The organism is Zoogloea sp. GW822-FHT05C07 (assembly GCF_058800215.1).
This window is the reverse complement of record NZ_CM179510.1, coordinates 566,870-681,367: the sequence shown is the minus strand read 5'-3', so window position 1 is coordinate 681,367 and position 114,498 is coordinate 566,870. Positions and strand designations below refer to the sequence as shown.

Below are 114,498 nucleotides of genomic sequence, written 5' to 3'. Positions count from 1 at the left end.
CATGGCGGTGAAGTCCGGCCACTGGCCGCTGTTCCGTTACGACCCGCGGCTGGAGGAGGCCGGCGCCAACCCCTTCAAGCTCGACTCGGCGCCGCCGAGCCAGCCGATCAAGGCCTTCATGGATAGCGAAACCCGCTTTGCGATGCTTGCCCGCAGCCATCCGGAAGCGGCCGAGCGTCTGCTGGCGGAGGCCCAGAAGGAAGCCGACCGACGCTTCCAGACATACAAGGCGCTGGCCGAAGGGCATGCGGATGCCCCTAAGACGGGTGCCTGACGACGGAGATTTGCGATGCTCGACCTGACGACCGAATACCTTGGCCTCACGCTGAAGAACCCGCTGGTGCCGTCCGCCTCGCCGCTGGCGAAGCAACTCGATTCCCTGCTGCGCCTGGAGGACGCCGGTGCCGCGGCGGTGGTGCTGCATTCCCTCTTCGAGGAGGAGATCCTCGCCGAGGACGCGATGACCGACCGCTTCCTGCTGCACGCGGATTTCCATGACGGCGAATCGTCCGGCTTCCTGCCCGACCACGGCCAGTTTCAGGGCGCGCTGGAGCGTTATCTGGAGCACCTGCGGACGGTCAAGCAGCGCTTGTCCATCCCGGTCGTCGCCAGCCTCAACGGGGTGACGCCGTCCGGCTGGGTGGATCTCGGCCTGGCCCTGCAGGAGGCCGGTGCCGATGCGCTGGAGCTCAACGTCTATCACGTGGCGGCGGATCCGGCGGAGAGCGGCGATTCCGTCGAGGCCCGCTACGTGGCCCTGCTGGCCGAACTGCGCAGCATCGTGACGATTCCGGTGGTGATGAAGTTGCCGCCGTTCTTCTCGTCACTGCCGCATTTCGTGCGGCGGCTGGAGCTGGTCGGGGCGAGTGGCGTGGCGCTGTTCAACCGTTTCTTCCAGCCGGACATCGACCTGGACAGTCTGCGCATCGTCGATCAACTGCATCTGTCCGGCCGCGAGGAAGCGCTGCTACGCATCCGCTGGATCGCCATCCTGCGGGCCCAGACGCGGATGACGCTGGCGGCTACCGGCGGTGTGCACAGCGCCGACGAGGCGCTCAAGCTGCTGCTGGCCGGCGCCGACGTGGTGCATCTGGCGTCCTGCCTGCTGAACCACGGCCCCGAGCGCCTGCGCCAGATCCTGCAGGATATCGAAGCCTGGATGGTCGAGCGGGAATACCACTCCATCGCGCAGCTCAAAGGCAGCATGTGCCAGTCCAACCTGCGCGATCCGGACGCGGTGGCGCGGCGCAGCTACATCAAGGTGCTGGACAGCTTCACGCCGCGTGGGGGCGTGTGGCGTTGAGCGGCGTTGCGGCTACGGTCAGGGCTAGCGTGCCGGGGGCGTAGCACCGCTCGGGAGCGTGATGCCGGGCTGGTGCGGTATCTGTCGCCGATCTCGGGCGGTGGAGCGGCGGGGAGAACGGGCAAAAAAATGGCGGCCAAAAGGCCGCCAAAACAACGCTGCAACAGGGATCGGTACGTTTTTTACTTCTTACGGGCAGGCGGCACGTCGGTGCAGCTGCCGTGGGCGACTTCCGCGGCCATGCCGACGGTTTCGCCAAGGGTCGGGTGCGGGTGGATGGTCTTGCCGATATCCACGGCGTCGGCACCCATCTCGATGGCCAGGCACACTTCGCCGATCATGTCGCCGGCCGACGGGCCGACGATGGTGCCGCCGATGACCCGGTGGGTCTCCGCGTCGAAGATCAGCTTGGTGAAGCCGTAGTCGGCACCGTTGGCGATCGCGCGGCCGCTGGCGGCCCACGGGAACTTGGCGGTTTCGACCTTCTTGCCTTCGGCCTTGGCCTGGGCTTCGGTGTAGCCGACCCATGCCACTTCCGGATGGGTGTAGGCCACGCCCGGGATCACGGTGGCGTCGAAGGCGGCCTTGTGGCCGGCTGCGACTTCCGCCGCCACGTGGGCTTCATGCACCGCCTTGTGGGCGAGCATGGGCTGGCCGACGACGTCGCCGATGGCGAAGATGTTCGGCACGTTGGTGCGCATCTGCGCATCCACCGGGATGAAGCCGCGGTCGGTGACGATCACGCCGGCCTTGTCGGCGCCGATCTTCTTGCCATTGGGGGCACGGCCGGCGGACTGCAGGATCATGTCGTACTTGACCGGCTCCGGAGATACGCCTTCGCCCTCGAAGGTCACGTAGAGGCCGTCTTCCTTGGCATCCACGGCGACCGTCTTGGTCTTCAGCATGATCTTGTCGAAGCGGCTGGCGTTCTGCTTCTCCCATACCTTGACGGCATCGCGGTCCGGGCCCTGCATCAGGCCGTCCATCATTTCCACCACGTCGACGCGGGCGCCGAGGGTCGAATAGACGGTGGCCATTTCCAGACCGATGATGCCGCCGCCGATGACCAGCATCTTCTTCGGCACGAAGCGCAGTTCCAGCGCGCCGGTGGAGTCGACGATGCGCGGGTCGCGGGGGATGAAGGGCAGGTGCACCGCGGCGGAACCGGCGGCGATGATGCACTGCTTGAACTTCACGACCTTCTTGGCGCCGGTCTTGTCCTGGGCGTCGCCGGTGGTTTCCTCGACTTCGATGTGGTTCGGGTCGAGGAAGCTGCCGTAGCCGCGGATCACATCCACCTTGCGGCCCTTGGCCATGCCGGCCAGGCCACCGGTGAGCTTGCCGACGACCTTGTCCTTGTGGGCGCGCAGGGCGTCCACATCGACGGAGGGCTTGGCGAAGCTGACGCCGGCGACGGAGGCGTGCTCGGCCTCCTCGATCACCGCCGCCACGTGCAGCAGGGCCTTGGACGGGATGCAGCCGACGTTCAGGCACACGCCACCGAGGGTGGCGTAGCGCTCGATGATGGCGGTCTTGAGGCCCAGGTCGGCGGCGCGGAAGGCGGCCGAGTAGCCGCCGGGACCGGCGCCGAGGACGACCATGTCGTATTCGACGTCGGCCGCTCCGGCGTGGCTGGCGGCAGCCGGAGCGGCCACCGCTGCCGCGGCGGGCGCAGCGGCCGGAGCCGGTGCAGCGGCGGCTGCAGGAGCCGGGCTGGCGCCAGCGCCGTCGGCTTCGACGACGATCAGCACCTTGCCTTCGCCGACCCGGTCACCCAGGGCGACGCGGACTTCCTTGATCACGCCGGCGGCGGAGGACGGCACGTCCATCGTGGCCTTGTCGGATTCGAGCGTGGCGATGGCGTCGTCCACCTTGATGGTGTCGCCAACCTTCACGAACAGCTCGATGACCGGGACGTCGGAGAAATCGCCGATGTCCGGAACCTTGACTTCTACGAGGCTCATGGCGGTCTCCTTAGAGCATGACCCGACGGAAGTCGGCCAGCAGTTGGGCGAGGTACACGTTGAAGCGGGTCGCCAGGGCGCCGTCGATCACGCGGTGGTCGGCGGTCAGGGACATCGGCAGGGTCAGGCGCGGCACGAACTGCTTGCCGTCCCACACCGGCTTCATCACCGACTTGTTGACACCCAGGATGGCCACTTCCGGCGCATTGACGATCGGCGCGAAGTAGGTGCCGCCGATGCCGCCAAGGCTGGAGATGGTGAAGCAGGCACCGGACATGTCGGCCGGCTTCAGCTTGCCGTCACGGGCCAGCTTGGCCAGCGAACCGGTTTCGGCGGCGATGTCGAACACGCTCTTCTTGTCGGCGTCCTTCACCACCGGCACGACCAGGCCGTTGGGGGTGTCGGCTGCGAAGGCGATGTTGAAGTACTTCTTGTAGACCAGGTTGTCGCCGTCGAGCGAGGTGTTGAACTCGGGGAACTCCTGCAGCGCGCGGACCGATGCCTTGATGATGAAGGCGAGCATGGTCAGCTTCTTGCCGGACTTCTCGTACTCCTTGTTCATCAGGACGCGGAAGGCTTCCAGGTCGGTGATGTCGGCATCTTCGTGATAGGTCACGGCCGGGATCATCGCCCAGTTGCGGGCGAGGTTCTGGCCGGAGATCTTCTTGATGCGCGACAGCGGCTTGACCTCGACTTCGCCGAACTTGGCGAAATCGACCTTCGGCCACGGCAGCAGGTCGAGCCCGCCACCCAGGCTGCCGACGGCAGCGGCGGCGACGGCCTTGCCCGGGACGACGCCGGTGCTCATGGCGCCCTTCACGAAGGTGGTGACGTCGGCCTGCAGGATGCGGTTCTTCGGGCCGGTGGCCTTGACCTGGGCCAGATCGACGCCCAGTTCGCGGGCGAAGGCACGTACGGACGGGCTGGCGTGCACCTTGCCGCCGAGCTTGACGGCGGACGGGGCGGCGGCGGCAATGGCGGCCGCGGCGGCGACCGGAGCGGCCAGCGCCGGGGCGCCGTCCACCAGCAGGGCAGCGGCCGGAGTTGCCGCTGCGGCGACGGCGGCAGGGGACGGAGCCGGAGCGGCTGTGCCGGCACCGGTTTCGACCTTGATCAGCACGGCGCCTTCGGAGACCCGGCTGCCGAGCTGGACCAGCACTTCCTTCACCACGCCGGTGGCGGAGGAAGGCACGTCCATCGTGGCCTTGTCGGATTCCAGCGTGGCGATGGCGTCTTCAGCCTTGATGCTGTCGCCGACCTTCACGAACAGCTCGATGACGGGCACGTCGGAGAAGTCGCCGATGTCCGGCACCTTCACCTCGACCACGCCACCACCGGCGGCCGGCGCGGCAGCCGGAGCGGCGGCGGCGGGCGCCGCGGCAGGAGCGGGCGCCGGAGCCGGGGCCGCTGCAGCAGGGGCCGGAGCAGCCACCGCCGCCGCAGCGCCGGCGGCTTCGATCTTGATCAGCACGGCGCCTTCGGAGACGCGGTCGCCGAGGCTGACCAGCACTTCCTTGACGACGCCGGCGGCGGAGGACGGGACGTCCATCGTGGCCTTGTCGGATTCCAGCGTGGCGATGGCGTCGTCCACCTTGATGGTGTCACCGACCTTGACGAACAGTTCGATCACCGGCACGTCGGAGAAATCGCCGATGTCGGGGACTTTGACTTCGATGAGTTGGCTCATGTTTGTACTCCTCGGCGATCAGACGGACAGGGGGTTCGGCTTGGACGGGTCAAGGTTGTACTTGACCAGTGCGGCGGCAACCTTGTCGCGGTCGATCTTGCCTTCGTCGGCCAGGCCCTTGAGGGCGGCCAGGGTGACCCAGTGGCGGTCCACTTCGAAGAAGTGGCGCAGCTTCTCGCGGGTGTCGGAGCGGCCGAAACCGTCGGTGCCCAGCGTGATGTACGGGTTCTTGACGAAGGGACGGATCTGCTCGGCGAACAGCTTGATGTAGTCGGTGGCGGCGATGACCGGGCCGACGGCGCCTTCGAGCTTCTGTTCGACGTGGGACTTGCGCGGCGCTTCGAGCGGGTGCAGCAGGTTCCAGCGGCTGGCGTCCTGGCCGTCGCGGGCCAGTTCGTTGAAGCTCGGGCAGCCCCAGATGTCGGCCTCGACGCCCCAATCGTTCTTGAGCAGGTCGGCAGCGGCGATGACTTCGTTGAAGATCGTGCCGGAGCCCAGCAGCTGGACGCGCAGCGCGCCTTCGCCACCCTTACGGAAGGCGTACATCCCCTTGATGATGTCGGCTTCGGCACCCACCGGCATTTCCGGGTGCTCGTAGTTCTCGTTCATCACGGTGATGTAGTAGTAGACATCTTCCTGCTCGGCGAACATGCGGCGCAGGCCGTCCTGCACGACCACCGCGACTTCGTACTGGAAGGTCGGGTCGTAGCTGATGCAGTTGGGGATCATGTTGGCGAGGAGCTGGCTGTGGCCGTCCTCGTGCTGCAGGCCTTCGCCGTTCAGCGTGGTGCGGCCGGCGGTACCGCCGATCAGGAAGCCGCGGGTGCGCTGGTCAGCAGCCGCCCAGCACAGGTCCATGGTGCGCTGCAGGCCGAACATCGAGTAGAAGATGTAGAACGGGATCGTCTGCACGCCATGCACGCTGTAGGCGGTGCCGGCGGCGATCCAGTCGGCCATCGAGCCGGCTTCGTTGATGCCTTCCTGCAGAACCTGGCCGGTGACGCTTTCCTTGTAGAACATGAGCTGGTCATGGTCTTCCGGAACGTAGTTCTGGCCTTGCTGGTTCCAGATGCCGTACTGGCGGAACATGCCTTCCATGCCGAAGGTGCGGGACTCGTCGGGCACGATCGGGACGATGTTCTTGCCGATCTGCTTGTCCTTCAGCAGGGTGTTCATGATGCGCACGATGGCCATCGTGGTGGACAGCTCGCGGCCTTCGCCGGAGGCCTTCAGCAGCGCGCCGAAGGTGTCGAGGGCCGGCACCGGCAGCGCGTCGGCCTTGCGGCGGCGGCTGGGCAGGAAGCCGCCCAGTTCCATGCGGCGGTCGCGCATGTACTTGTATTCGGCGGAGTCTTCCGGGAACTTCAGGTAGGGCAGCTCGGCGAGCTGGTCGTCGGGCACCGGCAGGCCGAAGCGGTCGCGGAAGCGCTTGATCGACTCGATGTCGAGCTTCTTCTGCTGGTGGGAGATGTTCATCGCCTCACCGGACTGGCCCATGCCGAAGCCCTTGATGGTCTTGGCGAGGATCAGGGTCGGCTGGCCCTTGTGCTCGGAGGCGGCCTTGTAGGCGGAGAAGATCTTGAACAGATCGTGGCCGCCGCGGTTCAGTTGCCAGATGTCGTCGTCGGTCCAGTCGGCGACGAGTTCCTTCAGTTCGGGCGTGTTGAAGAAGTGCTCGCGGACGTAGGCGCCGTTCTTGGCCTTGAAGGTCTGATATTCGCCATCCACGCATTCCATCATGCGCTTCTTGAGGATGCCCTTGGTGTCGCGCTGCAGCAGGGCGTCCCAGTGGGTGCCCCAGATCAGCTTGATGACGTTCCAGCCGGCGCCGCGGAATTCGGCTTCCAGCTCCTGGATGATCTTGCCGTTGCCGCGCACCGGGCCGTCCAGGCGCTGCAGGTTGCAGTTGATCACGAAGATCAGGTTGTCCAGCTTCTCGCGGGCGGCCATGCCGATGGCGCCGAGGGACTCGACTTCGTCGGTCTCGCCGTCACCCAGGAAAGCCCACACCTTGCGCTGCTCGGCCTTGGCGGCGTCGATCAGGCCGCGGCTGGCGAGGTACTTCATGAAGCGCGCGGAGTAGATCGCACACAGGGGGCCGAGGCCCATGGAGACGGTGGGGAACTGCCAGAAGTCCGGCATCAGCCAGGGGTGCGGGTAGGACGAGATGCCCTGGCCGTCGGTTTCCTGGCGGAAGTTGTCCATCTGCTCGTCGGACAGGCGGCCGAGCATGTAGGCGCGGGAGTAGACGCCCGGCACCGAGTGGCCCTGGAAGAAGATCAGGTCGCCACCGCTTTCGTGGTCGACGCTCTTCCAGAAGTGGGAGAAACCGACGTCATAGAGGGCTGCGGCCGAAGCGAACGAGGCGATGTGGCCGCCCACGTTGGTGTGCTTGTTGGCGCGCACGACCATGGCCATGGCATTCCAGCGGATATAGGAATGGAGCTTGATCTCCATGTCCGGATCACCCGGGTACTTGGGCTGCTGGTCGGCCGGAATGGTGTTGATGTACTGGGTGTTGGCGGAGTAGGGGATGTCGATCCCTTCTTCACGTCCGGCTTCGATCAGCTTCTCGATCAGGAAGTGAGCCCGCTCGGAGCCCTCCTGAGCGACGACTGCTTCGAGTGCGTCCAGCCATTCCTTGGTTTCCTGGGCATCGATGTCAGCCAGGATGTTTTGCGTATTCGCGGCCATGGTCTTGTCTCCTCATGACTTGCGGGTTGTGGATAGCCGTCGCGGGTGGCGACAGCGGGGCTTCACTGCAAACCTGCGCGGACCGGATCGCGGTCCTGATTTTTCGCAATATAAAACGAACTATCGCAATGTGCAATAAGGGCGAACTTCTACTCTGAGTAAATTTTTGTTTTTTTGACCGGTGGCGGGCTGCGGTGGACGGACTGCGGGCGCGACTGCGCCCGTGCGGAACGACGGTGGGGTGGATTGGCGAGGAGCGGGAACGCGGACATCAGAGGGTGTGTCCGCAAGGCTTAGCGCCAGCCGGGCCCGAAGGCCTCGGCCGGCGAAGCTTCGTTCGACGGATTGAGGAAAAAAAACGGCCGGGGGCGAGGGAGGGAGGGAGAAAACCCCCGGCCGCTTGCGGAAATGGGTGTTCCGCGTGGCGGGATCATTTGTGAAACGCGTCCCGCTTCCGGTCTTCGTCGTAGGCGAAGACCACTTGTCTGTTACGTACTTCCCCCATGACCGGGATGCGCGTCGAGTCGATGGACTCGTGGTCGGTCTTGGAGAAGGGGCGATCATATACCATGACGATGCCCTCTACAGGTTCCTTCAGCGATTCCAGCGCCTCCCGCAGGCGGTGCCCTTCGGTGCTACGCGCCTGGCGGATGGCGGTGGCGAGGAGCAGCATGGAGTCATAACCCTGGGCGGCTGCCGGCGGCACCGGAATGCGTTCCACGCCGAAGGCCTTGCGGTAGCGTTCGATGAAGCGTTTGCGCCGCGGCGTCTCGCCTTCCTGGATGAAGGTCTGCGGCATGCGGGTGCCCTCAGCGTTGGGGCCTGCGTTGTCGATGAAGTTCGACATGGCCAGCGCCCAACTGCCGACCAGCGGCACCTTCCAGCCGATCCGCACCATGCCGTTGGCAAGGTGGGCGAGCTCGGGGCCGAGGCCGTAGGTGAGGATGCCTTCGGCGCCGGCGGTGCGGGCGCGGGTCAGCTGCGGTGTCATGTCCACGTCGCGGATGTTGAAGCGCTCGATGACGACCGGCTTGATGCCGTGGCGTTCGAGGGCGCGCTCCAGGTCCTCGCGGCCGAGCTGGCCATAATTGGTGCTGTCGTGGAAGATCGCCAGCTTGTGCAGGTGGCGCCGCTCGACCGCCTCCTCGACGATCATCGCGGCCTGGATGGCGTCCGGCGCTGACACGCGGAAGATGTAGTTGTCCGGGTACTGGGGCGGCAGGAACTGCTTGGTGATGATCGAGCCAGTGGCCACCGAGGTGATCATCGGGATGTGGGCCTGCTGATAGAAGCGCTGGCTGGCCAGTGCGACGCCGGTATTGACGATGCCAAGACCGGCGATCACGCGTTCCCGGTTGATCAACTCCTGGACGACCAGGGCGCCGCGCTCGGGGAGGGCTTCGTCATCCCGTTCGATCAGCTGTATCGGCCGGCCGAGGATGCCGCCGCCTTCGTTGATCTCCTGCGCGGCCAGGCGGATGCCGTCGCGCATCGCGATGCCCATCGGATTCGAGCCACCGGTGAAGGGGCCGGACACGCCAACCTTGATCGGCTCGACGGCGCTGGCGCACAGCGCGGTCAGGCTGAAGGCGACGATGCCGGCCAGGCGCACGATTCGAAGCAAGGGTGTCTCCGCCTGTCGTTGTAGGTGTTGTTGCAAGTCGCTGCGGATGAACGTCGCAAGCTATTCCGTCGCCTGGGGGGCGGGTATTGGTGAAAACCCGTAGCCTCCGGCCCGTCGTGCCTGGAGGGACAAGGGCTGCCCGGTTAGGGTAAGCCCGGATGCCCGGCCCTGGCGGACCCTAGCAGGATGAAAGGCAAATGCCGAACAAGTCTCGATCTTCCGCGCTGCCCCGTGCCGACTGGTACTGGACGGCGCCTTACATTGCCGTGCTGGTGTTCGCGCTGGCCATGCTGGTCATCGTGTGGACGCTGCAGCACCAGGAACGTGAGACCCAGAGCAACGCGCTGGCGCGCGACGTGCAGTGGGCCGAACAGACGATGCGCCTGCACATGCAGGGCACCGAGGAGTTCCTGTCCCAGCTGTCCCGCGAGCTGGCGGCGGGCACGCTGGATGCCGACGCCTTCCAGGTGCGGGCCAACCAGCACATCGCCAACAATCCCGAGCTGGTCAACGTGGTGTGGGTGGCCGGCGGGCAGCGCGTCAAATGGACGGCGCCTTTCGATACTACTGACTGGCTGGCCGGCGATGCGCTGTCGGCCACCCAGGCGGCGGTGCTGGCGCGGGCCTGGGACGTCGGGCGGCCGGTATATGGCGAGGCCTATGTGAACGGCCGCAACATGGCGGTGCTGGAAGTCTATGTACCGGTGCAGCAGGGGCGGACCCCGCTGGGTGCGATCATCGCGGTGTATTCCATCGAGCGCATGGTCACGCACCTGGTGCCGAGCTGGTTTGGCGAGAAGTACCGCCTGGCCTTCACCGGCCCGGAGGGCGAAGTGCTGGGCATGAACTCGGCGGCCCATCCCCTCGACGAGAGCCTGGCCTTCTCGGTGGAACTCGATCCGCCGGGCAACGGCCTGTCCCTGCAGGCGACGGCCTACCATGTGGCCAGCGATCTGCCGAAGGGCTTTCCGATCATTGTCATCGTCGGGCTGTCGGTGTTCGTGTTGTGGAGCCTGTGGCTGCTGCGCGCCCACATGCGCCGCCGCGTGCGCGTGGAGAAGGAGCGGGACCGCCTCTTCAACCTGTCCCTCGATATGCTGGCGATTCTCAGCCTCGACGGGGAGTTCCGGCGCAGCAATCCGGCCTTCGAGCGGATCCTCGGCCATCGCCCGGACGACTTGCCCGGGCGCTCCTTCCTCGACTTCATCCACGCCGAGGACGTGGCCGAGACCATCGAGCACCTGCGCAGCCTCGCCTCGGGCACGCCGGGCGCCTTCGAGAACCGCTGCCGCTGCGCCGACGGCACCTACAAGTGGCTGGCCTGGAGCGTCAACTCGGTGCCCGAGGAGAAGCTGATGTACGCCGTCGCCCACGACATCACCGGGCGCAAGGCGGCAGAGGAGGCGCTGCGCGCCGAGTACGCCTTCCGCCAGGCGATGGAGGAATCCCTGGTCACCGGCCTGCGCGCCATCGATCTGAATGGCGAGATCATCTACGTGAACCCGGCCTTCTGCCGCATGACCGGCTGGTCGCGGGAGGAACTGGTCGGCTCGCGGGCGCCTTTCCCCTACTGGCCGAAGGACAGCTACGACCCGCTGCAGCGCAACCTCGAACTGACCCTCGCCGGCAACGCGCCGAACACCGGCTTCGAGATGCGTATCCGGCGCAAGAACGGGCAGCGCCTGGACACCCGCTTCTACCTGTCGCCACTGATCGACGGGGAAGGGCGGCAGACCGGCTGGATGGCGTCGATCACCGACATCTCCGAACCGAAGCGGGTGCGCGCCGAACTGGAAGCGGCCCACGAGCGTTTCGTCGCGGTGCTCGACGGCCTCGATGCGGCGGTGTACGTGGCCGACGCGGCCAGCGACGAGATCCTCTTCGCCAACCGAGCCTTCAAGAGCATTTACGGCTTCGACGCTGTCGGCCAGCGGGTCGGGAGCTACGGCCTGCCGACGCCGCCGGATACCCAGTGGTACGACGTGGACCCGCGTCGCCTGACGCTGGACCACGTGCCCCGCGAACTGTATGACGGCGAGCTGCGCAACACGCTGTCGGGGCGTTGGTACCACATCCGCGAGCGCGCCATCCGCTGGGTGGACGCCCGCGTGGTGCGCATGGCGATCGCCACCGACGTCACCGACCGCAAACGAGTGGATGAGGAGAACCGCGCCCAGCAGGAGCGCCTGCAGCGCACCTCGCGCCTGATCACGATGGGCGAGATGGCGTCCACGCTGGCTCACGAACTCAACCAGCCGTTGGCCGCCATCGCCAATTACTCGATGGGCTGCGTCAATCGGCTGCAGTCCGGGGAATACCGGCGCGAGGACATCCTCACCGCGATGCAGAAGGCCAGCGCACAGGCAGAGCGGGCCGGCAAGATCATCCGCCGCGTGCGCGAGTTCGTACGCAAGAGCGAGCCGCGCCGCGCGCCGGTGTCCCTGGCGGGCATCGTGGACGACGCGATCGGCTTCCTCGAGGTGGACGCCCGCCGCCACGGCGCGCAGGTCTTGAACCAGCTGCCGCACGACCTGCCGCAGGTGTTCGTCGACGCGGTGATGGTCGAGCAGGTGGTGCTCAACCTGGTCAAGAACGGCATCGAAGCGATGCGTGACACGCCGGCCGAAGAACGCGTGCTGATCGTGTCAGCCCACTGTGTAGAGCACGAGCAGGTGGAGGTGGAGATCGCCGACCACGGCCCCGGGCTGTCCGATGAGGCGCGGGAGCGGCTGTTCACGCCCTTCTACACCACCAAGTCGGAAGGCATGGGCATGGGGCTCAACATCTGCCGTTCCATCGTCGAATTCCACGAAGGGCGTCTATGGGTAGACGCCAACCCCGCGGGAGGATGTATCTTCCGCTTCACTTTGCCTCTGGAGACCATCCGTGAAACCGCCAGCCTCGACGCCTGAACAGATCATCTACCTGGTGGATGACGACGAAGCCCTGCGCGATTCCCTGGTCTGGCTGCTCGAATCGCAGGGTTTCAAGGTCGAGGCCTTCGCGTCCGCCGAGTACTTCCTGCGCGCCTGGCGGCCGGAGTTCAACGGCTGCCTGCTGCTCGACGTGCGCATGCCCGGCATGAGCGGGCTGGAGCTGCACGAGCGCCTGCGCGCCCAGTACTGCACGCTGCCGATCATCTTCATCACCGGCCATGGCGACGTGCCGATGGCGGTGGCCGCCCTCAAGAAAGGCGCGGTGGATTTCATCGAGAAGCCGTTCAACGATGCCGAGCTGCTGCGCCTCGTCACCCAGTGCCTGGCCAAGGAGCAGGAAAGCCGCGCCCGCCGCCGCCAGGATGCGGAGGTGGCGCGCCGCCTTGACCAGCTCACCCAGCGGGAGCGCGAGGTGCTTGAGCTGATCATCGCCGGCAAGCTCAACAAGCAGATCGCCGACGTGCTGGGGATCAGCATCAAGACCGTCGAAGTCCATCGCGCCCGCGTGATGGAAAAGATGGCCGCCCAGTCCCTGGCTGAGCTGGTGCAGAACGTGATGGCCATCGAGGTGAACCGGGCCTGAGTGTTGCCGGGGGCAGGGCAGGCATGCCGTGGCCGCTGCCGTCTGCAAGCGCCTGCGATCCCACGGGATGCTTCCACGCTTGCCCGCCCCCGTGACGCCTTACGCAGCCATTCAAAACCCGAATTCGCCCTCTGTGCAAGCCATGGTAAACTCACGGGTTTTTCCTGAGGGGCAGCGGCATGACGGCTCGCATTATCGATGGCAACGCGCTTTCCGCGAAACTGCGCGGAGAACTCGCCGCGAAGGCGGCTGAACTGACCGCCCAGGGCACCCAGCCCTGTCTCGCGGTAATCCTGGTGGGGGGCGATCCGGCCTCCGCCGTGTACGTCCGCAACAAGGTGGCCGGCTGCGAGAAGGCCGGCATCAAGTCCCTCAAGTTCGAATACCCGCAGGATGCCGCGCCGGCCGACGTGCTGGGCAAGATCGCCGAGCTCAACGCCGACCCGTCGGTGCATGGCATCCTGGTGCAGTTGCCGCTGCCGAAGCACTTCGACGAGAAGGCCGTGCTTGAGGCCATTTCCGTCGAGAAGGACGTGGACGGCTTCCACGCCGAGAACGTCGGCCGCCTGTCCCAGGGGCAGGAAGCCTTCGTGCCGTGCACACCGAACGGCGTGATGGAGATGCTGAAGAGCATCGACATGCCGCTGCGTGGCGCCGAGGCCGTGGTCATCGGCCGCTCCAACATCGTCGGCAAGCCGATGGCGATGCTGCTCACCGCCGTCGGCGCCACCGTCACCGTGTGCCATTCGGGCACCCGCGACCTGAACTTCCACACCCGCCGCGCCGACATCCTGGTGGCGGCCATCGGCAAGCCGAAGTTCGTCACCGGCGACATGGTCAAGCCCGGCGCGGTCGTCATCGACGTGGGCATCAACCGTCTGCCTGATGGAAAGCTGTGCGGCGACGTCGATTTCGAATCCGCCAAGGACGTGGCCGGCGCGATCACCCCGGTGCCCGGCGGCGTCGGCCCCATGACCATCACCATGCTGCTCGCCAACACCGTCGAGTCGGCAACCCGCGCAGCCCGGAAGGCCTGAACAATGAGCGAGCAACAACCCGTCATCGGCATCGTCATGGGCTCCAATTCCGATTGGCCCACCATGCAGGCCGCCGCCAAGGTGCTGAAGGATTTCGGCGTGCCCTTCGAGGCCCGCGTGGTCTCCGCCCACCGCACCCCCGACCTGATGTTCGAATATGCGGAACAAGCGAGTGCGCGGGGCCTGCGGGCGATCATTGCCGGTGCCGGCGGTGCGGCCCACCTGCCGGGCATGATCGCCGCCAAGACGACAGTGCCCGTGCTGGGCGTGCCGGTGCAATCGAAGGCACTGTCGGGCAAGGATTCGCTGCTGTCCATCGTGCAGATGCCGAAGGGCATTCCGGTCGCCACCTTCGCCATCGGCGAGGCGGGTGCCGCCAACGCGGGCCTGTTCGCGGTGGCACTGCTGGCCGGTACCGATGTGGCGCTGGCTGAAAAGCTCGATGCCTTCCGCGCCGAGCAGACCGCCAGCGTACTGGCAATGACCCTCGACCCTGTCTGATTTCGCAGGATAGAAACGATGATTCTTCCGCCCGCCACCCTCGGCATGCTCGGCGGCGGCCAGCTCGGCCGCTTCTTCGTTGCTGCGGCCCACGAGATGGGCTACAAGGTGTGGGTCCTCGACCCGGATCCCCACAGCCCGGCCGGCTTGATCGCCGACCGCCACCTGCAGGCTGGTTACGACGATTTCACGGCCCTCGACCAGCTCGCCGAAGCCTGCGCCGCGGTGACCACCGAGTTCGAGAACGTGCCGGCGGCGACCCTCGACTACCTGGCCAAGTTCGTGCCGGTTCGTCCCGGCGCGGCGGCGGTGGCGGTGTGCCAGAACCGCATCGCGGAAAAATCCTTCCTGCGCGACAACGGACTGCCCCACGGGCCGTTCGCGGTGATCCAGGCGGAAGCCGACATCGCCGCGGCGGATGCCGGCCTCTACCCGGCAATCCTCAAGGTGGCGCGTTTCGGCTACGACGGCAAGGGCCAGGCCCGCGTCGCCAATGCTGCCGAGGCGCTGGCCGCGTTCCGCCAGTTCAAGGGCGAGCCCTGCGTGCTGGAACGCATGCTGAGCCTCGACTACGAAGTGTCGGTGGTGCTGGCCCGTGACGAGCACGGAACGGTCAAATGCTTCCCGACCGTCGAGAACCAGCACAGTCGCGGCATCCTCGACGTGTCCATCGCGCCGGCGCGGACTTCTGCCTGCCAGCGGGATTCGGCCCAGGAGTACGCCGAACGCATCGCCGAGCGGCTGGGCTTCATCGGCACGCTGGCGGTGGAGTTCTTCGTGTCCCGCGGCGAGCTTTACGTAAACGAAATGGCACCGCGCCCGCACAACAGCGGCCACCACACCATCGACGCCTGCGTGACCAGTCAGTACGAGCAGCAGGTCCGCGCGCTATGTGGTTTGCCCCTTGGCGAGGCACGCCAGCACAGCGCATCGGTGATGGTGAACCTGCTCGGCGAGCTGTGGTACGACGGTGGTTCGCCGCAAGGCCGCTACCGGGAGCCGGACTGGACCCTGCTGCACGCCGTGCCCGGTCTGCGCCTGCATCTGTATGCCAAGCACCAGGCCCGCCACGGCCGCAAGATGGGCCATTTCACGGTGGTCGGCGACGATTCCGCCGAGGTGCTGGCCAAGGCCATGGCGGCCCGCGCGGCCATCGGCATCCGCGACGAGTAAGCAGCAATGGTGATGGGCGATGATATCCGGCGCGCAGTCGAACTGCTGCGCCAGGGCGAACTGGTCGCCCTGCCGACCGAGACGGTCTATGGCCTCGGCGCCGATGCACTGAACCCCGACGCGGCGGCGCGGATCTTCGCCGCCAAGGGCCGTCCGGCCGACCATCCGCTGATCGTCCATCTGCCCGACGCGGAACAGCTCACCACCTGGGCGCGCGACATTCCGAAGGAAGCCATCGCGCTGGCCCGCGCCTTCTGGCCCGGGCCGCTGACCCTGATCCTGAAGAAGGAGGAGGGCGTGCCCGACGTGGTCACCGGCGGACAGGACACCGTCGGCCTGCGCGTGCCCAATCATCCGGTGGCGCTGGAATTGCTGCGCGCCTTCGGCTCCGGCATCGCAGCGCCGTCGGCCAACCGTTTCGGACGGATCAGCCCGACCACCGCCGAGCATGTGCGGCAGGAACTGGGCGATCGCGTAGCCATGATCCTCGACGGCGGTGCCTGTGAGGTCGGCCTGGAATCCACGATCCTCGACCTGTCGCGGGACGTGCCGGTAATCCTGCGTCCGGGCGCCATCGGCGTGGATGACATCGCCCGCGTCATCGGCCGCCGTCCGCGGCTGCGCGGCGAGGAAGCCCAGCCCGATGCCGCGCCCCGCGTTTCTGGCGCTTTGGCTGCCCACTACGCGCCGCGGACGCCGCTGGAACTGGTGCTGGCGGAGAGCATTCCCGCTCGACTGCAGGCCGGTGATGCAGTGCTGGCTCGCCGTCCGGCGCCGGTGGATCTGCCGGCTGAAGTGATCTGGATCGCGGCACCCGCCGACCCAGCCGGCTATGGCCATGATCTGTATGCGGCGCTGCGCAGCCTCGATGAGTCACCGGCCGTCCGCATCCTTGTCGAAGCCTTGCCGGACGAGGCGGTGTGGGGGGCGGTGATTGATCGCCTCGGGCGTGCGGCGGTGGGGTCGGGCGAAGACGACGAAACCTGAACGTACGCGAAGTATTTGCATCTGCACCCAAGTTCGCTATAATGCGCGCTTCGCGTGGGCCGATAGCTCAGCTGGGAGAGCGCCGCGTTCGCAATGCGGAGGTCGTGAGTTCGATCCTCATTCGGTCCACCAAAGTTTCAAAGAGTGCCAACAAGTCTTGCTTGCTGGCACTTCAAATCAGCAGCACCCCGTGGAGGGGTTCCCGAGCGGTCAAAGGGATCAGACTGTAAATCTGACGGCACTGCCTTCGAAGGTTCGAATCCTTCCCCCTCCACCACTCGAATTCATAAAAAGGCCCAAGCGTAAGCTTGGGCCTTTTTGCTGTGCGTAGCACGGTGCCGTGCTTTGGCGCGGGGAAGTGGAAAAGGGCGTGCTAACCCGAGGCACCAGCCTTCGCCTTGCGTTCCACGCAGCGGGCGAGCACGTCCAGTGCATCCAGGTGCAGGTCGCCGCGGGGAAACACACGGCAGGCGAGGACGACGCCGGAGCCTTCCTCGCGCTCGCTGACGAAGGCTCGGCTCATCTTCCGGATTTCATACTGGCCGTGGGTGATGCGCACCTTGCAGATGCCGCAGCCGCCACCGCGGCAGCCAACGGGAATGCCCTTGCGGCCGAGGACTTCCATGGCCCGCAGGATGTCCTGGCTCTCGGCGCAGGTGTAGCGCTCGTCGGTATTGGCGAGATGAATGGAATGGCGTTCAGCCATGGTCTCCTCCGTATGGATGGTTGCCGGGACGCTCTTCTTGGTGGAGCCTTTCCCGTCGCCGGTGTGCCGGGGCTGCAGGGGCCCGACGCCGGATGTTCATGTGGCGGCCGGGGAGGGCCGCCACATCGTTGGATCCTGGGAGCGCGGGGTCAGCGCCCCAGATCCTTCGCCGTCTGCCCGGCGATGCCCCAGTTGGTCTTGGGCACTTCCGAGATCCAGACGCGGATCGCTTCCTTCGGCGCGCCGGTGGCTTCCACCAGCGCCTGGCTGACCTTCTCGATGACGGCCCGCTTCTGCTCTTCGTTGCGGCCTTCGATCATGTAGATTTGTGCGAACGGCATTGCTGTCTTCCTTTTCTCGGTGGGTGGGGTCAAACGAAGCGCAGGGTCGTGGCGCCCATGCCGTGGACCCGCAGCGTGACGGTGTCGCCCGCTGCCACGGCCACGGCCTCGGTGATGCCGCCGGAGAGCACGACGGCGCCGGCGGGGATTTCCTCGCCGTGGTTCGCCAGGTGGTTGGCGAGCATCGCCACGGCAGAGGCCGGGTTGCCCAGCACTGCGGCGCCGACGCCCATTGCGACGGGCTCGCCGTTCTTCTCCATGACGACGCCGAGGGTGGCCAGGTCGATGCCGGTCGCTGCCGTCGGTACGCCGCCAACCACGAAGCGGCTGGCCGACGTGTTGTCGGCGATCACGCTCTTCAGGTCGAACTTGAAGTCGCGGTAGCGGCTGTCGATCACTTCGACGCCCGGCAGCAGATACTCGGTGGCGGCCAGCACTGCGCCCACGTGGCAGCCGGGGCCGCGCAGGGCATGCTTGAGCACGAAGGCGATTTCCGGCTCGACCTTCGGGTGGATTAGCTCGGCGACCTTCACTTCGCCGCAGTCGGGCACCACGTAGTCGTCGGTCATGAAGCCGAACACCGGGCTGGTGACGCCCATCTGCTTCATCTTGGCGTGGGAGGTGAGGCCGGCCTTCAGGCCGATCACGCGGCGGCCGCGCCCGAGCTTGCGGCGGAGGATTTCCCGCTGGATCGCGTAGGCATCGTCCCAGTCCATGTCCGGATGCTGGTCGGTGATCTTTGGCGTGTCGCGGGCTTCCAGCTGGCAGTTTTCCAGGTGTTCGGCCAACTGGGCGATGGTCTTGGTATCGAGCTTCATACGGTCAGCCCCCGCTCCCGCGCCATCGTGATGGCCGTGTCTTCGATCATGTCCTCCTGCCCGCCGACCATGCCGCGGCGGCCCAGTTCGACCAGGATGTCGCGGGCCGGCACGCCGTACTTCTTGGAGGCGCGCTTGGCGAACAGCAGGAAGGAGCCATACACGCCGGCGTAGCCGAGGGTCAGCGCATCCCGGTCGATGCGGATCGGGAAGTCCATGATCGGCACCACCAGGTCTTCGGCGACGTCGGTGATCTTGGCCACGTCCACACCGGTCTCGATGCCCATCAGGCTGCACACCGCGATCAGCACTTCCATCGGCGTGTTGCCGGCCCCGGCGCCCAGGCCGGCGGCGGCCGCGTCGATGCGCGTGGCGCCCACTTCGATGGCGGCGATGCTGTTGGCCACGCCCATCGCCAGATTGTGGTGGCCGTGGAAACCCAGTTCGGTCTCCGGCTTCAGCGCTTCACGCACCGCGCTGAGGCGGGCCTTGACGGTTTCGGGCAGCAGGTGGCCGGCCGAGTCGGTCACGTAGATGCAGTTGGCGCCGTAGCTCTCCATCAGCTTGGCCTGCTTGACCAGCCCTTCGGGGCTGTTCATGTGGGCCATCATCAGGAAGCCGACGGTGTCCATGTCGAGCTTGCGGGCCATCGTGATGTGCTGTTCGGACACATCGGCCTCGGTGCAGTGGGTGGCGACGCGGATCGTGGAGACGCCCAGTTCCTTGGCCATCTTCAGGTGATCGACGGTGCCGATGCCCGGCAAGAGCAGCGCCGAGACCTTGGCCTGCTTCATCAGCGGGATGACGGTGGACAGGTATTCCTCGTCGGTGTGGGCCGGGAAGCCGTAGTTCACCGAGCTGCCGCCCAGGCCGTCGCCGTGGGTAACTTCGATCAGCGGCACGCCGGCGGCGTCGAGGCCGGTGGCGATGCTCTTCATCTGCTCCAGGCTCATCAGGTGACGCTTGGGGTGCATGCCGTCCCGCAGGGTCATGTCATGCACAGTGACGGCCCCTCGGCTGCCGGTTACGGCCGCCGATCCCCCGAGGGGATCTCGCCCGCCTTCGGGCGGCCGTGCGGTGGGCTCGTGCGGGATTTTTGTGCCTTTGAGTTCCATGGTGCTTTCCTTAGGCGGTGATGGGTTGGAGGGTCAGGCTGCCCTTGATGATCTCTTCGGCGAACATCTCGGCCGTGCGGGCGGCGGCGGCGGTCATGATGTCCAGGTTGCCGGCGTACTTGGGCAGGTAGTCGCCGAGGCCTTCGACTTCGAGATAGACGGAGACGCGGTTGCCGTCGAAGACCGGGCCATTGACCAGGCGGTAGCCGGGCACGTACTTCTGGACTTCCTGGATCATGGCCTGGATGGATTCGCGGATCGCGTCCTGCTGGGGGTCGCCTTCGACGAGGCAATGCACGGTGTCGCGCATCATCAGCGGGGGTTCGGCCGGGTTGATGATGATGATGGCCTTGCCCTTTTTGGCGCCGCCGACCTTCTCGACCGCACCGGCGGTGGTGCGGGTGAATTCGTCGATGTTCTTGCGGGTGCCGGGGCCGGCGCTCTTGCTGGACACGGTGGCGATGATTTCGCCGTATTCCACCGGCTGCACGCGGGAGATCGCGGCGACCATCGGGATCGTCGCCTGGCCACCACAGGTGACCATGTTCACGTTCATTTCCCGTTGGCCGACGTGCTGCTTCAGATTGACCGGCGGCACGCAGTAGGGGCCGATGGCGGCCGGGGTCAGGTCGACCATCAGCACGCCGAGCTCGTTGAGCTTGCGGCTGTTCTCGGCATGCACGTAGGCGGAGGTGGCGTCGAAGGCGATCTGCACGCCGTCGGCGAGCACGTGGGGCAGGAGGCCGTCTACGCCGTCGGCGGTGGTCTTGAGGCCCATCTCACGGGCGCGCTTGAGGCCGTCGGATTCCGGGTCGATGCCGACCATCCACACCGGCTCCAGCACGGGGCTGCGCTGCAGCTTGGCCAGCAGGTCCGTGCCGATGTTGCCCGGGCCGATCAGGGCGCATTTGATTTTTTGGGTCATCGCAATGTCCTCGGGAAAGTTCGTCAAACGATGCTGCGCACGATGCCGCCATCGACGCGCACGGACGAACCGTTGGTCGCGGCGGCAAGGGGGCTGCACAGGTAGGTGATGGTGGCGGCCACTTCGGCCGGGTCGATGAAGCGGCCGAGCAGCGAAGCAGGGCGCTCCTCGGCGAAATAGTTGCGCTCCACCTGAGCCTCGTCGATGCCCTGTTCGCGGGCCAGGCGCTCGGTGAAGGCCCGGGAGCCTTCGGTGCGGGTCGGGCCGGGCAGGACCGCATTGACGGTGACAGCCGTGCCCTTGCTCGCCTCGGCGAGGGCGCGGGCGATGGACAGCTGGGCGGCCTTGGTCATGCCGTAATGGATCATTTCGGGCGGCGGATTGAGACCGGATTCGCTGGACACGAAGATGATCCGCCCGAAGCCGCGCCGTTTCATGGCCGGGAAGGCGGCGCGGGACAGGCGCACGCCGCTCATCACATTCACGTCGAAGAAGCGCAGCCAGTCCGCGTCGCTGATCTCCTCGAAAGGCTTCGGTTCATAGATGCCGAGGTTGTTGACCAGGATGTCCACGTGCTCGCAGCGTTCCGCCAGAAGGGCGGCACCGTCCGGGCCGGCGAGATCGGCGGCGATGCCGTCCACCCGCGCGTCGGGGAGGAGGGCGCGCAGGCGCTGGACGGCGGCGTCGACACCGGCCGCGGTGCGCCCGTTGAGCGTTACCGCCACGCCTTCGGCGGCGAGGCGCTGGGCCGTGGCGAAACCGATGCCCGCCGTCGAGCCGGTCACCAGTGCGTGTTTGCCAAGGAGTTGAAGATCCATTTGCGTTTCCAGAGGGTGAGCGGGCCCTTCGCCTCCCGCGCAGGGCGCGGGGACGTCGCTCGGTCAGACAGAGGGAAGGGCCGGACGGGCCGGGGCGTCAGCCCGTCCGCGGCACCGTCGTCAGGTCACGACGGTCAGGAAGCGCTCGTTGAGGGCGCGGGTGTGATAGAAGATCGCCGAACCCAGTTCGTCCCAGGTCCAGGTGTAGGGTTGCATGTCGGGATAGAAGTCGTAGCCGCCGCAGAAGGTTTCCAGGCGGTTGCCGGACGGGTCGAAGGAGTAGATCGTCGTGCCGCGGGTGATGCCGTGGCGCAGCGGACCGTTGTCGATGGAGACGCGGTACTTGCCCATCAGGTCGGCGGCGCGCAGCACCTGCTCCCAGGTTTCCAGCAGGAAGGAGGCGTGGTGCAGCGTGTTGTTGCGCTCGTCGCGCACGAAGGCGATGTCGTGGGCCTTGGTGGAACAGCTCAGCCACACGGCCATGTCGGTCTTGCCGTCTTCGCCGAGGATCTTCTCCACCAGGCTGAAGCCGAGCACATTGACGAACAGGTCGCGGCTGCCATCCAGGTCGGCGCCGTGGATCTGCCAGTGGTCGAGGCGTACCGGCGAGATGCCCTTGCGGTTCTCGATGATCACGTCCGGATTCACATAGCCGAGGCCATCGCCGACGGCGGTCTTCTCAGCATAGAGCTCGATCAGGTGGCCGGTGGGTACTTCGAAGCGCACGCGCTCGCCGGTTTCGAGCAGTTCGCCGGCCGGAATGCGTTCGGTCGGCACGCCGTAGGCGCGCAGGTCGGAATTGAGCTTTTCCAGCGTGGCCTTGTCGCGCACCTTGAAGGCATAGAAGTCCATGCCGGCGCGGTCGGCTTCGCGGATGATGAAGCTGTGGTGGTCGCGCTCGTCATGACATTTGAAATAGACGCGACCCGATTTGTCCCGTCCCGTTTCGACCAGGCCAAATACATTGGTATAGAAATTGACCGATTCCTCCAGGTCCAGAACGCGCAATTGGCAGTGTCCCGGCCGCAATACTCCCGTCATTGACATTTGAATCCTCCTTTTAATGGTTCGATCAGCAGATTTATTTGTCTTGAATAAATCATCCGCGCAATGCGATGCGCATGTTTCTTATTGGCGGGCCGGGCGTGCCGACCACGTCATGCTGTAATGGTCGAAGCAAAGGAGGATGGCGTCAAATACTGATGGGGTTGCTCTCCATACCTGATCGATATAGTAGTGGGCGGCCGGTGACGGCTCAGCTTGCGTCCGGCGAGACCAGCGCGGCTTCGATCATCGCGCGGAAGGTGGCGACGTGGGCCGAGGTGTCGCCGGTGCGGATTGTCATGATCAGCGGGGAGGTCAGGCCCTGCTCGACGAGGGGGCGGTAGGTCACATCGTCGCGGCGCAGGCGCTGCACGGATTCCGGCACCAGTGTCACGCCCATGCCGGCGGCGACGAGGCCGATGGCGGTCTGCAGGCCGTTGGTCTCGTAGGTCTTGCCGATCTCGTAACCACGCACGCTGAACTGGTGCAGCACCTGGTCGGCGAAGCTGGGGCGCGGCGAGGCGGGGTAGAGCACCAGTACCTCGCTGGCGAGGCGCTTGAGCGGAATCGAGGCCTCGCGGGTCAGCGGGCTGTTGCTGGGGACGGCGACGACCAGCGCCTCTTCGGTGAGGACGATGTTCTCCAACCCTTCGTCCTGGATCGCCAGGCGGCCGAAGCCGACGTCGATGCGCCCGGCCTTCAGCGCCTCGGCCTGCTGCACGGAGGTCAGCTCGGAGAGGGAGATGTCGAGCTTGTCGTTCTCGGTGGTGAAGCGCTGCAGCACGTTGGGCAGGAAGCCATAGAGGATCGACGGCACGAAGCCGATGCCCATCCAGCGCGTGCTGCCGGCGCCGATCCGCCGCGTGGCTTTCTGGATCTCTTTCAGGCGGGCCAAGACCTGCACGGTCTGGTCGTAGAAGAAGCTGCCGGCGTTGGTGAGCTTCAGCGGCCGGCTCGATCTGTCGAGCAGCGGGACGCCGAGTTCCTCCTCGAGCTGCTGGATCTGGCGCGACAGGGGAGGTTGCGCGATGTGCAGGCGTTCGGCAGCACGGCTGAAATTGAGGGTGCTTGCCACGGCCTCGAAATACCTTAGCTGGCGCAACTCCATTTATACCTCCCCGGTATAGTTGAAGACAAAAACGATATTGGACGTGCCATTTCGCCGGGCCGAGAATTCGCCGCAGGCATCGGGCAATTCCTGCCCATCCGCCATCAAGAAAGCGTCAATTCACTCGCAATGCCAATTACCGGCGCAGGCGGGGCGAACATTAGACACGAAAAAATATCAGGAGACAAAAATGACGGTAAACCACATTCGCCGCACCCTCCTCAAGTCCGGGGCCGCCGTGGCGGCGACGTCGCTGGCCGCGCCGTGGGTGCGCGCCGCCGGCGGGACGACCTTCAAGATCGGCTATGTGAGCCCACAGACCGGCCCATTGGCGGCCTTTGCGGAACCCGATGCCTTCACCCTCGAGCAGGTGCGCAAGGCGGTGGCCGGCGGCATCGTGTCCGGTGGCAAGAAATACGCGGTGGAGATCGTCTATAAGGACTCCCAGTCCAATCCGAACCGCGCCGGCGCCGCCGCAGCCGAATTGATCCTGCGCGACAAGGTCGATTTGGTTATCGCGTCCTCCACGCCGGCCACCACCAACCCGGTGGCCGACCAGTGCGAGCTCAACGGCGTGCCCTGTATCACCAACGATGCCCCGTGGCAGCCCTATTTCTTCGGCCGCAAGGGCGACCCGAAGCAGGGCTTCGAGTGGACCTACCACTTCTTCTGGGGCCTGGAAGACATCATCGGTGCCTTCTCCAGCCTGTGGGGCAAGATCCCCACCTCCAAGGCGGTCGGCGGCCTGTGGCCCAACGATGAGGACGGCAACGCGTGGGGTGACGGCAAGCTGGGCTTCCCGCCGGTGCTGGCCTCGAAGGGCTTCAAGGTGGTGGATCGCGGCCGCTTCCAGTCGCCGATCAACAATTTTTCGTCCTTCATCTCGGCCTTCAAGGGCGCTGGCGTGGACATCGTGACCGGCGTGGTGCCGCCGCCGGATTTCGCCAACTTCTGGAACCAGGCCGGCCAGCAGGGCTTCCGCCCGAAGATCGTCACGGTGGCCAAGGCAACCGAGTTCCCGGCGGCCATCGCGGCCTTCGGCGACCGTGCCGAGGGGCTCACCGTCGAGCTGATGTGGAGCCCGGCGCACCCGTTCAAGTCCAGCCTCACCGGCCAGAGCGCGCGCCAGCTGGCCGACGCCTACATGGCCGCCAGCGGCAAGCCCTGGACGATGCCGCTGGGCCTCAAGCACTCCCTGTTCGAAACCGCGCTGGACGTGCTCAAGCGTTCCGGCGGCAAGGACCCGGAAGCAATCCGTAACGCGATCCGCGGCACCAGCCTCGACACCGTCGTCGGCCACATCGACTTCCGCAAGGGGCCGGTGCCCAACATCAGCAAGACCCCGCTGGTCGCCGGCCAGTGGCAGAAGCGCGGCAAGGGCCTGGAACTGGTGATCGTCGATAACAGCCAAGCCCCGATGATTCCCGTTCAGGCCGAGCTGCTGCCCATCAAATACGGCTGATCCCCAGCCGGCATCACCCATAACCCGTATCGAGACAATGCGGGCGACCTAGGTCGCGCCCCGCAGGGGCGCGCACATCCAAAAAAAGGAGGAGTCGGACCATGAACAATAAATTGAACGCAGCCCTTGCTCTGGCGCTGGCAGCCCTGGCCGGTGCGGCCGAAGCTACCGAAGGCGGCGGCACGATCTACCCGGTGGGCGCCGAGAACTACACCTGCTGCGCACTGCCGCCGCCGGGCCTGTATGGCATGGCCTGGTACCAGCACTACAGCGCCGATGCGGTGCGCGGCAACGGCGGCGAAGTGGTCACGCCGTCCACCTTCAAGGTCACCGCCAACGCCATCGTGCCGCGGGTCGTGTATGTGACGCCGATGGTCGTGGCGGGCGCCTCGCTGGGCGTGCAGGCCATCCTGCCGATCGTCAATCTCGACGTGAACGTGGCCTCCGGCGTGCAGCAGAGCAAGACCGGCTTCGGCGACATGACCTTCGGCCCGGTGCTCGGCTGGCACCTCTCCGAGAAGCTGCACAGCGTGCTGGCCCTCGACATCTACGCGCCGACCGGCGCCTACAAGAAGGGCGATGTGGCCAACATCGGCCGCAACCACTGGGCGCTGCAGCCCGTGCTCGGCTTCAGCTACATCCAGCCCCACGGCTTCAACGCCGACCTGAAGACGATGTGGACCTACAACTTCAAGAACGACGACACCGACTACAAGGACGGCAAGGAGCTGATCGTCGACTACTCCGCCGGCTGGGGCGTGGGCGGCGGCTGGACGCTGGGCGTCGGCGGCTACTACTACCAGCAGCTCACCAATGATTCGCAGAACGGCGTGACCATCGACAACAACAAGGGCCGTGCCGTCGCCTTCGGTCCGTCGGTGCGCTACGACAGCGGCAAGGGCTGGTTCATCACCGCCAAGTACCAGGACGAGATGGCCGTGCGCAACCGCGCCGACGGCGCCGCGTTCTGGGTCAAGGCCGTCTTCCCGCTCTGAGCGCGGCCCGGGAGATCGACGTGCTGCTACGGGTCGACAACGTCAGCAAGAGCTACGGCACCCTCAAGGTGACCCGGGATGTCTCGTTCTCCGTCGAGGAGGGCCAGACGCTCGGCATCCTGGGGCCGAACGGCGCCGGCAAGACAACGTTGTTCAATTTGATATCCGGTGATGTGCGCGTCGATGCGGGCAGCGTCACCTTCGCGGGGCAGGACGTGTCCGCCCTGCGGCCGCACCAGCGCTGCCGGGCGGGCATCGGGCGCAGCTACCAGGTGCCCCATCCCTTCGGGAACATGACGGTCTTCGAGAACCTCGTCACCGCCGCCTGCTTCGGCGCCCGCCTCAGCGAGCGCCAGGCCTGGGACACGGCGGCCGAGATCCTCTACAAGACCGGCCTGCTGCCCCATGCCAACAAGCCGGCGGGCAGCCTCACGCTGCTCAACCGCAAGCGCCTGGAGCTGGCCCGCGCGCTGGCCACCAAACCGAAGCTGCTGCTCCTCGACGAGATCGCCGGCGGCCTCACCGAGCACGAGGCGGCCGAGCTGGTGGCGGAACTGAAGCGCATCAAGGCAGAGGGCACGACGATGATCTGGATCGAGCACGTGGTGCACGCCCTGATGTCCATCGCCGACCGCCTGCTGGTCATCAATTTCGGCGAGAAGCTGGCGGAAGGGGAGCCCGAGGCGGTGATGGGCAACCCGGACGTGCGGCGCGTTTACATGGGGCTCGAAGCATGACGGCGCCTTTCCTGCAAACGGTGGGCCTGCGGGCCCATTACGGCGATGCCCAGGCCTTGTTCGGCATCGACTTCCACATCGGCGAAGGCGAGACGGTGGCGGTGATCGGCGCCAACGGGGCCGGCAAGAGCACCTTCCTCAAGTCGGTGACCGGCCTCGTGCGCGTAGCGCCGGAAACCGTGCTGATCGATGGCAAGCCCAGCGGTGGCAGCGTGCCCGGCGACATCGTGCGCCAGGGCGTCGCGCTGGTGCCGGAAGGGCGCCGCCTGTTTCCCAGCCTGAGCGTCGAGGAGAACTTGCTGATGGGCGGCTACGCCCGCCGGCCGGGGCCGTGGAGCCTGCAGCGCCTGTACGGCATGTTCCCGATCCTCAAGGAGAAGCGGAAAGTGCCCGCCACCTCCCTGTCGGGCGGGCAGCAGCAGATGGTGGCCATCGGCCGCGCGCTGATGAGCAACCCGCGCCTGCTGCTGTGCGACGAGATCTCCCTGGGCCTCGCGCCCATCGTCATCAAGGAGATCTACGACGCGCTGCCGGCCATCGCCGCCGAAGGCATGAGCGTGGTGATCGTCGAGCAGGACGTGATGGTCGCCCAGCGGGTGTCGCAACGCCTGTACTGCTTCCAGGAAGGGCGCGTGTCCCTCGAAGGGGGCAGCGACGGCTTCACCCGCGAGCAGATCAGCCAGGCCTACTTTGGAATCTAGACATGACTGAAACAATCATTCAGGGGCTGCTGCTCGGGGGGCTGTACTGCCTGTTCTCCCTCGGGTTGTCGTTGATGTTCGGCGTCATGCGCCTCACCAACATCGCCCAGGGCGACCTCATCGTGGCCGGCGGCTTTGCCGCCATCTCCGTGGCGCCGCTGGTCGGCGGCCATTTCGTGATGGCCGGCGTCGTGCTGCTGCCGGTGGCCTTCGCGGTCGGCTACGCGCTGCAGCGGACCGTCCTCAACCGCACCCTCGGCAAGGACCCGCTGCCGTCGCTGGTCGTCACCTTCGGGCTGTCGATCGTCATCCAGAACGCGCTCTTGGAAATCTACTCGGCGGACCCCCGTTCGCTGGATGCGGGCGAACTGGCCACCGGCAGCCTCAACCTCGGCGGGGACATCTACGTCGGCACGCTGCCGCTGCTGATCCTGGTTGCGGCGCTGACCTGCACCGCCGGCCTGCAGCTGCTGTTCTCGACGACATCCCTCGGCCGCGCCTTCCGCGCCGTATCCGACGACCGCGAGGCGGCCGAGCTGATGGGGCTGAACTCGGCCAAGGTCTATTCGGTGGCGACGGCCCTGGCCTTCGTGTTGATCGCGCTGGCCGGCCTGTTCCAGGGGCTGCGCACGACGGTGTCGCCGGCCGACGGCCCGTTGCTCCTGCTGTTCGCCTTCGAGTCGGTGATCATCGGCGGTATGGGCTCCTTCTGGGGCACCTTCGTCGGCGCGCTGGTCCTCGGCGTCAGCCAGCAGGTGGGCTTCAAGTTCGATCCGGGCTGGGGCGTGTGGTTCGGGCACCTGGTCTTCCTGGCCGTGCTGCTCGTCCGCCCGAACGGCCTTTTTCCGAAAACGAAGGGTTGAGAGACATGAGTGCAACCGTCATTCGCAGCACCCGGGCGTCCCAGGCGACCATCGGGATCGGCGCTGCGCTGTGCGTCGCGGCTGCGACGCTACCTTTCTGGGGCGAATCGTCGTGGATGCGGGAGTTCGTCGAGATCGCCTGCTACCTGATCTTCGCGATGATGTGGAACCTGCTGGCCGGCTATGGCGGCATGGTGTCAGTGGGCCAGCAGGCCTTCTTCGGGCTTGGCGGCTACGTGATGCTGAGCCTCGGCAACTTCCTCGGCTTCAATCCCTTCCTGGCCATCCCGCTGGCGGCGCTGGTGTCGGCGCTGGCTGCTCTGCCGGTGTCGCGGCTGGCCTTCCGGCTGCAGGGTGGCTACTTCTCGATCGGCACCTGGGTCATCGCCGAGGTGTTCCGCCTCAGCATCGCCAACGTGTCGGCGGTCGGTGGCGGCTCCGGCACCAGCCTCACGGCGCTGCGCGGGATCAGCCGGGCAACCCGCGAGCACACCACCTACTGGGTCGCGCTGGGCTGCGTGGTGGCGGCCATCGCGCTGGTGTACCTGTTCCTGCGCAGCAAGCAGGGCCTGGCCCTGCAGGCCATCCGCGACAGCGAGGTGGCGGCCGAGAGCCAGGGCGTCGGCGTGGCCCGCATGAAGCTGGCGGTGTATGTGGTGGCTGCCTTCGGCTGCGGCATGGCCGGGGCGTTGTACTTCGTCAGCAACCTGCGCATCAGCCCGGACGCCGCCTTCGGGGTGAATTGGACGGCTTTCGCGATCTTCATCGTGATGATCGGCGGCATCGGCCGCATCGAGGGGCCGCTGATCGGCGCCGTGGTGTTCTGGGCCCTCAACAAGTTCTTCAGCGACTACGGCACCTGGTACCAGATGGGCCTCGGCCTGCTGGCCATCGCCATGACGTTGTTTTTCCGCGAGGGGCTCGGCGGCTTCCTGCAGCGCCGCCTGGGCTTTGAGATGCTGCCGACGCGGCGAATCCTCAAGCTCGACGCTGCGCCGGTTCCGGCCGAGGTGCCGGCGCCGGTCCCCGCACCTTCCCAACTGATGCCCAAGGTGAGCCTATGAGCACGCTGACGAAACAGGTCATCCGCGACGAACACGCGTCGCTGGCCGCCATGCTGCAGTCCCTCGCGATGATGGTCCGCATGGGGCCGGGGGAAGACTGCGTCGCCTACTTCGAGGTGGTCCGCGCGATGCTGTTCTACATCGACGAGATCCCCGAGAAGCAGCACCACCCCATCGAGTCCAGCCTGCTCTTCCCGCGCGTGGTGGCGCGTGCGCCGGAGGTCGGCGACGTGGTGGCACGCCTCGACCGGGAGCACGCCCGCGGCGAGGAGACCGTGCGTCGCCTCCAGCACGAACTGCTCGCCTGGGAACTGCTCGGTGATGAGCGCCGCGCCGTCTTCGAGTCCAGTGTCGGTGTCTACCTGCGCTTCTACGAGGACCACATGCGCCTCGAAGAGGAGATCGTGCTGCCGGCCGCCGAGCGCAGCCTGAGCGAGGCCGACTGGGCGGAGATGGACCAGGCCTTCGCGGCCAACCACGACCCCCTCGGTCGCTTGCTGGCGGGCGCCGGGGTCAGCGGCCTCGACCCGCTCTACCAGCAGCTCTTCTCGCGCATCGTCCGCCTCGCCCCGCCGCCGGTTGGGCTGGGCGGCACCTGATTCATCAGACCAGAGGTAATTCATATGGATGGCAAGACCATCGAACATTACGGGGCCGAACTCTTTTCCGCGTGGCAGCGCCGGGAGACAGTGCCGCCCTTGCTGGAGCGGGAGCCGGAACTGTCCATCGAGGACGCCTACCGCATCCAGCTGGCGTTCATCGCCCGCCGCCTCGCCGCCGGCGAGACCATCGTCGGCAAGAAGATCGGCGTCACCAGCAAGGCCGTGCAGGACATGCTCGGCGTCTTCCAGCCGGACTTCGGCCAGCTCACGTCGGGCATGGTGTTCCAGGAAGGCGACGCGATCGACCTCGGCACGCTGATCCAGCCCAAGGCGGAGGCCGAGCTGGCCTTTGTGCTGAAGGAAGACCTGGTCGGGCCGGGGATCACCGCGGCGGACGTGATCCGCGCCACCGACTACGTGGTGCCGTGCTTCGAGATCATCGATTCGCGCATTCGCAACTGGAAGATCAAGATCCAGGACTCCGTGGCGGACAACGCCTCCTGCGGCGTTTTCGTGCTCGGCAAGGCCAAGGGCGATCCGCGCGAGCTCGACCTGGCGGGCGCCACCATGGTGCTCGAACGCAACGGCGAACTGCATTCCACCAGCACCGGTGCCGCGGTGCAGGGGTCGCCGGCCAACGCGGTGGCCTGGCTCGCCAACACCCTCGGCCCGCTGGGCATCCCGTTCAAGGCCGGCGAGGTGATCCTGTCCGGCTCCCAGTCCCCGCTGGTGCCGGTGCAGGACGGCGACGAGCTGGTGTGCACGATCAGCGGCCTCGGCAGCTGCCGCGTGAACTTCTCCGGCAAGAGCGCCGTATGAACGACGGGGTGATCCCGTCCCGCAATGGCGCCGCCGTCGCGTGCTGCCAGCGGCCCGGCGCATTGCCCCTGCGCTTCACCGACTAGCCCGTCGGTGAGGCTCCCCGGCCGCAGGCTCATGCCGGGGCGGATGTTTCCCTCGACCGATTCAGTCTTTCCTCTCCTCTCAGGTCGGTCGACCTGGCCCCGGGATGTTGCGGCCATCCCGGGGCATTTTTTTATCCACGGCAGTCCGTGCCCTAAGATGGGCGGACGACAAAAAAAGACCGGGGGAGACGACCCATGAACAAGGACCATGGCATGGACGCCCGCTTCGAGCACGCGGCGATCCGCATCGAGGCGGACGGGCAGGGCACGGTGCCGCGCCTGGCGGACCTGCGCGACATCGCCGCGCGCCTGCGCTTCGCGCCGGAGGATGGGCGCATCTGGCTCGACGACGAACGCACCGTGCTGCTGCGCGCGTCGGTGTTCGCCGGCCTGCGCCGGGAGCTGCTGGAAACCCTCGGCGTGGACAAGGCGCGGACGCTGTTCACACGCATCGGCTATTCCGCCGGCGCCCGCGACGCGACGCTGGCGATCAAGCTGCGCGGCAGCCGCCGGCTGATCGATGTGTTCGCGGTGGGGCCGCAGATGCACGCGCTGGAGGGCTTCGTCGCGGTGGAGCCGATCCGCATCGACATCGACGTGGAGCGGGGCGTGCATTACGTGGAGCAGATCTGGCACGACTCCGTCGAGGCGACCACTCACATGGAGGCCGCCGGCGTCGCCGCCGAGCCGGTGTGCTGGATGCAGGCCGGCTACGCGTCGGGCTTCAACAGCGCGCTGTTCGGCCGCCCGATCCTGTTCCGCGAGGTGGAATGCCGCGGCGCCGGCCACGCCCATTGCCACATCATCGGCAAGCCGGTGGACGAGTGGGGCGACGTGGAGGCCGACCTGGGCTTCCTGCGCACCGAGGACTTCGTCAATGCGTCGCTGGTGCGCCGCCGTTCGCCTTTCGAGGACGCCAGCGGCGCGCCGGCCGGCCCGTCGGACTGCGATTTCATGGTCGGTGCCTCGTCCGGCTTCCTGTCCGCCTGCCACAAGCTGCGCCAGGTGGCGGGCACCAATGCGGCGACGCTGCTGCTCGGCGAGACCGGCGTCGGCAAGGAGCGCTTCGCCAAGATGCTGCACCGCCTCAGCAAGCGCGCGGAAGGCCCCTTTGTTGCGCTGAACTGCGCGGCGATCCCCGAGAATCTGCTGGAGGCCGAACTGTTTGGCGTGGAGCGGGGCGCCTACACGGGCGCCGGCGAGGCGCGCAAGGGCCGCTTCGAGCGGGCCGACAAGGGCACCTTGTTCCTCGACGAGATCGGCACCCTCAACGAGCCGGCCCAGGCCAAGCTGCTGAGGGCCCTGCAGGAGCGGGAGATCGAGCGCGTCGGCGGCTTGTCGTCACGGGCGGTGGATGTGCGCGTGGTGGCGGCGACCAACGTGGACCTGGCCACCGCGGTACGGGACGGGCGCTTCCGCGCCGACCTGTACTACCGCCTCAACGTCTTCCCGATCCGCATTCCGCCGCTGCGCGAGCGGCGCGACGACATCGCGCTGCTGGTCAATCACTTCATCAACAAGTTCTCGGCGGCCCACGGCAAGCGGGTGTCCGGCTTCACCCACCGGGCCATCGCGGCGCTGCTGGGCTACGACTACCCGGGCAATGTGCGCGAGCTGGAGAATCTCATCGAGCGCGGCCTGATCCTCGCCCAGGAAGACCGCGCCATCGACCGCCACCACCTGTTCCAGGCCGAGGAGGCATTGGGCGACGGGCTGCTGGCGATGGACCCCCGCGGCGCGGTGCGCCCGGCCAGCCAGGTGGAGGACGTGGAAGAGCCCGACGGCGCCGAAGTGCAGGACCTCGTCGAGCGGGCCCTGGACCTGGCGATGCCGCTCAAGGCGCTGGAGCGCGGCGCGATGCGCGAGGCGGTGAAGCGCGCCAACGGCAACCTGTCCCACGCCGCGCGCCTGCTCGGCATGTCCCGCGCCCAGCTGGCTTACCGGCTGGAGCGGGACAGGGAGGAGTGAGCCTCAGAGGTTTTTGAACAGCGGGCTGCGGTTTTGCTGGGCTGCGTCGGCGGCGGACAGGAACTTCTCGGTGTGGATGTCCCGTTCGAACAGGCGGCCCTTCATCAGCGTGCGGATGCCGCTCTCGATCATCGGTGGCGGGCCGCACAGATAGGCCTTGTGACCGCGGAAGTCGCCGTCGAACAGTGACCACGCCGCGTCATGTACGAAGCCGGTGGCGCCGTCCCAGGCACAGTCCGCGGTGGGCTCGCTGAGGGCCGGCAGGTAGCGGAAGTTGGCATGGCGGGCGGCCAGCTCGACGAAGTCCGCGTGGTAGTACAGCTCGGCGCGGTTGCGGGCGCCGTACACCAGCGTGATCGGGCGGGTGTCGCCGTCGCTGTGCAGCAGGTCGAGGATCATCGAGCGCGGGCTGGACAGCCCGGAGCCGCCGGCCATGAAGAGGATCGGCTGGGGATCGGACTTGCGCACGAAGAAGCGCCCGAGGGGCCCGCTGATGGTGACCGGATCGCCGACCTGCAGGCGCTCGTGGATGTAGCCGGTGGCCTCGCCGCCCGGTACGCGGCGGATGTTCAGCTCGACCAGGCGCCCGTCGGCCGGCGCGCTGGCCAGTGAGAAGGCCCGCGGCTGGGCGAGGCCGGGCCAGCCCAGGTTGACGTACTGCCCGGCCTGGAAGTCGAGGCCGTCGCCGTCGAGGGCGATGGTCACGCCTTTGATGGTGGGCGTCAGGTCCTGCAGCGCGGCGACGCGGCCGCTGAAGTCGCGCAGCGGGATCGGGCGCTGGTCGGGTTCCTCGTCGATGTCCGCCTCGATGACGACATCGCCTTCCGGCGTGGCGCAGCAGGCGAGGCAGCGTCCCTCGTCCCGCTCCATGTCCATCAGCGCGAAGGGCGAGGCGTCGCCGTGACTGACCTCGCCATCCACCACGCGGACCTTGCAGGTGCCGCACAGGCCGTGGCAGCAGGCGTGGGGCAGGTAGATGCCGTGGCGCAGCGCGCCGTCGAGGAGGGTCTGTCCCTCCTCGACGTCGAAGCTGGCGCCGAGCGGTTCGATCGTGACCGTGTAGCTCATGGCGCCACCCGGCTCACGCGCCGCTGCCGGCGATGCCGCGCAGGGCCGGCGTGCGCAGGCGCAGGTAGGCCTTGTGGCCGAGACCCTGGGCGGCGAGCGTGGCGTCCCGCGCCGGCGTGAAGGGGCGGTCGGCGAGCAGCCACTCGACGTGGGCCCAGTCGATTTGCGGCCACTCCGGGTGCAATGCGAAGGCACTGGCCGGCAGCAGGCTGTCGACCACTTCGCCGAAGCGCAGCTCGGGGGAAACGAGCAGCGCGATGGGGGCGCAGATCATCGTGTGGTGGTCCCAGCCGACGTAGAGCAGTTGCTGGCCGTGGAAATTGTCGACCCGGTCGCGAACCAGGGGCGGGACGGACGTTTGTTGCGCGTGGGTGTGCATGTGTGTCTCCATGGGCCGCGCTCGTGGGCGCGGCACCTGTCTGTATGGATTGGGGAAGGGCGGGTGCCGTGGGGGCGCCCTGGGCGTTCAGGCCGCGGCGGCCGGGGGCGTCTTGTCGAGGCCCTTCCAGCGCAGCCAGTTGGCTTCGTCGGGGGAGCCTTCGTAGTCCAGGTTGTCTTGGCCGGCGACCACGTGGAAATAGCGCAGCGCGTCGGCACCCGGATCGCCGGCGGTCTCGGCGCCGGGCTCGACGCAGTTGCCCTGCAGGATCTGGTGGGCCGGCAGCCAGGCGCTGACGTACTTGTCGGGTTGCCCGGCAAAGATGTCCCGGCAGCCGTCGGAGCAGAAGTGGTAGGTGTCGCCGTCGTGCTCGAGCTGCCGGTGGCTGGTCCGCGTGGGGTCGTGCATCTCCGTGAAGATCAGCGGGGTCTGGCAGGTCTGGCACAGCATCGGCAGGCTGGGGTTGTAGTAGCGCTTGCCCTCGGCCTGCAGCTTCCGGTAGTGCTCGATGCGCGGGCGGTAGTGCTGGTCGAAGGTGTCGGGGTACTTCTCGGCCAGCCAGGCCATGTCCTCGTCCGACGGCAGCCATACGTGGAAGGCGGCGGCACCGGAGAAGTTGTAGAAGGCGTTCCAGGTTTGGTGGGACAGGTGCTCGGCCTCGGCGACGCTCTGCTCCCAGTACTTGGGCATGCGCAGGCCGTAGCGGCTGAGGTCGTTGAACAAAGAGCCGCCGTTCTGCACGAAGTAGATCTCCCAGGCTTCCTTCCAGGACATAACCTTCTTCGGCAGCATGTAGTCGAGCATCATCGACACCAGGCCGAGCACCTTGTAGCCGCGCCAGAACCACTTGTCGAGGTAGCGCTGGATGATGGCCGCGTTGCCCGGGTCCTGCTCCAGCACGAACTTGATGCACTCCAGGCCCAGCGTCATGTGGCGGGCTTCGTCCGACTGGGACGAGAAGCCGAAGGTCACGGTCGCCATGTCGCCGTTGTAGGCGGCGCCGGACATGAAGGGCATGAAGACGAGGTTGGTGAGCAGGTATTCGAGGGCGAAGGAGATCGCGATGATCTGCTCGAAAGGCCCCGACGAGATGGCGTCCTCGAAGAAGGACTTGGGCACCGACAGGTACCACAGGCGGTCGTTCATCACCGTGTGGTCGTGCAGGCCGTTGAAGTACTTGTTGTACTGGCTGATGCTGTGGATCTGGGTCTGCACGTGGCGCAGCTCGTCCACCGCCTGCATCTGGCAGGCGATCGCTGCGCCGGGGCCGGGGAACTGGCGGCCGAGCATGGCGAACAGGCGGTGGGCGTTGTACTCGGCCGGGGTGATGCCGGTGAAGAACAGCTTCAGCGTGTTCACGTAGCGGGCGTCGGAGATGTTGAGGTGCCCGTTGTTCTGCTGGAAGGCGTCGAGCACCGCGTAGAGCTTGCGCTCCTTCTCGGCCTGGTATTTCCAGTAGGCGTCCATGGTCAGGCGGAACGGGTCTTCCCACTTGTCCCAGTCGTGGATCTTGATGCCTTCCAGGCCGAGCTGGTCGAAGGCCTTGTCCATCGGCTCGTAGCTGGTGTCCCAGCCCAGGCCGCGGGTCATCAGCGCGTATTTTTCCTTGAGGCTCAGCTTCTTGCCGGCCGGACGGCGGGTGTTTTGGGTGTTCATGCTTGGGGGCTCCTCGTCAGCGGTTCCAGTGCAGGATCATTTCGTCCTCGCTCTCGTCCACGTTGCCGGACAGGGAGATGAGGTTGAGGTTGATGGACTGGAGGTCCCAGTCGGTGCCGAGGATCTCCTCGACGGTGCTGCGCCTGAGTACCAGGCGCCGGGGGGCGTCGATCTTGACCATCGCCGGCAGGCGGTGCATCACCGCGTCGGGGTTGTCGCGCTGCAGGGCCTCGATGATCGGGCGGGTGTCGTCATTGGTCTGCAGGGCCATGAAGACAGTGCTTTGAATGGAGCTCATCAGGTATTCCTTCTTCAGGCGGCGTCGAAGCCGAGCTTGGCGATGCGCTGGTCCAGCGCGCGGGCGGCGGCGGCCAGGCGTTCCGGGCCGTCCAGGTGGGCGGCGCAGTGCGCCAGCGGGGCGAGGGCGTCGAGGGCCAGGCCCTTCCATTCGGCAGCCCAGGCGGACAGCTGGGCGCGGTTGGTGGACGATTCGGCAGCGGCGATCTTCAGGCAGGCATCGACCCACTTCTGGTTGTCGGCGGACCAGTCCTTGATGAACTCGGTGAGCATCGCCAGGTAGGCGCCGCCGGCGTCGCCCACGCCGCTGTGGAAGGGGGCGTACAGCAGCGGATGGACGAGGCTGTCCAGCACCAGGTTCTGGGCGACGAAGAGCTCGAACCAGTCCTTCTGCACCAGGCAGCGCTCGGCCAGCCGGCGCAGCGGCTGCCAGGCCGGGTCGCCCAGCCAGCGGGCCTTGGCGTCGGTGAGTGACTGGCCGGAGTTGCCGTCCAGCAGCAGGCCGATCCGCGACAGGTACTGGGCGATGCCGAGGCGGTCGGTGGTGGCGTACATGGCGCCCTGGGCCATGGAACTGCCGAAGCAGTAGGCGGTGATGAAGCAGTTGTTGAGGTTGGCGGCCCATTCCAGATGGCGCAGGGGCAGCAGCAGGGTCTCGATGTCCCGCACCTGTTCGGCGCTCAGCGTGGCCATCAGGCCGTGCTTGTCCACGAACTCGAAACTCTTCTCGGCGGCTTCCTGCATGCGGGCCCGGTTGAGCACGTAGGTGGCGTAGTAGTACTGGCGCGGGTCGCGGAAGTCGTCCCAGTCGCGCATCTCGATGGCGGTGCGGCGGCGGTCGTAGATGTCCCGCTGCGGGTCCCACACCGGGCGGTAGTGGAAGTTGTCGCGGGGCTGCAGGTCGAAGCTGGCTTCCTGGTAGCGGCTGGCCGGCTTGTCGGCGCCGAAGCGGCGCGACGTGCGGGCAAAGGTCTGGCGTATCGGGTCGATGCTGGCGACCCGGATCTCGACGCTCATGGTTCAAGTCTCCTGATTGTTGTTGTGCAGGGATTCGGGTGCGCCGTCCGGCGTCCCGTAGAGGTAGGACTGCTGCCGCCGGAAGGCCCGGGCGGCGGCGTCCTCGTTCATGCGCTCCGTGCCCGGCAGGCCGGCGAAGGCCTCGAATGCCGCGCGGGGGAGGATGAGTTCGACGCTGAGTTCGGCGTCGCCGATGGCGAAGTCGAACTCGACGAAGCCGTCGTCACGTTGATTGCGGATGCGGATGAAGCGGCGGGCGGGGTTGAAGCTGCCCACGGGGGAAAAGGCGTTGTCTTGCATGGTGTCTCCTGTCAGGCACTCTGCCGGTGCCGTGGAAAGCTCCATTGCAACGCCTGTGCCACACCGTCCGGATCGGCTGCAAATAGGCTGGCTTCGATCTCAAGTAATTGATTCATATGAGTCCGTGTGCGGGGCGTGACGGTGCGCAGAAAGCCCTCGCCAGGGTGGCGGAGGCTGTGATTTTCTCAACTGCGCAAATCGGGCAGAGGGGCGGGCAGCGGCGGTTTTCAGGAAATGCGCAAGCGCAATTCCGGGCCGCCCGACACCGCGGCGGTGGACAGCAGGAGAGGCCGGGATGCGTCTTCGGGCACCTCTGCGCTCCGTAGGGATCTACAATGCGGGCCGATCCCATTCATTTCCGAAACGGACAACGCCCGCGGTGGCGTTCAGCCGGCGTTTTCCGTTTCCATCCGGCTTTCAGGGCCGTTTTTTCCAAGGTCACCCATGTATCCAATCCAAGATGTCGATGCGCTCCTGCTGTTGTCCATGCTGCTTGCCACCAAACGGAGGCCGGCCGACATGGTCGAGATCGTCGCGGCGGCGGACTTGCTCGACGGCGGTGTCGGCTCCGAGGCGCGCTGGGCCGAGGCCTTCCGCCGTTTCGCGACCCACGACCTGATCGTCGAGGTGGACGGCCGCTACGCGCTGACGGAAGCCGGCGTGCAGCTCGTGCATCGCCTGCCGAAGAAGGCGGACACCGCCGAGCGGATCTTCCTGCTGCGGGAAAAGCTCTCCGAATACGAGCCGGCGGAGAAGACTCCGTCCATCGTCATGCAGGAGGAGCAGGTGGCCGAGGCCGTGCGCGCCCACCAGGCGTCCAAGTCGGTTGGCGGCAAGAACCTGCTGATGCCGAAGCCCAAGCCCGCCGAAGAGGACGCGGCGCCCCGGCGCCGGCCGGGCGGCTGGCGCCGGGGCTGACCCGGTGCAGCTTGCCAACGGACGCTGGCGCGGGCTGGCCTTCGTCGATATCGAGACCAATGGCGGCGCGGCCACCGAAGAGGGAATCACCGAGGTCGGGATCGTCGAGGTGGACGAGGACGGCGTGCGGGAGTGGTCGCAGCTGATCCGCCCGTCCAGCCGCATTCCGGAGTTCATCACCCGCCTGACCGGCATCAGCAACGAGATGGTGGCGGATGCGCCGCGCTTTGCCGACGTGGCGGCGGACATCCATGCGCGGCTCGACGGGCGCTTGTTCATCGCCCATAACGCGCGCTTCGATCACGGCTTCCTGCGCAACGCCTTCGAGCGGGCCGGGCTGGCCCTGCGGCCGCCGGTGCTGTGCACCGTCAAGCTGTCGCGGGCCCTGTATCCGGAGCACAAGCGTCACGGCCTCGACAGCCTGATCGAGCGGCACGGCCTGCGGGTCGGCGAGCGCCACCGGGCGCTGGCCGACGCCCAGCTGATCTGGCAGTTCTGGCAGCACATCCACGGGCATTTCGATGAGGGGCGGATCGATGCCGAGATCGCGCGGCTGACCGGCCGGCCGTCGGTGCCGCCGCAGCTGGACGAGTCGGTCCTCGACGAGCTGCCGGAGCGGCCCGGCGTGTATCTTTTCTTCGGTGAGAACGACCTGCCGCTGTACGTGGGCAAGAGCAAGGACATCCGCACACGGGTGCTGTCCCATTTCAGCGCCGACCACCGCAACGCCAAGGAGATGGCCCTCTCCCAGCAGCTGCGGCGGGTCGAGTGGATAGAGACGGCCGGCGAGATCGAGGCCCTGCTGTTGGAAGCGTCCTTGGTCAAAACTCGCCAGCCGATCCACAACCGCCGCCTGCGCCGCCAGTCCGACTTGTGCGCGTGGCGGCTGGTGGAGGACGGCGAGGGCGGCCGACGCCCCGAACTGGTGTACGCGCGTGACCTGACAGAGAACTGGGGTGACGACCTGTTCGGCTTTTTCGGCAGCCGCGCGACGGCGCTGCGCACGCTGCGCGGCCTGGCCGAAGAACATAACCTGTGCCAGGTCTGCCTCGGGCTCGAGAAGCAGCCGTCCGGCCAGCCCTGTTTCGGCTACCAGCTGAAGCGCTGCCGTGGCGTCTGTGTCGGCGGTGAAAGCCGCGCGATGCATACCGCCCGCCTGATGATGGCGCTGCAGAAACTGAAGGTCGACGCCTGGCCCCATGCCGGGCCGGTGGGCATCCGCGAGGGCACGGCGGTGCACGTGGTGGACAACTGGTGCTACCTGGGCACGGCGAAGGACGAGGCGGAGGTGTTCGCGCTGCTGGAACGCGCCCGACCGGCCTTCGACGGCGACGTGTTCAAGATCCTGCAGAAGGCGCTTAAACGCGCCCACATCGTGCCGCTTCCGTCAGCACGATGATGCTCGAAACACTTTTACGCGGGCTTTAGGACGGGGACCGGCGAATCTTCGCCGGCGAGGTTTCAGCGCGGCCGGAGGCTGGCCGGAATGGGTCTGGGGGCGAGTTTCTCGGCGGCAACTTCGAGGGCGTACAGCGTGCCGCCGGTGGCCAGCCAGGCATTGACCCAGTCGGGCTTGGGGCCGGCGCCGGACCAGGTGAGGGCGCGGTTGGACGGGTGCATGAAGCGCACCGGCGGCACTTCCGGTACTTCAGCTGGAGCCGGCGGGGCGGCTTCCGCGAAGGTGATTTCCGCCTGCGCGGCTTCCTTCGCTTTTTCCGCTTCGGCCTGGGCCTGCGCCTGCGCCTGCGCCTTGGCTTCCGCGGCTTCACGGCGGGCCTTTTCGGCGGCCTGCTTGCGCTCCTTGGCGGCGGCCGCGGCACGCGCCTTTTCTTCCGCTGCGGCGGCGGCCTTTGCGGCGGCTTCGGCTGCCAGGCGCGCGGCTTCTTCCTCGGCGGCCCGCGCGGCGCGTTCAGCCTCTTCGGCCTGGCGCCGGACGGCTTCCTGTTCTTCCTGCTCCCGCTTGAGGATTTCGGCTTTGATCTGTTCCGCGAGTTCTTCGAGCTCGGGCAGCGAATACGACTTCAGTTCTGTCATGGAGGACGACGCGGCTTCTGCGGGGACGGATCGGGGGCGGGTGGTCATGATTCGGCAAAAACGGGGCAGGCCACAGTGATCCTGCCAAGTTCGGCATTATGAAACATTTATCTGATCCATTACGCGGATTTGCGGTTGTTGACGCCCTGTTCTCAGTCCAGCGTCCGGCGGAAAGTCTTCAGGCCGATGGTGAGCACGCCTGCCATGAAGGCGAGAATAGGCCAGATCTGCGCCCACAGCATGTTCATGTCGTTGCCTTTGAGAAGGATGCCACGCACGAGGATCAGGAAATGGGTCAGCGGTAGCACATTGCCGATGGTCTGCGCCCATTCCGGCATGCCGCGGAACGGAAACATGAAGCCGGACAGCAGCATCGACGGCAGGAAGAAGAAGAAGGTCATCTGCATCGCCTGCAGCTGGTTGCGGGCGATGGAGCTGAAGGTGATGCCGAGGGTCAGGTTGGCGCAGATGAAGACCAGCACCACGCCGTAGAGCAGCAGCAGGTTGCCGTGCATCGGCACATCGAAGATCCAGCGCGCGGCGAGCAGGATCAGCGTGACCTGGAGCAGCCCGATCAGGATGTAGGGCACGATCTTGCCGGTCATCACCTCCAGCGGCGTGGCCGGGGTGGCGAGAAGGTTCTCGAAGGTGCCGCGTTCCCGTTCGCGGGTCATTGCCAGGCCGGTCATCAGCACCATGGTCATCGTGAGGATCACGCCCATCAGGCCAGGCACGATGTTATAGGCGGTGACGCCTTCCGGGTTGTAGCGGCGGTGGATGCGCAGGTCCACGAGCTGACTGGCCGGTGGCTGTAAGCCGGGCAGGTCGGCGGCGAAGACTTCGGCACCGAGCTTGTTGAGCACCGAGATGGCGCCGCCGGTGGCCATCGGGTCGGTGGCGTCGGCCTCGACGAGCAGCGTGGGCGGCTTGCCGCGCACCAGGTCGCGGTTGAAGCCGGGCGGGAAGGTGACGACGAACTGCACCTCGCTGCGGTCCAGCAGGGCTTGGGCCTGGCGTTCGTCCACGCTGCCGACGATGGTGAAGTAATCGCTGTTGCGCATGGCGGCCACCCAGGCGCGGGAGAAGGGGCCCGGATCGGCCATCACCACCGCGGTGGGCAGGTGCTTGGGGTCGGAATTGATCGCGAAGCCGAACAGCATCAACTGGATGATCGGGATGCCGACGATCATGCCGAAGGTCAGGCGGTCGCGGCGGAGCTGGATGAATTCCTTGATCAGGATGCCGAGCCAGCGGGAAAAGGAAAAACGGGCCACGGTGTCAGTTCCCCAGCGGGTCAGCGGTGTGTTGCATCAGGTGGATGAAGGCGTCTTCGAGGGACGGGGCGACCAGCGTCGCAGCCAGGCCGGTTTCCTTCTGCAGGGCCTGCAGGCTGGCTGCCAGCTGCGCGGCATCCGTTCCGCTGACATGCAACGTTGTACCGAAGCTGGCCACCAGGTCGACGCCTGGCAACTGGCGCAGGCGTCCGGCCAGCCCGTGAATGCCCTCGCCGGCGATCTCCCAGGTGTTGAGCCGGCAATTGGCGACGACTTCGTCGGCGGTGCCGGAGGCCAGCAGGTTGCCGTAGGCGATGTAGGCCAGGCGGTGGCAGCGCTCGGCCTCGTCCATGTAGTGGGTAGACACCAGAATGGTGATGCCGGCTGCGGACAGGCGGTGGATCTCCTCCCAAAAGTCGCGGCGGGCCTTCGGGTCGACACCGGCGGTCGGTTCGTCGAGGAGCAGCAGGCGCGGCCGGTGGAGCAGGCAGCTGGCCAGCGCCAGGCGCTGCTTCCAGCCACCGGACAGGGTGCCGGCGAGCTGCTTGCGACGCCCGCCGAGGCCCAGCTCGTCGATGGCCCGGTCCACCGCTTCGCGCCGGTCGGCCATGCCGAACATGCGGGCGACGAAGTCCAGGTTCTCGACGATGCTGAGGTCGTCCCACAGGGAGAACTTCTGGGTCATGTAGCCGACCTGGCGCTTGATGGCGGCGCTGTCCTTCAGTACGTCCAGGCCCAGGCAGGTGCCGCTGCCGCTGTCCGGCGTCAGCAGGCCGCACAGCATGCGGATCGAGGTGGTTTTGCCGCTACCGTTGGGGCCGAGAAAGCCGTAGATCTCGCCCTTGCGGACCTGCAGGCCGAGGTCGCGCACCACGTGCTTGTCGCCGAAATGCTTGTTGAGCCCGGTGACGTCGATGACCAGCTCGTCCATGTCAGTGCCCGGCCAGGCTGACATCCACCGGCAGGCCCGGCCGCAGGCTGGCGGCCTGTTCGGCGGCAGGGGTGGCTTCGACGCGGAACACCAGCTTCTCGCGGCTGCCACGGCTGTAGATGACCGGCGGCGTGTACTCCGCCTGCGGTGCGATGAAGTCGATGGTGGCGCGGATCGGCGCCGGGCAGGCATCACAGCGTGCTTCGACGGCCTGGCCGGGCTTCAGCGTGGCGACGGTGGTTTCCGGCACGAAGAAGCGCAGCCGGCGTCGGTTGTCGGGCAGCAGGCTGGCCACCGGTGCGCCGGCTGGCACCCATTCGCCGGGGCGATAGTAGGTTTCGGCGATCTCGCCGACGGCCGGCGCGCTGACCGTCTTGCGCTCGACGACCCAGCGCCGCTGGGCGGCCTGGGCGGTTGCGGCCTGTACATCGGCTTCGGCGCCGCGCAACTCGGCCTGGCGCCCGAGGGCCAGGCGGTAGGTTTCCAGCTGCTGGCGGGCCGTCTCGACTGCGGCGACGCTGCGGTCCCGGTTGGCGCGCGCCTCGTCCACTCGGGCCTGGGCCACGAAGCGCTGGCGGAACAGGGCGTCCTGCTGGGCCAACTGGGTGTCGGCCAGGCGGCGGGCGGCGACGGCGGAGGCCAGCTGGGCTTCGAGGGCGGCGACCTCCGGCGCCCGGTGCGGCGCCTTGAGGTTTTCCAGCTTCTCTTTCGCGGAGCCGCTGCGGGCTTCCGCTTCGGCCAGGGCCTGGCTGTCGGGGTCGGTGGCGATGGCGAACAGCAGCTGCCCGGCCTTCACCCGGCTGCCCCGGGGGCTGTCGAGGGATTTCAGATAGCCGGCCTGCGGGGCGGCCAGGTACAGGTATTCGCCCTCCACGTAACCCTGAAAGCCGGCGTCGTTGGTCTTGCCGCTGCAGCCCGCCAGGAGCAGCAGGGCGCCGAGGGCCGGCAGCAGGAGCGGGGTTCGGGTGAGGCGTTGCATGGCAGGCTTTCCGTGGGAGCGTTGCGGCGGGTGCGCAGGGCGTCTTGTGGCCCGGGGCGAGTGCGAAAAAAAGCCCGTACGGCGCAAACCGTACGGGCTTCTGTCTTTTCAGCGCGACGGCATGACCGTCATGGGCTTACTCCGGACGCATCTGCGGGAACAGGATCACGTCGCGGATCGCTGGGCTGTCGGTCAGCAGCATGATCAGGCGGTCGATGCCGATGCCGCAGCCGCCGGTCGGGGGCAGGCCGTACTCCAGCGCACGGATGTAGTCGGCGTCGTAGTACATGGCTTCCTCGTCGCCGGCGTCCTTGGCCTGGGCCTGGGCCTGGAAGCGGGCGGCCTGGTCTTCGGGGTCGTTGAGCTCGGAGAAGCCGTTGGCGATTTCGCGGCCGACGATGAACAGCTCGAAGCGCTCGGTGATGTCCGGGTTGCTGTCGGAGGCGCGGGCCAGCGGGCTGACTTCGACCGGGTAGTCGATGATGAAGGTCGGTTCCCAGGTCTCGGCTTCGGCGCAGGCTTCGAAGAGCTGCAGCTGCAGGCTGCCGAGGCCGCCCGGCTTGACCTTCTCGCCGAAGTCCTTGATCTTCTGCTTGAGCCATTCGGTGTCGCCCAGCTGGGCGTCGGTGAAGCCGGGGTGGTGCTTGCGGATCGCGTCGACGATGGTCAGGCGGTGGAAGGGCTTGGACAGGTCCAGCTGGCGGCCCTGGTAGGTGAACACCTCGGTGCCCAGTGCCTCGCGGGCGGCGTGGCGCAGCAGGCCTTCGGTGAAGTCCATGAGGCTGCGGTAGTCCGCGTAGGCCTCGTAGAACTCCATCATCGTGAATTCGGGGTTGTGGCGCGGCGACAGGCCTTCGTTGCGGAAGTTGCGGTTGACCTCGAAGACCTTCTCGAAGCCGCCGACCACCAGGCGCTTGAGGTAGAGCTCCGGCGCAATGCGCAGGAACTGCTGCATGTCGAGGGCATTGTGGTGGGTGACGAAGGGCTTGGCTGCGGCGCCGCCGGGGATGGGGTGCATCATCGGCGTCTCGACTTCGAGGAAGCCGTGGCCGGTCATGTAGTTGCGGATCGACTGGATCAGGCGGCTGCGGGCCACGAAGGTGTGGCGCGATTCCTCACTCATGATGAGGTCCACGTAGCGCTGGCGGTACTTGGTTTCGACGTCGGCCAGGCCGTGGAACTTGTCGGGCAGCGGGCGCAGGCTCTTGGTCAGCAGGCGCAGCTCGGACGACTTGATGGACAGCTCGCCGGTCTTGGTGCGGAAGAGCACGCCGACGGTGCCGACGATGTCGCCGATGTCCCAGTGCTTGAAGTCGGCGTACGCCTCTTCGCCGATGCTGTCGCGGGTGACGTAGAGCTGGATGCGCCCGGACAGGTCCTGGATGGTGATGAAGCTGGCCTTGCCCATCACGCGCTTGAGCATGATGCGGCCGGCGACCTTGACCTCGACCGGGAGGGCTTCGAGCTCTTCGGCGGATTTCTCGCCATAGACCTCGTCGAGCTTGCCGGCGGTGTTCTCCCGGGAGAAGTCGTTCGGATACGCCTTGCCGGAGGCACGCCATTCGGCGAGTTTCTGCCGGCGCTCGGCGATCAGGTGGTTTTCATCCTGGGCGGGCGAGGAGGTCTGGTCGGACATGATGGGCTCTTAAATCAACGAAATGGGCGCGGCAAGGATGCACGGAATGCCGCAAAGCCCTGAATTTTGACATATTCCGGCCCGCCCGTCGCGGCCGGGCACGAGATCGGTGCCCGGCTACAGGAAGATCTCGTCGATGTCGGACTGGATCTGGGCCTGGCCGGCCGGGATGGTGAGGCGCAGTTTGCCGCTCATCACCAGTTCGTCGAAGCCATTGACCTGGTTGCGGCCGTGCTCCTTGGAGTAGTACAGGGCCTCATCCGCGCGGCCGAGCAGCTCGGCCGGCGACAGGCGTGGGTCGATGCGCGCGAAGCCCACCGAACAGGCTACGCGCCCGACCCGTGGGAACTCATGCTGGGCGACGGCTTCGCGGAAACGGTCGAAGATGCCCTGCACATTGTCTTCGGTGACATTGCGCAGCATGACCACAAACTCCTCGCCGCCGAAGCGGAACAGCTTGTCGTGGTTGCGGAAGCTCTGCCGCATCAGGTCTGCAATGCGCAGCAGCACTTCGTCGCCGAACAGGTGGCCGTAGTTGTCGTTGATGCTCTTGAAGTGGTCGATGTCGGCCACGGCGAGCCAGCATGGCTGGCTGACGGTGAGGCCGTACTCGCGGCGATCGGCATCGAGGCGTGCTTGTTCGGCCTGTTCGGCGGCTGCGATCAGGCGTTCGAAATCGTCGTCGAAGGTGCGCCGGTTGAGGAGCCGCGTAAGGGTGTCGAGGTTGGCGTATTCCCAGCCGTGGTGCTGGTTGTCGAAGCAACGCAGGAACAGGCCGAGGGCCGTGCAGTCGGCTTCGGTGGGTTCCTTGGGGCTATGGATCTCCAGCACCCAGCGGGCCTGGCCAAGGGAGCCGACCGCGAAGGCCAGGCGCCAGGTATCGCCTTCGCGTACCGCTGCGTGGCCGAAATCGGCATGCAGGCAACTGGACAGCAGCGGGTCTACCGGAAGCCAGGAGCGGCCGTCGCAGACGTCGTCCCAGTAGGTCGCAGTGCTGTCGGCGACGCAGTAGCCGAGCAGCCCGACGGTGAGCTCCGGAGGCGTGAAGCGCACGGCGAAGAGCAGGCCATAGCTGCCGTCGAGAAAGCGCATGGCCGTCTCGGTGGTGTGCCGATAGATCTCGCGCAGGTCCCGGATGCGCGACAGGGTTTCCACGCTGGCAAGCAGCGCAAAGGTGCGGGAGGAATCGGGCAGGGCCGCCGGGGGCTGGCGCATGAATGGGTCGGGTCTGGGTCTTGAGGGCCGATTAACGTCCGTCGCGGTGGATTCTGAAGCCCAAAACAGGCAGCGTAACGAATGATGGCGCATTTTTCGTGCGCCTTTTCCTTTGTAGCATGGTTTTGTCATGAGGAGGCGGCGGATAGTTCCGCCGCCCCGCTCAGACGTTGCGCTGGATCAGGCCGATCGGCGGGGCCCAGTCGTCGCCGGGTTTCTTCTTGCGGGTGACCAGCGTGAGCTGGGCCGGCGCGAAGACGTTGGCGTTGTGGGTGACCGGCGTGGTGATCAGGTACTGGGCGCGGGTGGCGCGCAGGAAGGTGCCGACGCGGTCGATGTTGGCGATGTCCAGGTGCGCGAAGGGCTCGTCGATGAACACGAAGCCGCCGGGGCGGGCTTCGTCCATCAGCAGTGCGATCAGCAGGATCAGCGACTTCATGACCTGCTGGCCGCCGGAGGCTTCGCCGTCGTTGAGGCCGACGGCGCCCTTGCGGTCGAAGTCGAAACGCACTTCGAGGCCGGCGGAGGCCAGCGCCCGGTCTTCGTTCTCGAACACCGGCACCGGGCAGTCCACGTCCACGTTGGCGAGGTCGCCGAGGGCGCGCAGGTTCTTGCCGTACTGGCGGATGGTGATGCGCAGCTTGGCGATGTAGGCGGCGCGGGCGTCGGAGGTGAGGCGGCGGGTCGTCGCGAAGTAGGCTTCCCGTTCGGCGTAGTCGCGTTCGCGCTGCTGCAGGTCGGCCTTCAGGCGGCCGGCCAGGGTCAGCACCGTGTCGTCGGTGATCCAGTCGCCGTCGTTGAGGCGCTGGCGCAGGCGTTCCAGGTCGGTGCGGGCGCCGCGGGCGTCGCCGTACTTGTCCACCAGCAGCGCGGTCTGCTGCGGTTCGCGCCAGTCGGCCGGCATGTTGCGGCGCAGCTGGCGCAGGCGCTGGATGCGGCGGGCCTGCTCGCGGCGGCGCGGGGCTTCGTTCTCGGCGAGTTCCTGGGCCTTGCGGGCGAGGGCAGAGATCTCGCGCTTGCGGCGGTCGAGCTCGATGTCGACGCCGCGCAGGCGCTGGTCGATCTTATCCACGTCGCCCTTGGAGTCGGCACGCGCGGCAATCGCGGCGGTGAGGCGCGCCTTGGCGTTGGGCAGCGCGGCCTCGGCCTGTTCGAAGGCTTCGGCGCGGGCGGCCAGAAGCTGGGCGGCTTCGATGCCGTGCAGGCGGGCGCGCAGCGCGTCGGTTTCTTCCTTGGCGGCATCCAGCTCGGGGCGTAGTTCGCGCAGGCGGGCGTCGATGCTGTGCATGTCGGCGTCGAGCTGCTTGAGGCGGGCGCTGCGGGCCAGCTCACCGAAATGGAATTCGGTCGGCTTGCCCAGGTGGCGGGCGCCGCGACGTTCCCGGTGGTAGCCGTCGCGGGTGATCCACTCGGTTTCCTTGGGCAGGTGGCGGGCAGAGTCGGCGTCCTCGACGCGCTGGATGCGGTTGAGCAGGTCGGCCAGCCAGCGCGGCACGTCGTCGGCGAAGCGGATCACTTCGGCCAGCGAGCCGTCGACGGCCGGCGGCGCGGCTTCCAGTTCCGGCACGATGAAGTGGCGGAAGCGTTCCTGCTCCCCCAGCGCCCAGGCTGCGTGGCGGTCCTGTTCCCGTTCGAGCAGGATCACGTTGCGGTAGGGGCGCAGCACGGCTTCGACGGCGCCCTGCCAGTCTGGGTCGGTGACCTCGATGATTTCGGACAGGGCCCGGTGGGCGATGCTGGCGTCGCCGAGGCGCTTGCGGAAGCGGCTGACTTCGCCGTCGGGCGGCGGACCGCGGTGTTCGCGGGTGGCGCGCAGCTGGGTGGTCTTTTCCTCGAAGGCGGCGATGGCGGCCCGTTCCTGGCGCTGCAGCGTGAGCAGGCGGGCGTCGGCCTTGGCGTAGGCGGCTTCCAGGTCCACCGCGCCGTCGCCGGCCTCGCGGGCCAGGCGCGCGCGCAGGGCCGAGCGCTCGGCGAGCAGCTTCTCGAAGTCGCGGACGTCGTCGTGGGCGGTCAGGTGGGCCTTCTCGGCTTCCAGCTCGCGGCTGCGGGCGGCCTTGCGTTCCGTTTCGGCGGCGGCCTTTTCGGCTTCCACCTCGGCGGTGCGGGCCTTGTGGCCGGCCAGCTCCTCGTCACCTTTCTGGAAGTCGAGACGCCCACGCGCGATGTCGGCGCGGGCCTGCTCGATGTCGCGCATCAGCTCGGCGGCCTCCAGGCGCGGCACGATCTCGCCGGCCAGCGCGGTGGCTTCGTCGTTGAGCTGCTTCCATTCTAGGAAGCGGTCGGCTTCCAGGCGCTTGGCTTCGGCCTGGGCGCGCAGGCGGTCGAGGTCGAGGCCGAGGGCTTCGAGCTCCTTCTCGGCGTTGCTCTGCTCCTCGCGGGCGGCGGCATAGTTGTCGAGCACTTCCTTGTCGCCGAACACGTCAAAGACCAGTTCGAGCAGCGCTTTCGGCGAGTATTCGCACAGCTTGTCGGTGTCGCCCTGCTCCAGCGCCAGCACCTTGGCGATGGCCGGCGTCAGGCCGCCCCAGGCCAGGCGGCTCTGGTAGTCCCGGTAGCCGACCCATTCGACGGCCTTGTTTTCGTTGGCTTCCAGCGTCTCGATGGGGACGTCTCCGTCGGCGATGGCGTAGTCGCGGGTCCAGTCGCCGCCGGCGCGGCGGATGCGGCAGGCCAGCGTCACTTCGTCCTTCAGGCACGGGAAGAAGGGGCGCTTGCCGGTGCTGCCGGGTCGGTTGGCGACCACCGCGCGGATCCACGCAAAGCTGCGGTTGGCGCGGCGCACGTAGCGGCGGAAGTCGCGCTTGCCGGAGCAGCGCAGGCCGAACAGGGTGCGCAGCGCGTCGAGCAGGGTGGTCTTGCCGGAGCCGTTGGGGCCGACGATGGTGATGATCTGGGCGTCCAGCGGCAGGCTGAAGCGACGCCAGTAGTCCCAGTGGACCAGTTCGAGTTGCTTGATGTGGAACATTAGTAGTCGTCCTCCGCTTCAGCCTCTTCGACGTGGGCGGTGTCGTCCTCTGCAAAGGCTTCGAGGCTGGGCAGCGGGTGTCCGGCCTGGGCGAGCACTTCGCCGAGGGTGCCGTGCACGATGCGGTCGGCGAGGGTGCGGTAGTCGAGCAGCACGTCGAGCAGCGGGCCTTCGTGGATCATGCCGGCCTTGCGCTCGATGAAGCCGAGCTGGGCCAGGCGGGACAGCAGCTTGCCCTGCACGTAGGTCTTGTGGCCGAGGGTGTTGGCGAAGTCGGCCAGCAGGGAGGCTTCGACGATGGGGCTGGAGACGGCGTCGCCACGCTCCACCGGCGCGTCTTTGCTGAACATGTCGCCCTGGCCGTCGTCGCCGAGCTTTTGGCGATTCACCTGGCGCTCGCGCTTGGGCAGGATGATCAGCGCCCAGATGACCACCAGCAGCGCCAGCTGGTCGCGGGTCAGGCCGATGTTGCTGGCGGCGTACTCGCGGGTGGCGCCGAACACCGGCTCGTGCATGTCCTCGGTGAGGGCGGTGGCGACGTGCTCGGCGTAGGGGTTGTCGATGAGCTGCAGGCCGACGGCGGCGAGGCGGGCGTCGAGTTCGACGCGGAAGGTCTCGTCCACCAGCGCGCGGCGCACCAGCGGGTCGGTGCGCGGCAGGCTGCGGCTGGCCAGCAGGCGGGCGGTGAGGGTCCGGATCTGTTGTTCCATCAGGCTTGGTCGGAAAGGGATGCGGAGGATTCGGGCGCGGCGTCGAGGACGGGCACCGCTTCGGGGGCCGGCAGGCTGCCGTGGGCGCCGACCAGGCCGGCGGACATGGCGGCGATCTCGTCTTCGCCGACCTTCACGGTGGCGGCGTCGAAGCGCACTTCGAGGGGCAGGCGCATGAACTCGCCGATCGGGCCGTCGGCCGGCGTCGCGCCGCCTTCGCCGCCGCCGTCGGCCAGCAGGGCCAGCAGGGACAGGCGGTAGGAGGCGGCCGGGAAGCCGCCGCCGGTGACCACGCTGGCCAGGCTGGCCGGCGCCTGGCCGGGTTCGGTGAGGCGCGACAGGCGCTGGCTGAAGTGCTGGAGCAGGCGCAGGTCTTCCTGTTCCGGCTGGTTGCGGCTGGGGGCTTCCTCGGTGTTCGGCAGCGCGATGTCGGCTTCCATCTGCCGGGCTTCTTCCGACAGCGCCATTTCGGCCCGGTCGAGGAGTTCGTGGCCGCCGGCCAGCAGGGTGAGTTCGGGCGCCGGGGCGAGGCAGCCGACCGCCAGGCCGGCCAGCTTGCGGGCGTCCAGGCTGCGCAGCCAGGCGGCCACGTCGCTGGACGAGATGCCGGAGCCGCCGAGGGTCACGCGCTGGGCTTCGATCTTGTTCACCGCCCGCTGGAAGGCCGCGTCCACGCGGGCCAGGCGTGACTGGGCGAGGCCGATGCGCTGGGCGATGCGGGCCAGGTCGAAGGGCACGTCGGGATCGGCCAGCAGTTGGTGCAGGACTTCGGTGCCTTTTTCGATCCAGCGGGTGTTGGCGGACAGGCGGCGGCGGGCGTCGGCGATGCGGAACTCGGAGCCGGAGGCGATGGCCTCCTCGAAGTGCCAGGCCAGGTCGTTGAGCTTGCCGAGCAGGTGGCCGAGGGCTTCCGGCGTGACGCTGCCGACGGCCTGCAGGCCGGCCAGCTGGGCGGTGAGGAAGCCCAGCTCCAGGTCGTCTTCGGCACTGAAGCTGACCAGCATGCCGATTGCCGCCACGGCGTTGCGGCCGAGGTCGGACAGCGCATACAGGTTGTCATCGCCGATCTCCAGCAGGCCGTTGCTGCGCAGGCGGCGCAGCACCGTCTCGAGCTTGACGTGGTCGAGGAAGGAGAAGCGCTGGCGCAGCTGCTCCGGTTCCCAGCGCGGGGCGTCGGTCTCCCTGCCGATCTCGCGCAGCACCAAGAGGCGCATCAGCACTTCGGCCTCGCTGCCGTGGAACAGCGTGCTGAAGGCGGATAGCAGCGGGCGGGCTTGGATCAGCGGGGCGAGTTCGGGGACGTCGTCGGCGGCGACGCCGGGGGCCAGCAGTTCTTCCAGGCGGACTTCGTTCATGCGGGGCTTAGCGGAACAGGGCGAGGGCGGCGACGCGGCGTTCGACTTCGTCGGCCATGCGCTTGTAGGCCGGCGCATCGACGCCGCCGAAGCGGCGCTGGAACTCGTCGGCCATCATGGATTCGGGCAGGCCGTCGATCGGTGGCAGCAGGGCGGCGTCGCGCAGGCCGGCGGAGATCGCCGCGGCGAGACGCTCGGGATCGCGTGCGGCGAGTTCGCCGAGGCGTGTACCGGCCCGGTCGGCGGCCAGGTCGACGAAGGAGAAGCCGCTGCCGCCGCGGGAGTCGCTGACTTCCTTGTCGAGCCCGATGGCGTTGGCCAGCGGTTCGCCGGCCCACGCGGCCAGCGCGGCGGAGACGGTGAAATGCTGGGCGAGGTCTTCGCGGCCGCGCAGGGTCAGCGTGATCGGGTGGGCGCGCGGCCACTGGCGGGCTTCGGGAATCAGCAGCGCGATGTCGTGGCCGGACAGCTGGGCGGCGGTGACGAGCAGGATGTCCCGGTAGGCATTGCTGCGTTCGCCGGCGTTGCGCCGCTCGCCGGCTTCCTGCAGCAGCGGGCCAAGTACCGCGGCCAGCGGCGCGCTGGAGCGGCTGCCGAGGCTGTCGATGCGCGCCACCAGGCGCCGCTGGGCGTCGGCCAGGCCGTCGCGCCGGGCCGGTTCGATAGCCAGCGCGCGCGCCGAGTCGAGCAGCTCGGGTTGCCAGGTGTATGCCATGCGGACGCCGGTCGGCGTGACGGCGATCCGGTCGATGCTGCGCGCCAGCAGGGCGAGGTCCGGTGCGAGCTGGGTGCGCTGCAGGTAATGGGTGAGGGCGGCCTGGAAGAGTGCCGGCGGCACCGGCACGCGGCCGACGCGCACCTGCTCGAAGCGCAGGCCGTCGGCGCCGGCACCGAGCTGGGCGTTTACGTTGAGGTAGCTGCCGAGCGGATTGCGCGGCAGCTGGGCGGAGTAGCGCAGCTCGGCGCCGCCCTGGCGCAGGTCCACGCGGGTGTCGGCCTGCAGGCCGCGGCGGGCGGCGAGGGCTACCAGCGCATCCAGGTCCGGCGCGGGGATGTCGATCTCGCGCCGTTCGTCACGGGTGAGCTTGCGCGGGTCGTTCTTGCGCAGGATCGCCTTGGCGCGCATCAGCGCGGCCGGTGTCGGCGCGGCACCGGATGTGACCAGCGGCGTGTCTTCCACCGCCTGGAAGGCCAGGACGACGGCTGCCGCCGCCAGCAGCGCGATGCTGCCGCTCAGCCAGACAAGGATTCGCAGCATGTAGCGGTTCGATCAGGAAAGAGGGGAGGGCGTGGGGCCGGCTGGCGGCCCCACCGCGCGTTACACGCCTTGCTTCAGGCTGGCCTGGATGAAGCCGTCCAGGTCGCCGTCGAGCACGCCCTGGGTGTTGCCGACTTCGTAGTTGGTGCGCAGATCCTTGATGCGGCTCTGGTCGAGCACGTAGGAGCGAATCTGGTGGCCCCAGCCGATGTCGCTCTTGGCGTCCTCAAGCTTCTGCTGCTCGCCCTGGCGCTTGCGTAGCTCGGCTTCGTAGAGGCGAGCACGCAGCATCGACCAGGCTTCGTCCTTGTTGCGGTGCTGGGAACGGTCGTTCTGGCACTGCACGACGATGCCGGTGGGGATGTGGGTCAGACGCACCGCGGAGTCGGTCTTGTTGATGTGCTGGCCGCCGGCGCCGGAGGCGCGGTAGGTGTCGGTGCGCACATCAGCCGGGTTGATCTCGATCTCGATGGAATCGTCCACCTCGGGGAAGACGAACACCGACGTGAAGCTGGTGTGGCGACGCGCGTTGGAGTCGAAGGGGCTCTTGCGGACCAGGCGGTGGATGCCGGTTTCCGTGCGCAGGAAGCCGTAGGCGTACTCGCCGCCGACCTTGATCGTGCAGCTCTTGATGCCGGCCACTTCGCCTTCGGACTCTTCCAGCAGTTCGACCTGGAAGCCTTTGCGTTCGGCGTAGCGCAGGTACATGCGTTCGAGCATGCCAGCCCAGTCCTGGGCCTCGGTGCCACCGGCGCCGGCCTGGATTTCGATGAAGCAGGCGTTGCTGTCCATCGGGTTGCTGAACATGCGGCGGAATTCGAGTTCGCTGACCCGGCCCTCGACGCTGGCCACATCGGCCTCGACGGCCTGCATGGTGTCCTCGTCCTCTTCCATCGAGGCAAGTTCGAACAGGTCCTTGCCGTCGGCAATGCCTTGCTCGATTTCCTGCAGCGTCACCACGACGCCTTCGAGGGTTTTCTTTTCCTTGCCGAGTTCCTGGGCGTGCTTGGCGTCGTTCCAGATGTCCGGATCTTCGAGTTGCTTGCTGACTTCGATCAGCTTCTCAGCCTTGGAATCGTAGTCAAAGATACCTCCGAAGTTCGAGCTCCCGGGCCTTCAGGTCGGCGAGCTTGTTGGAGATGGCGTTGAGACGTTCTGCTTCCATGATCGGGGCCCTGGCTGGTGCGGGAAAACCGGGCATTATACCTTCAGGGCGAAGCAGAGGCAGCCCGGTGTGTGCGAGGGGGCTGCACGTCGTTCAGCGCATGGGCGTGCTGGTGGCGTCCGGCAGCAGGTCGCGGCCGGCCGCCTTTGGGGCGGGGACCGCAGAGAACTTTGCCTTGCATGCCCGGTATTTGTTTCGGCACCGGTTGGAGCACAGGAACTCCACGTTGTAGTCGCCCTGCGGGCAGGCGAGCAGGCAACGCGTGTTGGTCTTGATGCACTCGGTGACGCTGCCGCTCGGCGGCGCCACGCTGCTGCGCCGCGGCTGGTCCTCGTCGTCGGCCTTCTTGACGATCTCCTTGCGTACCAGGCGGAAGGTGCCTCTCGGCTTGTCGTCCTTCAGCGTCGTGTAGATCGTGTAGCGGCCCTCGAAGAGGGCTTCCTGGCAGCTGCCGTACAGCCGCAGGGTAAAGGACGGCGTCAGCGGGATCTTCATGTTGCATTGCCCGTACCGGTTCTCGCCGGACACGATCTGCGCCGTCACGTTGAACGGCGCGCCGGCAATGAGGCTGCCGCCCAGCTGGCCGCTCCGTTCCTTCAGCTGGAGCGTGACCGGGATGAGGGTTCCAAATTCGTTGGGGACCAGCATCCCTTCGTAGGTCTCGTCCAGCTCAGCCCACGCCGGGGCGCAGGCCAGGCCGACCAGGAGCACGAGCAGGGCACGGTACAGGAAGGAAAGGAGCATCGTTGTCGGTCACGTCGCGGGTGGAATGCTGCGCGGGATGCGGCATCCTCCAGCCCGGCCAGGGCGGAGGAGCCCCTTGCGGGGCAGCCATGGCCGGGAATTCTAACCCGCAGCCCGGACGCTACAGGCGTGATATGTCACGCGCGTGTCGCCCGGGTGGGCGCTCAGAACAGCTCGTTTGCGGCGAGGTAGCGCCACTGGCCCGGCGGCAGGTTGCCGAGCATCACGCGGCCGATGCGCACGCGCTTGAGGCCGACGACCTTCAGGCCGACCAGCTCGCACATGCGGCGGATCTGGCGCTTTTTGCCTTCGCGCAGCACGAAGCGCAGCTGGTCTTCGTTGAGCCAGCTGACCTTGGCCGGGCGCAGCGCGTCGCCGTCGAGGGACAGGCCGTGGTTGAGCAGCTTGAGGCCCTCGTCGGTGAGGCTGCCCTCGACGCGCACGTGGTATTCCTTCTCGATGCTTGAGTCGTCGCCGATCAGCGCGCGGGCGATGCGCCCGTCCTGGGTGAACACCAGCAGGCCGATGGAGTCGATGTCGAGCCGCCCGGCTGGCGCGAGGCCGCGGTGGTGGGTGCGCAGGTAGCGGTTTTCGGACGGATCCTCGGCCCAGCGGTTCTCGGCGGTGATCAGCACGCTGGCCGGCTCGTAGCCATCTTCGGCCTGGCCGGACACATAGCCGACCGGCTTGTTGAGGAGGATGGTGACGCGGCTGTCCTGGGCGGTCTGGCCGCGGCGGTCGAGTTCGACCTTCTGGTTCGGCTTGACGCGGGAGCCGAGTTCGCTGACCACGCGGCCGTCCACGCGGACCCAGCCCTTCTCGATGTATTCGTCGGCCTCCCGGCGCGAGCACAGGCCCAGTTCGGTCATCCGCTTGGACAGGCGGATCGAACCGTCGTCGCGCAGCGGGGACGGGGTGGGCGCCGGGCGCGGCTCGCCGGTCCACTGCTTGCGCTCGTGGCGCGGCGGGCGGGCCTCCGCGGCCTTGCCGAACTCGCCGCGGGGGCGGCTGGCCGGTTGCGGTGCGCTGTCGTCATTGCCGCGGCTGTCGTCGCGACGCCGGGGCGGGCGGTCGCCGAAGGGCCGGGCCGGGCGCTCTTCGCTCCAGCGCGGACGTTCGCCACCCGTACGCTCTCCGCCGGTACGTTCGCCGTAGGGGCGGGCCGGCTTGTCGCCGAAGGGACGGGCTGGCCGGTCGCCGGCTGGGCGGGGGGGGCGGTCGTCGCGGGAGCGGTCGCTACGCGGGCGTTCGTCGCCCGTGCGCTCTCCGCCGGTACGTTCGCTGTAGGGGCGGGCCAGCTTGTCGCCGAAGGGGCGGGCAGGCCGGTCGCCGGCCGGGCGGGGCGGACGATCGTCGCGGAAGCGGTCGCCGCCCTGGCGCGGGGCGTCCCCGTCGCGGGGCGGGCGCGGGCCGCGGCGCTCGGGTTCCGTGTTGGCTTGCTCTGGGAAGGAGGCCTTGGTGCGGTTGCGGCCCTGGCTGCCGGCGGCCGGCTTGCGCCAGTCCTTGTTGGGCTTGGGGCTGTCGGGGGCCTGCGGGGCCGCCTCGGCGGTGCCGGCCGCGCGCGGCTTGAGTTTCAGTGTGCCATCGCGGGTGGGCAGCGGGGCGCGGCGGCGGAGCGTGTCGGTCATGATCAGGCCTTTCTGGCGGCGGGATGCAATTGTTGGAGGTCGGCCTCTTCAAGGTAGACCCATTGGCCTTCGGCGAGCCCGGCCAGCGGTCCTTCACCGATCTGGAGGCCGCCGAAACCGCTGCGATGGAGTTGCTCCACATGGTTGCCAGCGGCGGCGATCATGCGTTTGACGACGTGGTACTTGCCCAGGTCGATGCTCATTTCCAGCGTGCGCTCGGCAAGCAGCTGCGCATGCAGGGCCGGCACCGGCTGGGGTTCGTCGATCAGATCGACGCCCTCGAGCAGGCGCTGCACGAGGGCCTCCGTGCCGGCTTCGGCCAGTTCGGCGCGATAGACCTTGGGCACGTGCTTCTTCGGCGACGACAGGTTGTGGATGAAGGCGCCGTCGTCGGAGAACAGCAGCAGGCCGGTGGTGTCCTGGTCCAGGCGCCCGACGCTCTGCACGTTGCGGGCCACCAGTTGCTGCGGCAGCAGGGAGTACACGCTGCGGTGGTGCTTGGGCTCGTGGGAGCACTCGTAGCCGGCCGGCTTGTACAGCGCGACGTAGGTCTTGTCGCGATAGGTCCAGCTGTGGCCTTCGACTTCGAAGACCAGGCCGGCGGTGTCGATCTCGGCGCCGGGATCGTCCACGACCTCGCCGTTGATGCGGACTTCACCGAGCTCCACCCACTGGCGGCACTGGCGGCGGCTGCCGAAGCCCTGGTTCTGCAGAATGCGTTCGAGTTTCACGGAAATTGCGGTAGTGCGGAATAACTTTTCATTTTCGCGTGTGGTGGAGTCGAAGGCAACCTTGATAGTTTGGAGGGGGGATGTGGCTGTCATTTTCAGTGGGCCGGAGATGTCCCATCGGGGCCAGCTGAGTCACGCGTGTCCTGTTGGCCGGAAGGGGGCGTCTGGCCGGCATTCCATTGTCTTCTCGGTGTCACAGTCGTTAAAGATTGCTTCGCCAACCCCGTAATTGCAGTGCACAATCCCCGTAATTCCTTCGAAGACATCCCGTGATTTCGCCTCGATCCGCCAGCTGCCCGTCGTTTGGGCCGGTTCTTGTTCGCCCTTGTTCTGCCGGTACGTCCAGGGAGAACTGATGGGGGCTGTCGTTCATTGTGCGCCGGCGGGGTTCCGCCAGTTCCGTGCCGATTTCCGTTTCACGGACGCCCTGCTGGCCATCTTGCGACCGGTGCAGCGCCATCGTGCGCTGTGTGCGGGGGGGCCGGGGCTCGAGGCGGAGTTGCCGCTCGTGCAGCGCGCGGTGTCGCAGGCCATCGAGCGGGCGCTGCAGACCTGTCCGCCAGGGGCGGACGGCGATGCCGGCGGCGAACGGGATTTTGTCGCCACGCTGGCGGCGGCCTGGCATCAGTTGCTTGCCGGTCGGGACGTGTGCCCGGACGAGATCCTCTTCCTGCGGCATTGTCGTCTGCTCGAACGCGTGCTCGAACGCTCAGGACGTCTGGTGGACGAATGGGCGGGCCTGGACCGGGAGCGGGATCGGCTGGTGAGCGCCTATGCCTGCCAGTTGCCGGCACTGGCCGAGGCGCTGGGGCAGATCCGCGGCCTGTGCTGTGGTATTGCCGCGGAGGGCCGGTGTTCGCCGTTCAAGCGCACCCGCCTGTTCTTCCAGTGTTCGTCGGCGGAGGCCCTGCTAGTCGCCGCCAATCAGCGCTACCGGGATGTGGCGCCGCCGATCGAGGCGTTGGTGGCGCGTAATGCCGCCGAACGTCTGGTGCATGTGGTGCGGGCCGAATTCCTGCGTGAACGGGTCGATTACCCGGTGGATGATTTCTACAGACTGGCGACGGAGGCGATCGATACGGTGTTCGTGTGGATCGGTCGGGTCGGCGACGAATTGATGGGTAGGGCATGAACGGACGGGTGACATTCGGGGCAGGCAAGGCCGCGGCGCGGGTGGCGCTGGTTCCGGCGGCGGGGGCGGTGGACGCCTCCCTGGCGGAACGGGTGCTGGCCGCCCTCGAGGGCATGGTGATCCAGGGGCAACTGGTCGGTGGCGCCGGTGAGCGCAGCCTGACCTTCGTCAGCGAAGGTGCCGAGGCCTTGTGCGGCTGGTCGGCCGAGGCGCTGATGCGGGACGGCGCGCTGTTCGAGCGCCTCGTCGTTGCCGAAGACAAGGCCTCGCTGATGGCCCATGTGCTCGAGGCGGCCCAGGCTGAGGGGCGCTACCGGGTCGATTACCGGATTGCTCATCGCAACGGCAGCGTGCGTTGGGTCAGCGAGCAGGGCGCCGGGCGCTGTGGCGATGGCGGGGTGCTGTACACCGAGGCGCAGATCAAGGACATCACCGACGAGGTGGCGGCCCAGCAGCAGCTGGCAGATGCCGAGCTGCGTTACCGCAGCATCTTCGATTCGGGCAGCGAAGGCCTGTTCCAGACTTCCAAGGACGGCGTGTACCTGGCGGCCAATCCGGCGCTGGCGGCGATCTACGGTTACGATTCGCCGGCCCAGCTGATCGCCGAGCTGCGCAGCGTGGGTCGGCAGCTGTACGTGGACCCGGAGCGGCGCGCCGCCTTCATCACGCAGATGCAGGCCGATGGCGAGGTGCGGGAGTTCGTCTCCGCGGTACGCCGGCGCGACGGCAGCATCGTGTGGATTTCCGAGAGCGCCCACAGCGTGCGCGACGTGGATGGTAACTTCCTGTACTACGAGGGCTCGGTGCGCGACATCACCGCCCAGCGGGAAGCCGAAAACCGCCTGCGCTACCAGGCTACCCGCGACCAGTTGACCGGGCTGTTGAACCGCCTGAGCTTCGCCGAGCGCTTCGAGGAGGCCGCGCGGCGGGCCGACCGGCGTGGCGATAACCTGCTGGTGGCCTTCATCGATCTGGACAACTTCAAGGTCATCAACGACTCGCTGGGCCATCTGTTCGGCGACAAGCTGCTGCTGACGGTGGCCTACCGCCTGTCCCAGTGCCTGCGATCGACCGACGTGCTGGCCCGCTACGGTGGCGACGAATTCGTGCTGATGCTCGAGGACGACGCCCAGGGCGGCAACGTGGAGGCCGTGCTGACACGGGTGCAGGAGGCGATCTCCCGGCCGGTGATGCTCGGCGAGAAGGAGGTCACCGTGACCTCCAGCATCGGCGTGGCCCATTACCCCGAGGATGCCCGCAACCTGCCGCAGCTGCTGCAGCAGGCCGACGCGGCGATGTACACCGCCAAGGCCGCCGGGCGGGCGCGGGTGCACCGCTTCACGCCGGAGATCGGCGCCAATGCCACCGAGCGCCTGGCGCTGGAGATGGCGCTGCGCAGCGCGATAGAGCGCAGCGAACTGTCCCTGGTCTATCAGCCGCGCCTCGGGCGCGACGGTGAGCTGCGCGCGATGGAGGCCTTGCTGCGCTGGAACAGTGCGGAGTTTGGCCCGGTGTCGCCGGCACGCTTCATCCGCATTGCGGAGGAAACCGGCCTGATCGTGCCGATCACCGATTTCGTGATCCGCAGCGTCGCCGCCCATCTGGATGGCTGGCAGCGCGCCGGCCTGGCCTGCCCGCGGGTGGCCATCAATTGCTCGGTGCAGCTATTCCGTGACAGCGGCTTTGCAGCGCGCCTGTTCAGCGTGCTCGAACGCCATGCCCTGCCGCCCCAGTGCATCGAACTGGAGATCACCGAGACCCAGTTGATGGCGGACCCCCAGCGCATGATCAATACCCTCGCAGAACTGAAGGCGCGGGGGCTGACGGTGGCGGTGGATGACTTCGGCACCGGCTATTCGAGCCTGGCCTACCTGAAGAGCCTCCCGATCGACGTGATCAAGATCGACAAATCCTTCGTCGATGGCCTGCAGCCGGAGTCGGAAGACCTGCAGTTCTCCCGCGCGATCATCAGCCTGGGCCACAGCTTGGGCCTGACCGTCGTCGCCGAGGGGGTCGAAACCGGCCTGCAGCACCAGTTGCTGCGCGATCTGGGCTGCGACGAGTTCCAGGGCTACCGTTTCGACCGGCCGCTGCCGGTGGCGTCGGTACTCGGCAAGCTGCAGCGCATGGATGGCGGCCCCCTGTGGCCGTGGGCCGGCGAGGCTGCACGCAGCGCCTGAGCCGGCCTGCCCGTGGCGGGCAGGGCGCGCTCAGCGTCCGCGCAGGAACAGCTTGTCGAGCTCGGCCATGCTCAGGGCCGTCCAGGTCGGGCGGCCGTGGTTGCACTGGTCGGCGCGCTCGGTGGCTTCCATCTCGCGCAGCAGCGCGTTCATTTCCGGGATCGTCAGGTTGCGGTTGGCTCTCACCGCGCCGTGGCAGGCCATGGTCGCCAGCAGTTCGTTGCGGCGGGCGGTGACGACCTCGCTGGCCGGATAGTCGCGCAGCTCCGCCAGCAGCGCGCGGACCAGCTCGCTGACCGGCGCGCGGGCGAGCAGCGCCGGCACGCTGCGTACGGCCAGCTCCTGCGGCCCGGCCGGGCCGATCTCGAAGCCCATGCGGGCCAGCAGGTCGGCGTGCTCTTCGGCGCTCGCCATGTCCTTCGGGCCGACGCCGAACACTGCCGGAATCAGCAGGCGCTGCATGCCGGGTGTGCCGTCGAGCAGGGTCTTCAGGCGTTCGTAGAGGATGCGCTCGTGGGCGGCGTGCATGTCCACCAGGATCAGACCGCTTTCGTTCTGGGCCAGGATGTACACGCCATGCAACTGGGCCAGCGCGTAGCCGAGGGGCGGCGCCAGGTCGCCGGCCGGCAGCGGCGTACTGTCCCGCTCGATGGTCGCGGTCGGCTGGAAGGTGGTGGACGACGGGTGGGCTTCGTCCACGCGGGGTCCTGTCGGGGTGTCCGGGCGGGCCGCGGCGGCGAAATCGTAATAAGCCCGTGACGCCGGCTCCATCGCCAGGCGGCTCTGGTAGGGCTGGGCCTGGATGCCGGGGGAGGGATAACGGACGCTGCTCTGGACCGGTGCATCCTGCTGCTGCGGGGCGCCGTCCACCGTGGCGGCCGCGCCGCCGGCGCCGGAGGCCGCCAGCGTCCGCGTCAGCGCGTGATAGACGAACTGGTGCACGGCCCGGGAGTCACGGAAGCGCACCTCGATCTTGGCCGGATGCACATTCACGTCGACGCCGTAGGGGTCCAGTTCCAGGAACAGCACATAGGCCGGATGGCGGCTGCCGTGCAGGATGTCGGCGTAGGCTTCACGGATCGCGTGGGTGACCAGCTTGTCGCGTACGAAGCGGCCATTGACGTAGAAGAACTGGGCATCCCGGTTGCTGCGCGAATAGGCCGGCAGCGAGGCGTAGCCGCTGAGGCGCAGCAGGCCCGACTCGGCTTCGACGAGGCGGGCGGCGGCGAGGAAGTCGTCACCGAGCAGGGACCGTACGCGGGCCTCCTTGGTGCCGGACGGCAGCCGGTGGCTGACGCGGCCGTTGTGGGACAGCTGCAGCGCCACGTCCGGGCGGGCCAGCGCGACGCGCCGGAAGACGTCGTCGCAATGGGCGAACTCGGTGCCTTCGCTCTTCAGGAACTTGCGCCGCGCCGGGGTATTGAAATACAGGTCGGCCACATCCACCACGCTGCCGTGGTTGAGAGCGGCGGGGGCCAGCTCGCGGGGATCGGCGTCGATGCGCCAGGCGTGGGGGGCGCCGTCGGCGCGGCTGGTGATGCTCATCCGCGACACCGCGGCAATGGCCGCCAGCGCCTCACCGCGGAAGCCCATCGTGCCCACGTGTTCCAGGTCGTCCAGGCTGCCGATCTTGCTGGTGGCGTGGCGCTCCAGCGCCAGGGGCAACTCGTCCTTGGGGATGCCGCAGCCGTCGTCGGCCACGCGGATACGCCGCACGCCACCTTGTTCCAGCTGCACCTCGACCACCGTGGAGCCCGCGTCCATGGCGTTTTCCAGCACCTCCTTGAGCACCGAGGCCGGCCGCTCGACGACTTCGCCGGCGGCGATCTGGTTGATCAGATGATCGGGGAGAAGCTGGATGGCCATGCTGCGCGTCGTGCTCGGGGAGGCGGGCACGCATTGTAATGTGCGGCGGCCACAAGTCCGACCCCCGTGTGAGGCTGATGCAAGGGGCGGGGCATCGACGGGGTGGGGCTGGCCTGCCCGGATGGAGGAAGCCGGGCGGTTGGCCGCGCCCCCAGCGGGATGCTTGGTGGGGGCGGGCGGCGGAGGATCAGAAGGACAGGGTGTCCAGGCGCTTGATGGCCTGGCCGTTCTTGCTGAGGGTGCCCGGCGTGACGGCGCCCTGCTTGATCGCCGCTTCGACCATGGCCGGCGTGGCGGTCGGGTAGCGGGACAGGTACAGCGCTGCGGCGCCGGCCGCGTGGGGGCTGGACATCGAGGTGCCGGAGGCGGTGGCCATGCCGTTGTTGAGATAGGTGGACAGGATGCTGACGCCCGGCGCCCAGATGTCCACGCAGGTTCCGTAGTTGCTGAACGAGGCCTCGGTATCGTTGTTGGCGGTGGCGGCCACGGTGATCGCGCCGGCCAGCGAACCGCCTACGCGGGCGGGGGACTGGGTGCAGGCGTCCACCGCGCTGTTGCCGGCGGCAATCGCGTACATCACGCCGGAATTGACCGACTTGGTGATGGCGCTGTCGAGCATGGTGCTGGTGCCGCCGCCGAGGCTCATGTTGGCTACGGCCGGCTTTACCGCGTTGGCGGTGACCCAGTCGACGCCCTTGATGACCGTGGAGGTGTAGCCCGCGCCGGTGCAGTCGAGCACCTTGACGCCGGTCAGGGGCACGCCCGGGGCCATGCCGACCACGTAGGCGCTGTCGTCCCTGGCGCCGATGGTGCCGGCAACGTGGGTTCCGTGGCCGTTGCAGTCGTAGTTCTTGCCGTCGCCGGCGAGGTTGGTGTGGGCCACCAGGTTGAGGTCGGTGTGGCTGGCGATGCCGGTGTCGATCACATACACATTGACGCCGCCGACCGTGCCGCTGCCGTTGCCGGCCAGGGTGGAGGACAGGTTGTCGCGGGTCTTCGTGACGCCCCACGGGATGCTCTGGGCGCTGGCATAGACCGGTTGGTCTTCCTCGATGGCCAGCACAGTCGGGTCGGCCTTCAGCTGGGTGAGCTGGGCTTCGGTCAGGTCGGCGGCGAAGCCCTTCATCACCTTGCTGAAGGCGTGGCGTGCCTTCACCTTGTAGCGGCTTTCCACATCCTGCGTGCGCTCGAGGACGCGCTTGTCCACATAGCCCCAGTTCTGCGGGTCGGCATCGACGCGCCCGTCACGCACGGCGTTGCGGACCGGCGCCTGCACGGCGGATTCCTGGAACTGCACGATATAGGCCTTGGTGTCCGCCGCGGCGACCACCGGTGCGGTGGCGAGGGCAAGGGGCAGCAGGCAGGGCAGGGTGTGGCGACGCATTTGGGGTTCCTCCTGTTTGCGCGTTTTCCGGCAAATCAAATCTGGTGGCGCAGCAGTGTATGACAGAAGACGGCGCTTCATTTGCTGTTTTTCCATCACGCGGCTTGGCACTGAAACCTTCTTGCGTTTCGTCAACAAAATGCAAGAAATCAATAGGCGAATAGAAAATCGCTATTCAACTCGATGTGCGATGGTCGTAATAAATGAGGGGAAACAGAAAAGCGGCGAAATTCGTCGTCCGAATAAAAAACTGTGGGAGGAATAAATGAAAGTTGCGAACTCCATGCGTGTATCCACCCGTATCCAGGCGCTGGTTGGCCTGGCTTTACTCGGATTGGTGGCGCTATGCGCGATTGCCCTTTATGAGCTCAAATCGAGCATGCTCGAGGAACGGCAGGACAAACTGAAGAGCCAGGTCGACAGTGCGCTGAGCGTGGTCAAGTATTTCCATGCCCAGGCGCGGGACGGGAAGATATCCGACGAGCAGGCCCGCCAGAGTGCCAAGGACGTCCTGCGCGGCTTGCGCTATAGCGGCAACGAATACATCTTTTTGTATTTGAGCGACGGCACGACTTTCATGCACCCGATCAGGCCGGAACTGGAAGGGCAACGCATGTGGGACGTTCAGGATACGCGTGGCAAATACACGATCCGCGAATTCGTGGCTGCTGCACAGAAGGGAGGGGGCTTTATCGACTACACCTGGGCACGGGCCCAGGGGCAGGCGGCGGAACCGCGCCTGGCCTATGCGGCGCTCTTCGAGCCGTGGGGCCTGACGGTCGGCACCGGCGTTTACATGGACGATGTCGACAAGGCCTATGCCGCGACTGCCCGGGTCTTTGGTGGCATTGCGGTGGTCCTGCTTCTGGCCTTGAGCGCCCTCGGCTGGCAGCTGGGCGCGAGTATCCTGCGTCAGCTCGGCGGCGAGCCCGCGGAAGTGGCTGGCGTGATGCAGAGGGTGGCAGCGGGGGATCTCAGCGTGGAAGTGCGCGAGGCGCCGTCGGGTAGTCTGCTGCACGCGACCGGAACGATGGTCCTGGCCTTGCGGAGCCTTGTTGCGGAGATCAACCGGGAGGCCGACAGTCTGGTTGATAGCGCTGGGCGCATCGCGGTGGCTTCCGACCAGATTGCCGGCGCCGCCGACCAGCAGTCGGATGCCACGTCGGCAATGGCGGCCGCCATCGAGGAGCTGACCGTCAGCTCCAGCCATATTTCCGATAGCGCCACCGACAGCTCGCGTTACTCGACGGAGGCCGTCGAACTCGCCGGGGTAGGTTCGACACGGGTCGGCCTGGCGGCGTCGGCGATCCGCAAGATTTCGGATACCGTCACCGATGCCTCCGGGCGTATCCGGGCGCTGGAGGAGCGGGCCTGCCAGGTGTCGTCGATTGCTAACGTGATCAAGGAGATTGCTGCCCAGACCAATCTGCTGGCGCTCAATGCCGCCATCGAGGCGGCACGGGCTGGCGAGCAGGGGCGCGGCTTTGCGGTGGTGGCCGACGAGGTGCGCAAGCTGGCCGAACGGACTTCCGCGGCGACCACCGAGATCGAGCAGATGATCGTCGGCATCCAGGGCGACACCGGCGGTGCCGTCGGCGCGATGAACGCGGCGCTACCGGAAGTACAGGAAGGGGTCGAGTTGGCAGCGTCCGCCGCCGAGTTGCTGAAGTCCATCGAGGAGGGCGCGCGGGCCACGCTGCAGCGGGTCGGTGACGTGGCCGATGCCACGCGCGAGCAAAGCGCGGCGAGCACGGCCATTGCCCAGCGGGTCGAGCAGATCGCCGGCATGGTGGAGGACACCACCAGCACCATCCGCGACACTACGGCAATTGCCCATCAGCTTGAGGGGATCGCCACCAACCTGAAGCAGCAGATCGGTCGCTTCCGCGTGTCCTGAACCAGGTGCCGGGCCCGGACTGTCCGCACCCGCGGCGGGCAGTCCGTATAATTCCGGCCTCTCAATCGACGCGGAGCCCGTCATGAAACTCGGTACCCCTCTTTCTCCCTCTGCCTTGCGCGTGATGTTGCTGGGCTCCGGCGAGCTCGGCAAGGAGGTGCTGATCGCCCTGCAGCGCCTCGGGGTGGAGACGATCGCCGTCGACCGTTACCCGAACGCCCCCGGCCACCAGGTCGCGCACCGCGCCCATGTGATCCCGATGACCGATGGCGCCGCGCTGCGGGCGCTGGTCGAAAAGGAAAAGCCGCACCTGATCGTGCCGGAGATCGAGGCGATCGCCACCGACACGCTGGTCGAGATCGAAGCCGAAGGGCTGGCCGAGGTGATTCCCACCGCCCGCGCCGCGCGCCTGACGATGAACCGCGAAGGCATCCGCCGCCTCGCCGCCGAGGAGCTGGGGCTGGCCACGTCGCCCTATCGTTTTGCCGATTCCCTGGCCGAGCTGCAGGCTGCCATCGACGGCACTGACGGCCAGCCGGCGATCGGCTACCCGTGCATCGTCAAGCCGGTGATGTCGTCCTCCGGCAAGGGCCAGTCGCTGCTGAAGGGGCCGGCCGACGTACAGAAGGCCTGGGACTATGCCGCCGCCGGTGGCCGCGTGAACCAGGGACGGGTCATCGTCGAGGGCTTCATCGACTTCGATTACGAGATCACCCAGCTCACCGTGCGCGCCTGCGATGCCTCCGGTACGGTGCAGACCTATTTCTGCAACCCCATCGGCCACGTGCAGGTGTCCGGCGACTATGTCGAATCCTGGCAGCCGCAGGCGATGAGCCCGGTGGCCCTCGAGCGCTCGCGGCAGATCGCCGGCGCCGTCACTGCCAACCTGGGCGGGCGCGGCCTGTTTGGTGTCGAGCTGTTCGTGAAGGGCGACATGGTGTGGTTCTCGGAGGTCAGTCCGCGGCCCCACGATACCGGCCTGGTGACCCTGTGCTCCCAGCGCTTTTCCGAGTTCGAGTTGCACGCCCGGGCGATCCTCGGCCTGCCGGTAGATGTCAGCCTGCGCGAGCCGGGCGCGTCCGCGGTGATCTATGGTGGGATGGAGGCCGACGGCATTGTCTTCGAAGGCGTGGCCGAGGCGCTGGCCGTGCCGCGCACCGACCTGCGCCTGTTCGGCAAGCCGGAGGCCTTTGCGCGGCGCCGCATGGGCGTTGCGGTGGCCAACGGTGCCGATGTGGAAGAGGCGCGGGCGCGGGCCAAACTGGCTGCCGGCAAGGTCAGGCCGGTGCGAAGCGCAGGCTGATCAGCCGTCCGGGGGCGGCGCGGCCGGATGGCGCGTCGTGGTCGCCCGCGGCATCCACGTCCTTGACCATGGTTTCGATCTGGCCGATGGCGATGCCGCGTTCGGCAAAGAAGACCTGCAGAGCCCGCAGGCGCTGGCCGAACAGCACGGGGTTGTATTGGGTGGCCGGCGTGTTGCCGAAGCCGGTCATGATCAGGCGGACCTCCGGCCGTGCCTGCACAAGCAGCGCGATCTCGCTGAGCAGCGAGGTGTAGGCGGGGCTTAGCTGGGCCTGGCGGTTCTCGAAGGCCTGCGTGGTGTCCACGGTCAGGTTGATCGAGCGGGCGTCGTCCTGCCAGGCAGTCTTCAAACCGACGGCACGGGCCAGGCGGGCGATTTCCCCGGCCAGGCTGCGCCAGCCGGTGGGCTGCACGGCGATGGCGGTCGATGCGATGGCGCTGCCCGGAGCGGGGGCGCCGGCCAGGCCATTGTTGGTCAGCAGGAGTCCGCCGCTGGCCAGCAGGCCACAGGCAAGGGGGAAGAGGGCGGCGCGAAGGCTGCTCAGCGAGCCGGCGGCGCGGTCAGGCAGGCCGGGGGCGGTTGCGGGCATGGGTGTTTCCTGAAAAATCTGGGTGGGCGTGAAGCGTCCGGGTCTGGCGGTGGCGGCCGGGAACGCGGGACTGTCTTGAGTAAACTGAATTGGTATCAATATAATTTCCGTAAATGAATTTAGCAAACTCCGATTCCAAGGCGCTCGCCACCAGCCCCACAGAGGAATCTTTGGCCTTTGTGGTCCTCAAACAGTTCCGTCTCATCTATGGTTCAGTGAAGCAGCATTTCCGTGAAGTCGAGCAAACCTGCGGCGTATCGGGCTCCCAGCTGTGGCTGCTGCACGAGATCGCCCGTACCCCGGGCATCGGCGTTTCGGAACTGGCGGGCCGTTTGTCGATCCATCAGTCCACCTGCAGCCAGTTGGTGGACAAGCTGGAGACCCGCGGCCTGGTGACCAAGCGCCGCAAGCCGGAAGACCAGCGCCGGGTCGGCCTGCAGGTCAGCGACAGCGCGGCGGACGTGCTGAAGGCGGCGCCCGGCCCGGTCGAGGGCATCTTGCCGGAGGCTCTGCAAGGCCTGTCCGAAGATGAATTGCTGCGGCTCCAGGCCGGGCTGGCCAGTGTCATCAGCCAGTTGAAGACGCGTGACGAGCGGAGCGTCGACAAGCCGCTGTCCGATCTGTAAGACGTTGCGGGGCGCCAGCCCCGGAAGGAGAGCGAGCGTGGCAAGGACCAAGACGATCCGTATCGGGCTGTCGGCCCGCCTGTTCCATCCGAAGGCCGGGGCGACGGGCCTCGAGTCGAAGACCTTGCAGGTGCTCGAGCAATCCATCGCCCAGTGGCTCATGTCGCGGGACGTGCTGGTGCTGATGGTGCCGTCCATTCTGAAGGACGGGCCGATCCACCGCAGCAGCATCCGCCTGCGCGATTACGCCGAATACCTCGATGGCCTGGTGCTGCAGGGCGGCGCGGACGTGAGTCCGGAAGCCTACGGCGAGCAGCCGCTGAAGGAGGAATGGACCGGCGACCGGGTTCGCGATGCCTACGAGATGGAACTGCTGCACGAATTCGTCGAGCTTGGCAAACCGGTGCTCGGCATCTGCCGCGGCATGCAGCTGATCAACGTGGCCTTTGGCGGTTCGCTCTACCAGGACATCCCGACCCAGTTCGGCGGTTCGTCCATGCATCAGGCCGAGGCCTATGATCTGCACCACCATTCGGTGCGTTTCGAGGAAAAAGGTCAGTTCGAGCGCTGGTTCGGGAGTGCCGAGGGCGGCCGGGTGGTGTCCATCCACCACCAGGGCGTGAAGACGGTGGGCCGCGATCTGGTCGTCGAGGCGGTGTCGTCCGACGACGGCATGGTCGAGGCGATCCGCCACTCCGGCCGCAGCTTCCTGGTTGGCGTGCAGTGGCATCCTGAATTCCATACCCCAGGGCGCACCGATCTGCTCGACTGCCTGCCGCTGCTCGACGCCTTCTCCGCGGCGGCGCGTGGGCGCTGAGCGTTTTTGTTGCCCGTTCCGGAAACCATTCGGGGCGGGTGGGTTCAATCCGATATTCAACTCTGTGACGGCCGACCGGTTCGTCGCTATCTCAGGAACCATTCCATGGCCGGCTTCGAAAACTATCTGCAGGACACCCAGGACATCGAGCGCGAGATCGAGCGCAGAGGGGTGGCCCTCGGTATCGACTGGACCAATACGGAACAGGTGCGCGCCCTTGCCAGGGAGGCAATCGAACACAATTCGGCGGATGTGCAGCGGGCGACGGTCAGGCCCATCGACTACCAGCTGCTTGCCAAGGTCGAGTTGTTCGGCCTGGCGGCGCTGATGCTGCGTACGATGCAGGAGAGCGCCAGCATCGGCTTCGAGAGCCATGGCGGGGTGATCTGGAAAACCTTCGCACGCGCCCTGTGGGCCGAGGCTCAAGCCCACGGCACCTTGTCGGGCGGGACGCCGCGCGGTGGGGCTTGATATCGCTGGCTAGGGCGTTTGCGGCGGCTGCTGTTGCGTGGGGCCCTGTGGCGGTCCGGGCAGGAAGCCGAGCGCGAGCTGCTGATAGAGCTCGGGGCTGATGCGGGAGGCAATCGCCTTGGCGATCAGCGTGACGGCCATCAGGCTGATGACCATTCCATGTCCGTCGATCATCTCCATGACGATGATCGCAGCGGTAATGGGAGCCTGGGTGACGGCGGCCAGGAAGCCTGCCATGCACAACGCGATGATGGCGGGAGTGCCTTCGCCGATACCGAGCAGGGACGTCAGGGGAGATCCGATGGCCGCCCCGATCGCCAGCGAGGGGGCAAAGATGCCTCCAGGAATTCCAGAATAGTAGCTGGCCAGTGTGGCCAGAAAACGGGAGGGCGCGGCGTACCACGGGAGCGCTATCTGGCCGGCGACGACTTGGGCGGTAATCGTATAACCACTGCCATAGGACAGGCCGCCGCTGATGAAGCCGGTCAGTGCCACCAAAACGCCGCAGCTGCCTGCAAACAGGATCGGGTGCGCCTCGCGCCAGCGCCACAGCGCGTGTCCCCGAAAGTTCGTCGGCCACAGCATCAGCCGGCTGAACAGTCCGCCGAACACTCCACAGGCCACGCCAGCGGCTATTACGGGTAGCAGCAAGGATTGGTCGACCCGTCCATCCCTTACATGCCCGAAGTAGTTGTAGTTGCCAAGCAAAGCGATGGCGACCAGACCCGACAGGATGATGGTGCTGACCAGCACGCCGCTGGTCCTGGTTTCCAGGCGTCGTCCGAGTTCTTCAACGGCGAAGACAATGCCCGCGAGCGGCGTATTGAAGGCGGCTGCGACGCCTGCTGCTCCGCCAGCCAGGATGAGATCCGAGGCGCGTAAGGCGCGGGTATTGGGAAGCAGCTTGTGCGCAGCGTGGAGGATCGAGGCTGCCACCTGGACCGAAGGGCCTTCACGACCGGAGGAAAAGCCGCCGATCAGAGCGAACGCGCCCAGGCTCACCTTGCCGAATGCGATGCGCAAGGAGACCAACTGCTGGACTGCCTTTCCCTGCGCGGCCAGGCGGGTTGCCGCTATCACCTGAGGGATGCCGCTGCCCTGTGCTCCCGGGAAGCAGCGTCGGGTGAGCCAGACGGTGCTCATGCCGATCAATGGAGTCAGCAGAAAGGGGAGCCAGGGCTTCCCTGAAGAGAGTTCGCCGAAGAGGGCGAGTGCCAGTTCCGCCAGCTTGGCGAATCCCGCCACGATCACCCCGGCCGCCAGCGCAGCCAGCCAGAGGGTGATGCGGGTCCGCCAGCGGAGGGTGCTGAGCAGGCCGCTGCGCCGGGTGCTGATCGTCGGACGCTTCACGGCCTGTTTCCCACCGGGAGCCGGCGAATGGCTTACTTGTCCTTGTGCTGGAAGTCCACGCGGCGGTTTTCAGCCCAGCAGCGCTCTTCCGCACAGGTTGCGCGCGGTTTTTCGGAGCCGAAGCTGACTGCTTCGATACGGGCATCGGGCACGCCTTGCAGCACCAGCGCCTTGCGCACGGACTCGGCACGCTTCTGGCCGAGGGCCAGGTTGTATTCGCGGCTGCCGCGTTCGTCGGCATTGCCTTCCACGGTCACCGCGTCGTTGGCGTGGCCGCTCAGGAAATCGGCCTGCTGCTTCACCACGTCACGGTACTTGGTTTCGACGGAAAACTTGTCGAAGGCGAAGTAGACGCTCTTCTTGGCCAGCTCTTCGCGCTGGGCCTTCAGCTTCTGGGCTTCCAGTTCGGCGGCGGACAGGCCGGGCGCAGCGACGGGCGCCGGTGCGGCCTGGGCGGCGGAAACCGGTTGTTCGGTCGAGGCGGCGGGTTTCTGCGCGGTGGTCGAGCAAGCGGCCAGCACGAGGCTGCAGGCAAGGGTGGACAGCAGGGACTTGTTCACGGAGTAACTCCAGGAGTGGTGGGAGGGAAACGGTTGGGATGACGGGATGACGTGGCCTTCGCGCCCGAGGGGCAGGCGGGCCGTCCGGGCAGGCGCGAGGGCCTGGTCGGTGGGGAGGCGATCGGGGGCGGTTGGTGCTTCATGGATGCGGGTGCATCCGTCACAACAGGGGGCCGGCGAAGGGCACACGGGGATCAGTTCTGGGCTTACAGCTATCGATTGATATCAATTGTATTTGTGTAAATGTTTTTGTGAAAGGGTGGCGTTGGGCTTTCAGGTGGGCCGAATTCAAGTTGGATTCCAGCCAGATTCCGGGTGACAGCGACGGGTGTCTTGCACCGACCGGGTTCGCCGGGCAGGGGTGGTGCACTGCAATAGTGCGTGATTGACCCATTCCGGGCCTCAAAACCGGCTGATTTCCGATGGCATGGAACTCGCTAGGAAAAAATTGACCATATGGTCAGGTTTTTAGGAGCGAAGCATGGCGTCCCATATCGTTCTGACTTCCCATCCCCGCGCCAGCCGCGGGCGGTCGGTGTCCTCCATTAACTGGGGCGCCGCTACCGCTGCCGAGCGGGGGCCGCTGGTGGCGGGCCTGGCCGAACCGGCGCTGCGCAACGTGATCGGCACCCACTCCGGTTCCTATTCGGTGTATCGGGCGCTGGCGGTGGCAGCCGGCAACCTGCAGGCCAACCACCGGCCGGACCTCACCAACACCGTGCCGGCCACCGGCATCGGCCCGCATCCCCAGTGGGCCGACGCAGGGCACATCGTGTCCCTCGACCCATGGGGGCACCGGGCGGCCCAGGAGTTCGCCGCCGAGATCGCGGCGGGCATGGACATCCGCCCGACCATCGCGGTGACCACCGCCCACATCAACATGCCGGAACTGCGCGACGCCATCGAGGCTGGCCGACTGGTGCCGGACGGGGACATCCTCGAAGCCAACGGTGACGTGCGCGTGACCAAGGCCGCCATCGACCCGGTGTGGTACCTGCCCGGCGTGGCGGAGCGCTTCGGCATCACCGAGAGCGCGCTGCGGCGGGCGCTGTTCGAGCAGACCGGCGGGATGTTCCCGGAGCTCGTTACGCGGCCCGACTTGAAGGTCTTCCTGCCGCCGATCGGTGGCATGACCCTCTATTTCTTCGGCGACGTGAGCCTGCTCGGCCGCCCGGAGACGCGGGTGGCCTGTCGCGTTCACGACGAATGCAACGGCTCCGACGTGTTCGGCTCGGACATCTGCACCTGCCGGCCCTATCTCGCCCACGGCATCGAGGTGTGCGTCGAGATGGCCCAGCGTGGCGGCGTCGGTCTGGTGGTGTACAACCGCAAGGAGGGCCGGGCGCTCGGCGAGGTGACCAAGTTCCTCGTCTATAACGCCCGCAAGCGCCAGTACGGTGGCGACCGCGCCGAGACCTACTTCGAGCGTACCGAATGCGTCGCCGGCGTGCAGGACATGCGCTTCCAGGAGCTGATGCCGGACGTCTTCCACTGGCTCGGCATCACGCGCATCGACCGCTGGGCGTCGATGAGCAACATGAAGCACGGGGCGCTGACTGCCGCCGGCATCCAGGTCGTCGAGCAGGTGGCGATTCCCGACGAATTGATTCCCGCCGACGCGCGGGTGGAGATGGACGCCAAGACGGCAGCGGGCTACTTCACGCCGGTGGCGCCGCCGAGCGCGGCCGAGCTGGCGGTGGCCAAGGGCAGGGGGCTGCACGCATGAACCATGGATCGGGATGGCACACGCCGGTGTCCGCCGGCCATCCGGCGGCGCCGCTGCTGAGTTCGACGGCGGTGCGCGAGCGCTGCCGCGTCGTCACGGCGCGCGCCGAGGCCGGCTTGTCGCCCTTCTTCAGCTGGCATGCGGAGCAGCTGCTGCCGTGCGCCGAGTACGTCGCGCAGACCATCCGCCTCAACTACCCGGATCTCGACGTGCCCTACCACAGCCGCTGGCGCCATTTCGAGGCCGGTGGTAGGGACCGCTGGGGCGTACTGGCCGGCTCCCACGGCCTGGACGGCGACCCGCTGGAGCGGGCCCGCGTGGCGGTGGATCTGGTCATCCCCAGCGTGTTGCTGGATGCCGGCGCGGGTGCCGAGTGGCGTTTTCGGGACGTGGCCGGCGGCATGGAACTGGGCCGCTCCGAAGGGCTTGGCGTGGCCAGCCTGGCCTTGTTCGCCAGCGGTGCGCTGTCGGCCGATCCGGGCAGCCCGCTGCGCTGCGATGCGGCGGCGCTGCAGGGCCTGACGCCGGAGGTGCTGGCCACGGCCTTCCAGGTCGGGCCTGCCAATCCGCTGGTTGGGCTGGAAGGGCGCAGCGCGCTGCTGCAACGCCTGGGCGCGGTGATGGAGGCGACGCCGGCGGTGTTCGGCACGCCGGCCCGCGCCGGTACGCTGGTGGATTACCTGCTCGCCCACGCCATCGACGGCAAGCTCGCCGCGTCCTTCGTGCTCGGCACGCTGCTGCGCGCCCTTGGCCCGGTGTGGCCGGGCCGCGTGGTGCTGCAGGGCGTCCCGCTCGGCGACTGCTGGGCCCATCCGGCGCTGGAGGACGGCCTGCTGCCCTTCCACAAGCTGACCCAGTGGCTGACTTACTCGCTGCTCGAACCGCTGGAAACGGCGGGGCTGACGATCACCGGGCTGGACGAACTGACCGGCCTGCCCGAGTATCGCAACGGTGGCTTGTTGCTCGACTTCGGCGTCATCCGTCCGCGGGATGAGCGCTTCTGGCAGCACACCTGGACGGTGGATGCGCCGCCCATCGTCGAATGGCGGGCGCTGACCGTCATCGGCCTCGACCGGCTCGCGCTCGCCGTCCGCGAACTGCTCGGGCTGGCGCCTGAGGCTTTTCCGCTGGCCCGCGTGCTGGAAGGCGGCACCTGGTCGGCCGGCCGGCGCATCGCCGCCCAGCGCCGCGCCGGCGGCACACCGCCGGTGAAGCTGATCAGCGACGGCACCGTGTTCTGAAACCACCGCACGCACTGGAGGACTGTATGAGCGCACCCCTTACCGTCATCGACCACCCCCTGCTTCAGCACAAGCTGTCCATGGCGCGCAGCGCCGAGACCACCACCGACAACTTCCGCCGCCTGGTGCGGGAGATTGCCTCGATGCTGGCCTACGAGGTGACCCGCGACCTGCCCACCGAGCTGATCGACGTGACCACGCCGGTGGCCGCCTGCAAGGTGCCGGTGATCAGCGGCAAGAAGCTGTGCCTGGTGTCCATCCTGCGGGCCGGCAACGGCATGCTCGACGGCATGATCGACCTGCTACCCGGCGCGCGGGTCGGGCACATCGGCCTGTACCGGGATCCGGAAACGCTGGAGGCCATCGAGTACTACTTCAAGCTGCCGGACGACGTGGAAGACCGTCTGGTGATCGTCGTCGATCCGATGCTGGCCACCGGCAATTCGGCCAGCGCGGCGCTGTCGCGCCTCAAGGAGGCCGGCGTGACCAGCCTCAAGTTCGTGTGCCTGCTGGCCGCGCCTGAAGGCCTGGCCGCGTTGCAGGAGGCCCACCCGGACGTGTCGGTGACGACCGCCGCGGTGGACAGCCACCTCAACGAGCACGGCTACATCGTGCCCGGCCTGGGCGACGCCGGCGACCGCATTTTCGGTACCAAATGACGGTAGCGCCGCCGCCGGGGAACGTGGACACGCTGGACACGCCCGCGCGCGGCGGGCGCATCCGGCGCCAGCACGAGGCCGCCATCCTCGCCGCCGCCGAACAGGTCTTCGCGCGGGCCGGCTTCCAGGGCGCCACGATGGCGGAGATCGCGTTGGCGGCGGGTCTGCCCAAGTCCAACCTGCATTACTACTTCGGCACCAAGGCCGAGGTTTACCGGGCCGTGCTGGCGCACATCCTGCGCCTGTGGCTGGCCGAGACCGATCGCATCAACGCCGACGCCGATCCCCGCGCGGCGCTGGCCCATTACATCGAGGCCAAGATGCGCCTTACCGCCGAGCACCCGGACGCGTCGCGGGTCTTCGCCAACGAGTTGCTGCACGGCGCGCCGGAGATCGGCGACTATCTGCGCAACGAGCTGCGCCTGCTGGTGGCCGACAAGGCAGCGGTGATCGAAGCCTGGGTCGCCGCCGGCCGGATGGCGCCGGTGGATCCGGTGCATCTGTTCATCAGCCTGTGGGCGCTGACCCAGACCTACGCCGATTTCGAGACCCAGGTCTGCGCGGTGTTGAACCGCCGTAGCCTGGGACCGGCCGATTACCGGCGGGCCACCGCCCATGTGCTGAACCTGGTGCTGCGCGGCTGCGGCCTCGCACCCCCCATTTCGGAAGGAAATTTCCCGTGTTCGACCTGATCCTGCGCAACTGCAACCTGCCCGATGGCCGCCGTGGCATGGATATCGGCATCCGCGACGGGCGCATCGCCGCGGTTGAGGCCGCGCTGGCCGGCGAAGCGGGGGAATTCATCGACGCGGCCGGCCAACTCGTCACGCCGCCTTTCGTGGACGCCCACTTCCACATGGACGCAACCCTGTCCTACGGCCTGCCGCGGGTGAACCAGTCGGGCACGCTGCTGGAAGGTATCGCCCTGTGGGGTGAGCTGAAGCCGCTGCTGACCCAGGAGGCGCTGGTGGAGCGGGCGCTGGCCTATTGTGACTGGGCGGTGGCCAAGGGCCTGCTGGCGATCCGTTCCCACGTGGATGTGTGTGACCCGCGCCTGCTGGCGGTGGAAGCCCTGCTGCACGTGAAGGACAAGGTGCGGCCCTACCTGGACCTGCAGCTGGTGGCCTTTCCGCAGGATGGCGTGTTGCGCAGCCCCGGTGCGCTGGACAACCTGAAGCGGGCACTGGACATGGGCGTCGACGTGGTCGGCGGCATTCCCCATTTCGAGCGCACGATGGCCGACGGTGCCGAGTCGGTGCGCGTCCTGTGCGAACTGGCCGCCGAGCGTGGCCTGCCGGTGGACATGCACTGCGACGAGTCCGATGACCCCTTGTCGCGGCACATCGAGAGCCTGGCCTTCCAGGCCCAGCGCCTCGGTCTGCAGGGGCGGGTGACCGGTTCCCACCTGACGTCCATGCACTCGATGGACAACTACTACGTGTCCAAGCTGCTGCCGCTGATGGCCGAGGCCGGTGTGGCGGCGGTCGCCAACCCACTTATCAACATCACGCTGCAGGGCCGCCACGACACTTACCCGAAGCGCCGCGGCATGACCCGTGTGCCGGAACTGCTGGCCGCCGGCATCCCGGTCGCCTTCGGCCATGATTGCGTGATGGACCCGTGGTACAGCCTCGGCAGCGGCGACATGCTGGAGGTGGCGGCGATGGGCCTGCACGTGGCGCAGATGACCAGCCAGGACGGCATGCGCGCCTGCTTTGCGGCGGTGACGGCGACGCCGGCACGCATCCTGGGCCTGGACGGCTACGGCCTTGAACCGGGTTGCCGCGCCGACCTGGTGTTGTTGCAGGCCGGCGATCCCATCGAGGCGCTGCGCCTGCGGGCGACGCGCCTGCTGGTGCTGCGTGCCGGGCGGATCGTCGCCCGCAGTCCGGCGGCCGTCGCCGCGCTGGATCTGCCGGGGCGGCCGTCCCGTGTGGATTTCACCCACCGCAGCTGAGCTTTATCCCCGTCTGCCGTGGTCAACCCTGTGGGTAAGTTGTGAAACACACCCCTAGAGGGCTGATTGGGCAGCGTTTTTGGTGTTTGCCTCAATTTTGTGCAATGCACCTTGTTGGCCGGCAAGCCGCGCCCTGTGGATTCTTGCCGAAGCTGTGGGTTATCCCCGCCGATCGTGGTCAACCCTGTGGATAAGGTGTGAGGGGTGTAAGCAGTTTATTGAAAGTTAAACGCTTTTTGTGGCTGCTACAAAATTGTGCAGCTCTTTGAACGCGCTGATGGCGAGTTTGCGGGCTGTTTCCGGTGACCACATGCTGTGGATATTTGGGTTTGCAAGAGCCGTGCGGGCTGTGGGTTATCCCCGTCCGCCGTGGTCAACCCTGTGGGTAAGTTGTGAAAGGTGGGTCCAGGTCACTGATCCAGAAGTACTTTTGGTGTTTGCTTCAATTTTGTGCAATGCACATGACGGATGCCGCTGCATGGGGATGTGGATTTGTGGGCATTTCCCCGCTTTTTTCCCCACCAGACGTGGTCAACCCTGTGGATAAGGTGTGAGGGGGACTTTCATGTCACTGATCGGTCAGCGTTTTTTAACATTGCTGCAAAATTAGGCAGCGCCTGGCCGGCGTCCAGGGTGGGGGGCGTCCGTGAATCCAGGTCTTCCCAGCGTCCGTGGACGAGGTCGAATTGCCCCAGCGTGTTGAGCGGACCACCGATATCGGATGCTGCGTAACACATCAGGCTGAGCTTCGTGGCCGTGCAGTGGACAACTTCCCGCGGGCCCGCGTCGAAGCGTTCGAGCAGCGCTGCGGTGGGCCATTCACCGCCATACAGGCCGACCGTGACGTGGGGCGTATACGGGCCGCCAGGCTCGGTGCGCGGGCCGCACAAGGCTTGGCGCAGGCGGCCGATGCCGCCGTCCACGTCGCTGACGCGCAGGAAGGGCGCCGACGTGAAGCTCGCCAGAGCGCCGATCTCCATTCGAAAAGGTGCGCCGGCGACGCGCTGCAGCGCGTCGAGCTGCCGCTCCAGCCCGGCCGGGCCGAAGTCGTCCGGATGCGCCGGTTGCTGGCTCGGAAAGCCGCACAGGGCCAGCGTGATGTGCGGCTGGCGGCGGTAGTCGTCGAGCAGCACGTCATCCAGCCGCCGGGCCGCGTCTTCCACGAGCTGCCGTACCGCCGGCAGGTCCACGTCGATGGCCCACAGCGCGTAATGCGGACGCCCGAGATGCCATTCGTGGAAATCCCGGCGCACGTTGCGCAGTGTCCGTCCGGCTGCCGCGAAATGTTCGCGGGCCAACTCGAAGACGCTGTCGGGAATAGCAGGGTGGGACGCAGGTTCGTCGTGGGGCGACATGGGGTGGAATGTGAAGTCGTCAGCGCGCCAGCATAACCGCTGGGGCGCCGACGATCATTCTGTCCCGCAGGGGACGGACGGGCTTCCCGGATGCCGGCCGCCTATTTTGCGGGTGCCGCGGGTGCTGCGCCCGGTGTGGCAGACGTACCGAAGCGCATGCAGGCATTGCTGCGCGGCGCTGGCAGCGTGAGGCCTTTGGCCTTGGCCCGCTCGGCCATCTGCGCATGGTGCTCCGTCATGTAGGCCTGGCATTCCTCGGCGCTCTTCATGGAGCGCATCTTGTCCCGGTGGGCGCGGCGTTCCTCGGGTGTCATCAGGCCCATGCCCGGCGTGTTGCGGCGGTTCATGCGCCAGCCGCAGTTGGGGCCCATGTCCGCTTTCGTCGTGGCATCGGCCTTCATGCATGGCCGTTCGCCCTGCATCATGCCGGGGCCCATGCCTCCGCCCATTCCGCCGCCGCCCATACCCGAGCCTGGCTGGGCCACGGCGACGCCGGCCATCAACAGGCTCGCCATGCCGGCCAGGACGCATTGTCTGAACATCTTCATCGTCATCTCCCCATGCATGCGGGCCGTCATCCATCCCTGGGGCCGCCCGCCGGCCATGCGTCCGGGGCTGGAACCGTGTTACGCCATCAATATTAGGCACTGCTGATCGAGGGGCAAGGGCCGGACGGACATTTCCAGCCCGGGCTTGCTCCAGGTCAAGAACGCGGAGGCGAGATGCGGCAGAGGGCTGGCCCTTGCTGCGACATAGTGTCGCAACAGCCTGTTTCCTGGCCCGCATCAAGAAACTTTGCGGGGCTGCCTTGCTACAGTCCGGGCCGAATTCCCGACCGACGAGGCCCCCGATGATTTCCGCAAGACTGACCCCCATCGCCGTTGCCGTTTCCATGCTGGCGACGCTTCCGGCCCAGGCCGCCGAAAACGGCGACAGCGTGGCGCTGACCCTCGGCGAGGTGGTTGTCAGCGGCAGCACCGATGGCCCGCTGCAGGCGCGGCGGGTGCTGAGCTCGGTGGACATTCTGCCGGAGGCGCGCATCGCCAATCAGCCGGTGGCCAACAACTGGCAGCTGTTCGGCCAGTTGCCCGGCGTGATGCTGACCCAGTTCGGCCAGGGCACCACGTCCGGCAAGTTCTCCATGCGTGGCTTCAATGGGGAAGGGGAGATCAATGCGGTCAAGCTGCTGATCGACGGCGTGCCGTCCAACAGCAACGACGGCAACATGCCCTACATCGATCTGGCGCCGCGGCTGGACATCGAATCCATCGAGGTGGTGCGCGGCACCAACGATCCGCGCTACGGCCTGCACAACATCGCCGGCAACGCCAACATCATTACCAAGAGTGGCGGCAACTACGTGCAGGGGCGGGCCACTCTCGGCAGCTTCCAGACCCGTGAGCTGCAGGCGGCGGCGGGCATCGAGCAGGGTGCGCTGGCGCAGAACTACGCGCTGGCGGTGAACTCGACCGATGGCTACCGGGCCCATTCCGGTGCCGAGAACGGCGCCTTCAGCGCCAAGTGGTTCATCACGCCGGAAGGCAGCGACAGCCGCTTCGGCCTGATCCTGCGCCATTCCACCGCCCGCGCCGACGAGGCGGGTTACCTGACGGATGCCCAGCGCCGCGCCGATCCGGACCAGTCGCCGGCCCACAACGCGACCGACGCGGACCGCCGCCTGGCTACCCAGGTGGCGCTGCAGGCGGAAACCGCGCTGGGCAGCCAGCTGTTCTGGACCGGCCAGGTCTACCTGAACAACCTGGACGACCGCCGCTTCGTGACCTTCTCGGCCAATGTGTCCCAGCAAGAGCGCGTCGTTGCGGAAACCCACAGCGGCGCGTCCACGACGCTGACCTGGCGCGCCGGCAAGACGGTCCTCGGCGACCTGTCGGTGATGGGCGGCCTCGACGTGGAGCGCCAGGACAACCGCAGCACCCGTTACAACACCGTCAGCCAGGTGCGCCAGAGCCAGACCCGCGACCAGGCCTTCGAATTCGACACCGCCGGTGCCTTCGTGCAGGCCGTGCTCAAGCCGCTGCCCGGCCTGAGCCTGACGCCGGCCTTCCGTGCCGACCGCGTGGACGGGACCTACACCAACCACCTCAACGGCAAGACCTACGACATCAACGACTACGGCACGATCAATCAGCCCAAGATGAGCGCGGTGTATGCGCTGTCCGACGCGTACTCGGTGTACGGCAACTGGGGGCGGACCTTCCAGGTCGGCGTCGGCACCGCTTCTTACAAGGTGAACCAGACGGCCGACCTGTCGCCGTCGATCAACGAAGGTTGGGAGGCCGGCGTCAAGTTCCGTCCGCTGGCCTGGCTGGAAGGCCGCCTGGCGGCCTGGCGCCAGACCGCCTCCAACGAGGCGCGGCGCAAGCTCAACGATCCGTCCAACGACGCCGAGAACATCGGCCAGACCCGCCGCCAGGGCGTGGACCTGCAGCTCAACGCCCAGCCCACGCGCCAGCTCGGCCTGTGGGTCGGCGCCGCGCTGCAGCGCTCGAAGATCCTGCAGGCCGACGCGGCCTCGGCTGGCACCGTCGGCAAGGAGATCGACCACGTGCCGCACCTGCTCTACAACCTGGGTGCCGATTACCAGGCCAGCGAGGCCTGGCGCCTGTCGGCGTGGGTGAACGGGCAGAGCGGCTATTACCTGGAGCGGACCAACAGCACCGGCAAGTTCGGCGGCTACACGCTGGCCAATGTGGCGGCGGCCTACCGCCTGAGCCCGCGCATCAATCTCGAGGTGCAGGTGCGCAACCTGTTCGACCGCTACAACGAATACGCCTGGTGGGACGGCGCCCAGTCCCTGCACGCGCCGGGCGCGCCGCGCAGCGTTTACGGCAGCATCGCGGTCAAGTTCTGATATTTGATGAAACGCGAACTGCGCCGCCTGTGGGTCAAGCTGCACCTGTACGTGGGCCTGCTGGCCGGCGGCCTGTTCGTGCTGCTGGGGCTCACCGGCAGCGTGCTGGTGTTCTACCTGGACGTGGATGGCCTGCTCAATCCGCAGATCCGCGTCAGCGCCGCGGCACCCGCGCCGTCACCGGAGGCGGTATTCCACGTCCTGCGCGCCCGCTACCCGCTGCGCGACGGGCCGTGGCGCATCGAGATGCCGCTGGCGGCGGACGCGCCGGTGCTGGCCCGCTATTACAACCCGCCGGAAACGGCCGGGCGCGGCTTTGCGCCGCTGATGCTGAGCCTCGATCCGCACACGCTGGACATCACCAGCGCGCGCTTCTGGGGCGACTACGCGACGACCTGGCTGTTCGACCTGCATTACACGCTGCTGGCGGGCGAGGGCGGCAAGACGGCGGTCGGCATCCTCGGCCTGGTGCTGGCGTTTTCACTGCTCAGCGGGCTCTACCTGTGGTGGCCCAGCCGTGCCCGCCTGGCCGCGGCGCTGAAGCCGGTGCTGCGCAGCGGCGCCGTCCGCTGCACCTACGATCTGCACGTGCTCGGCGGCGTCTATGGCCTGCCGGTGCTGCTGGTGCTGGCGCTGACCGGCAGCGCACTGGCCCTGCCGGATTTCACCCGCGATCTGGTCGCCGGCGCGTCGCCGTTGCGGGAAGCCTACCGGCCACCGGCTGGCCTGCTGGACGATGGGGCTGCACCGATCTCCCTCGACGCGGCGGTGCGCATTGCGCGCAAGTCTTTTCCCGATGCGGAACTGCGCTGGGTCGAGACCTCCGGTAGCGCAGGGCGGCCGATCTCGGTGCGCTTCCACCAGCCCGGCGAGCCCGGTCGGCGTTTTCCCCGCTCCCAGGTGTGGCTGGACCCGAGTGATGGACAGGTGCTGGCGGTGCGCGATCCGCTGCGGGAATCCGCCGGCGACGGTTTCCTGGCCTGGATGCATCCGCTGCACAACGGCGAGGCCTTCGGGTTGCCCGGCCGCATCCTGGCCTGCGTGGCCGGGCTGCTGCCAGCGCTGCTGTTCGTCACCGGCTGGCTGCGCTGGCGGCACAAGGTCCGCGCCCGCTCGGCGAGCGGGCCGCGCCGTCGGCCGTCCGCCAGGTTCCCGGAGCCGGCGCAATCCTCTTCCGTGCGCTTGCAGGTGTCCGACGTCGAGTGATCCGGCATGCGTCGGGGAGATGCTTGTGAGGTATTTCCGCTCCGCCCTAGTGAAATTGCGCGAACAGTTTTTTCCTTACGGGGTCTTTACGCAGTCTTACGAATGCATCGTGTAGGATTGCGACCGCCTCTCGGTGGCTTCGACCTGCCGGCCTGTAGCGGGCCGGCGCCTTCCGGAAAAACGCTCCATGTCCAGCCCTTCCCCTGCTCCGTCCGACTCTACGTCCCGTCCCCGTCGTCGTCTTCTTCCCTGGCTCATCGTGCTGGCCCTGGCGGGTGGTGGCGGCTGGTATTACACCCACCGCAGCCCAGCGGACGCGGATGGCGGAGGTGGCGGCAAGTCGGCCAATGGACCGCGCGGCGGCCGTGACGGACGCGGCGAGCGGCCGACCCCGGTAAGCCTCGCCACCATCGCTACCGGTGACATCCGGGTGATGGTGCCGGCCCTCGGCAGCGTGGTGCCGCGCAACCAGGTCACGGTGCGCTCGCGGGTCGACGGGCCGCTGCTGGCGGTGAAGTTTACCGAAGGCCAGACGGTCAATAGCGGCGATGTGCTCGCGCTGATCGATCCCGATCCCTTCCGGGCCGCGCTGGAACAGGCCCGTGGCCAGCTGGCGCGGGACGCGGCGCTGCTGAAGAACGCGCAGATCGACCTCGACCGCTACAAGGGCCTGCTGCGCCAGGATTCGATTGCCGAGCAGCAGGTGGCGACCCAGGAAGCGCTGGTTCGCCAGTACCAGGGCACCGTGCAGGCCGATCAGGCGGCGGTGAAGAGCGCCGAGCTGCAGCTGTCCTACACCACCATCAAGGCGCCGATCACCGGCCGGGCCGGCCTGCGGGTCGTGGACCCGGGCAACATCGTCAAGGCTTCTGATACCACCGGGCTGGTGACCATCGCCCAGGTGAGCCCGATCACCGCCGTGTTCCCGGTGCCGGAAGACCGCCTGCCGGCGGTCATGAAGCGCGTGCGCGACGGCAAGGGGCTGATCGCCGAGGCCTGGGACCGGGAGATGAAGAACCACCTCGCCGACGGCAAGCTGCTGGCGGTGGACAGCCTGATCGACAGCACCACCGGCACTGTCAAGCTGAAGGCGGATTTCACCAACAAGGACGGCAGCCTGTTCCCCAACCAGTTCGTCAATGTGCGCCTGATCCTCGACACCCTGTCCGGCGTCGTCACGGTGCCGACCGCGGCCGTCCAGCAAGGTGCCAAGGGCAGCTATGTCTACAAGGTCGGCGAAGGCAACAAGGTAGCGTCGGTGCCGGTCAAGCTGGGGCCGGTGGATGGCGACAAGGCCGTCGTCGAGGATGGCCTCGTCGCCGGCGACCGGGTGGTCGTGGACGGCCTCGACAAGCTGAAGGACGGGGCCCAGATCGAGGCCATCGACCCGAAGGCCGTGGATGCGCCGGGTCGGGAGCGAAAGCGCGGCAACAACGGCGGCGGTCGTCAGGGGCATTAACGCATGAACCCGTCCCGTCCGTTCATCCTGCGGCCGGTGGCGACCTCCCTGCTGATGGTCGCCATCCTGCTTGTGGGCCTCGTCGCCTATCGCTTGCTGCCCATCTCGGCGCTGCCCGAGGTGGATTACCCGACCATCCAGGTCAAGACCCTTTATCCCGGCGCCAGCCCGGACGTGATGACTTCGGCCATCACCGCGCCGCTGGAGCGCCAGTTCGGCCAGATGCCGGGGTTGGACGAGATGTCGTCCACCAGCTCTGGCGGGGCCTCGGTGATCACGCTGCGCTTCAGCCTGGCGCTGAGCCTCGACGTGGCCGAGCAGCAGGTGCAGGCGGCCATCAACGCGGCCTCCAACCTGCTGCCCACCGATCTGCCGGCGCCGCCCACCTACAGCAAGGTGAACCCCGCCGACGCGCCGATCCTGAGCCTGGCGGTGAGCTCGAAGAGCTTGCCGATCACGCGCATCCACGACTTGGTGGAAAGCCGCCTGGCGATGAAGATCTCCCAGGTGCCGGGCGTCGGCCTCGTCAGTATCGCCGGCGGGCGCCGTCCGGCGGTGCGCGTGCAGGTCAACCCGACCTCGGCGGCGGCCTATGGGCTGGGGCTGGAGGACATCCGCACGGCCATTGCCAACGCCAACATCACCCAGGCCAAGGGCAGCTTCGACGGCCCCCAGCGGGCCTCCACCATCGACGCCAACGATCAGCTGCGTTCCGCCGACGAGTACCGCAGCCTGATCGTCGCCTATAAAAACGGCAACCCGGTGCGCCTGTCCGACATCGCCAACCTGGCCGACGATGCGGAGAACCTGCGTCTCGCCGCCTGGGCCGATGAGCAGGCGGCGGTGATCATCAACGTGCAGCGCCAGCCGGGCGCCAACGTGATCGAGGTGGCCGACCGGGTCACTGCGCTGCTGCCGCAGATGACCGCCAGCCTGCCGGCCTCGCTGGAGGTGCGCGTGCTGTCCGACCGCACGACCACCATCCGCGCCTCGGTGCACGATGTGCAGATCGAGCTGATGATGGCCGTCGCCCTGGTGGTGATGGTCATCTTCATGTTCCTGCGCAGTGTGCCGGCGACCATCATCCCCAGCGTGGCGGTGCCGCTGTCGCTGGTTGGCACCTTTGGGGTGATGTACCTGGCCGGCTTCAGCCTCAACAACCTCACGTTGATGGCGCTGACCATCTCCACCGGCTTCGTCGTGGACGACGCCATCGTGATGATCGAGAACATCGCCCGCTACGTAGAGGAGGGCGAATCGCCGATGCAGGCCGCGCTGAAGGGCGCCAGGCAGATCGGCTTCACGATCATCTCGCTGACCTTCTCGCTGATCGCCGTGCTGATTCCGCTGTTGTTCATGGCGGACGTGGTCGGCCGGCTGTTCCGTGAGTTCGCGATCACGCTGGCGATTGCCATCCTGATCTCCGCCTTCGTGTCCCTGACCCTCACGCCGATGATGTGCGCGCGCCTTCTCAAGCACGTGCCGGAGGCCGAGCAGGGGCGCTTCTACAAGGTGATGGGCGATTTCTTCGACCGCGTCATCGCCCGCTATGGCGTGATGCTGCAGTGGGTGCTCGACCGCCAGGGCCTGACCCTCGTCGTGGCCGTCGGCACGCTGGCGCTGACCGCGCTGCTGTACGTCTTCGTTCCCAAGGGCTTCTTCCCGGTGCAGGACACCGGCGCGATCCAGGGCATCACCGAAGCGGCCCAGTCGATCTCCTTCGACGCCATGTCGCAGCGCCAGCAGGCGCTGGCCGAGGTGGTGCTGAAGGACCCGGCGGTGGCCAGCCTGTCGTCCTTCATCGGCGTGGATGGTTCCAACGCGACCCTCAACAGCGGACGCATGATGATCAACCTCAAGCCGCTCGCCGAGCGGGACGCCAGCGCCGGCGAGGTGATCCGCCGTCTGACGCCGGAGGTGCGCAAGGTGGCCGGCATCACGCTGTACATGCAGCCGGTGCAGGATCTGTCCATCGAGGACAAGGTCAGCCGCACCCAGTACCAGTTCTCCTTGCAGTCGCCGGACTCGGCGGCGCTGACCGAATGGGTGCCGCGCCTCGTCGAGCGCCTGAAAGGCCTGCCGCAACTCGCCGACGTGGCCAGCGACCTGCAGGACAAGGGCCTGCAGGCCTGGGTGGAGATCGACCGGGCCAGCGCCAGCCGCCTCGGCGTCAGCACCGCCGCCATCGACAACGCCTTGTACAACGCCTACGGCCAGCGCCTGGTGTCCACCATCTTCACGCAGGCCACCCAGTACCGCGTGGTGCTGGAGGTGAAGCCGGAGTTCCGCAGCAGCCCGGCGGCCATCGCCAACCTCTACGTGCCGGGCACCGGCGGCGCCCAGGTGCCGCTGTCGGCGGTGGCGCGGGTCGTCGAGCGGCCGGCGATGCTGGCGGTGAACCACATCGGCCAGTTCCCGGCGGTGACCCTGTCCTTCAACCTGGCGCCGGGTGCATCCCTCGGCGCGGCGGTGGAGGCGATCCGCAGTGCCGAGGCCGACCTAGGCCTGCCGGCCAGCATCGAGACCAGCTTCCAGGGCGCGGCGCTGGCCTTCCAGGCCTCGCTGACCAACACGCTGCTGCTGATCCTCGCCGCCGTGGTGACCATGTATATCGTGCTCGGCGTGCTCTACGAGAGCTACATCCACCCGATCACCATCCTGTCCACGTTGCCGTCGGCGGGCGTCGGCGCGCTGCTGGCGCTGCTGGTGGCGCGCAGCGAGCTGGGCATCGTTGGCATCATCGGCATCGTGCTCCTGATCGGTATCGTCAAGAAGAACGCCATCATGATGATCGACTTCGCCCTCGATGCCGAACGGCGCGAAGGACTCGAGCCGCGGGAGGCCATCTACCAGGCCTGTCTGCTGCGTTTCCGCCCGATCCTGATGACCACGCTGGCGGCGCTGCTCGGCGCACTGCCGCTGATGCTGGGCTCCGGCGTCGGCTCCGAACTGCGCCACCCGCTCGGCGTGACGATGGTCGGCGGCCTGCTGGTCAGCCAGGTGCTGACGCTGTTCACCACGCCGGTGATCTACCTGGCCTTCGACCGCCTGGCGCGGCGGGGGAGGGCGGCATGATGGCCGGTGCGAGGGCGAACCCCTTCGCCCTTCAGCAGTTCCGCCGGGTTCCTGCATCCGGAGACGCACTCCGGAAAGGCGGTTTGTGATGAACCTGTCCCGCCTGTTCATCTTCCGCCCGGTCGCCACCACGCTGCTGACGCTGGCGGTGGCGCTGGCCGGCGCGATCGCCTTCCGCCTGTTGCCGGTGTCGCCGCTGCCGCAGGTGGATTACCCGACCATCTCGGTCTCGGCCAACCTGCCCGGCGCGAGCCCGGAAACCATGGCGGCCACCGTCGCCGGGCCGCTGGAGCGCATTCTCGGGCAGATCGCCGGCGTTACCGAGCTGACCTCCTACAGCACCCTCGGCTCGACACGGGTGACGCTGCAGTTCGAGCTGTCCCGCGACATCGACGGCGCCGCCCGTGACGTGCAGGCGGCCATCAACGCGTCCCGCGGCCAGCTGCCGACCAGCCTGCCGAACAACCCGACCTACCGCAAGGTGAATCCGGCCGAGACGCCGATCATCATCCTGGCCCTCACGTCGGACACGCTGACCAAGGGCCAGCTCTACGACGCCGCGTCCACGGTGCTGGCCCAGCGCCTGTCCCAGGTGGACGGCGTCGGCCAGGTCTCCATCGGCGGCAGTTCGTTGCCGGCGGTACGCGTCGAACTCGATCCGGACCGCCTGGCCGCCAACGGCCTCAACATGGACGACGTGCGTACCGCCATCGTCGGCACCAACGCCAACCGCCCGAAGGGCGTGGTGGAGGACGGCGAGCGGGCCTGGCAGGTCGGCGCCAACGACCAGGCGCGCACCGCCGACGAGTACAAGCCGCTGATCGTGTCGTGGAAGAACGGCGCGGCGGTGCGCCTGTCCGACGTGGCCAAGGTGCGCAACGGCATCGAGAACGACCGCAACTACGGCTACGCCAACGGCCGCCCGGCGGTGCTGCTGATGGTCAACCGCCAGCCCGGCGCCAACATCATCGAGACCGTGGACCGGGTCACCGCGCTGCTGCCGCACCTGCGCGCCAGCATCTCGCCGGCCATCGACCTGGACGTGGTGATGGACCGCACGCCGACCATCCGCGGCTCCCTGCGCGAGGTGGAGCACACGCTGATGATCTCGGTGGCGCTGGTGGTGATGGTGGTCTTCCTGTTCCTGCGCAACCTGCGCGCGACGGTGATCCCCAGTGTGGTGGTGCCGGTGTCGCTGATCGGCACCTTCGCGGTGATGTACCTGGCCGGCTTCAGCCTCGACAACCTGTCGCTGATGGCGCTGACCATCGCCACCGGCTTCGTCGTGGACGACGCCATCGTCGTGCTGGAGAACATCTCGCGCCACATCGACGAAGGCCTCGCGCCGCGCCAGGCGGCCCTGCGCGGTGCGCGGGAGATCGGCTTCACGGTGGTCTCCATGAGCCTGTCGCTGATCGCCGTGTTCATTCCGATCCTGGCCATGGGCGGCATCGTCGGACGCCTGTTCCGGGAGTTCGCGATCACCCTGTCGGCGGCGATCCTGGTGTCGATGGTGGTGTCCCTCACCGCCACGCCGATGATGTGTGCGCGCCTGCTGCAGAAGCGGCCGCCGGAAGGGGAGCGCGGCCGCTTCGACCGCCTCGCCGGCGGCGCGCTGGACCGCCTGGTGGACGGCTACCGCCGCAGCCTGGGCTGGGCCCTGGCGCACCCGTGGCTGGTGCTGGGCATCCTGCTCGCCACCATCGCGGCCAACGTCCATCTCTACAACACCATCCCGAAGGGCTTCTTCCCGCAGCAGGACACCGGGCGCATCCGCGGCTTCGTCGAGGCCGACCAGGCGATCTCCTTCCAGGCAATGAAGGGCAAGATGGACGTCTTCCTGGCCATCGTCGGGGCCGACCCGGCAGTCGCCAACGTGGTCGGCTTCACCGGCGGCGGGCAGATCAACTCCGGCTCGATGTTCATCACCCTCAAGCCGATCGGCGAGCGCAAGGAGTCCGCCGACGCCATCGTAAGCCGCCTGCGCAAGAAGCTCGCCCACGTGCCCGGCGCCAGCCTGTACCTCAACCCGGTGCAGGACATCCGCATCGGCGGGCGCTCCAGCAACTCCAGCCAGCAGTTCACGTTGCAGTCCGACAACCTGGATGAACTGCGCCTGTGGGAGCCGCGCATCCGCAACGCGCTGAGCCGCCTCGACGAGATCACCGACGTGAGCTCGGACCAGCAGGACAAGGGGCCGCAGACCACGCTGGTGATCGACCGCGACGCGGTGGCCCGCTACGGCCTGACCATGCGCGCCGTGACGACGGCGCTCAACAACGCCTACGGGCAACGCCAGGTGTCCACCATCTACAACCCGCTCAACCAGTACCGGGTGGTGATGGAGGCGGCGTCCGACTACCTGCAGGGGCCGGAATCCCTGGCGCGGCTGACCCTGGTGTCGTCCTCCGGCGCCCAGGTGCCCCTGTCGGCGGTAGCCCGCGTGGTGTCCACGCTGGCGCCGCTGTCGGTGAGCCACCAGGGCGGCGCGGCAGCCTCGACGATCAGCTTCGCGCTGTCCGATGGGCGCTCCATCGGCGAGGCCACCGACGCCATCCGCGCGGCGGTGGCGCGCATCGGTGTGCCGGTGAGCATCCGCACCAGCTTCGAGGGCAGCACCGGCGCCTTCCAGAAGTCCATGAGCACCCAGCCGCTGCTGATCCTGGCCGCGGTGGTGACCATCTACATCGTGCTTGGCATGCTCTACGAGAGCCTGATCCACCCGATCACCATCCTGTCCACGCTGCCGTCGGCGGGCGTCGGGGCGCTGCTGGCGCTGATGGGCATGGATACCGAGTTCAGCCTGATCGCGATGATTGGTGTGATCCTGCTGATCGGCATCGTCAAGAAGAACGCCATCATGATGATCGACGTGGCGATCGCGCTGCAGCGCCAGGGCGCCAGCGCCCGCGATGCGATCCACCACGCCTGTCTGCTGCGTTTCCGGCCGATCCTGATGACCACGCTGGCGGCCCTGTTCGGCGCCATCCCGCTGGCCATCGGTACCGGCGACGGCGCCGAGCTGCGCCAGCCGCTGGGCATCGCCATCGTCGGTGGCCTGATTCTCAGCCAGATCCTGACCCTCTACACCACGCCGGTCGTCTTCGTGATGCTCGACCGGCTGCGCCGCCAGCCCAAGCCCGCGGCGGCATTGCAGGCGGAGAGCGCCCTTTGAAGATGAAAAAGAAAATGAACGTGATCGGCATGGTGCTGCCGTGCCTCCTGCTGGCCGCGTGTACCGTCGGCCCCGACTACGTGCGGCCGACGGTGGAGACGCCCACGGCCTTCAAGGAAGCGGCCGGCGACTGGCGCCCGGCGAGTCCGCAGGACCCGGTTTCCGGCGATACCTGGTGGACGGTGTTCGGTGATCCGGTGCTCGACGGCCTGCAGGCCAAGGTGGACATCTCCAACCAGAACCTGCGCGCCGCCGAGGCCCAGTACCGCCAGGCCAAGGCGCTGTCCGATTCGGCCCGCGCGTCCTGGTTCCCGACCATCAACGGCACTTTCGGCGCGACGCGCTCGGCCAGCGCGGCGTCCACCGCCAGCGCCGGCAACGCGCCGCCGGTCAACAGCTTCAGCCTTGGCGCCACCGCCAGCTGGGAGGCCGACGTGTGGGGGCGTATCGCCCGCAACGTGGAGGCCGCCGACGAGCGGGTGCAGGCCAGCGAGGCGGACCTCGCCGCGGCCCGCCTGTCGGCCCATGCGACGCTGGCCCAGACCTACTTCCAGCTGCGCGCGGCGGACCGCCAGAAGGCGCTGCTCGATGCAGCGGTGGCGGCCTACGAGCGCTCCCTCGAGCTGACCCGCAACCGCTACGCCGCCGGTGTCGCCACCAAGGCCGACGTGGCCCAGGCGGAAAGCCAGCTGCGCAGCACCCGCGCGTCGGCGCTGGATGCCGGCCTGTCGCGCAGCCAGTACGAGCACGCCATCGCGGTGCTGGTCGGCCAGGCGCCGTCCAGCTTTGAGCTGCCGCCGGTGGCGGGCCCGCTCGCCGCCGCGCCGGTCACGCTGACTTTGCCGTCCACGTTGCTCGAACGGCGCCCCGACATCGCCGCCGCCGAGCGCCGCGTCGCCGCCGCCAATGCGGCCGTCGGCGCGGCCCAGGCGGCGCGCTTCCCGGTGCTCGGCCTGTCCGCCTCCACCGGCTTCCGCCGTTCGCAGATCGAGGATCTGCTGACCGTGCCGAGTCGCTACTGGTCCCTCGGCCCGACGCTGGCGGCGACGCTGTTCGACGCGGGTGCCAAGAAGGCCGCGGTGGGCCAGGCCGTCGGCGTCTGGGAACAGGCCGTGGCGACCTACCGGCAGACCGTGCTGGCCGCCTTCCAGGAGGTGGAGGACAACCTCGCCGCGGTGCGCGTGCTGGAGGAGGCCGGCGTCGAGCAGGCCGCCGCAGAATCTGCCGCCGCCGAGGCCGAGACCATCGCCCTCAACCAGTACCGGGCCGGCACCGTCAGCTACCTCAACGTGGTCACCGCCCAGGCCACCCTGCTCAGCGCCCAGCGTAGCGCCAGCGATCTGGCGGCGCGCCGGCTGGTGGCGGCGGTGCTGCTGGCGAAGAACGCCGGTGGCGGGTTGGGCGGAAAAGCGCCGGAGGCCGGCAACTGAGTCCGTAGCGGCACCTGGCGGGAACGCTTGCCTGCCGTTCCCGGGCTTCCATTCGACCCGCCGGGGCAGCCGCCATTCCCGGCTGGCATATCCGATTCCACGCGAACTTTCGTCATCGACGGACGTCCATCATGTATGCTGCGGTGCAGCAATCCAAGCCGCAGCACCTGAATGGAGGTATTTCGTCCATGTTGAAGAAGCTTTGGAAAACCCGGGACCTTGTCGCTCCATCCCTGAGCCTTGCGCTGCAGGGCGGCGGGGCGCACGGCGCCTACACCTGGGGTGTGCTCGACCGCCTGCTGGAAGACGACTGGCAGATCGACGGCATCAGCGGAACCAGCGCCGGCGCGATGAACGCCGTGGCGCTGGCCCAGGGCTGGACCCGCGGTGGATCGGAGGGCGCGCGGGAGAGCCTGGCGGCGTTCTGGGAGGCGGTGTCCGACACCACGCCTTTCGAGCTCGATCTGCTGCACAGCTTCAACCCCGCCGGCGACGGGTCGCTGCCGGCCCCGGTGGGCATGATGCTGGGCCTGACCAGGATGTTCTCGCCCTACCAGCTCAATCCCTTTGAGCTGAATCCCCTGCGCGACGTGGTGCGCGCCCAGTTCGATTTCGAGCGCATCCGCCGCAGCTGTCCGCTCCAGCTGTTCATCGCGGCGACCCGCGTGCGCACCGGCAAGGTCCGCCTGTTCCACACCCGCGAGCTCACCGAGGAGGCGCTGCTCGCCTCGGCCTGTCTGCCGACCATGCACCACGCGGTGCAGATCGACGGGGAGGACTACTGGGACGGCGGCTTCACCGCCAACCCGGCGATCTATCCGCTGATGTACGAATGCGCCACGCCGGACATCCTGCTGGTGCTGCTCAACCCGCTGGTGCGCCCGGAAGCGCCCCGCACCGCCGACGAGATCGCCGCGCGCAGCGTGGAGCTGGGCTTCTCGACGACCTTCCTGCGCGAGATGCGCATGATCGCCCACGCCCGCAGCTACATCGAGGAGGGCAGCAACTGGCTGCCCCAGGGGCGGCTGGAGCGCAAGCTGACCCGCCTGCGCTTCCACATGGTGGAGGCCGAGGAGCTGGTGGATGCCGGCAGCGCCAGCAAGCTCAACGCCACGCGGGCCTTCCTGACCGAACTGCGCGACCTCGGGCGCGCGCGGGCGGCACGCTGGATCCGCTCCCACCGTCAGGACGTGGGGGTGCGTCCGTCGATCAAGCTGGCCGACGTATTCGCCTGAGCTGAACGCCGAGGGCATGAAAAAAGACCGTTTGCGTTTATTGCAGCCTCAAGACAGCCCGTTTTGAGCCGATATCCCCGGGCTCTCCCGTACTACGGTATGCACGCCGTATTGCGCCGGGAGAACCGATGAACGCCAACAAAAGAACAAAGAGACATGCTCAAGCACAAGCCCTTGGTCCGGCAGGTCGTCCTGCTGTGCACCCTTGGTATCGCCCTGATGGTGGTTGTCCTGGTCGCCACCGTTGCCGCCCTGTCGCGCCAGAGTGCGCTCAAGAAAGCCGAAGAGTCCCTGGCCCAGCAGGCGGACATGACCGTCGCCATGCTTGCCTATGCGCAGGATGCGCTGAAGGCGCGGGCAGCCGACGCCGTCACGCAGTTCTCCGCCAGTTTCCCCGGTACGCCGCGCCTGACTGGGCGGGAGCTGCCGGCGGGTGCTGAAACCCTGCCCGAGCTGGCGATCGGCTCGACCGTCGTCAGCGCCAACGTGGCGCTATTGCAGGATTACGCCCAGCGTTACGAAGACCGGGAGCCGTCCTTCCTGGTGCGCAAGGGCGACGGCTTCTATCGCGCGGTGACGCTGCTCAAAGGCAAGGACGGCAACTACCGGCACGGCGAGAAGGTCAGTTCCACCGGTGACTATCCGTCCATCCTGCTGACTGGCAAGCCCTACCTGGGCGCCATCGAGCGCAACGGCAAGATGTTCGTGCTGGCCGCGAATCCGCTCAAGGACGCCGCCGGCAACGTGATCGGCGCGGTGACGATGCGCGTCGACGCGGAGAGCAACGTCAAGCTGATCAAGGAGAAGCTGGCACAGATCCGCGTTGGCAAGACCGGCTACCCGTACATCGTGTCGGTGCCGTCGGGTGACGCGAAGGACGTGCGCTTCATCTACCACCCGAAGTTCGAGGGCAAGTCCCTGGCCGACCTGGACCCGCGCACCCAGGGCGTCATCAAGAGTCTGGTGGAGAAGCGCAACGGCACGCTGGTCTACAAGTGGGGCGACCCCGAGGTCGACAAGATGGTGGTCGTCCGTGAGCTGCCGGATCTGCACTGGATGGTGGCCAGCGGCTCGTGGGTGGATGAGTTCGTCGAAGACGCCAACGGGCTGCGCAACGACATTGCGCTGTTGGCGGTGGCCTGCGGGGCGCTGCTGATCCTGGCGCTGGGCTATTTCCTGCGCCTGCGCCTCAAGCCCCTGTCGCACCTGGCCGAGCTGGTGTCCCGCTTTGGCAGCGGTGACCTGACCGTGCGCGCCGAGGTGGATGCCCGCAGCCGCAGCGAGATCGACCTGATCGGCAGCAGCATCAACACTGCCGCGGAGTCCATGCGCACTCTGAGCGGCAGCATCCGCCAGACCAGCGACCACCTGCAGCGCACCGCGCAGAACATGTCGGTGGCCTCCGAATCGCTCGGCGACGCGACCCGCCGGCAGAGCGATTCCGCCAGCGCGATGGCCAGCACCACCGAGCAGCTGACGGTCAGTGTGGAGCAGGTGGCCAGCAACGCTTCCCACGCGCTCGAACTGACGCAGGAAACGTCACGGGCGGTGCAGGAAGGCGTCGGCTCGGTGCAAGGCAGTATCGAACAGCTCAACGAAACGGCGCGCACCGTGCAGGCTGCGGCGACCCAGGTCGAGCAACTCGGCCAGCAGTCGGCGGAGATCCACCGGGTGCTCAACGCGATCCGCGACATCTCCGAACAGACCAACCTGCTGGCCCTCAATGCAGCCATCGAAGCGGCCCGCGCCGGCGAGCAGGGGCGTGGCTTCGCGGTGGTGGCCGACGAGGTGCGCAAGCTGGCTGAGCAGTCAGGCAAGTCCGCGTCGCTGATCGACGCCATCCTCAACAGCATCCAGGATGGCGTGTCGTCGGTGGCCGACTCCGCCCGCAAGGCGGTGCAGCAGGTGGATCGCAACGTGGCGGCGTCGCGCCAGGTCGGCGAGGCGCTGCAGTCCATCCATGAGCGGGCCGAGCGCACTTCCCAGGCGGTGGCCGACATCGCCCGCGCGACGCGGGAGCAGACCCAGGCCAGCCAGACGATCGCTGGTGGCATCGATTCGGTGGCCCGCTCGGTGGCCGAGACCAGCCAGTCGGCAGCGTCAAACCGCAGCGAGGCGTCCGAGCTGCTGCGTGTCGCCCGCGATCTGGAAAACGAGGTCGGGCGCCTGCGCGTGTAAGTCCGGGCGCTCAGCCCATCACCAGCGGACTGACCAGCAGCCATAGGGCGGCGATCAGAAGCAGGCCGGAGAAAGCGCGCTGCATGGTCTTTTCCGGCAGGCGGTGGGCGAAGGCCACGCCGGCCGACACGGTAAACAGCCCGCTGGCCGCCATTGGCAGGCCCATCGCCCAGTTCACCCGGTGGGCGCCGGCATAGACCAGTAGCGCGATCAGCGAACTGGGCGTGACCAGCGCCAGCGCGAAGGCCTGGGCGACGGTCTGGCGCAGGCCGAACAGGCTGGTCAGCAGAGGTGTGGCAACCAGCCCGCCGCCGATGCCGAGCAGGCCCATGCTGCTGCCGCCGATCAGGCCGACCAGCGGCACGTGGCGTTCATTCAGGCGCGGCGCCGTGGTGGCCTGGCGGGAACGGCCGGGGAAGATGCGCTTGAGCGCCATCGCCAGCAGGAACAGCGAGAACAGCACCTTCAGCGTGGCCGGGTCCAGCGCGTTGGCGAAATGCGCGGTGCCCCAGGTGGTGAGCATGGCGATCACGCCGATCGCCAGCGCGCGCCGGAAGGGTACCGGGTGGCGCTGGCTGTAGCGCCACCAGCCGACCATCAGGTTGGGCACCATCATCACCAGCGCCGTGCCCTGGGCCAGCGGCTGCTCCATGCCGTAGCCGATGACGAACAGCGGGATCGCGATGATGCCGCCACCGATGCCGAACATACCGCCGAAGAAGCCGAGGGCGGCGCCGAGGATCAGCGCCGGGAGAAATGCGAGGAGGTCGGGGATGGACATGATGGCTTGGCGAGGGAAGACCCGGCTTCCATCTTAAGGACCGCTGGCGGAGATACAATGCTTTCAGGTTAATTTGATTCGTACCTGAAGCGCACGAATGCAGGATTCATCTGATCTGGCCTTCTTTGCCGTCGTCGCCCGCCAGGACAGCCTGGCCGCTGCGGCTGCCGAGCTGGGCGTGACTCCGCCGGCGGTGAGCCGCCGTCTGGCCGCGCTGGAGGCGCGCCTCGGCGTGCGCCTGCTCAACCGCACGACGCGACGCCAGAGCCTGACGCCGGAGGGCGAGCGCTATCTCGACGAAGGCGCGCGCATCCTGCGCGACATCGAGACCCTGGAGCGTGGCCTGTCGGCCAGCCGCGAGCAGCCTCGCGGGTTGCTCCGCGTGAATGCGACGCTGGGTTTCGGGCGCTGCCACCTGGCGCCGGCCATCGCCGATTTCGCGCTGCGCTACCCGGAAGTGGAGGTGATCCTGCAGCTCACCGACCGGCCACTGGATCTGACGGCAACCGCTACCGACGTCGGGGTCCGCTTCGGCCCGCCGCCGGATACCCGCGTGCTGGCCCGGCGGATCGCCGCCAACCGGCGTCTGCTGTGCGCATCGCCGGCCTATCTGGCGGCGAATGGCGAGCCGGCCGATCCGCAGGAGCTGGCCCGCCACCGCTGCATCGTGATCCGTGAGAACACCCGCGCCTACAACAGCTGGGAGCTGACCGATGGCGAACGGCAGACCACCGTGAAGGTGCGCGGCGGGCTGAGCAGCAACCATGGCGAGGTGGCGGTGGGCTGGGCGCTGGCCGGCCACGGCATTGTGCTGCGCTCGGAATGGGATGTGGCGCCGCATCTGCGCGGTGGCGAACTGCGGCGCGTGCTGGCGCCGTGGGTCGGGGCGGTAGCGGACATCCATGCCGTCTATCCCCAGCGCCATCTGCTCAGCGCCAAGGTGAAGGTCTTTGTGGATTTCCTGGCCGAGCGTTTTGCAGCCTATCGGCCGGAGGCGGATGAAACAGCGTCCTGGTAGGCGGCGCTCTCAAGTAAACGTCGGGCCGCCCCAGGTTTCCTTGTTACCCGCGAGGGGCGGGCTGGGCGTAGCCCGGCTCTGCGGCACTTACGCCACCAGCAGCGTGGGCGGGATGTCCTGCAGCGTGCGGCAGCCACACAGGGCCATGGCGATTTCCAGCTCGTCGCGCAGCAGGCGGATCACATGGGCGACGCCGAGGGCGCCGGCGTTGGCCAGGCCGAAGATGTAGGGCCGGCCGATCAGTACCGCGCTGGCGCCGAGGGCCATCGCCTTCAGCACGTCGGTGCCGCGGCGGATGCCGCCGTCCACCAGCACCGGCAGGCTGTCGCCGACCGCATGCACGATGGATGGCAGTGCGGTGGCGGTGGGCAGGCTGGTGTCGAGGGTGCGCCCGCCGTGGTTGGAGACGATCAGGCCACCGACCTGCAGGCGCTTCGCTTCGCGGGCGTCCTCCGGGTCCAGGATGCCTTTCAGGATCACCGGCAGGCGGGTATTGGCCTGCAGCCAGGCCACGTCGTCCCAGCCCGGTGCGTCGAGCAGCAGATCGTCGAACAGGCCGCTGGCGCCGGGGGCGAGGGGGCGGGCGAGGCGGGGCGGCAGGCTGTCCAGATTCACCGCGCGGACGCCCGGCGGCAGGCGGAAGCCGGCGCGGCGTTCCTGGTCGCGGGCGCCGTGGCAGGGTGCATCCACGGTCAGCACCAGCGCTTCGTAGCCGGCGGCTTCGACGCGGCGCACCAGTTCGAGGTTGAAGCCCTTGTCGTGCTGCAGGTAGAGCTGGAACCACAGGGGGCCGCGGTCCGGGTCGTTGCGCACCGCATCGGCGATGTACTCGAGCGGCAGGCTGGCCTGGGTGCTGAGCACCAGCCCGGCCTGCTGGGCGGCGGCGGCGCAGGCTGTGGCGAGTTCGCCGTCCGGATGGGCCATGCGCTGGTAGGCGACCGGGGCGAGCAGGAGCGGGTGAGCCAGTTCGCGGCCGAGAAGCGACACGCGCGTATGGCCGCCGGCCAGCGCGCGCAGCACGCGGGGGCGCAGGCGCAGGGCATCCCAGGCTTGCTTGTTGTCGGCGATGCTCAGTTCGTCGGCTGCGCCGCCGGCGAAGTAAGCCCAGGCGTTGGTGTCGAGCACGCCGCGGGCGTGGGCTTCGTGGTCGCCGAGGCTGACCACGCCGGGCGGCAGGGTGTCGATGCGCGGTGCGCTCATGTGTCGGACCACATGCGCAGCAGGTTGTGATAGGTGCCGGTCAGTGCCATGGCGTCGTCGTTGTCGCCGTGTTTTTCACGCAGGCGCATGACGCTCATGTCCAGGTCGAAGAGGAGGCGGCGCTGCTCGTCGCTGCGCACCATGCTTTCGATCCAGAAGAAACTGGCGATGCGGTGACCGCGGGTGACGGGAGTGACGCGGTGGATGCTGGTACCGGGGTAGAGCACGGCGTGCCCGGCGGGCAGCTTCACGCCGCGGCTGCCGTAGGTGTCTTCGACCAGCAGCTCGCCGCCCTCGTATTCGTCGGGATCGGACAGGAAGACCGTGCACGACACGTCGGTGCGCACGCGGCGTCCGTCCGTGGCGACGCAGATCGCGTTGTCGATGTGGGCGCCGTAGCTCGGCGTGTCGCCGCCGTAGCGATTGACCCGCGGGGTGAAGATCTTCTTCGGTAGGGCGGCGGTGAGGAACAGCGGATGGCGTTCCACTTTGCCCAGGATCAGGCTGCTGATGGCGCGGTCGGCGTCGCTGTCGCGGGGCAGTTGCTGGTTGTTCTTGATCTGCGCGGCCAGCGGGCCGGCGCTGTTGCGTCCGTCGGCCCAGGCGGCATCGGCGAGCAGGCCGCGGACCTGCTGGACTTCTGCTGCGCTCAGTACATCCGGGATCTGCAGGAGCATGGTGAAAGCCTGTGTTGATGCGGGCGGAAAGAGGTTTCCGCCCGCGGGAACGACTTAGAACTTGAAGGTCGAGGTCAGCATATACAGCCGGCCTGCCCCAGGAATGTAGAACGACGTGTAGAGGGCGTCAGCGTACAGCTTGTTGGTGATGTTGCTGACGTTGGCCTTGATGATGACCTTGTCCGGCACTACCGCGTATTCAGCCATCAGATCCGCCGTCATGTAGCCTTCCGAGTACCAGCCGGGGTTGCGATTGGGGCTCATCTTGCTGCGGAAGTTGACGCCACCGCCGGCCCGCAGCTTGTCGGTGAACTGGTAGGTCGTCCACGCCGAACCGGAGTGCTTCGGGATCAGGGACGGACGCGAGCCCTTGGCTTCGCTGTCCGCAACGCCCTTGTCGATCTCGGCATCCCAGATCCACATGTAGGAGCCCCACAGTTCCCAGCGCGGCGTGATGCGGCCGGTGAAGTCGAACTCGGCGCCGGTGGAGTGCCGCTTGCCGGACAGCACCGACAGGTTGATCAGGGTGTCGGTGTTGCGCTCATTGAGCTTGACCGAGCGGAACAGCGCGTAGCGGGTGCTGAAGCGGCGGTCGGCGGATTCGATCTTGGCGCCGAGCTCCAGGTTCATGCTCTTCTCGGGCGGGGTGTCCTGGTTCTGCGTGCTGTACGAATAGGTGTCGCCGGAGGTGTTGAACGAGGTGGCGTAGGACAGGTGGTAGGACTGCAGCGGGTTCGGCTGGTACATCGCGCCAACACGCTGGCTCCACTTGTAGATGCCCTGCTTGTAGTTGGTGATCGCGTTGGTGGTCAGGTTGAACTGGTCGTAATTGCCCGACATGGCGTCGTAGCGGATGCCGCCGAGCAGCTTCCAGTGATCGGCGATCTGGATCAGGTCCTGGCCATAGATGCCGCCGGACACGCTTTCGAACTCGCCTGTCTTGGAGAGCGTGCGGCTGGCTTCGTCCACCGTGGCGCCATCGAAGGGCGTGCCGAGGGTGGTATTGGCCTTGATCGGCACGATGCCGCCCTGGGCCGCGCTGCGGGCGCCGAAGACCTTCTTCTTCTCCCACGCGAAATCCACGCCAGTCACCGCCTCGTGCTTGAAGCCGAAGGCGTCGAACTTGGAGGACAGGTCGCTCTGGGCGAAGAAGTTCTCCATGCTCTGCATCTTGAGCTGCGTCCCGCGGGACAGCACGGTGCCGTCGTTCAGCGTGGCCAGGCTGGCGGCCACGCCACCGGGCTGGAGCGTGGCGGCGGCAAAGCGCATCGCGCTGCCGCGCAGGTCGCGCTCGAAGTCACCCTTGCGGAACTTGGTGACCAGTTCGGTATCTGCGGAGAAGCGGTGGGTGTGGATCAGCGTGGCGTAGTTGGCGGTGCCGTTGCTGTAGTCGCTGGCCATCCCGTAATAGGTTTTCGGGTCGACCGGCAGCATGACGGTGGACGACGCCGGCGACGTGGCGGTCGGGCGGATCCATGGCATGCCGTAGTTGATGCCGTTCTTGTTGTCGAGGTGGTAGTAGCCGACCTCGATTTCGTCGGTGGTGCCGATGCCCCAGCGGTAGTCGGCGGCGAAGCCCTGCTTGTCGATGCTGGCGCCGGCGCCGTTGTTGTCGGCGATGGTGCGCATCGCGTTGAAGCGGAAGGCTTCGTTGTCGCCGGTGCGCACGTTGAGATCGGCGACGGCGCGGCGGTAGTTGTGGCTGCCGAGGGTCACGTCCACCTGGTTCTCGCCGTACAGCTGGGCCTGCTTGTTGACCTGGTTGACTGCGCCGCCGGTGGAGCCACGGCCGAACAGCATGGAGGCGGAACCGCGCAGCACTTCGAGGCGGTCCAGGTTGAAGGTGTCGCGGTCGTAGAAGGCCGGGTCGCGCATACCGTCGATGAACAGGTCACCGGTGGTGTTGAGCGCGAAGCCACGCAGGCGGATGTCTTCCTCGCCATTTTCGGCGGCCAGGAACGTGATGCCGGCCGTCATCTTGAGGGCTTCCTTGACCGTGTCGATCTTGCGGTCGTCGATGAGCTTCTCGGTGACCACGGTGATCGACTGGGGAATGTCGCGAAGCTGCTGCTGGCCCTTGCCGATGCGGGTGGTGGTGGTGCGCAGGCTGTCCTTGCCCTGTTCGGCCTCGGCGGCGGCCTTGACGACCACCGGCTTTAGGGTCTTCACGTCATCCTCGGCGGCGGGCGTCTGGGCCCAGCCGTTCATCGAGGCGGCGAACATCATCGCGCCGAGGGGCAGGATGACGCGTTCGGTGGTGCTGCCGGTGGCTTGCTCGGGTGCGGCGTTGCGGTGGGGGGGGTGAAAGCTCTGGTGACGGGTTTTAGTGCGTGCCAATTTGGCCTCCTGAGATGAATGTCGCCGGTGGGGCGGTGGAATTCAGGACCTGAGGCTGGCTGGCTTGGCTAGCGGATGGCTGGCTTGCCCGTAGGATCTGCTTACAACTGTAACGCAAATGAGAGTTGTTCGCAATTATATGTAAGCCCTTCGACAGCTTTCTGCCGGATTTCCGCAGGGGCGGGCTCCGCTCAGTGGGCTGGAAAGCGGTGTCATGCGGTGGCGGGCCCGGGCCTTGGCGCACCGTGCGTCGCCGGCCTGGAGGCAGATGGCTTCGCAGACGCCTGCTGGACGGACAGGAGATAGCGGGCCAGCATGCCTTCGCCTTCGAAGTGGCTGTCGAGGGCGACGACGTTGCGGATGCGGTCGAGGCGGAAGCTGCGGAACTCCCCGCGCAGTTCGCACCAGGCGCCGAGGGTCCAGGTTTCGCCCCAGAACACCAGGCCGAGCGGCTGGATGATTCGTTCGCTGTCTGCGCCGTCGGCCCGCGTATAGGCAACGCTGACCTTGCGCTGGGTGGCAATGGCCTCGCGCAGCTCTGCCATCGGGGCGCGCATCGCGTCGGGGACGTGGAAGCCGGGTACCAGCAGCGCGTCGCGGGCCGGATCGTCGCGCAGCTTCTTCGGCAACACCGCCTCGATGCGCAGCAGCGCGCGTTCCGCCGCACGGCCGAGTTCGGGGTCGGCCCAGCTGCGCACCATGCGGCTGCCGAGGGCCAGGGCGGCGAGTTCGTCGGCGTCGAACATCAACGGCGGCAGGCGGTAGCCCGCACGCATCAGGTAGCCGACGCCGGCTTCGCCGCTGATCGGCACGCCGGACCGGGACAGGTCGGCGACGTCCCGGTATACGGTGCGCTCCGACACCTGCAGGGCCTCGGCCAGTTCGCGGGCGGTGACGGCCCGTCCGCGGTCGAGGAGGAGGACGATCTGGAACAGGCGGTCGGCGCGGCGCATGCAGGGACTCCGGACGGGAAACAGCCCCGGTCCACATCACGGGCGGCGCTCGGGCTCCGCCCGCCCGTGGCTGGGGGCTACTGACACAAGGCTGGCAGGATACCGCGCCAACCGGACGATTGCGCCGGGGCTACTGACGGAAGGCTGTCAGGAGCAGGTGGTCAGAATGGCGGCTCCAATCAATCCGCATGAAGGAGCACAGCATGGCCAAGACCCTGATCAACTGGTTTGAAATCCCCGTCGCCGACCTGGAACGGGCGGTCCGTTTCTACGAGGCGACCTTTGCGGTCAGCCTGCGCCGTGAGGCGATGCACGGCATGCAGATGGCCGTCTTCCCGTACGTCGAGCCGGCGACCGGCGGGGCTTTGCTGGCCGCGCCGCAGGCCCGGCCCGGCGAGCAGGGCATTCTGATCTATCTGGATGGCGGCGACGACCTCGCGGTGCCGCTGGCCCGTGCGGTGGAGGCCGGTGGGCAGGTATTGCTGCCGAAGACCCAGATCAGCCCGGAGATCGGCTACATCGCGATGTTCGCCGACAGCGAGGGCAACCGCATCGGGCTGCACTCGCCGGGCATGCCCGCTCAGGGGTGATCGTGTTCGCCGTGCTCGTCGTCGTCCATGTCCAGCGCCCACAGCTGGTGGGCGTCGAGGAGCAGGCGGTAGCGGGCTTCGCTGGCGTCGAGGCGGGCCAGGCTGGCGGCCAGGCGCGCCTCGTGGGCCAGGCGGCGGGCGTTGAGGGTGTCCGACAGGCTGCCCTCGCCGAGCTGCCAGGCCCGTTCGCTGAGGTCGGCGCTGCGCGACAGCGCCTCGGCGGCGGCCTGCTGGCTCAGCCAGCCGGTCCGCGCGGCGGTCGCGCGGCGGTACAGGGCCGCAGCTTCGGCTTCGATGCGGCGCTGGATGCCGGCTTCCCGGTGGGCGCTGGCCTGGGCGGTGGCGACGGCGGCGTCGGCGTCGGCGCGGCGGCCTTCACCGGGCAGCGGCAGGTTGAGGGTCAGGCCGATCAGGCGTTCTTCGCCGTCACGCTCGCGGGCCACGCGCACGCCGACGCTGGGGTCCGGGCGCCGTTCGGCTTCGGCCCGGCTCGCGCTGATACGGGCACGCAGGCTTTCCGAGCGGGCGACGCCCAGCTCATGGTTGTGTTCGAGGATCGCGGTGATCCACTTGGCGGCGTCCTGGCCGACGGTCTCCGGCGGCACTTCGGGCACGCTGTCGGGCAGGTTCAGCGCGGGGTAGAGGCGGCGCAGGCTTTCGGCGGCCACCTGGGCACGGCCTTCGGCCTGGGCCAGCTGGGCTTCGGCCTGGGCCTGCGCGGCATCGGCCTGCAGTCTTTCCAGGCGCGGGGCGTCGCCCAGCTCGACACGGCGTTTCACCACGCTGGCCTGGCGGGCCAGTACGTCGCGCTGCTTGCGCCATTGTTCTGTGCCGGCCTGCTCGCGCAACCAGTCGAACCATGCGGTCAGCAACGCGCGGCTCGCCTCGTGCAGTGCATCGCCGCGGCCGATCTTGGCGCTGGCGATGCCGGCGGCGCCGAGCTGGCGATCCAGCTCGCCCTTGCCGGGCAGGCGCAGTGCGCGTTCCAGGCCGACGTCCCATTCGTTGAAGCGCTCGGTCGGCGTTGTGCGCACGCGGCGCTGCTGGTCGGTGAGGCGCAGCGTCCATTCGTGGGGGCCGGCGGCGAGGCGCCGGCTGCGCGCTTCCTCGGCTTCCAGCATGGCGCCGGCGGCGCTGACCATCGGGCTGCCGCGCAGCACGCTGGTCACCTGGGCCTGCGGTGGCAGGTCCGGCGCATCGGCGGCCGGGCCGGCGAGGGCGGAGACGGGGAGCAGCGCCAGCAGCAGGAATCGTAGAGGCGAGTTCATTCGCCCGATGCGGTTCGATTGCCGCTCGAGAACGAGTGCTTTGTTTCCCATGGGGTAGGCCTGTGGCTTCATGCGAGTCTCCCGCTGGCCATCACCGGCATCATCCAGAAGAACACCCGGTTGGTGCCGAAGCGTTCGCGCAGGATGTCGAGTAGGGCCTGGGCATCGCCGAGTGGGGCGACCAGTTCGACCCGGCAGCAGGCAGCGCGGCCGCGCACATGTTCGGCGGTGCCGCTGAAGGTGACCCGCTGGCCCAGGCCTTCGACCCGTTGGGACGTGAAGCCCGGTGCCAGCGTCGGGTGTTCGAGCAGGGTTTCCAGCAAGGCGTCCTCCACCTCGATGGGCAGCACCAGGGTCAGCACGACGTGGGACGGGGGATCGACGATCATTGGCTTGCAACCTCGGGGGCGACGGGGGCGACGCCGAAACGGCGGTACAGGACGGGGAGCAGCAGCAGGGTCAGGGCGGTGGCGCTGAACAAGCCGCCGATCACCACGACGGCCAGCGGACGCTGCACCTCGGAGCCCGGCCCGGTGGCAAACAGCAGCGGCACCAAGCCGAGGGCGGCGATGTTGGCTGTCATCAGCACCGGGCGCAGACGGCGTTTGGCGCCTTCCACGACGACCTCGGCGATGGGCATGCCGCGGGCGTGGAGTTGGTTGAAGTAGCTGACCATCACGACGCCGTTGAGCACCGCGATGCCGAGCAGTGCGATGAAGCCCACCGAGGCCGGCACCGACATGTACTCGCCCGAAACCGCCAGCGCAAGTACGCCGCCGACCATCGCGAAGGGCACCATCGACAGTACCAGCAGGGCCTGGCGGACCGAGCCGAAGGTGGAGAACAGCAGCACGAAGATCAGCCCGAGGGCGACCGGCACCACCACGATCAGGCGGGCGGCGGCGCGCTGCTGGTTCTCGAACTGCCCGCCCCAGGCGAGGCGGTAGCCGTTCGGCAGCGGCACCTTGGCGGCTACCGCGGCGCGGGCTTCGTCGACGAAGCCGACCAGGTCGCGCCCGCGCACGTTGGACTGGATCACCGCGTAGCGCTGGGCGTTTTCCCGGTCCACCTTGACCGGGCCATCCACCCGCTCGACCCTGGCGATGCTGGACAGCGGCAGGCTGTGGCCGTCCGGCGCGGTGATGCGCAGCGCGGCGAAGGCCTCCGGATCGCTCTGCAGGCTGGCCGGGCCGCGGATCAGCAGCGGCACGCGGCGGGTGGATTCGATCACCGTGCCGGCGATGCGTCCTTCGAGCAGGCTGCGCAGCGTGTTTTGCACGTCCTCCACGTTGAGGCCGAAGCGGCCGGCGGCCAGGCGGTCCACCTGGATCTTCAGGTACTGCACGCCTTCGTTGCGGATGGTGATGGTGTCCTCGGCGCCGGGCACCGCCTTGACGACGCCTTCGATCTGCGCGGCGAGGTGGTTGAGGGTGTTGAGGTCGGGGCCGTAGAGCTTGATCGCCAGGTCGCCGCGCACGCCGGTGAGCATCTCCGACACGCGCATGTCGATGGGCTGGGTGAAGGTCAGCGCAATGCCGGGGAAGTTCTCCATCACGGCGCGCAGTTGATCGGTCAGCCAGTCCTTGTCTGCCTTGCGCCATTCCTCGCGGGGCTTGAGGACGAGGAAGGTGTCGGTCTGGTTGAGGCCCATCGGGTCGAGGCCCAGCTCGTCGGCGCCCGAGCGGGCGACGACGGCCTTCACCTCAGGCACCGCCTTCAGCACCGCCTGCTGCACGCGTAGGTCGGTATCGATGGTCTGGGCCAGGCTGATGGACGGCAGCTTTTCGAGCTGCATGATGATGTCGCCTTCGTCCATCGTCGGCATGAAGGTCTTGCCGAGGCTGACGAAGGCGGCGGCGGCCACCAGCAGCGACACGCCGGCCGCTGCCGCGACCCGCTTGCCGTGGGCCAGCGCGTACTGCAGCAGTGGCGCGTAGGCTGCCTGCAGCTTGCGGATCAGCCAGGGTTCGTGGGCCTCGCCGCGCTTCAGCAGGTAGGAGGCCAGCACCGGCACGACGGTCAGGGACAGCAGCAGCGAGGCCGACAGCGCGAACACGATGGTCATCGCCACCGGGCCGAACAGCTTGCCTTCCAGGCCCTCCAGCGTCAGCAGCGGCAGGAACACGATGACGATGATGAGGATGCCGGAGGCGACCGGCGCGGCGACTTCCCGCGTGGCGCGGAAGACCAGGTGCAGCCGCGGCTGGCTGGCCGCGGCGCCGCCTTCGGCGAACTGGGTTTCGATGTTCTCGACCACCACCACGGCGGCATCCACCAGCATGCCGATGGCGATGGCGAGGCCGCCGAGGCTCATCAGGTTGGCCGACAGGCCGACCTGGCGCATCGCGATGAAGGTGGCCAGTGCCGCCAGCGGCAGCATCAGCGCCACCACCAGCGCGGCGCGCAGGTTGCCGAGGAAGGCCAGCAGCAGCACGACGACCAGCACGATGGCCTCCACCAGCGCCTTCGACACCGTGTGGATGGCGCGGCCGACCAGCTCGCTGCGGTCGTAGAAGGGCACGATCTGCACGCCCGGCGGCAGTTGCGGGGCGAGCTCGGCCAGGCGTGCCTTGACGCCGTCCACCACCTTGCCGGCGTTAGCGCCACGCAGGCCGAGAACCAGGCCTTCGACGGCCTCGCCTTCGCCGCTGCGGGTGACGGCGCCATAGCGGGTCAGCGCGCCGATGCGCACGCTGGCCACGTCGCCAACGCGGACTACATTGCCGGCGTCGCTCTTCAGCACGATGGCGCGTACATCGTCCAGGTTGCGGATGGCGCCCTCGGCGCGCACCAGCAGGGTTTCCTCGCCTTCGTTGAGGCGGCCGGCGCCGTCGTTGCGGTTGTTGGCCTCCAGTGCGGCCTGCAGCTGGGCCAGCGTCAGGCCGCGGGCGGCGAGGGCGGCCGGGTCGGGGGCGATCTCGAAGCTGCGCGCCTCGCCGCCGAGGCTGTTCACGTCGGCCACGCCGGGCACCGTGCGCAGCGCCGGGCGGATCGTCCAGTCGAGCAGGGTGCGCTTCTCTTCAAGGGACAGCGGCCCCTCAATGGTGAACATGAACATCTCGCCGAGGGGCGTGGTGATCGGTGCGAGGCCGCCGCCGGCGCCCGGCGGCAGGTTGCCCATCACGCCGGCCAGGCGCTCGCCGACCTGCTGGCGGGCCCAGTAGATGTCGGTGCCGTCCTCGAAGTCGAGGGTCACGTCGGCCAGCGCGTATTTGGATGTGGAGCGCAGGATGCGCTGGTGCGGAATGCCCAGCATTTCCTGCTCGATGGGCACGGTGATGCGCGTCTCGACCTCTTCCGGCGTCATCCCGGGGGCCTTGATGATCAGCTTGACCTGGGTCGTCGATACGTCGGGGAAGGCGTCGATGGGCAGACCGTTCCAGGCCTGCACGCCGGCGCCGATCAACAGCAGCGTGGCGACCAGCACCAGCAGGCGCTGGGTGAGCGAGAACTCGATGAGGCGGGACAGCATGGTCTTATTCTTTCCCGATGCCCAGCCAGTTGGCCTTCAGCGCCGCGACGCCGGTGGTGACCACCGTGGCGTCGGCGGGCAGGCCGCCGACCAGCGCCGTGTCGCCCATCCGGCCGCTGATGCTCACCGGCACGGCCCGGTAGCCGGTGCTCTTGCCGTCGCTGGCGACGATGAATACCCATTGCTTGTCCTGGTGGCGCAGCAGTGCCGTGGCGGGGACCTGGGCCGCGCCGCTACCGCCGTCGGCCGGCAGATCGAGGTCTACGGCAGCGGCCTGGCCGGGGCGCAGGTTCTGCGCGCCGTGGGTGATCAGGCCGCGCAACAGCACGCTCTGGCTGGATGCATCGACAGCCCGGCCGACCGCGACCAGCTCGCCGCTGGTGCCGGTGCCGGGAATGCGCAGCGGCGTGCCGACGCGGGCCCGGCTGGCCACGGCGAGGGGGGCCTGGATGTCCACCGACAGGGGATCGAGGCGGGCGATGCGGTACAGCGGCGCGGACTGCTCGACCCGCTGGCCGACGCTGACCTGCTGCTCCAGCACGCTGCCGGCAATCGGTGCGACGAGGCTGAGGGTCTGCCCACCGCTGTGCTGGGCCAGGCTCAGCTCCTGGCGGCGCTCGGCGGCCTGGGCGGCGGCCTGGGTGGCATTGGCGCGGCTGGCCTGCAGGCGCGATTCGGCGATCAGCCCTTCGCGGAACAGCTGTTCGTCCCGGTTGAGGCTCTGACGGGCGAGGCTGGCCTGGGCATCGGCCTGGATGCGGTCGCGCTGTAACTCGAGGGCCTGCGGGCTGGCGATGCGGGCCAGTAGCTGGCCTTTCTTCACCGTCAGGCCGGGGGCGGTTTCCAGGCTTTCGACGACGCCTGCCAGCGGTGCGGCGATGACCCGGACCTGGTCGTTGGGGATGCTGACGGTGGCCGGCAGCCCGCTTGCGGCCGGATTGCCGTTGCTCCCCGCCTTGCGGGTGGCGATGCCGAGGGCCTGGCTCTGGGCGGCGGACAGGGCGACGAAATTGGCGTCGCCGGCCTGCGCCGCGTCGTACGGAAGGCTGGACAGCAGGAAAACCAGCAGGCTGGCCGTGAGCGCACGAGGCAGGGAGGGCAGGGGGCGGACGGCTGAATGCGAGGGCGACATGGGGACTCCGGCACGAGGCATGATCCGGATTATCGCCGGGGGATCTTAAGCGCGTCTTAAGCCTGCTCAAGGCGGGCAGGCCTTGCCGTGGTCTTACATCAGCACAAAGTCCTGCGCCTGCAGTGGCTCCGGCAGCTTATCGAGACCGCGGTATTCGCCCAGGTCGATCTCGATGACGCGGGTGATGGCGTCGAGGGGCAGGTCGTTCTGGGCGGTGCCGAAGGGCTCCTCCAGTTCGTCGCCGAGGGCGTCCAGCCCGAAGAAGGTGTAGGCCACCAGCGCGGTCAGCAGCGGGGTGCCCCAGCCCAGGGAATGCACCATGCCGATGGGCAGCAGCACGCAGTAGATGTGGGCTGTGCGGTGCAGCAGCAGCGTGTAGGCGAAAGGCAGCGCGGTATAGCGGATGCGCTCGCAGGCCCCCTGTATGGCGGTGAGCTGGTTCACGTGCTCGGCGAGGGCCGTGTACGTGATCGAGTCCAGGCGGCCGTGCCGGTGGGCGTCGAGCAGGTGCCCGGTGACGAGGCGCAGGATGCTGTCGGGTATGTTGCGGCTGGCACTCACGGTGGCGAGCTCGTCGGCGCTCAGCTCGGCGTGGGCGGCAGCGGCGATCGGCCGGTCGCGCAGGCGCGCGGTGAAGGCCTTCACGAAGGCAGTGCATAGGCGCAGCACGTCGTCACGCTGGGCCCGGCCGGCGGCATCGCCGTCGAGTAGCTGGCTGTCGCGTGCCAGGCTGCGCATCACCACCAGCAGATTGCCGTAGTGCTTGCGGGCTTCCCACCAGCGGTCGTAGCAGGCGTTGTTGCGGAAGCCGAGGAACAGCGACAGGGACAGGCCGAGGAAGGTGAACGGGCCGGTTGCGAAATCGGGGAAGCGCGGGCCGGTGAGGGCCGCGATCAGCGTGACGATGGCGGCGACCACGGTGACGAAGATCACCTGCGGGAGGATCAGCGGGATGATGGAACCCTTCCAGATGAAGAAGAGTTCCCGCAGGCGCGGGCGGGGGCGAACGATCATGGCAGGGGCGGCGAGTCGCGATGTGGACTCATATCGGTGGAGGGTGGCCTAACTTGAGGCGTGGATGCTGCACCGCACAAGCTGTGATTGCAAGTCCATCGTCTTATCGTGCTGAAGCTGGGCCATGTCGCCTTTTGTGGGACAGGACTGCCCTTGAGCGTGAAATACGTCACGCTTATCTGTTTGGCATTCGTGAAATAGGCACTTGCGCTAGGCATGATGCGTTGACGTTGTCCTAATGCAAATGTTCTCGATCCACTCAGGAGGTCTCCCTACCATGATGCGCCGAATTGCCCCCAAGATCCTTGTTCCCCTCGCCATCAGCATGGTCGCCGGAACGGCGGGTGCCGCCTGCAATCAGGTGGCCGGCACGGTCCGGCTGTTGCCCGACGCGAGCTGCCAGATTGCGGCCCAGGTTCCCGGCCACACTTACATTGGCAGCTGTTTCACCGTTCAGCTGTCGATCATCGGCCTGCCGGCGGCTAGCGGTTACGCGGGGGTGACGGCGGAGCCGCTGGTCGGCGTGAACGGCGTCGGCACCGTGGCCCCGGCGGTGATTCCGTCCGATTTCAGCCCGGCCGTTCCGCGGCAGATCGTGCAGACCGCCCGCAGCGCGATCACGATCGGCAAGGGCAGCTACCAGACCACGCTCTACACCACCGATGTCATTGTGATCCAGCCGACCTTCGACGCGACGACCGGGCAGATGGGGAACCCGGTGGCGGTGAGCGAGCAGATCCTGATCAGTGGCAGCGACAACAAGGGCGCCTACTCCAAGGTCACCGGCAATCTCACGATCGTTGGCAACAGCATCGGCCAGTCGGTGCCGGTGCTGGGCAAGCTCTGCCTTCCCTGAGCCCTGGGTTTCAGCCGTGTTCAGCGCCCCTCGGTGAGGGGCGTTTTTATTTGCTCCGGGCGTTCAGGCGCTTGCCGCCGCGCGCTGCGTAGATGCCGGCGATTTGTCCGACTTTTCCTTGAGGCTGCGGGCCCGGCGCTTGCGGGCCCAGATCACCACCCCGGTGACGCTTAGCATTGCCACGGCCAGCCCGCACAGGGATATCAGGATGCGTCCGGGCAGCCCGGCGATGCGGCCCGAATGGAGTGGGAACATGGCCTGCAGGAAGATGTCCCCGGCACTGCCTTCGCCGGGAATGCTGCTGCCGAGCAGCGCGCCGTCGCGGGCGTCGAAGTACAGCCAGGGGTTGCCGAGCCCGCCGTCACCGTGACCGTTGCCGACCTCGAAGAACCCCACGCCATAGACGCCGAAGGGCGACGACAGCATGACGCCGCCAGCCGGCACCTGCCAGCCCCGCCGGGCGGCTTCGGTGTTGGCGAGCCGGACGGCGTCCTCGAAGCCCAGCAGGGGTTCGACCGGCTGGTTCGGCGGCGCCGGAGTGCGGTCGGCGAAGGGCGACGGCGACAGGGAAGAGAGCCGGGCCACCAGCGGGCGCACGACCTCCTCGCGCAGGTTCATGGCCACCGAGGTGACGGCGAGGGTCAGCAGCAGCGGAAAGAGCCACACACCGCCCGAGCGGTGCAGGTCGAAGTTGAGCCGGTAGCCGCCGGCCTTCCAGCGGAAGGCGAAGGAGCGGCGCCAGGCGGCCCGCGACGGGAAGGACAGCACCAGCGCGATTACGCAGTCGAGCACCCAGGCCAGCGCCAGGATGCCCATCAGCAGCACCCCGAGCTGGAGTCCGAAGCCATCAGGGATGTGCATGCTGTAGTGCAGCTTGTAGAGAAAGGGCAGCACATTCTCCCGCTGCAGCGACAGCGCTCCCCATTCCCGCTGGCCGAGCACGGCGCCGCTGACCGGGTCGAGGGCGACCTGGTTGAAGCCGAGCGCGAAGGGCTTGCCGCTGGCCGGGTCGATGCGCGGCTCGACGAATACGCCCAAGCTGTGCCCCGGCTCCACCGACAGCGGCAGGTAGCGCACCCGCAGGCGCGGATCGGCGGCCTCCAGGCGTGCCGCCAGTTCCGTGGCCGGTAGCAGCTGCCCCGGTGTGGTGGCGCGGAAGAGGTGGGGATTCAGCCATTCGTCCAGCTCGTGGTCCCAGGAGATCACCGCGCCGGTCAGGCCCGCGATGAACAGGAACACGGCGGCGGCCAGACCGAACCAGCGGTGCAGGCGAACCAGCAAGGGGCGCATGGTGTGACCCTCAGTAGGTCCAGGCCAGCGCGATGCTGCCGTTGCGTGGGGCTCCGTAATAGCCCTGGCCGTAGCTTCCCCAGTAAAGGCTGCTCAGGTATTTCTCGTCGGTCAGGTTGCGCAGCGTGGCGCTGACGCTGAGCTGCTTGCTGATGTCGTAGCGGGCGGTCAGGCCGATCAGCGTGTAGGCCTTCTGGCGCAGCTCGTCGCTGCCGGCTATGGCGTACACGTCGCCCTGGTGGTTGAGGTTGGCACCGATCTTCAGCTTTTCGATGAACGGCAGCCGGTAGGTGGCGGCCAGGCGCAGCAGGCGGCGCGGCGTGTAGGTGCGCACGTCCTCGCCGTCGTCGCCGTGCAGCGACAGCTGGGTGTAGCCGAGGTTGGCTTCGAGGCGCGGGGTGAGTTGCCCGGCCATGTCGAACTGGAAGCCCCGCGAGCGGGCGTTGATGCCCCCGTAGTAGGCCTTGGTGCCGTTGTAGCCGGCGACTTCGGCAAGGTTGTCCTGTACGGTGCGGAAGAAGGCCAGGGAGGCGTTGAGGCGGCGCTGGAAGAACTCACCCTTCAGGCCGACTTCGCTGCTGCGGCCTTCCACCGGTTTCAGCACGTTGCCGCTGGCGTTCAGCTGGTACTGGGGCGTAAAGATGTCGGCGTGGCTGGCGTAGGCGGACAGGTTGGGGCTGAGGTCGTACACCACGCCGAAGTACGGCGTCACGTCGCTGGATTTGCTGTTACGGGCCGTGCCGTAGGAGATGCCGTCACTGTCGGCACGGGTGGCGCGGGCGCCGCCGATCAGCTTGAGGCCGTCGGTGGGGGTGATGCGGGTGGCGGCAAAGACGCTGCGCTGGCGGTAAGTGAAGGCGCTGCCGTCCACCGACGCGTCGAAGAGCGGCATCGGGTAGCTGCCGTCCCAGTTGTCGAGGGCCGGCAGGGCTGTGCCGATGCCGCGCCCATAGTGGGTGGCGTCGTTGAGTTCGGACTTGGACCAGTTGGCGCCGAAGGTCAGCTCGTGTTCCTGCCCCCATAGGCGGAACGGGCCGCTGAGCTGCACGTCGGCTTGGGTCTGCTGATTGCTGGCGTTGTAGCGCGCCGGGTAGGCGAGCACGCCAAGGCCGGTGGTCTTGTCGGGGCGGCCATAGACGTAGAGCAGGGCGCTGTCGTTGCTGTTGTCGTTGCGGGTCAGCACCGCCCGGGCCTGCCAGCGGTTGTCGAACTCGTGGGTGAGTTCAGTAAAGGTGGTCTTGTAGGTGGTGTCCCAGTAGGCCCAGTCGGCGGCGGGGCTGGTGGAGCGGCTGTAGTTGGTTTGCGTGCCGTCGGTGTAGAACATCGGCAGTGCGCCCCAGATCGGGCTGCGGGCCTTGTTGGCCTGTTCGTTGTGGCCGATGGTCAGTTGGGTGGCCGGGCCGAGGTCGGCCTCGACGACGCCATAGAAGACCGTCTTGGCCAGGCCGTAGCGGTCCAGGTAAGAGTCGCCGTCCTCGCGGGCGACCACCAGGCGTCCGCGGATCGCGCCGGATTCCACCAGCGCGCGGGACACGTCGGCGTCCAGCCGATAGGTGTTCCACGAACCGAGCGTGCCTTTCACGCTGGCCTGCAGGTCCACCGTCGGGCGCTTGCGCACGAAGTTGATGGTGGCGGCCGGGTAGCCGGTGGAGGTCATCAGGCCATTGGCGCCGTAAACCGCTTCGACGCGGTCGTAGATGGCGGCGTCCATGTCGCCATAGATGTTGCCGTAGATGAAGGGCATGCCGACGCCGTCGGCCTGGAAGCTGGTGATGTCGAAGCCGCGGGCGGTGTAATAGGTGCGGCTGGTCTCGATCTTCTCGACCATCACGCCGGACGATGCGGACAGGGCGTCATTGACGCTGTTGAGCTGGAAGTCGTCCATCTGCGCGCGGGTGATCACCGACACGGTCTGCGGGGTCTCGCGCAGGGACAGGTTCAGGCCGGTGGCCGAGCGGCTGCGGCGCACCGTGTAGGCGCCGCTGCGTTCGGATGGCGGCTCCTGATCGGTCTGGGCGGCGACCTTGACGGGCGCCAGGGTGACGTCTTCGGCGGCACTGGCCGGCAGGGTGAACAGCGCGAGAAGGGCGCAGGCGAGGGGAGAACGGACGAAAGCCGCGGTCGCGGCGGGGTGGCGATGCATGGAGGCTCCTGGGCACGGGTCGCTTGCTGGCTGCCTAGGAACATGCCTCGGTGGCTGGCTATTTGATAATAGTTCTCATTATTGTAATGAATGGACGGACCGGGATCAACGGTTCTCGAGCCGGCTGTAGTCGAGGATCGCGGCTTCGCGCGGGGCGACCTGGCGCCAGTGGGCATGGATCGCGTCGCTGACCGACCAGAAACGCGAATCGGTGCGGCGGACCGCGAAGCGCTGGGTGAGGTGCTGCACGTCGTCATCGCTGGCGAGGGTCTGCACCGCGCGCACGAAGCGCGGCAACTCGTCGGCGTCGAGCTGGAAGATTGTGTTGGGGTAGGCGCCGACGATGCCGTCGAGGACGCTCAGCGTGTCTTCGTCGGGCAGGCGGCGGGTGTCTTCGCGGAACAGTTCGGCGACGTTGCTGTGGGCGCTGTTGCGCAGCACCGACACCACGTGGATGGCGCCATCCGGGTTGGTCAGGACCAGCAGGCTGTGTTCGGGCAGCCGGGACGCGGGCTGGCCGGCCACCTTGCCGAGGGCGCGCAGCTGGGCAAGCTGCTCGGCGGTGAAGCCGTTCCCCGCCAGGTCGAGCGGCTTCTCCCGTACCGGGCGCAGGTATTGGGCGACGTTGCGGTACAGCTCGCCGAGGGTGTCCCCGCTGCGGTAGCGCACGCCGGTCTCGCCCGGGTAGTAGGTGGCGGCGTCGGCGAAATCCCGGATGTGCTCGGGATTGCCGCGGTACCAGCGGTCGAGCACTTTCTGGCGGTCCTTCAGGGGCAGCAGCGTCAGGAAGTTCTCTTCCCCCTCCATGCGCAGGAAATCCATGTAGAGGCGGGTGGCCAGCTGGTGGCCGGTATTGCCATAGACGTCGAAGCCGGCAACCAGCAGGTAGTGCATCCGCTCGAGCAACGGGTAGCCGAGCAGCATCGCGGTCTGCGGCCGCTCGCCGACGAGGCCGCGGACCACCGAGGCGCTGTCGAACTGGCGGAAGACGGTCAGGCCGGCGGTAGGGTTGCGGCCCTCGCCGTCCCACAATTCGCCGATCTGCGGGGGTTGGATGCGCGCGCCGCGCGCCATGACGTCGGCCTTGGTGCGCAGGTAGGCCT

Annotated in this window: 94 protein-coding genes and 2 tRNA genes (2 of these 96 only partly in view); 44 read left to right on the top strand and 52 right to left on the bottom strand. The window is 67.6% G+C overall.

Annotated elements, in window-relative coordinates; all coding sequences use genetic code 11:
* Positions 1-274 carry the 3' end of a pyruvate:ferredoxin (flavodoxin) oxidoreductase gene (gene nifJ / locus AC3QL2_RS03165; protein WP_493233938.1) on the top strand. The gene continues 3,299 nt to the left of window position 1, outside the view, so only the last 274 of its 3,573 coding nucleotides appear in the window; the start codon falls outside the window, past its left edge; the stop codon is at positions 272-274.
* Positions 275-289: 15 nt separating this feature from the next.
* Entirely contained in the window at positions 290-1,303 is a 1,014-nt protein-coding gene (locus AC3QL2_RS03160) for a dihydroorotate dehydrogenase-like protein (RefSeq protein WP_493233936.1), read from the top strand.
* Between the two features lie 182 nt (positions 1,304-1,485).
* Here AC3QL2_RS03160 and lpdA read toward each other — a convergent pair whose 3' ends face one another.
* From lpdA to AC3QL2_RS03140, 4 genes are all read right to left on the bottom strand, one after another.
* Positions 1,486-3,267 (bottom strand): dihydrolipoyl dehydrogenase, encoded by a 1,782-nt coding sequence (gene lpdA / locus AC3QL2_RS03155; RefSeq protein ID WP_493233934.1) that lies wholly within the window; start codon positions 3,265-3,267, stop codon positions 1,486-1,488.
* 10 nt (positions 3,268-3,277) lie between these two features.
* Complete coding sequence (gene aceF / locus AC3QL2_RS03150; RefSeq protein ID WP_493233932.1) at positions 3,278-4,954, bottom strand: dihydrolipoyllysine-residue acetyltransferase; 1,677 nt, start codon at positions 4,952-4,954, stop codon at positions 3,278-3,280.
* An 18-nt stretch (positions 4,955-4,972) separates the two neighbouring features.
* On the bottom strand, positions 4,973-7,648 hold the full coding sequence (gene aceE, locus AC3QL2_RS03145) for a pyruvate dehydrogenase (acetyl-transferring), homodimeric type (RefSeq protein ID WP_493233930.1): 2,676 nt from the start codon (positions 7,646-7,648) through the stop codon (positions 4,973-4,975).
* Between the two features lie 430 nt (positions 7,649-8,078).
* Entirely contained in the window at positions 8,079-9,272 is a 1,194-nt protein-coding gene (locus AC3QL2_RS03140; protein WP_493233928.1) for an ABC transporter substrate-binding protein, read from the bottom strand.
* A gap of 197 nt (positions 9,273-9,469) precedes the next feature.
* Between AC3QL2_RS03140 and AC3QL2_RS03135 the strand changes: the two genes are divergently transcribed.
* The 8 genes from AC3QL2_RS03135 (at position 9,470) to AC3QL2_RS03100 (ending at position 16,766) form a co-directional block, all read left to right on the top strand.
* A complete protein-coding gene (locus tag AC3QL2_RS03135; RefSeq protein WP_493233926.1) occupies positions 9,470-12,184 on the top strand; it encodes a PAS domain S-box protein in 2,715 nt (904 codons plus the stop codon).
* Positions 12,159-12,791, top strand: coding sequence for a response regulator transcription factor (locus AC3QL2_RS03130; protein WP_493233924.1), 633 nt, complete (start codon positions 12,159-12,161; stop codon positions 12,789-12,791). Before AC3QL2_RS03135 ends, AC3QL2_RS03130 begins: the two co-directional genes overlap by 26 nt.
* Before the next feature lie 179 nt (positions 12,792-12,970).
* Positions 12,971-13,828, top strand: coding sequence for a bifunctional methylenetetrahydrofolate dehydrogenase/methenyltetrahydrofolate cyclohydrolase FolD (folD, locus tag AC3QL2_RS03125; RefSeq protein ID WP_493233922.1), 858 nt, complete (start codon positions 12,971-12,973; stop codon positions 13,826-13,828).
* 3 nt (positions 13,829-13,831) lie between these two features.
* Positions 13,832-14,329: a 5-(carboxyamino)imidazole ribonucleotide mutase gene (purE, locus tag AC3QL2_RS03120; protein WP_493233920.1), complete on the top strand. Its 498-nt coding sequence runs from the start codon at positions 13,832-13,834 to the stop codon at positions 14,327-14,329.
* Positions 14,330-14,347: 18 nt separating this feature from the next.
* Positions 14,348-15,502 (top strand): 5-(carboxyamino)imidazole ribonucleotide synthase, encoded by a 1,155-nt coding sequence (locus AC3QL2_RS03115; RefSeq protein ID WP_493233918.1) that lies wholly within the window; start codon positions 14,348-14,350, stop codon positions 15,500-15,502.
* A 12-nt stretch (positions 15,503-15,514) separates the two neighbouring features.
* Positions 15,515-16,489, top strand: coding sequence for an L-threonylcarbamoyladenylate synthase (locus tag AC3QL2_RS03110; RefSeq protein WP_493233916.1), 975 nt, complete (start codon positions 15,515-15,517; stop codon positions 16,487-16,489).
* 56 nt (positions 16,490-16,545) lie between these two features.
* Positions 16,546-16,621, top strand: a tRNA-Ala gene (locus AC3QL2_RS03105).
* Between the two features lie 60 nt (positions 16,622-16,681).
* A tRNA-Tyr gene (locus tag AC3QL2_RS03100) sits at positions 16,682-16,766 on the top strand.
* A 96-nt stretch (positions 16,767-16,862) separates the two neighbouring features.
* On the opposite strand, the gene AC3QL2_RS03095 is transcribed toward AC3QL2_RS03100, so the two are convergent.
* The 8 genes from AC3QL2_RS03095 to AC3QL2_RS03060 all read right to left on the bottom strand — a co-directional run bounded on the left by AC3QL2_RS03095 (position 16,863) and on the right by AC3QL2_RS03060 (position 23,364).
* Complete coding sequence (locus AC3QL2_RS03095) at positions 16,863-17,195, bottom strand: 2Fe-2S iron-sulfur cluster-binding protein (protein ID WP_493233914.1); 333 nt, start codon at positions 17,193-17,195, stop codon at positions 16,863-16,865.
* Positions 17,196-17,344: 149 nt separating this feature from the next.
* On the bottom strand, positions 17,345-17,536 hold the full coding sequence (thmT, locus tag AC3QL2_RS03090; protein WP_254051019.1) for a 2-hydroxymuconate tautomerase: 192 nt from the start codon (positions 17,534-17,536) through the stop codon (positions 17,345-17,347).
* Between the two features lie 29 nt (positions 17,537-17,565).
* Positions 17,566-18,354: a 2-oxo-3-hexenedioate decarboxylase gene (gene dmpH, locus AC3QL2_RS03085; RefSeq protein ID WP_493233912.1), complete on the bottom strand. Its 789-nt coding sequence runs from the start codon at positions 18,352-18,354 to the stop codon at positions 17,566-17,568.
* On the bottom strand, positions 18,351-19,346 hold the full coding sequence (dmpG, locus tag AC3QL2_RS03080) for a 4-hydroxy-2-oxovalerate aldolase (RefSeq protein WP_493240411.1): 996 nt from the start codon (positions 19,344-19,346) through the stop codon (positions 18,351-18,353). Before dmpG ends, dmpH begins: the two co-directional genes overlap by 4 nt.
* A gap of 133 nt (positions 19,347-19,479) precedes the next feature.
* Positions 19,480-20,394: an acetaldehyde dehydrogenase (acetylating) gene (locus AC3QL2_RS03075; RefSeq protein WP_493233908.1), complete on the bottom strand. Its 915-nt coding sequence runs from the start codon at positions 20,392-20,394 to the stop codon at positions 19,480-19,482.
* A 23-nt stretch (positions 20,395-20,417) separates the two neighbouring features.
* Positions 20,418-21,212, bottom strand: coding sequence for an SDR family NAD(P)-dependent oxidoreductase (locus tag AC3QL2_RS03070; RefSeq protein WP_493233907.1), 795 nt, complete (start codon positions 21,210-21,212; stop codon positions 20,418-20,420).
* Between the two features lie 120 nt (positions 21,213-21,332).
* On the bottom strand, positions 21,333-22,259 hold the full coding sequence (locus tag AC3QL2_RS03065) for a catechol 2,3-dioxygenase (protein ID WP_481119022.1): 927 nt from the start codon (positions 22,257-22,259) through the stop codon (positions 21,333-21,335).
* 208 nt (positions 22,260-22,467) lie between these two features.
* Positions 22,468-23,364 carry a LysR family transcriptional regulator gene (locus tag AC3QL2_RS03060; protein WP_493233905.1) on the bottom strand — a complete coding sequence of 299 codons (897 nt, stop codon included), beginning with the start codon at positions 23,362-23,364 and terminating at the stop codon, positions 22,468-22,470.
* A 190-nt stretch (positions 23,365-23,554) separates the two neighbouring features.
* Here AC3QL2_RS03060 and AC3QL2_RS03055 point away from each other — a divergent pair, with 190 nt between their 5' ends.
* The 9 genes from AC3QL2_RS03055 (at position 23,555) to AC3QL2_RS03015 (ending at position 32,661) form a co-directional block, all read left to right on the top strand.
* Positions 23,555-24,826 (top strand): ABC transporter substrate-binding protein, encoded by a 1,272-nt coding sequence (locus AC3QL2_RS03055; protein WP_493233904.1) that lies wholly within the window; start codon positions 23,555-23,557, stop codon positions 24,824-24,826.
* A gap of 101 nt (positions 24,827-24,927) precedes the next feature.
* The gene (locus tag AC3QL2_RS03050) at positions 24,928-25,821 is read left to right on the top strand and encodes a SphA family protein (protein WP_493233902.1); all 894 of its coding nucleotides are present in this window, start codon (positions 24,928-24,930) and stop codon (positions 25,819-25,821) included.
* Positions 25,822-25,841: 20 nt separating this feature from the next.
* The gene (locus AC3QL2_RS03045; protein ID WP_493233901.1) at positions 25,842-26,558 is read left to right on the top strand and encodes an ABC transporter ATP-binding protein; all 717 of its coding nucleotides are present in this window, start codon (positions 25,842-25,844) and stop codon (positions 26,556-26,558) included.
* On the top strand, positions 26,555-27,259 hold the full coding sequence (locus AC3QL2_RS03040) for an ABC transporter ATP-binding protein (protein WP_493233899.1): 705 nt from the start codon (positions 26,555-26,557) through the stop codon (positions 27,257-27,259). Before AC3QL2_RS03045 ends, AC3QL2_RS03040 begins: the two co-directional genes overlap by 4 nt.
* A gap of 2 nt (positions 27,260-27,261) precedes the next feature.
* Positions 27,262-28,122 carry a branched-chain amino acid ABC transporter permease gene (locus tag AC3QL2_RS03035; protein ID WP_493233898.1) on the top strand — a complete coding sequence of 287 codons (861 nt, stop codon included), beginning with the start codon at positions 27,262-27,264 and terminating at the stop codon, positions 28,120-28,122.
* A 5-nt stretch (positions 28,123-28,127) separates the two neighbouring features.
* Positions 28,128-29,186 (top strand): branched-chain amino acid ABC transporter permease, encoded by a 1,059-nt coding sequence (locus tag AC3QL2_RS03030; RefSeq protein ID WP_493233896.1) that lies wholly within the window; start codon positions 28,128-28,130, stop codon positions 29,184-29,186.
* Entirely contained in the window at positions 29,183-29,785 is a 603-nt protein-coding gene (locus AC3QL2_RS03025; protein ID WP_493233894.1) for a hemerythrin domain-containing protein, read from the top strand. Before AC3QL2_RS03030 ends, AC3QL2_RS03025 begins: the two co-directional genes overlap by 4 nt.
* A 24-nt stretch (positions 29,786-29,809) precedes the next feature.
* Positions 29,810-30,607, top strand: a complete 798-nt coding sequence (dmpE, locus tag AC3QL2_RS03020) for a 2-oxopent-4-enoate hydratase (protein ID WP_493233892.1) — start codon at positions 29,810-29,812, stop codon at positions 30,605-30,607.
* Between the two features lie 281 nt (positions 30,608-30,888).
* Positions 30,889-32,661, top strand: a complete 1,773-nt coding sequence (locus tag AC3QL2_RS03015) for a sigma 54-interacting transcriptional regulator (protein ID WP_493233890.1) — start codon at positions 30,889-30,891, stop codon at positions 32,659-32,661.
* 3 nt (positions 32,662-32,664) lie between these two features.
* Here the strand turns inward: AC3QL2_RS03015 and AC3QL2_RS03010 are convergent, their stop codons facing one another.
* The 6 genes from AC3QL2_RS03010 to AC3QL2_RS02985 form a co-directional block, all read right to left on the bottom strand.
* Positions 32,665-33,729, bottom strand: a complete 1,065-nt coding sequence (locus tag AC3QL2_RS03010) for an NADH:ubiquinone reductase (Na(+)-transporting) subunit F (RefSeq protein ID WP_493233888.1) — start codon at positions 33,727-33,729, stop codon at positions 32,665-32,667.
* A 13-nt stretch (positions 33,730-33,742) separates the two neighbouring features.
* Positions 33,743-34,108 (bottom strand): phenol hydroxylase subunit P4, encoded by a 366-nt coding sequence (locus AC3QL2_RS03005; RefSeq protein WP_493233887.1) that lies wholly within the window; start codon positions 34,106-34,108, stop codon positions 33,743-33,745.
* Positions 34,109-34,195: 87 nt separating this feature from the next.
* On the bottom strand, positions 34,196-35,764 hold the full coding sequence (locus tag AC3QL2_RS03000) for a YHS domain-containing protein (RefSeq protein WP_493233885.1): 1,569 nt from the start codon (positions 35,762-35,764) through the stop codon (positions 34,196-34,198).
* Positions 35,765-35,780: 16 nt separating this feature from the next.
* On the bottom strand, positions 35,781-36,062 hold the full coding sequence (locus AC3QL2_RS02995; RefSeq protein ID WP_493233883.1) for an MmoB/DmpM family protein: 282 nt from the start codon (positions 36,060-36,062) through the stop codon (positions 35,781-35,783).
* Positions 36,063-36,076: 14 nt separating this feature from the next.
* Positions 36,077-37,078, bottom strand: a complete 1,002-nt coding sequence (locus AC3QL2_RS02990; protein WP_493233881.1) for an aromatic/alkene monooxygenase hydroxylase subunit beta — start codon at positions 37,076-37,078, stop codon at positions 36,077-36,079.
* Positions 37,079-37,081: 3 nt separating this feature from the next.
* Entirely contained in the window at positions 37,082-37,378 is a 297-nt protein-coding gene (locus tag AC3QL2_RS02985) for a phenol hydroxylase subunit (protein ID WP_493233880.1), read from the bottom strand.
* Between the two features lie 444 nt (positions 37,379-37,822).
* Here AC3QL2_RS02985 and AC3QL2_RS02980 point away from each other — a divergent pair, with 444 nt between their 5' ends.
* Together AC3QL2_RS02980 and AC3QL2_RS02975 are read left to right on the top strand one after the other, a co-directional pair.
* Positions 37,823-38,296, top strand: coding sequence for a hypothetical protein (locus AC3QL2_RS02980; protein WP_493233878.1), 474 nt, complete (start codon positions 37,823-37,825; stop codon positions 38,294-38,296).
* 4 nt (positions 38,297-38,300) lie between these two features.
* Complete coding sequence (locus AC3QL2_RS02975) at positions 38,301-39,695, top strand: exonuclease domain-containing protein (RefSeq protein WP_493233876.1); 1,395 nt, start codon at positions 38,301-38,303, stop codon at positions 39,693-39,695.
* Positions 39,696-39,757: 62 nt separating this feature from the next.
* Here the strand turns inward: AC3QL2_RS02975 and AC3QL2_RS02970 are convergent, their stop codons facing one another.
* The 14 genes from AC3QL2_RS02970 to AC3QL2_RS02905 all read right to left on the bottom strand — a co-directional run bounded on the left by AC3QL2_RS02970 (position 39,758) and on the right by AC3QL2_RS02905 (position 56,921).
* The gene (locus AC3QL2_RS02970; RefSeq protein ID WP_493233874.1) at positions 39,758-40,330 is read right to left on the bottom strand and encodes an H-NS family nucleoid-associated regulatory protein; all 573 of its coding nucleotides are present in this window, start codon (positions 40,328-40,330) and stop codon (positions 39,758-39,760) included.
* A gap of 152 nt (positions 40,331-40,482) precedes the next feature.
* A complete protein-coding gene (locus AC3QL2_RS02965) occupies positions 40,483-41,604 on the bottom strand; it encodes an ABC transporter permease (RefSeq protein ID WP_493233872.1) in 1,122 nt (373 codons plus the stop codon).
* Positions 41,605-41,608: 4 nt separating this feature from the next.
* On the bottom strand, positions 41,609-42,535 hold the full coding sequence (locus AC3QL2_RS02960; protein WP_493233870.1) for an ABC transporter ATP-binding protein: 927 nt from the start codon (positions 42,533-42,535) through the stop codon (positions 41,609-41,611).
* 1 nt (position 42,536) lies between these two features.
* The gene (locus AC3QL2_RS02955) at positions 42,537-43,514 is read right to left on the bottom strand and encodes an HlyD family secretion protein (protein ID WP_493233868.1); all 978 of its coding nucleotides are present in this window, start codon (positions 43,512-43,514) and stop codon (positions 42,537-42,539) included.
* A 136-nt stretch (positions 43,515-43,650) separates the two neighbouring features.
* Positions 43,651-45,150: a lysine--tRNA ligase gene (lysS, locus tag AC3QL2_RS02950; protein WP_493233866.1), complete on the bottom strand. Its 1,500-nt coding sequence runs from the start codon at positions 45,148-45,150 to the stop codon at positions 43,651-43,653.
* 117 nt (positions 45,151-45,267) lie between these two features.
* A complete protein-coding gene (locus AC3QL2_RS02945) occupies positions 45,268-46,365 on the bottom strand; it encodes a GGDEF domain-containing protein (protein ID WP_493233864.1) in 1,098 nt (365 codons plus the stop codon).
* Positions 46,366-46,528: 163 nt separating this feature from the next.
* Positions 46,529-49,330 carry an AAA family ATPase gene (locus AC3QL2_RS02940; protein ID WP_493233862.1) on the bottom strand — a complete coding sequence of 934 codons (2,802 nt, stop codon included), beginning with the start codon at positions 49,328-49,330 and terminating at the stop codon, positions 46,529-46,531.
* The gene (locus tag AC3QL2_RS02935) at positions 49,330-50,040 is read right to left on the bottom strand and encodes a hypothetical protein (protein WP_493233861.1); all 711 of its coding nucleotides are present in this window, start codon (positions 50,038-50,040) and stop codon (positions 49,330-49,332) included. Before AC3QL2_RS02935 ends, AC3QL2_RS02940 begins: the two co-directional genes overlap by 1 nt.
* A complete protein-coding gene (locus AC3QL2_RS02930) occupies positions 50,040-51,395 on the bottom strand; it encodes a hypothetical protein (protein ID WP_493233859.1) in 1,356 nt (451 codons plus the stop codon). The genes AC3QL2_RS02935 and AC3QL2_RS02930 overlap by 1 nt, the downstream gene beginning before the upstream one ends.
* 7 nt (positions 51,396-51,402) lie before the next feature.
* Positions 51,403-52,653 (bottom strand): hypothetical protein, encoded by a 1,251-nt coding sequence (locus tag AC3QL2_RS02925; RefSeq protein ID WP_493233858.1) that lies wholly within the window; start codon positions 52,651-52,653, stop codon positions 51,403-51,405.
* 60 nt (positions 52,654-52,713) lie between these two features.
* Positions 52,714-53,818 (bottom strand): peptide chain release factor 2 gene (gene prfB, locus AC3QL2_RS02920; RefSeq protein ID WP_493233856.1). Its coding sequence is split into 2 segments (ribosomal slippage): positions 52,714-53,736 and positions 53,738-53,818, totalling 1,104 coding nucleotides; the frame shifts between segments, so codons are not numbered across the junction.
* 93 nt (positions 53,819-53,911) lie between these two features.
* Entirely contained in the window at positions 53,912-54,562 is a 651-nt protein-coding gene (locus tag AC3QL2_RS02915) for a hypothetical protein (protein WP_493233855.1), read from the bottom strand.
* 164 nt (positions 54,563-54,726) lie between these two features.
* Positions 54,727-56,190, bottom strand: coding sequence for a pseudouridine synthase (locus tag AC3QL2_RS02910; protein ID WP_493233853.1), 1,464 nt, complete (start codon positions 56,188-56,190; stop codon positions 54,727-54,729).
* A gap of 2 nt (positions 56,191-56,192) precedes the next feature.
* Positions 56,193-56,921 carry a pseudouridine synthase gene (locus AC3QL2_RS02905; protein ID WP_493233851.1) on the bottom strand — a complete coding sequence of 243 codons (729 nt, stop codon included), beginning with the start codon at positions 56,919-56,921 and terminating at the stop codon, positions 56,193-56,195.
* A gap of 355 nt (positions 56,922-57,276) precedes the next feature.
* On the opposite strand from AC3QL2_RS02905, the gene AC3QL2_RS02900 reads away from it, so the two are divergent.
* On the top strand, positions 57,277-58,053 hold the full coding sequence (locus AC3QL2_RS02900; RefSeq protein WP_493233850.1) for a hypothetical protein: 777 nt from the start codon (positions 57,277-57,279) through the stop codon (positions 58,051-58,053).
* A gap of 8 nt (positions 58,054-58,061) precedes the next feature.
* The gene (locus AC3QL2_RS02895; protein WP_493233848.1) at positions 58,062-60,233 is read left to right on the top strand and encodes a putative bifunctional diguanylate cyclase/phosphodiesterase; all 2,172 of its coding nucleotides are present in this window, start codon (positions 58,062-58,064) and stop codon (positions 60,231-60,233) included.
* A gap of 30 nt (positions 60,234-60,263) precedes the next feature.
* Here AC3QL2_RS02895 and mutL read toward each other — a convergent pair whose 3' ends face one another.
* A complete protein-coding gene (gene mutL / locus AC3QL2_RS02890; protein ID WP_493233847.1) occupies positions 60,264-62,099 on the bottom strand; it encodes a DNA mismatch repair endonuclease MutL in 1,836 nt (611 codons plus the stop codon).
* A 187-nt stretch (positions 62,100-62,286) separates the two neighbouring features.
* Positions 62,287-63,483 carry a S8 family peptidase gene (locus AC3QL2_RS02885; RefSeq protein ID WP_493233845.1) on the bottom strand — a complete coding sequence of 399 codons (1,197 nt, stop codon included), beginning with the start codon at positions 63,481-63,483 and terminating at the stop codon, positions 62,287-62,289.
* A 265-nt stretch (positions 63,484-63,748) separates the two neighbouring features.
* Here AC3QL2_RS02885 and AC3QL2_RS02880 point away from each other — a divergent pair, with 265 nt between their 5' ends.
* Together AC3QL2_RS02880 and purT are read left to right on the top strand one after the other, a co-directional pair.
* Positions 63,749-65,380 carry a methyl-accepting chemotaxis protein gene (locus tag AC3QL2_RS02880; RefSeq protein WP_493233844.1) on the top strand — a complete coding sequence of 544 codons (1,632 nt, stop codon included), beginning with the start codon at positions 63,749-63,751 and terminating at the stop codon, positions 65,378-65,380.
* Between the two features lie 82 nt (positions 65,381-65,462).
* A complete protein-coding gene (purT, locus tag AC3QL2_RS02875) occupies positions 65,463-66,683 on the top strand; it encodes a formate-dependent phosphoribosylglycinamide formyltransferase (protein ID WP_493233842.1) in 1,221 nt (406 codons plus the stop codon).
* Here purT and AC3QL2_RS02870 read toward each other — a convergent pair.
* Positions 66,658-67,272, bottom strand: a complete 615-nt coding sequence (locus tag AC3QL2_RS02870; protein ID WP_493233840.1) for a hypothetical protein — start codon at positions 67,270-67,272, stop codon at positions 66,658-66,660. The two genes, purT and AC3QL2_RS02870, sit on opposite strands and share 26 nt — an antisense overlap.
* 179 nt (positions 67,273-67,451) lie before the next feature.
* Here AC3QL2_RS02870 and AC3QL2_RS02865 point away from each other — a divergent pair, with 179 nt between their 5' ends.
* The 3 genes from AC3QL2_RS02865 to AC3QL2_RS02855 all read left to right on the top strand — a co-directional run bounded on the left by AC3QL2_RS02865 (position 67,452) and on the right by AC3QL2_RS02855 (position 69,186).
* On the top strand, positions 67,452-67,898 hold the full coding sequence (locus tag AC3QL2_RS02865) for a MarR family winged helix-turn-helix transcriptional regulator (protein ID WP_493233839.1): 447 nt from the start codon (positions 67,452-67,454) through the stop codon (positions 67,896-67,898).
* 37 nt (positions 67,899-67,935) lie between these two features.
* Positions 67,936-68,715: a gamma-glutamyl-gamma-aminobutyrate hydrolase family protein gene (locus tag AC3QL2_RS02860; protein ID WP_493233838.1), complete on the top strand. Its 780-nt coding sequence runs from the start codon at positions 67,936-67,938 to the stop codon at positions 68,713-68,715.
* A 105-nt stretch (positions 68,716-68,820) separates the two neighbouring features.
* Positions 68,821-69,186 carry a hypothetical protein gene (locus AC3QL2_RS02855; RefSeq protein ID WP_493233836.1) on the top strand — a complete coding sequence of 122 codons (366 nt, stop codon included), beginning with the start codon at positions 68,821-68,823 and terminating at the stop codon, positions 69,184-69,186.
* 9 nt (positions 69,187-69,195) lie between these two features.
* Here the strand turns inward: AC3QL2_RS02855 and AC3QL2_RS02850 are convergent, their stop codons facing one another.
* Together AC3QL2_RS02850 and pal are read right to left on the bottom strand one after the other, a co-directional pair.
* Entirely contained in the window at positions 69,196-70,536 is a 1,341-nt protein-coding gene (locus AC3QL2_RS02850; protein ID WP_493233835.1) for a chloride channel protein, read from the bottom strand.
* Between the two features lie 32 nt (positions 70,537-70,568).
* A complete protein-coding gene (gene pal / locus AC3QL2_RS02845; RefSeq protein ID WP_493233834.1) occupies positions 70,569-71,096 on the bottom strand; it encodes a peptidoglycan-associated lipoprotein Pal in 528 nt (175 codons plus the stop codon).
* 481 nt (positions 71,097-71,577) lie between these two features.
* Here pal and AC3QL2_RS02840 point away from each other — a divergent pair, with 481 nt between their 5' ends.
* The 5 genes from AC3QL2_RS02840 to AC3QL2_RS02820 are packed head-to-tail and all read left to right on the top strand — an operon-like array spanning position 71,578 to position 76,679.
* A complete protein-coding gene (locus AC3QL2_RS02840) occupies positions 71,578-72,822 on the top strand; it encodes a GTP cyclohydrolase II (RefSeq protein ID WP_493233833.1) in 1,245 nt (414 codons plus the stop codon).
* Positions 72,819-74,063 carry a URC4/urg3 family protein gene (locus tag AC3QL2_RS02835; RefSeq protein WP_493233831.1) on the top strand — a complete coding sequence of 415 codons (1,245 nt, stop codon included), beginning with the start codon at positions 72,819-72,821 and terminating at the stop codon, positions 74,061-74,063. Before AC3QL2_RS02840 ends, AC3QL2_RS02835 begins: the two co-directional genes overlap by 4 nt.
* A gap of 26 nt (positions 74,064-74,089) precedes the next feature.
* Complete coding sequence (gene upp / locus AC3QL2_RS02830; RefSeq protein WP_493233830.1) at positions 74,090-74,722, top strand: uracil phosphoribosyltransferase; 633 nt, start codon at positions 74,090-74,092, stop codon at positions 74,720-74,722.
* Positions 74,719-75,414, top strand: coding sequence for a TetR/AcrR family transcriptional regulator (locus AC3QL2_RS02825; protein ID WP_493233828.1), 696 nt, complete (start codon positions 74,719-74,721; stop codon positions 75,412-75,414). The genes upp and AC3QL2_RS02825 overlap by 4 nt, the downstream gene beginning before the upstream one ends.
* The gene (locus AC3QL2_RS02820; RefSeq protein ID WP_493233826.1) at positions 75,402-76,679 is read left to right on the top strand and encodes an amidohydrolase family protein; all 1,278 of its coding nucleotides are present in this window, start codon (positions 75,402-75,404) and stop codon (positions 76,677-76,679) included. The genes AC3QL2_RS02825 and AC3QL2_RS02820 overlap by 13 nt, the downstream gene beginning before the upstream one ends.
* Positions 76,680-77,242: 563 nt before the next feature.
* Here the strand turns inward: AC3QL2_RS02820 and AC3QL2_RS02815 are convergent.
* Positions 77,243-78,034 (bottom strand): 2'-5' RNA ligase family protein, encoded by a 792-nt coding sequence (locus AC3QL2_RS02815; RefSeq protein ID WP_493233824.1) that lies wholly within the window; start codon positions 78,032-78,034, stop codon positions 77,243-77,245.
* A 101-nt stretch (positions 78,035-78,135) separates the two neighbouring features.
* A complete protein-coding gene (locus tag AC3QL2_RS02810; protein WP_493233822.1) occupies positions 78,136-78,582 on the bottom strand; it encodes a hypothetical protein in 447 nt (148 codons plus the stop codon).
* Between the two features lie 302 nt (positions 78,583-78,884).
* On the opposite strand from AC3QL2_RS02810, the gene AC3QL2_RS02805 reads away from it, so the two are divergent.
* The 8 genes from AC3QL2_RS02805 (at position 78,885) to AC3QL2_RS02770 (ending at position 94,664) form a co-directional block, all read left to right on the top strand.
* Entirely contained in the window at positions 78,885-80,906 is a 2,022-nt protein-coding gene (locus AC3QL2_RS02805) for a TonB-dependent receptor (protein WP_493233821.1), read from the top strand.
* Between the two features lie 6 nt (positions 80,907-80,912).
* Complete coding sequence (locus tag AC3QL2_RS02800) at positions 80,913-82,112, top strand: PepSY-associated TM helix domain-containing protein (protein WP_493233819.1); 1,200 nt, start codon at positions 80,913-80,915, stop codon at positions 82,110-82,112.
* Positions 82,113-82,299: 187 nt separating this feature from the next.
* The gene (locus AC3QL2_RS02795; protein ID WP_493233817.1) at positions 82,300-83,571 is read left to right on the top strand and encodes an MdtA/MuxA family multidrug efflux RND transporter periplasmic adaptor subunit; all 1,272 of its coding nucleotides are present in this window, start codon (positions 82,300-82,302) and stop codon (positions 83,569-83,571) included.
* A gap of 3 nt (positions 83,572-83,574) precedes the next feature.
* Complete coding sequence (locus AC3QL2_RS02790; RefSeq protein WP_493233815.1) at positions 83,575-86,646, top strand: MdtB/MuxB family multidrug efflux RND transporter permease subunit; 3,072 nt, start codon at positions 83,575-83,577, stop codon at positions 86,644-86,646.
* Between the two features lie 88 nt (positions 86,647-86,734).
* On the top strand, positions 86,735-89,821 hold the full coding sequence (locus AC3QL2_RS02785; RefSeq protein ID WP_493233813.1) for a multidrug efflux RND transporter permease subunit: 3,087 nt from the start codon (positions 86,735-86,737) through the stop codon (positions 89,819-89,821).
* Between the two features lie 2 nt (positions 89,822-89,823).
* Positions 89,824-91,251 (top strand): efflux transporter outer membrane subunit, encoded by a 1,428-nt coding sequence (locus AC3QL2_RS02780; protein WP_493233812.1) that lies wholly within the window; start codon positions 89,824-89,826, stop codon positions 91,249-91,251.
* A 188-nt stretch (positions 91,252-91,439) separates the two neighbouring features.
* Positions 91,440-92,486: a patatin-like phospholipase family protein gene (locus AC3QL2_RS02775; protein ID WP_493233810.1), complete on the top strand. Its 1,047-nt coding sequence runs from the start codon at positions 91,440-91,442 to the stop codon at positions 92,484-92,486.
* Positions 92,487-92,642: 156 nt separating this feature from the next.
* Positions 92,643-94,664 (top strand): methyl-accepting chemotaxis protein, encoded by a 2,022-nt coding sequence (locus tag AC3QL2_RS02770; RefSeq protein WP_493233808.1) that lies wholly within the window; start codon positions 92,643-92,645, stop codon positions 94,662-94,664.
* A 10-nt stretch (positions 94,665-94,674) separates the two neighbouring features.
* On the opposite strand, the gene AC3QL2_RS02765 is transcribed toward AC3QL2_RS02770, so the two are convergent.
* The gene (locus AC3QL2_RS02765) at positions 94,675-95,445 is read right to left on the bottom strand and encodes a sulfite exporter TauE/SafE family protein (RefSeq protein ID WP_493233806.1); all 771 of its coding nucleotides are present in this window, start codon (positions 95,443-95,445) and stop codon (positions 94,675-94,677) included.
* A 97-nt stretch (positions 95,446-95,542) separates the two neighbouring features.
* Between AC3QL2_RS02765 and AC3QL2_RS02760 the strand changes: the two genes are divergently transcribed.
* Positions 95,543-96,463: a LysR family transcriptional regulator gene (locus AC3QL2_RS02760; protein WP_493233804.1), complete on the top strand. Its 921-nt coding sequence runs from the start codon at positions 95,543-95,545 to the stop codon at positions 96,461-96,463.
* Between the two features lie 87 nt (positions 96,464-96,550).
* Here AC3QL2_RS02760 and AC3QL2_RS02755 read toward each other — a convergent pair whose 3' ends face one another.
* The 4 genes from AC3QL2_RS02755 to AC3QL2_RS02740 all read right to left on the bottom strand — a co-directional run bounded on the left by AC3QL2_RS02755 (position 96,551) and on the right by AC3QL2_RS02740 (position 101,630).
* Positions 96,551-97,663: an alpha-hydroxy acid oxidase gene (locus tag AC3QL2_RS02755; protein WP_493233802.1), complete on the bottom strand. Its 1,113-nt coding sequence runs from the start codon at positions 97,661-97,663 to the stop codon at positions 96,551-96,553.
* The gene (locus AC3QL2_RS02750; RefSeq protein WP_493233800.1) at positions 97,660-98,340 is read right to left on the bottom strand and encodes a Fe2+-dependent dioxygenase; all 681 of its coding nucleotides are present in this window, start codon (positions 98,338-98,340) and stop codon (positions 97,660-97,662) included. The genes AC3QL2_RS02755 and AC3QL2_RS02750 overlap by 4 nt, the downstream gene beginning before the upstream one ends.
* Positions 98,341-98,394: 54 nt before the next feature.
* Entirely contained in the window at positions 98,395-100,677 is a 2,283-nt protein-coding gene (locus AC3QL2_RS02745) for a TonB-dependent receptor (RefSeq protein ID WP_493233798.1), read from the bottom strand.
* 212 nt (positions 100,678-100,889) lie between these two features.
* Positions 100,890-101,630 (bottom strand): helix-turn-helix transcriptional regulator, encoded by a 741-nt coding sequence (locus AC3QL2_RS02740; protein ID WP_493233796.1) that lies wholly within the window; start codon positions 101,628-101,630, stop codon positions 100,890-100,892.
* 203 nt (positions 101,631-101,833) lie between these two features.
* Between AC3QL2_RS02740 and AC3QL2_RS02735 the strand changes: the two genes are divergently transcribed.
* Positions 101,834-102,220 carry a VOC family protein gene (locus AC3QL2_RS02735; RefSeq protein ID WP_493233794.1) on the top strand — a complete coding sequence of 129 codons (387 nt, stop codon included), beginning with the start codon at positions 101,834-101,836 and terminating at the stop codon, positions 102,218-102,220.
* Here the strand turns inward: AC3QL2_RS02735 and AC3QL2_RS02730 are convergent.
* From AC3QL2_RS02730 to AC3QL2_RS02710, 5 genes are all read right to left on the bottom strand, one after another.
* Positions 102,211-103,488 (bottom strand): TolC family protein, encoded by a 1,278-nt coding sequence (locus tag AC3QL2_RS02730; protein WP_493233792.1) that lies wholly within the window; start codon positions 103,486-103,488, stop codon positions 102,211-102,213. The two genes, AC3QL2_RS02735 and AC3QL2_RS02730, sit on opposite strands and share 10 nt — an antisense overlap.
* Before the next feature lie 68 nt (positions 103,489-103,556).
* Positions 103,557-103,877: a DUF3240 family protein gene (locus tag AC3QL2_RS02725; protein WP_493233791.1), complete on the bottom strand. Its 321-nt coding sequence runs from the start codon at positions 103,875-103,877 to the stop codon at positions 103,557-103,559.
* Positions 103,874-106,960: an efflux RND transporter permease subunit gene (locus AC3QL2_RS02720; RefSeq protein WP_493233790.1), complete on the bottom strand. Its 3,087-nt coding sequence runs from the start codon at positions 106,958-106,960 to the stop codon at positions 103,874-103,876. Before AC3QL2_RS02720 ends, AC3QL2_RS02725 begins: the two co-directional genes overlap by 4 nt.
* Before the next feature lie 4 nt (positions 106,961-106,964).
* Entirely contained in the window at positions 106,965-108,092 is a 1,128-nt protein-coding gene (locus AC3QL2_RS02715) for an efflux RND transporter periplasmic adaptor subunit (protein WP_493233788.1), read from the bottom strand.
* 93 nt (positions 108,093-108,185) lie between these two features.
* Positions 108,186-109,106 (bottom strand): bestrophin family protein, encoded by a 921-nt coding sequence (locus tag AC3QL2_RS02710; RefSeq protein WP_493233786.1) that lies wholly within the window; start codon positions 109,104-109,106, stop codon positions 108,186-108,188.
* Between the two features lie 277 nt (positions 109,107-109,383).
* Here AC3QL2_RS02710 and AC3QL2_RS02705 point away from each other — a divergent pair, with 277 nt between their 5' ends.
* Positions 109,384-109,962, top strand: a complete 579-nt coding sequence (locus tag AC3QL2_RS02705) for a hypothetical protein (RefSeq protein ID WP_493233785.1) — start codon at positions 109,384-109,386, stop codon at positions 109,960-109,962.
* Positions 109,963-110,025: 63 nt separating this feature from the next.
* Here AC3QL2_RS02705 and AC3QL2_RS02700 read toward each other — a convergent pair whose 3' ends face one another.
* The 3 genes from AC3QL2_RS02700 to AC3QL2_RS02690 form a co-directional block, all read right to left on the bottom strand.
* Entirely contained in the window at positions 110,026-111,252 is a 1,227-nt protein-coding gene (locus tag AC3QL2_RS02700; protein ID WP_493233783.1) for a PepSY-associated TM helix domain-containing protein, read from the bottom strand.
* A 10-nt stretch (positions 111,253-111,262) separates the two neighbouring features.
* A complete protein-coding gene (locus AC3QL2_RS02695; protein WP_493233782.1) occupies positions 111,263-113,395 on the bottom strand; it encodes a TonB-dependent siderophore receptor in 2,133 nt (710 codons plus the stop codon).
* Positions 113,396-113,500: 105 nt separating this feature from the next.
* On the bottom strand, positions 113,501-114,498 hold the end of the coding sequence (locus AC3QL2_RS02690) for a fatty acid cis/trans isomerase (protein ID WP_493233780.1). 1,345 nt of this gene lie beyond the right edge of the window; only the last 998 of its 2,343 coding nucleotides appear in the window; the start codon falls outside the window, past its right edge; the stop codon is at positions 113,501-113,503.

Excerpts from the sequence above, each read along its gene's own strand:
- aceF (WP_493233932.1), bottom strand. The coding sequence starts at position 4,954 with ATGAGCCAACTCATCGAAGTCAAAGTCCCCGACATCGGCGATTTCTCC.
- AC3QL2_RS02810 (WP_493233822.1), bottom strand. The coding sequence starts at position 78,582 with ATGAAGATGTTCAGACAATGCGTCCTGGCCGGCATGGCGAGCCTGTTG.
- AC3QL2_RS02990 (WP_493233881.1), bottom strand. The coding sequence starts at position 37,078 with ATGAGCGTCGAGATCCGGGTCGCCAGCATCGACCCGATACGCCAGACC.
- AC3QL2_RS02900 (WP_493233850.1), top strand. The coding sequence starts at position 57,277 with ATGGGGGCTGTCGTTCATTGTGCGCCGGCGGGGTTCCGCCAGTTCCGT.
- AC3QL2_RS03115 (WP_493233918.1), top strand. The coding sequence starts at position 14,348 with ATGATTCTTCCGCCCGCCACCCTCGGCATGCTCGGCGGCGGCCAGCTC.
- AC3QL2_RS03005 (WP_493233887.1), bottom strand. The coding sequence starts at position 34,108 with ATGCACACCCACGCGCAACAAACGTCCGTCCCGCCCCTGGTTCGCGAC.
- AC3QL2_RS03070 (WP_493233907.1), bottom strand. The coding sequence starts at position 21,212 with ATGGATCTTCAACTCCTTGGCAAACACGCACTGGTGACCGGCTCGACG.
- AC3QL2_RS02985 (WP_493233880.1), bottom strand. The coding sequence starts at position 37,378 with ATGCAAGACAACGCCTTTTCCCCCGTGGGCAGCTTCAACCCCGCCCGC.
- AC3QL2_RS02755 (WP_493233802.1), bottom strand. The coding sequence starts at position 97,663 with ATGAGCGCACCGCGCATCGACACCCTGCCGCCCGGCGTGGTCAGCCTC.
- AC3QL2_RS03065 (WP_481119022.1), bottom strand. The coding sequence starts at position 22,259 with ATGTCAATGACGGGAGTATTGCGGCCGGGACACTGCCAATTGCGCGTT.
- AC3QL2_RS02750 (WP_493233800.1), bottom strand. The coding sequence starts at position 98,340 with ATGCTCCTGCAGATCCCGGATGTACTGAGCGCAGCAGAAGTCCAGCAG.
- AC3QL2_RS02930 (WP_493233859.1), bottom strand. The coding sequence starts at position 51,395 with ATGAACGAAGTCCGCCTGGAAGAACTGCTGGCCCCCGGCGTCGCCGCC.
- AC3QL2_RS02815 (WP_493233824.1), bottom strand. The coding sequence starts at position 78,034 with ATGTCGCCCCACGACGAACCTGCGTCCCACCCTGCTATTCCCGACAGC.
- aceE (WP_493233930.1), bottom strand. The coding sequence starts at position 7,648 with ATGGCCGCGAATACGCAAAACATCCTGGCTGACATCGATGCCCAGGAA.
- AC3QL2_RS02705 (WP_493233785.1), top strand. The coding sequence starts at position 109,384 with ATGATGCGCCGAATTGCCCCCAAGATCCTTGTTCCCCTCGCCATCAGC.
- lpdA (WP_493233934.1), bottom strand. The coding sequence starts at position 3,267 with ATGAGCCTCGTAGAAGTCAAGGTTCCGGACATCGGCGATTTCTCCGAC.
- purE (WP_493233920.1), top strand. The coding sequence starts at position 13,832 with ATGAGCGAGCAACAACCCGTCATCGGCATCGTCATGGGCTCCAATTCC.
- thmT (WP_254051019.1), bottom strand. The coding sequence starts at position 17,536 with ATGCCGTTCGCACAAATCTACATGATCGAAGGCCGCAACGAAGAGCAG.
- AC3QL2_RS02995 (WP_493233883.1), bottom strand. The coding sequence starts at position 36,062 with ATGAGCTCCATTCAAAGCACTGTCTTCATGGCCCTGCAGACCAATGAC.
- AC3QL2_RS02955 (WP_493233868.1), bottom strand. The coding sequence starts at position 43,514 with ATGCAACGCCTCACCCGAACCCCGCTCCTGCTGCCGGCCCTCGGCGCC.
- AC3QL2_RS02855 (WP_493233836.1), top strand. The coding sequence starts at position 68,821 with ATGGCCGGCTTCGAAAACTATCTGCAGGACACCCAGGACATCGAGCGC.
- lysS (WP_493233866.1), bottom strand. The coding sequence starts at position 45,150 with ATGTCCGACCAGACCTCCTCGCCCGCCCAGGATGAAAACCACCTGATC.
- AC3QL2_RS03075 (WP_493233908.1), bottom strand. The coding sequence starts at position 20,394 with ATGACCCAAAAAATCAAATGCGCCCTGATCGGCCCGGGCAACATCGGC.
- AC3QL2_RS02715 (WP_493233788.1), bottom strand. The coding sequence starts at position 108,092 with ATGTCGCCCTCGCATTCAGCCGTCCGCCCCCTGCCCTCCCTGCCTCGT.
- AC3QL2_RS03050 (WP_493233902.1), top strand. The coding sequence starts at position 24,928 with ATGAACAATAAATTGAACGCAGCCCTTGCTCTGGCGCTGGCAGCCCTG.
- AC3QL2_RS02760 (WP_493233804.1), top strand. The coding sequence starts at position 95,543 with ATGCAGGATTCATCTGATCTGGCCTTCTTTGCCGTCGTCGCCCGCCAG.
- AC3QL2_RS03010 (WP_493233888.1), bottom strand. The coding sequence starts at position 33,729 with ATGAGCTACACGGTCACGATCGAACCGCTCGGCGCCAGCTTCGACGTC.
- dmpG (WP_493240411.1), bottom strand. The coding sequence starts at position 19,346 with ATGACCCTGCGGGACGGCATGCACCCCAAGCGTCACCTGATGAGCCTG.
- AC3QL2_RS02910 (WP_493233853.1), bottom strand. The coding sequence starts at position 56,190 with ATGACCGACACGCTCCGCCGCCGCGCCCCGCTGCCCACCCGCGATGGC.
- AC3QL2_RS03030 (WP_493233896.1), top strand. The coding sequence starts at position 28,128 with ATGAGTGCAACCGTCATTCGCAGCACCCGGGCGTCCCAGGCGACCATC.
- AC3QL2_RS02840 (WP_493233833.1), top strand. The coding sequence starts at position 71,578 with ATGGCGTCCCATATCGTTCTGACTTCCCATCCCCGCGCCAGCCGCGGG.
- AC3QL2_RS03015 (WP_493233890.1), top strand. The coding sequence starts at position 30,889 with ATGAACAAGGACCATGGCATGGACGCCCGCTTCGAGCACGCGGCGATC.
- AC3QL2_RS03110 (WP_493233916.1), top strand. The coding sequence starts at position 15,515 with ATGGGCGATGATATCCGGCGCGCAGTCGAACTGCTGCGCCAGGGCGAA.
- AC3QL2_RS02770 (WP_493233808.1), top strand. The coding sequence starts at position 92,643 with ATGCTCAAGCACAAGCCCTTGGTCCGGCAGGTCGTCCTGCTGTGCACC.
- AC3QL2_RS02915 (WP_493233855.1), bottom strand. The coding sequence starts at position 54,562 with ATGCTCCTTTCCTTCCTGTACCGTGCCCTGCTCGTGCTCCTGGTCGGC.
- AC3QL2_RS02825 (WP_493233828.1), top strand. The coding sequence starts at position 74,719 with ATGACGGTAGCGCCGCCGCCGGGGAACGTGGACACGCTGGACACGCCC.
- AC3QL2_RS02785 (WP_493233813.1), top strand. The coding sequence starts at position 86,735 with ATGAACCTGTCCCGCCTGTTCATCTTCCGCCCGGTCGCCACCACGCTG.
- AC3QL2_RS02970 (WP_493233874.1), bottom strand. The coding sequence starts at position 40,330 with ATGACAGAACTGAAGTCGTATTCGCTGCCCGAGCTCGAAGAACTCGCG.
- AC3QL2_RS02725 (WP_493233791.1), bottom strand. The coding sequence starts at position 103,877 with ATGATCGTCGATCCCCCGTCCCACGTCGTGCTGACCCTGGTGCTGCCC.
- AC3QL2_RS02775 (WP_493233810.1), top strand. The coding sequence starts at position 91,440 with ATGTTGAAGAAGCTTTGGAAAACCCGGGACCTTGTCGCTCCATCCCTG.
- AC3QL2_RS02720 (WP_493233790.1), bottom strand. The coding sequence starts at position 106,960 with ATGCTGTCCCGCCTCATCGAGTTCTCGCTCACCCAGCGCCTGCTGGTG.
- AC3QL2_RS02945 (WP_493233864.1), bottom strand. The coding sequence starts at position 46,365 with ATGCGCCAGCCCCCGGCGGCCCTGCCCGATTCCTCCCGCACCTTTGCG.
- AC3QL2_RS02695 (WP_493233782.1), bottom strand. The coding sequence starts at position 113,395 with ATGCATCGCCACCCCGCCGCGACCGCGGCTTTCGTCCGTTCTCCCCTC.
- AC3QL2_RS02925 (WP_493233858.1), bottom strand. The coding sequence starts at position 52,653 with ATGCTGCGAATCCTTGTCTGGCTGAGCGGCAGCATCGCGCTGCTGGCG.
- AC3QL2_RS02700 (WP_493233783.1), bottom strand. The coding sequence starts at position 111,252 with ATGCGCCCCTTGCTGGTTCGCCTGCACCGCTGGTTCGGTCTGGCCGCC.
- AC3QL2_RS02710 (WP_493233786.1), bottom strand. The coding sequence starts at position 109,106 with ATGATCGTTCGCCCCCGCCCGCGCCTGCGGGAACTCTTCTTCATCTGG.
- AC3QL2_RS03000 (WP_493233885.1), bottom strand. The coding sequence starts at position 35,764 with ATGAACACCCAAAACACCCGCCGTCCGGCCGGCAAGAAGCTGAGCCTC.
- upp (WP_493233830.1), top strand. The coding sequence starts at position 74,090 with ATGAGCGCACCCCTTACCGTCATCGACCACCCCCTGCTTCAGCACAAG.
- AC3QL2_RS02870 (WP_493233840.1), bottom strand. The coding sequence starts at position 67,272 with ATGCCCGCAACCGCCCCCGGCCTGCCTGACCGCGCCGCCGGCTCGCTG.
- AC3QL2_RS02740 (WP_493233796.1), bottom strand. The coding sequence starts at position 101,630 with ATGCGCCGCGCCGACCGCCTGTTCCAGATCGTCCTCCTCCTCGACCGC.
- AC3QL2_RS03025 (WP_493233894.1), top strand. The coding sequence starts at position 29,183 with ATGAGCACGCTGACGAAACAGGTCATCCGCGACGAACACGCGTCGCTG.
- AC3QL2_RS02795 (WP_493233817.1), top strand. The coding sequence starts at position 82,300 with ATGTCCAGCCCTTCCCCTGCTCCGTCCGACTCTACGTCCCGTCCCCGT.
- AC3QL2_RS02960 (WP_493233870.1), bottom strand. The coding sequence starts at position 42,535 with ATGGACGAGCTGGTCATCGACGTCACCGGGCTCAACAAGCATTTCGGC.
- dmpE (WP_493233892.1), top strand. The coding sequence starts at position 29,810 with ATGGATGGCAAGACCATCGAACATTACGGGGCCGAACTCTTTTCCGCG.
- AC3QL2_RS03135 (WP_493233926.1), top strand. The coding sequence starts at position 9,470 with ATGCCGAACAAGTCTCGATCTTCCGCGCTGCCCCGTGCCGACTGGTAC.
- AC3QL2_RS02885 (WP_493233845.1), bottom strand. The coding sequence starts at position 63,483 with ATGCGTCGCCACACCCTGCCCTGCCTGCTGCCCCTTGCCCTCGCCACC.
- AC3QL2_RS03055 (WP_493233904.1), top strand. The coding sequence starts at position 23,555 with ATGACGGTAAACCACATTCGCCGCACCCTCCTCAAGTCCGGGGCCGCC.
- AC3QL2_RS03095 (WP_493233914.1), bottom strand. The coding sequence starts at position 17,195 with ATGGCTGAACGCCATTCCATTCATCTCGCCAATACCGACGAGCGCTAC.
- AC3QL2_RS02790 (WP_493233815.1), top strand. The coding sequence starts at position 83,575 with ATGAACCCGTCCCGTCCGTTCATCCTGCGGCCGGTGGCGACCTCCCTG.
- AC3QL2_RS02935 (WP_493233861.1), bottom strand. The coding sequence starts at position 50,040 with ATGGAACAACAGATCCGGACCCTCACCGCCCGCCTGCTGGCCAGCCGC.
- purT (WP_493233842.1), top strand. The coding sequence starts at position 65,463 with ATGAAACTCGGTACCCCTCTTTCTCCCTCTGCCTTGCGCGTGATGTTG.
- AC3QL2_RS02800 (WP_493233819.1), top strand. The coding sequence starts at position 80,913 with ATGAAACGCGAACTGCGCCGCCTGTGGGTCAAGCTGCACCTGTACGTG.
- folD (WP_493233922.1), top strand. The coding sequence starts at position 12,971 with ATGACGGCTCGCATTATCGATGGCAACGCGCTTTCCGCGAAACTGCGC.
- AC3QL2_RS02880 (WP_493233844.1), top strand. The coding sequence starts at position 63,749 with ATGAAAGTTGCGAACTCCATGCGTGTATCCACCCGTATCCAGGCGCTG.
- AC3QL2_RS03060 (WP_493233905.1), bottom strand. The coding sequence starts at position 23,364 with ATGGAGTTGCGCCAGCTAAGGTATTTCGAGGCCGTGGCAAGCACCCTC.
- AC3QL2_RS02730 (WP_493233792.1), bottom strand. The coding sequence starts at position 103,488 with ATGAACTCGCCTCTACGATTCCTGCTGCTGGCGCTGCTCCCCGTCTCC.
- AC3QL2_RS02980 (WP_493233878.1), top strand. The coding sequence starts at position 37,823 with ATGTATCCAATCCAAGATGTCGATGCGCTCCTGCTGTTGTCCATGCTG.
- dmpH (WP_493233912.1), bottom strand. The coding sequence starts at position 18,354 with ATGAAGCTCGATACCAAGACCATCGCCCAGTTGGCCGAACACCTGGAA.
- AC3QL2_RS02765 (WP_493233806.1), bottom strand. The coding sequence starts at position 95,445 with ATGTCCATCCCCGACCTCCTCGCATTTCTCCCGGCGCTGATCCTCGGC.
- AC3QL2_RS02780 (WP_493233812.1), top strand. The coding sequence starts at position 89,824 with ATGAAAAAGAAAATGAACGTGATCGGCATGGTGCTGCCGTGCCTCCTG.
- AC3QL2_RS03035 (WP_493233898.1), top strand. The coding sequence starts at position 27,262 with ATGACTGAAACAATCATTCAGGGGCTGCTGCTCGGGGGGCTGTACTGC.
- AC3QL2_RS03160 (WP_493233936.1), top strand. The coding sequence starts at position 290 with ATGCTCGACCTGACGACCGAATACCTTGGCCTCACGCTGAAGAACCCG.
- AC3QL2_RS02835 (WP_493233831.1), top strand. The coding sequence starts at position 72,819 with ATGAACCATGGATCGGGATGGCACACGCCGGTGTCCGCCGGCCATCCG.
- mutL (WP_493233847.1), bottom strand. The coding sequence starts at position 62,099 with ATGGCCATCCAGCTTCTCCCCGATCATCTGATCAACCAGATCGCCGCC.
- AC3QL2_RS03040 (WP_493233899.1), top strand. The coding sequence starts at position 26,555 with ATGACGGCGCCTTTCCTGCAAACGGTGGGCCTGCGGGCCCATTACGGC.
- AC3QL2_RS02940 (WP_493233862.1), bottom strand. The coding sequence starts at position 49,330 with ATGTTCCACATCAAGCAACTCGAACTGGTCCACTGGGACTACTGGCGT.
- AC3QL2_RS02805 (WP_493233821.1), top strand. The coding sequence starts at position 78,885 with ATGATTTCCGCAAGACTGACCCCCATCGCCGTTGCCGTTTCCATGCTG.
- AC3QL2_RS02735 (WP_493233794.1), top strand. The coding sequence starts at position 101,834 with ATGGCCAAGACCCTGATCAACTGGTTTGAAATCCCCGTCGCCGACCTG.